General features: G+C 70.2%; 79 protein-coding genes (2 of these 79 running past the window's edge). 45 read left to right on the forward strand and 34 right to left on the reverse strand.

Going from position 1 to position 115343, the window contains the following annotated elements; translation table 11 throughout:
* The 11 genes from OV208_RS38555 to lipB form a co-directional block, all read left to right on the forward strand.
* Positions 1 to 3905, forward strand: the 3' portion of a protein-coding gene (locus OV208_RS38555; RefSeq protein WP_267578964.1) for a PA14 domain-containing protein. It extends 1120 nt beyond the left edge of the window; the window shows 3905 of its 5025 coding nt (coding positions 1121–5025); its start codon lies off the left edge, out of view; it ends in the stop codon at positions 3903 to 3905.
* A gap of 159 nt (positions 3906 to 4064) precedes the next feature.
* Complete coding sequence (locus OV208_RS38560; RefSeq protein WP_267578965.1) at positions 4065 to 9686, forward strand: N-acetylmuramoyl-L-alanine amidase; 5622 nt, start codon at positions 4065 to 4067, stop codon at positions 9684 to 9686.
* A gap of 1 nt (position 9687) precedes the next feature.
* On the forward strand, positions 9688 to 10155 hold the full coding sequence (locus OV208_RS38565; protein ID WP_267578966.1) for a hypothetical protein: 468 nt from the start codon (positions 9688 to 9690) through the stop codon (positions 10153 to 10155).
* A gap of 544 nt (positions 10156 to 10699) precedes the next feature.
* Complete coding sequence (locus OV208_RS38570) at positions 10700 to 16603, forward strand: Ig-like domain-containing alpha-2-macroglobulin family protein (RefSeq protein WP_267578967.1); 5904 nt, start codon at positions 10700 to 10702, stop codon at positions 16601 to 16603.
* Positions 16603 to 18906, forward strand: coding sequence for a penicillin-binding protein 1C (gene pbpC, locus OV208_RS38575; RefSeq protein WP_267578968.1), 2304 nt, complete (start codon positions 16603 to 16605; stop codon positions 18904 to 18906). Before OV208_RS38570 ends, pbpC begins: the two co-directional genes overlap by 1 nt.
* Positions 18903 to 20042, forward strand: a complete 1140-nt coding sequence (locus OV208_RS38580; RefSeq protein WP_267578969.1) for a SpoIID/LytB domain-containing protein — start codon at positions 18903 to 18905, stop codon at positions 20040 to 20042. The genes pbpC and OV208_RS38580 overlap by 4 nt, the downstream gene beginning before the upstream one ends.
* A 210-nt stretch (positions 20043 to 20252) precedes the next feature.
* Complete coding sequence (locus OV208_RS38585) at positions 20253 to 21620, forward strand: OmpA family protein (RefSeq protein WP_267578970.1); 1368 nt, start codon at positions 20253 to 20255, stop codon at positions 21618 to 21620.
* A gap of 288 nt (positions 21621 to 21908) precedes the next feature.
* Complete coding sequence (gene lipA, locus OV208_RS38590) at positions 21909 to 22838, forward strand: lipoyl synthase (RefSeq protein ID WP_120544124.1); 930 nt, start codon at positions 21909 to 21911, stop codon at positions 22836 to 22838.
* Between the two features lie 41 nt (positions 22839 to 22879).
* Positions 22880 to 24145 carry a dihydrolipoamide acetyltransferase family protein gene (locus tag OV208_RS38595; protein WP_267578971.1) on the forward strand — a complete coding sequence of 422 codons (1266 nt, stop codon included), beginning with the start codon at positions 22880 to 22882 and terminating at the stop codon, positions 24143 to 24145.
* Positions 24146 to 24241: 96 nt separating this feature from the next.
* Complete coding sequence (locus OV208_RS38600) at positions 24242 to 26056, forward strand: ClpX C4-type zinc finger protein (protein WP_267578972.1); 1815 nt, start codon at positions 24242 to 24244, stop codon at positions 26054 to 26056.
* Positions 26053 to 27147 (forward strand): lipoyl(octanoyl) transferase LipB, encoded by a 1095-nt coding sequence (lipB, locus tag OV208_RS38605; RefSeq protein ID WP_267578973.1) that lies wholly within the window; start codon positions 26053 to 26055, stop codon positions 27145 to 27147. The genes OV208_RS38600 and lipB overlap by 4 nt, the downstream gene beginning before the upstream one ends.
* Here the strand turns inward: lipB and OV208_RS38610 are convergent.
* From OV208_RS38610 to glp, 3 genes are all read right to left on the reverse strand, one after another.
* Positions 27137 to 27943 (reverse strand): MBL fold metallo-hydrolase, encoded by an 807-nt coding sequence (locus OV208_RS38610; protein ID WP_120544120.1) that lies wholly within the window; start codon positions 27941 to 27943, stop codon positions 27137 to 27139. The two genes, lipB and OV208_RS38610, sit on opposite strands and share 11 nt — an antisense overlap.
* A 34-nt stretch (positions 27944 to 27977) precedes the next feature.
* Positions 27978 to 28652, reverse strand: a complete 675-nt coding sequence (gene ribA / locus OV208_RS38615) for a GTP cyclohydrolase II (RefSeq protein WP_267578974.1) — start codon at positions 28650 to 28652, stop codon at positions 27978 to 27980.
* Between the two features lie 124 nt (positions 28653 to 28776).
* Complete coding sequence (gene glp, locus OV208_RS38620) at positions 28777 to 30000, reverse strand: gephyrin-like molybdotransferase Glp (RefSeq protein ID WP_267578975.1); 1224 nt, start codon at positions 29998 to 30000, stop codon at positions 28777 to 28779.
* A gap of 195 nt (positions 30001 to 30195) precedes the next feature.
* On the opposite strand from glp, the gene OV208_RS38625 reads away from it, so the two are divergent.
* The 3 genes from OV208_RS38625 to OV208_RS38635 all read left to right on the forward strand — a co-directional run bounded on the left by OV208_RS38625 (position 30196) and on the right by OV208_RS38635 (position 35347).
* The gene (locus tag OV208_RS38625) at positions 30196 to 31596 is read left to right on the forward strand and encodes a protease inhibitor I42 family protein (RefSeq protein ID WP_267578976.1); all 1401 of its coding nucleotides are present in this window, start codon (positions 30196 to 30198) and stop codon (positions 31594 to 31596) included.
* Positions 31597 to 31723: 127 nt separating this feature from the next.
* On the forward strand, positions 31724 to 35074 hold the full coding sequence (gene rnr, locus OV208_RS38630) for a ribonuclease R (RefSeq protein ID WP_267578977.1): 3351 nt from the start codon (positions 31724 to 31726) through the stop codon (positions 35072 to 35074).
* Positions 35075 to 35128: 54 nt separating this feature from the next.
* The gene (locus OV208_RS38635; RefSeq protein WP_193348558.1) at positions 35129 to 35347 is read left to right on the forward strand and encodes a DUF3185 family protein; all 219 of its coding nucleotides are present in this window, start codon (positions 35129 to 35131) and stop codon (positions 35345 to 35347) included.
* Between the two features lie 30 nt (positions 35348 to 35377).
* Here the strand turns inward: OV208_RS38635 and OV208_RS38640 are convergent, their stop codons facing one another.
* The 4 genes from OV208_RS38640 to OV208_RS38655 all read right to left on the reverse strand — a co-directional run bounded on the left by OV208_RS38640 (position 35378) and on the right by OV208_RS38655 (position 38954).
* The gene (locus OV208_RS38640; RefSeq protein WP_267578978.1) at positions 35378 to 36223 is read right to left on the reverse strand and encodes a tetratricopeptide repeat protein; all 846 of its coding nucleotides are present in this window, start codon (positions 36221 to 36223) and stop codon (positions 35378 to 35380) included.
* A gap of 138 nt (positions 36224 to 36361) precedes the next feature.
* Positions 36362 to 37297, reverse strand: a complete 936-nt coding sequence (locus tag OV208_RS38645) for a FecCD family ABC transporter permease (RefSeq protein WP_267578979.1) — start codon at positions 37295 to 37297, stop codon at positions 36362 to 36364.
* Entirely contained in the window at positions 37294 to 38088 is a 795-nt protein-coding gene (locus tag OV208_RS38650; protein WP_267578980.1) for an ABC transporter ATP-binding protein, read from the reverse strand. The genes OV208_RS38645 and OV208_RS38650 overlap by 4 nt, the downstream gene beginning before the upstream one ends.
* The gene (locus OV208_RS38655) at positions 38085 to 38954 is read right to left on the reverse strand and encodes an ABC transporter substrate-binding protein (RefSeq protein WP_267578981.1); all 870 of its coding nucleotides are present in this window, start codon (positions 38952 to 38954) and stop codon (positions 38085 to 38087) included. The genes OV208_RS38650 and OV208_RS38655 overlap by 4 nt, the downstream gene beginning before the upstream one ends.
* A 113-nt stretch (positions 38955 to 39067) precedes the next feature.
* Here OV208_RS38655 and OV208_RS38660 point away from each other — a divergent pair, with 113 nt between their 5' ends.
* Positions 39068 to 40279, forward strand: coding sequence for a polysaccharide deacetylase family protein (locus tag OV208_RS38660; RefSeq protein WP_267578982.1), 1212 nt, complete (start codon positions 39068 to 39070; stop codon positions 40277 to 40279).
* A gap of 59 nt (positions 40280 to 40338) precedes the next feature.
* On the opposite strand, the gene OV208_RS38665 is transcribed toward OV208_RS38660, so the two are convergent.
* Both OV208_RS38665 and OV208_RS38670 read right to left on the reverse strand, forming a co-directional pair.
* Positions 40339 to 41706, reverse strand: a complete 1368-nt coding sequence (locus OV208_RS38665; RefSeq protein ID WP_267578983.1) for a glycoside hydrolase family 16 protein — start codon at positions 41704 to 41706, stop codon at positions 40339 to 40341.
* A gap of 84 nt (positions 41707 to 41790) precedes the next feature.
* Positions 41791 to 42786, reverse strand: a complete 996-nt coding sequence (locus OV208_RS38670; RefSeq protein ID WP_267578984.1) for an aldo/keto reductase — start codon at positions 42784 to 42786, stop codon at positions 41791 to 41793.
* Between the two features lie 183 nt (positions 42787 to 42969).
* Here OV208_RS38670 and OV208_RS38675 point away from each other — a divergent pair, with 183 nt between their 5' ends.
* From OV208_RS38675 to OV208_RS38685, 3 genes are read left to right on the forward strand one after another with little or no spacing between them, the layout of a single operon-like run.
* Positions 42970 to 44016, forward strand: coding sequence for an ABC transporter substrate-binding protein (locus OV208_RS38675; RefSeq protein WP_267578985.1), 1047 nt, complete (start codon positions 42970 to 42972; stop codon positions 44014 to 44016).
* The gene (locus OV208_RS38680) at positions 44013 to 45683 is read left to right on the forward strand and encodes an ABC transporter permease (protein ID WP_267578986.1); all 1671 of its coding nucleotides are present in this window, start codon (positions 44013 to 44015) and stop codon (positions 45681 to 45683) included. The genes OV208_RS38675 and OV208_RS38680 overlap by 4 nt, the downstream gene beginning before the upstream one ends.
* Positions 45683 to 46723 carry an ABC transporter ATP-binding protein gene (locus OV208_RS38685; protein WP_267578987.1) on the forward strand — a complete coding sequence of 347 codons (1041 nt, stop codon included), beginning with the start codon at positions 45683 to 45685 and terminating at the stop codon, positions 46721 to 46723. Before OV208_RS38680 ends, OV208_RS38685 begins: the two co-directional genes overlap by 1 nt.
* A gap of 3 nt (positions 46724 to 46726) precedes the next feature.
* Here OV208_RS38685 and OV208_RS38690 read toward each other — a convergent pair whose 3' ends face one another.
* Complete coding sequence (locus tag OV208_RS38690) at positions 46727 to 47338, reverse strand: pyridoxamine 5'-phosphate oxidase family protein (RefSeq protein WP_267578988.1); 612 nt, start codon at positions 47336 to 47338, stop codon at positions 46727 to 46729.
* Between the two features lie 117 nt (positions 47339 to 47455).
* Between OV208_RS38690 and OV208_RS38695 the strand changes: the two genes are divergently transcribed.
* Together OV208_RS38695 and OV208_RS38700 are read left to right on the forward strand one after the other, a co-directional pair.
* The gene (locus tag OV208_RS38695) at positions 47456 to 47917 is read left to right on the forward strand and encodes a carboxymuconolactone decarboxylase family protein (RefSeq protein ID WP_267578989.1); all 462 of its coding nucleotides are present in this window, start codon (positions 47456 to 47458) and stop codon (positions 47915 to 47917) included.
* Positions 47904 to 48782: a sigma-70 family RNA polymerase sigma factor gene (locus tag OV208_RS38700; RefSeq protein ID WP_267578990.1), complete on the forward strand. Its 879-nt coding sequence runs from the start codon at positions 47904 to 47906 to the stop codon at positions 48780 to 48782. Before OV208_RS38695 ends, OV208_RS38700 begins: the two co-directional genes overlap by 14 nt.
* 3 nt (positions 48783 to 48785) lie before the next feature.
* On the opposite strand, the gene OV208_RS38705 is transcribed toward OV208_RS38700, so the two are convergent.
* Positions 48786 to 49700, reverse strand: a complete 915-nt coding sequence (locus tag OV208_RS38705) for a LysR family transcriptional regulator (protein ID WP_267578991.1) — start codon at positions 49698 to 49700, stop codon at positions 48786 to 48788.
* 114 nt (positions 49701 to 49814) lie between these two features.
* Between OV208_RS38705 and OV208_RS38710 the strand changes: the two genes are divergently transcribed.
* Positions 49815 to 50840, forward strand: a complete 1026-nt coding sequence (locus OV208_RS38710) for a zinc-dependent alcohol dehydrogenase family protein (RefSeq protein WP_267578992.1) — start codon at positions 49815 to 49817, stop codon at positions 50838 to 50840.
* A 17-nt stretch (positions 50841 to 50857) separates the two neighbouring features.
* Entirely contained in the window at positions 50858 to 51826 is a 969-nt protein-coding gene (locus tag OV208_RS38715; RefSeq protein ID WP_267578993.1) for a class I SAM-dependent methyltransferase, read from the forward strand.
* On the opposite strand, the gene OV208_RS38720 is transcribed toward OV208_RS38715, so the two are convergent.
* The 8 genes from OV208_RS38720 to OV208_RS38755 all read right to left on the reverse strand — a co-directional run bounded on the left by OV208_RS38720 (position 51817) and on the right by OV208_RS38755 (position 65505).
* Positions 51817 to 52287, reverse strand: a complete 471-nt coding sequence (locus OV208_RS38720; RefSeq protein ID WP_267578994.1) for a YdeI/OmpD-associated family protein — start codon at positions 52285 to 52287, stop codon at positions 51817 to 51819. The two genes, OV208_RS38715 and OV208_RS38720, sit on opposite strands and share 10 nt — an antisense overlap.
* Complete coding sequence (locus tag OV208_RS38725) at positions 52284 to 52802, reverse strand: hypothetical protein (protein WP_267578995.1); 519 nt, start codon at positions 52800 to 52802, stop codon at positions 52284 to 52286. Before OV208_RS38725 ends, OV208_RS38720 begins: the two co-directional genes overlap by 4 nt.
* Positions 52803 to 52961: 159 nt before the next feature.
* The gene (locus OV208_RS38730; RefSeq protein WP_267578996.1) at positions 52962 to 53753 is read right to left on the reverse strand and encodes a class I SAM-dependent methyltransferase; all 792 of its coding nucleotides are present in this window, start codon (positions 53751 to 53753) and stop codon (positions 52962 to 52964) included.
* Between the two features lie 82 nt (positions 53754 to 53835).
* Positions 53836 to 57252 carry an ATP-binding protein gene (locus OV208_RS38735; RefSeq protein ID WP_267578997.1) on the reverse strand — a complete coding sequence of 1139 codons (3417 nt, stop codon included), beginning with the start codon at positions 57250 to 57252 and terminating at the stop codon, positions 53836 to 53838.
* 333 nt (positions 57253 to 57585) lie between these two features.
* Positions 57586 to 58167: a DUF642 domain-containing protein gene (locus OV208_RS38740; protein WP_267578998.1), complete on the reverse strand. Its 582-nt coding sequence runs from the start codon at positions 58165 to 58167 to the stop codon at positions 57586 to 57588.
* A gap of 164 nt (positions 58168 to 58331) precedes the next feature.
* The gene (locus tag OV208_RS38745; protein ID WP_267578999.1) at positions 58332 to 60617 is read right to left on the reverse strand and encodes a hypothetical protein; all 2286 of its coding nucleotides are present in this window, start codon (positions 60615 to 60617) and stop codon (positions 58332 to 58334) included.
* A 128-nt stretch (positions 60618 to 60745) separates the two neighbouring features.
* On the reverse strand, positions 60746 to 62980 hold the full coding sequence (locus OV208_RS38750) for a hypothetical protein (RefSeq protein ID WP_267579000.1): 2235 nt from the start codon (positions 62978 to 62980) through the stop codon (positions 60746 to 60748).
* 119 nt (positions 62981 to 63099) lie between these two features.
* A complete protein-coding gene (locus OV208_RS38755; RefSeq protein ID WP_267579079.1) occupies positions 63100 to 65505 on the reverse strand; it encodes an endonuclease MutS2 in 2406 nt (801 codons plus the stop codon).
* Positions 65506 to 65580: 75 nt separating this feature from the next.
* Here OV208_RS38755 and OV208_RS38760 point away from each other — a divergent pair, with 75 nt between their 5' ends.
* From OV208_RS38760 to nadD, 5 genes are all read left to right on the forward strand, one after another.
* Positions 65581 to 66327 (forward strand): hypothetical protein, encoded by a 747-nt coding sequence (locus OV208_RS38760; RefSeq protein WP_267579080.1) that lies wholly within the window; start codon positions 65581 to 65583, stop codon positions 66325 to 66327.
* A gap of 78 nt (positions 66328 to 66405) precedes the next feature.
* The gene (locus OV208_RS38765) at positions 66406 to 67803 is read left to right on the forward strand and encodes an adenylate/guanylate cyclase domain-containing protein (protein WP_267579001.1); all 1398 of its coding nucleotides are present in this window, start codon (positions 66406 to 66408) and stop codon (positions 67801 to 67803) included.
* Positions 67804 to 67850: 47 nt separating this feature from the next.
* Complete coding sequence (locus tag OV208_RS38770) at positions 67851 to 69041, forward strand: exo-beta-N-acetylmuramidase NamZ domain-containing protein (protein WP_420715092.1); 1191 nt, start codon at positions 67851 to 67853, stop codon at positions 69039 to 69041.
* Positions 69042 to 69048: 7 nt separating this feature from the next.
* Positions 69049 to 69726, forward strand: coding sequence for a hypothetical protein (locus OV208_RS38775; RefSeq protein WP_267579003.1), 678 nt, complete (start codon positions 69049 to 69051; stop codon positions 69724 to 69726).
* Between the two features lie 10 nt (positions 69727 to 69736).
* The gene (nadD, locus tag OV208_RS38780) at positions 69737 to 70309 is read left to right on the forward strand and encodes a nicotinate (nicotinamide) nucleotide adenylyltransferase (RefSeq protein ID WP_267579004.1); all 573 of its coding nucleotides are present in this window, start codon (positions 69737 to 69739) and stop codon (positions 70307 to 70309) included.
* 1 nt (position 70310) lies between these two features.
* Here the strand turns inward: nadD and OV208_RS38785 are convergent, their stop codons facing one another.
* Entirely contained in the window at positions 70311 to 73502 is a 3192-nt protein-coding gene (locus OV208_RS38785) for a hypothetical protein (RefSeq protein ID WP_420715089.1), read from the reverse strand.
* Positions 73503 to 73591: 89 nt separating this feature from the next.
* Here OV208_RS38785 and OV208_RS38790 point away from each other — a divergent pair, with 89 nt between their 5' ends.
* Positions 73592 to 74899 (forward strand): hypothetical protein, encoded by a 1308-nt coding sequence (locus OV208_RS38790; protein WP_267579006.1) that lies wholly within the window; start codon positions 73592 to 73594, stop codon positions 74897 to 74899.
* 119 nt (positions 74900 to 75018) lie between these two features.
* On the opposite strand, the gene OV208_RS38795 is transcribed toward OV208_RS38790, so the two are convergent.
* The 3 genes from OV208_RS38795 to OV208_RS38805 all read right to left on the reverse strand — a co-directional run bounded on the left by OV208_RS38795 (position 75019) and on the right by OV208_RS38805 (position 78936).
* The gene (locus OV208_RS38795) at positions 75019 to 75276 is read right to left on the reverse strand and encodes a hypothetical protein (RefSeq protein WP_267579007.1); all 258 of its coding nucleotides are present in this window, start codon (positions 75274 to 75276) and stop codon (positions 75019 to 75021) included.
* A gap of 118 nt (positions 75277 to 75394) precedes the next feature.
* Positions 75395 to 76261 carry a Rossmann-like and DUF2520 domain-containing protein gene (locus OV208_RS38800; protein ID WP_267579008.1) on the reverse strand — a complete coding sequence of 289 codons (867 nt, stop codon included), beginning with the start codon at positions 76259 to 76261 and terminating at the stop codon, positions 75395 to 75397.
* Positions 76262 to 76356: 95 nt separating this feature from the next.
* Complete coding sequence (locus OV208_RS38805) at positions 76357 to 78936, reverse strand: AAA family ATPase (RefSeq protein WP_267579009.1); 2580 nt, start codon at positions 78934 to 78936, stop codon at positions 76357 to 76359.
* 250 nt (positions 78937 to 79186) lie between these two features.
* Here OV208_RS38805 and OV208_RS38810 point away from each other — a divergent pair, with 250 nt between their 5' ends.
* The 7 genes from OV208_RS38810 to OV208_RS38840 all read left to right on the forward strand — a co-directional run bounded on the left by OV208_RS38810 (position 79187) and on the right by OV208_RS38840 (position 86325).
* Positions 79187 to 79852: a YIP1 family protein gene (locus tag OV208_RS38810; protein ID WP_324291455.1), complete on the forward strand. Its 666-nt coding sequence runs from the start codon at positions 79187 to 79189 to the stop codon at positions 79850 to 79852.
* Positions 79849 to 81174 carry a TolC family protein gene (locus OV208_RS38815; protein ID WP_267579011.1) on the forward strand — a complete coding sequence of 442 codons (1326 nt, stop codon included), beginning with the start codon at positions 79849 to 79851 and terminating at the stop codon, positions 81172 to 81174. Before OV208_RS38810 ends, OV208_RS38815 begins: the two co-directional genes overlap by 4 nt.
* Positions 81171 to 82436 carry an efflux RND transporter periplasmic adaptor subunit gene (locus OV208_RS38820; protein WP_267579012.1) on the forward strand — a complete coding sequence of 422 codons (1266 nt, stop codon included), beginning with the start codon at positions 81171 to 81173 and terminating at the stop codon, positions 82434 to 82436. Before OV208_RS38815 ends, OV208_RS38820 begins: the two co-directional genes overlap by 4 nt.
* On the forward strand, positions 82433 to 83191 hold the full coding sequence (locus tag OV208_RS38825) for an ABC transporter ATP-binding protein (RefSeq protein ID WP_324291456.1): 759 nt from the start codon (positions 82433 to 82435) through the stop codon (positions 83189 to 83191). The genes OV208_RS38820 and OV208_RS38825 overlap by 4 nt, the downstream gene beginning before the upstream one ends.
* 74 nt (positions 83192 to 83265) lie before the next feature.
* Entirely contained in the window at positions 83266 to 84426 is a 1161-nt protein-coding gene (locus tag OV208_RS38830; RefSeq protein ID WP_267579082.1) for an ABC transporter permease, read from the forward strand.
* 3 nt (positions 84427 to 84429) lie between these two features.
* Positions 84430 to 85659, forward strand: coding sequence for an ABC transporter permease (locus OV208_RS38835; protein ID WP_267579013.1), 1230 nt, complete (start codon positions 84430 to 84432; stop codon positions 85657 to 85659).
* 87 nt (positions 85660 to 85746) lie between these two features.
* Complete coding sequence (locus OV208_RS38840; RefSeq protein ID WP_267579014.1) at positions 85747 to 86325, forward strand: GNAT family N-acetyltransferase; 579 nt, start codon at positions 85747 to 85749, stop codon at positions 86323 to 86325.
* A gap of 8 nt (positions 86326 to 86333) precedes the next feature.
* On the opposite strand, the gene OV208_RS38845 is transcribed toward OV208_RS38840, so the two are convergent.
* Both OV208_RS38845 and OV208_RS38850 read right to left on the reverse strand, forming a co-directional pair.
* Entirely contained in the window at positions 86334 to 88028 is a 1695-nt protein-coding gene (locus OV208_RS38845; protein WP_267579015.1) for a hypothetical protein, read from the reverse strand.
* Positions 88029 to 88265: 237 nt separating this feature from the next.
* Positions 88266 to 88679 carry a hypothetical protein gene (locus OV208_RS38850; RefSeq protein ID WP_267579016.1) on the reverse strand — a complete coding sequence of 138 codons (414 nt, stop codon included), beginning with the start codon at positions 88677 to 88679 and terminating at the stop codon, positions 88266 to 88268.
* A gap of 398 nt (positions 88680 to 89077) precedes the next feature.
* On the opposite strand from OV208_RS38850, the gene OV208_RS38855 reads away from it, so the two are divergent.
* The gene (locus OV208_RS38855) at positions 89078 to 91006 is read left to right on the forward strand and encodes a thiamine pyrophosphate-binding protein (protein ID WP_267579017.1); all 1929 of its coding nucleotides are present in this window, start codon (positions 89078 to 89080) and stop codon (positions 91004 to 91006) included.
* A 6-nt stretch (positions 91007 to 91012) separates the two neighbouring features.
* Entirely contained in the window at positions 91013 to 91999 is a 987-nt protein-coding gene (locus OV208_RS38860) for a 3-oxoacyl-[acyl-carrier-protein] synthase III C-terminal domain-containing protein (protein WP_267579018.1), read from the forward strand.
* A 10-nt stretch (positions 92000 to 92009) separates the two neighbouring features.
* On the opposite strand, the gene OV208_RS38865 is transcribed toward OV208_RS38860, so the two are convergent.
* The 4 genes from OV208_RS38865 to OV208_RS38880 all read right to left on the reverse strand — a co-directional run bounded on the left by OV208_RS38865 (position 92010) and on the right by OV208_RS38880 (position 97549).
* The gene (locus OV208_RS38865; RefSeq protein WP_267579019.1) at positions 92010 to 92831 is read right to left on the reverse strand and encodes a hypothetical protein; all 822 of its coding nucleotides are present in this window, start codon (positions 92829 to 92831) and stop codon (positions 92010 to 92012) included.
* A gap of 17 nt (positions 92832 to 92848) precedes the next feature.
* Entirely contained in the window at positions 92849 to 93664 is an 816-nt protein-coding gene (locus tag OV208_RS38870) for a hypothetical protein (protein WP_267579020.1), read from the reverse strand.
* Between the two features lie 72 nt (positions 93665 to 93736).
* A complete protein-coding gene (locus OV208_RS38875) occupies positions 93737 to 95851 on the reverse strand; it encodes a serine/threonine-protein kinase (protein ID WP_267579021.1) in 2115 nt (704 codons plus the stop codon).
* Positions 95852 to 96079: 228 nt separating this feature from the next.
* A complete protein-coding gene (locus tag OV208_RS38880) occupies positions 96080 to 97549 on the reverse strand; it encodes a DEAD/DEAH box helicase (protein ID WP_267579022.1) in 1470 nt (489 codons plus the stop codon).
* A gap of 539 nt (positions 97550 to 98088) precedes the next feature.
* Between OV208_RS38880 and OV208_RS38885 the strand changes: the two genes are divergently transcribed.
* From OV208_RS38885 to OV208_RS38900, 4 genes are all read left to right on the forward strand, one after another.
* Complete coding sequence (locus OV208_RS38885) at positions 98089 to 99597, forward strand: glucan biosynthesis protein (protein WP_267579083.1); 1509 nt, start codon at positions 98089 to 98091, stop codon at positions 99595 to 99597.
* Entirely contained in the window at positions 99594 to 100097 is a 504-nt protein-coding gene (locus OV208_RS38890; RefSeq protein WP_267579023.1) for a hypothetical protein, read from the forward strand. Before OV208_RS38885 ends, OV208_RS38890 begins: the two co-directional genes overlap by 4 nt.
* Positions 100098 to 100140: 43 nt before the next feature.
* Positions 100141 to 102165: a glucans biosynthesis glucosyltransferase MdoH gene (gene mdoH, locus OV208_RS38895; RefSeq protein ID WP_267579024.1), complete on the forward strand. Its 2025-nt coding sequence runs from the start codon at positions 100141 to 100143 to the stop codon at positions 102163 to 102165.
* Positions 102166 to 102254: 89 nt separating this feature from the next.
* A complete protein-coding gene (locus OV208_RS38900) occupies positions 102255 to 103901 on the forward strand; it encodes a M20/M25/M40 family metallo-hydrolase (protein ID WP_267579025.1) in 1647 nt (548 codons plus the stop codon).
* Positions 103902 to 103934: 33 nt separating this feature from the next.
* Here OV208_RS38900 and OV208_RS38905 read toward each other — a convergent pair whose 3' ends face one another.
* Positions 103935 to 107078 carry an ATP-binding protein gene (locus OV208_RS38905; protein WP_267579026.1) on the reverse strand — a complete coding sequence of 1048 codons (3144 nt, stop codon included), beginning with the start codon at positions 107076 to 107078 and terminating at the stop codon, positions 103935 to 103937.
* Between the two features lie 382 nt (positions 107079 to 107460).
* On the opposite strand from OV208_RS38905, the gene OV208_RS38910 reads away from it, so the two are divergent.
* Genes OV208_RS38910 through OV208_RS38920 form a run of 3 tightly spaced genes read left to right on the forward strand, consistent with a single transcriptional unit; the run spans position 107461 to position 109754 of the window.
* Positions 107461 to 108282: a hypothetical protein gene (locus OV208_RS38910; protein ID WP_267579027.1), complete on the forward strand. Its 822-nt coding sequence runs from the start codon at positions 107461 to 107463 to the stop codon at positions 108280 to 108282.
* Between the two features lie 56 nt (positions 108283 to 108338).
* Entirely contained in the window at positions 108339 to 109151 is an 813-nt protein-coding gene (locus OV208_RS38915) for a TIGR02452 family protein (protein ID WP_267579028.1), read from the forward strand.
* Positions 109152 to 109190: 39 nt separating this feature from the next.
* Positions 109191 to 109754: a carboxypeptidase regulatory-like domain-containing protein gene (locus OV208_RS38920; RefSeq protein WP_267579029.1), complete on the forward strand. Its 564-nt coding sequence runs from the start codon at positions 109191 to 109193 to the stop codon at positions 109752 to 109754.
* An 873-nt stretch (positions 109755 to 110627) separates the two neighbouring features.
* On the opposite strand, the gene OV208_RS38925 is transcribed toward OV208_RS38920, so the two are convergent.
* The 3 genes from OV208_RS38925 to OV208_RS38935 all read right to left on the reverse strand — a co-directional run bounded on the left by OV208_RS38925 (position 110628) and on the right by OV208_RS38935 (position 114568).
* Positions 110628 to 112088, reverse strand: coding sequence for a PAS domain-containing sensor histidine kinase (locus OV208_RS38925; protein ID WP_267579030.1), 1461 nt, complete (start codon positions 112086 to 112088; stop codon positions 110628 to 110630).
* 195 nt (positions 112089 to 112283) lie between these two features.
* The gene (locus OV208_RS38930) at positions 112284 to 113555 is read right to left on the reverse strand and encodes a hypothetical protein (protein WP_267579031.1); all 1272 of its coding nucleotides are present in this window, start codon (positions 113553 to 113555) and stop codon (positions 112284 to 112286) included.
* A gap of 209 nt (positions 113556 to 113764) precedes the next feature.
* Positions 113765 to 114568, reverse strand: a complete 804-nt coding sequence (locus tag OV208_RS38935) for a GNAT family N-acetyltransferase (RefSeq protein ID WP_267579032.1) — start codon at positions 114566 to 114568, stop codon at positions 113765 to 113767.
* Positions 114569 to 114693: 125 nt separating this feature from the next.
* Between OV208_RS38935 and OV208_RS38940 the strand changes: the two genes are divergently transcribed.
* Positions 114694 to 115110: a hypothetical protein gene (locus tag OV208_RS38940; protein WP_267579033.1), complete on the forward strand. Its 417-nt coding sequence runs from the start codon at positions 114694 to 114696 to the stop codon at positions 115108 to 115110.
* 43 nt (positions 115111 to 115153) lie between these two features.
* Here OV208_RS38940 and OV208_RS38945 read toward each other — a convergent pair whose 3' ends face one another.
* Positions 115154 to 115343, reverse strand: partial view of an SDR family NAD(P)-dependent oxidoreductase gene (locus tag OV208_RS38945; protein WP_267579034.1) — the 3' end only. 560 nt of this gene lie beyond the right edge of the window; the window shows 190 of its 750 coding nt (coding positions 561–750); its start codon lies beyond the right edge, outside the window — the gene reads right to left on this strand; its stop codon occupies positions 115154 to 115156.

The following is a 115343-nucleotide window of genomic DNA, read 5'->3' on the forward strand; positions in this document are numbered from 1 at the left end:
TCGATTTCAACTGGGGGAGGGGCTCACCGTCCAACGCCATCGCACCCGACACGTTCTCCGCGCGCTGGACAGGCGAAGTGCTGGCGCCCGTGACGGGGACCTATACGTTCGAGACCCTGTCGGACGACGGCGTCATGCTGACGGTGAACGACGAGCTCCTCGCGGACCAGTGGGCCGCTGATGGCGAGACCGTCATGTCGGGCACGATCTTCCTGACGGCGGGTCAGCGCTATCCCCTGAGCCTGGACTACTTCGATCAGACAGGCCCGGCCCTCATCCAGTTGCGCTGGATGCCGCCGGGTACCACCACCCCGGTGGTCATCCCGGCGAGCCAGCTCTACCTGCTCGGCTCCATGGAGCACGGGCTGCGCGCGGAGTACTTCGACGACGTCGACTTCACCTCCAGCAACTGCGGCGCCTGGACGCCTCCCACCGAGGCCCAGACCTGTACGTCCACGGACACGGTCGACGCCACGCTGGCCCTCTGCCAGCGGATGGCCCAGGGCCATGTCCCGGTGGGGCGAGTGGCCTCCGTCTGGCAATGGTGCATGGACGCGGCGACCAGCGCCGCGGCGGTGCAGTGTTCCGGACCGTCTCCGTACCCGCAGGCCTGGTACACCCTCACCAAGGCCCTGCTGCAGAAGGACGTCGTCGCGCTCCAGCGGGACGCCGTCGGCGGCCTCGTGCAGAGCGACCTCCAGGCGCGCCTGTCGCGGATCAACCAGTGGTATGGCCTGGCCCGGACGAAGGTCTTCGCCAATGATCCTGCTCCACAAGTGCTGTGGAAGGACCTGGACGCTGTCTTCGCCGAACTCTGGAAGTCCGCCTACGCGGGCGGTCTGCTCACGGACAATAGCGAACAGCTGAAGGCTGCGGACCCCTTCAACACGGGGCTCGCCACGGATCGCGTTCTCTTGACGGCAGCCCTGACGCCCATGGGGGGCTCCACCGCGCTGCCCCTGGAAGGAGCCCCGCTGCTGCTGCTGCTCGGAGATGGTCTGCACGGCCTGCATGACCGGCTGGCGGACGTCAGCGTGATGCATGACCTGGGCTGTCGCTTCATGGTGTGCGCCGGTACGCCCCCGGTGCGGACCGAGGTGAGCGAGCTGTGGAACCTCCTGGGCGCCCTCGCCGAGGAGTCCACGCTGAACAGCGCCCTGCAGGGCGCGACCAATCTGGCCCTCGCGCCCACGGAGCGCAACGCCTGGCGGGGCCTCTTCGAGTTGATGCGCGTGCGCCACGCCACCCTGCGCTCCGCCGTGACGGAGGTCTTCGCCGTCTCCGGCTACGACAAGAAGCTCTTGCTGGAGACGCCGGCGTCGCGGATGCCCATGCCCGCGCTGCGGCTCTCGCGCTCCCTCCTGGATGGAAACACACGCACGGCCAGCTATGTGAAGACGGGCAGCTTCCTGCCCAGCGCCCGCAACTCGCTGCGCGCTGGCATCCAGGAGTCCAAGCGCGGCCAGCTGGATGATCGCATCGCCCAGCGCATCCAGGAGTTGACGCTCGCCCAGGCGGAGTTCACCCAGCACCGCTCGGACTACGTGAGCGACCGCCTGGCGGAGATGGGCAACGCGCAGCAGCTGGGGAGCATCCAGGACCAGCTCAAGCTGCGCCTCACCCAGTTCGATCAGCTCTCCATGGACCTCGTGGGCCTGCGTTCCAATGCCGCGCTGGAGGAGGCTGCCTTCAGCGACTTCGCCACCGCGTTCAAGGTGGCCAGCGAATCCGAGCAGGCGGACCTGGCCCGTCTGGCCATCACCCGCGGCCCGGTGGACCACCTGTCCATCACCGCCGGCGAGGCCCACTTCGTCCCGGGCCTCCAGGCTGGCGGTGTCGCCACCTACGCGGTGAGGCAAGGCGCTTCGCCCTGGACGCGCTCCGCCAACGCTGGTGACATCATCAACGTGTCGGCGCGCAATCAGTGGGCCCCCACCTGTGTGCTGTCCCATGCACAGCTGCGCAAGCCGCTCGACGCGGCGGGCACGCTGGGAGGCGTGAACGTCAACGGCGCGCTGACCGGCACCGAAGGCTTCCTGGTGTCCTTCAGCGACAGCGCCTTCACCGCGGAATCCAACGCCGCGTCCAAGTACGCGGGGGCTTCGGCTTCCGCGCGTGGCTGCGCTGGCGCGAAGGTGGAGAGCGGGGCGGGGTGGAACTTCATCGTGAAGGCCGAGGCCTCCGTGTACGCCTACGCCGAGATGTGCCTCGCGGGGGAGGTGGGGACCCGGACGTCCTCCGACAACAGTGATGGTTCGGACCAGCGGGTCAGCGCCTCGTACAACACCGGCATCCGGCTGGCCGGCACCCCGTTCCCCACGCTGCCCGCGGGCGCGTTGCTGCTGGTGCAGTTGGAGCACGACACCCACCTGCTGCGTGACGTGCAGGTGGTGCAGCCCTCCATGTCGGTCATCATCGGTCGCAAGGCGGGCCTGGGCGCGCAGCAGCCGGATCCCGGCGTGGACCTGTACCTTGTCGCCAACGACGCGGCCAAGGTGAGGCAGTCGGGCTCCCTCCAGGACTGCACGCCCGATACGAGCCACGCGCTGAGCGTGGATGTGCAGCGGCTGGTGCCGGCGGGCACCGTGGTGCGGCAGATGGCGCCGGCCATGGCCTGGGTGCTGACCGACATGCGGGCAGCCACCGAGGCGCTCGTCAACCAGGGCCGGGTGCTCTCCCTGGACATGGCGGCCCGGCGGCAGGCGACCCAGTCCGCGCTGATCACCGCCTGCCGCGAGGAGTCGCACTGCGCGGACACCGGGACCTGCAACACCGTGTGTGATTTGAGCCAGTTCCCGCCTTCGCTGATGTCGCTGTACGACACCTTCGTCGCCAAGGAACTGGCGCGGCTGGAGCGCAAGGTGGAGATCCGCGCCGTGGAGCGGCAGATGGAGCTGGCCACCCTGGACATGAAGGCGCTGTCGAATGACCAGGCCGCGACCGAGGCACAGGGCCGCGTGCTGCGCCTGGTGCCAGCCTGGAGCCTTCGCAACCTGGACGGAGAGAAGCTGCGCACCCGGACGCAGAACCTCTCCGTGCTCGTCACCGACTACCTGTATCCGGTGCTGGACCTGCGCTACCCGTTCGTCCTGGAGGCCTTGAAGACCCGGCAGGCCTTCCAGGATCTGGTGCGTGCGGACTGGTCCCAGTCCTACGTCGGCCTGGCCGACCTGCAGCTCAACGCGGTGACCGAGGTGACGGGCGCGCTGGCGATGGGCCGCTTCCAGGATCCGGATCCGAACTACAGCCTCATCGCCCTCAGCTTCCCCCGCCCGGGCTTCCCTGCCACCGCCTCGCCGTGGCTCAAGGCCAGCCCGGAGCGCTCCAGCGCGGTGTGGGCCTCGCTGCTCGACACGTCCAACCCGCGCGCGGCCTTCTCCGTCCAGCTCACCCCGGCGGACTTCTACACCGCACCGGGGGGCTTCGCGGGTGCGCTCCAGTGCACGGACGGAACGCCCATCCTCCATCGCCTGGGCCTGTACTTCGTGCGCTCCGGCGGCACGTCGACCACCAACGAGAACACCACGCTCAACGGGCAGCCCCTGCGCGCCTCCTCAATCTTCGAACCGGAGCTGACCTTCACCGGTCCCCAGGGCTTGAAGACCTACTACGTGGAGGATGAGCCGGTGGAAGGCCCCAAGTGGCGCGTGGGCCAGAGCCGCATCCTCTTCGGGCCGTCGGCGGACGCGGCGAGCACCTTCCAGTCCCGCGAGCTCACCCTGGCGGACAACCAGCAGGCCGCCGGGGGGGACGGGCTGTCGCCGTTCGTCAGCGCGCGCTTCGACGTGACGGGCCTGCGCACCAACCCCATCCATCCCTTGGATGCAGCCTCGGAGCTGGTGCTGGTCCTCCAGGTGGATCGCCGGACGGTGGTGTCCATGCCACAGCCGCTGGCCTGTCAGTAGCCGTCTTTCGGGAGCGCCGGGCTCCGGCGCTCCCGCCCGTCTTGCCTTGTCGTCCGTGATGCCGTGCGCGGCATGGGGCGCCCTCCTTGCATGAGAGGCATCCCCGTGCCGCGCGCGAGCGTCGGTCGTCCCTTTCCCTTCTTGTTTGCAGGAGTCGTCATGTCGACGCTGCGGAAGCTGTCCGTGGCCGTGGTGTGCGCGATCGCGCCCGGGGCCTTTGCCCAGTCCGAGCCCTTCTCGGACGCGCGCGTGCAGCCCCCCCAACTTTCCGCTCCCCAGCGTGGCTCGCTGGTGGGGCAATATGCCCAGACCGCCTTCGGTCCCTCCGAAGTCAGCCGGGGAGGCTTCAACCTGCCGTCGCCCTTGCAGGTGCCGGAGGACCGGGGCCCCCTGCTCGTGCGTCCCTTTCCGACGTACTCGCCCGATGGGGGGTTGAGCGAATGGGGCATGGGCTGGAGCACGGCCTTGTCCATCCAGCGGACCCGGGCGCGCGGGGAGCTGGACTACACCACCGATGAGCTCACCGGTCCCTGGGGCCGGATGGTGAAGGGCACCGACGGCGTCTGGCATTCCGCGGACGTCACCTCCGCGGTGCGGATGGTGGCGTCGGGAAGCTCGCTCGTCGCGTACCTTCCGGACGGTGGCCGGTGGATCTTCGGTGCCCAGGTGCGCGTGGACACGCCGCGGGGCACGTATGCCTGGTATCTGGAGGAAGCACGGGATGCCACCGGCCAGGGCACGCGACTGGACTGGCTCCAGAACCCGTCGGGCCGGCCCTTCCTGGAGCGCGTGCGCTACGGCGGCCGGGCAGAGGACTTCCACTACGAGGTGACGTGGACGTACTCGCCGCTCGCCCAGGCCTTCGTGGACTACCGCAGCGGTGCACCCCTGTCGCTGGACCGGCGCGTGCGGCAGGTGTCGCTGCGCGTGCAGTCCTCCAACGCGAGCACTCCCTCCGAGCGCTGGCGCTATGCGCTGTCCTACCAGGATGATGATGTGGGGCCGGCCTTCCAACTGGCCCAGGTGCAGCAGACGTATGCCTCCGGCCAGCAGCCGCCGGCCACGCGCTACACCTATCTGGGCGCCTCGGAGACCTTGCAGGGCGCGAGCTTCCAGGCAACGCCGGTGTTGGATGGAGTCCTCACGGCGTTCGGCGCGGACGCCATCCAGCCCTGGCAGGCGTCGCTCGTGGACATCGACCACGATGGCCGGCTGGACCTGGAGCATCACCAGCGCAACACGCTCTTCGTGCAGGAGGGGAACGGCTTCCGCGCGGAGGAGTTGCCGTCGGCGGACTCGCAGACCGTCCCCGAGTGCCGCGGGCCCGAGTCCCCCTACAACGAGCCCCGGAACCTGGTGCAGCTCGGGCCGGACTCCGACGCGCACCAGGTGGTCGTCCTCCAAGGGGATGGGGCCTACCAGTCCACGCAGCTGACGGTGTGCACCCGCGAGGGACGGTTGTTGGACCGCCAGACGCTCGCGGGCCACTGGGAGCTGGGTCCCAACAGCCGCCTCGTGGACCTGAACAGCGACCGGCGGCCGGATCTCCTGGGCGTGTACGAGGGGGGCTACGAGATCTTGCCCAACGTGGGCACGGACCCCGTCGCACCTGTCTTCGGGCCGAAGGTGACCGGCGCCCTGATGCCCTACTTCACCCCGCACACCACCTGGGTGCAGGACCTCAACGGCGACGGCCTGTCGGACCTCGTCTCGCGGCAGGATGACGGCCTGGTGGTGTGGTACGGCAAGGGCCAGTACCAGTTCGACGGCACCGGCCAGGGAATGCCGGTGCGCCTGTCGTATGGCGGGGTGCTGAGCGGACTGCTGGACTACCAGCTGGCCTTCGTGGACCTCAACAAGGACGGTTTGTCGGACCTGGTGGTGTGGCAGCAGGGCTTCGCGAGCCTCTTCGTCAACACGGGCCAGGAGTTCGCGGAGGTGCGAGCGCCCCTGGATGCCTTCTTCGACGGACTGCCCGGGCCGGTGGTGGTGGGGGACCTCACCGGCACCGGTGGAACGCACCTGACGACGGTGCGGCTGGGGCAGGTCTATTCGACGACGCTGGACGCCCCGGGCACGGGCCTGATGCGCTCCGCGGACGACGGCAAGGGCACGGTGCTGGGTTTCCAGTACGCCTGGAGTCCCCCCGCGGCCGGCAGCTACCGGCGTGAGTCCGTGCTCGCGGCGCTGGACGTGACCTCCTCCGGCCATGCTCCCGAGCACATCACCTACGGCTACTCGGGTGCGGTCATGCACCCGGTGAGCAAGGCGTTGCTGGGCTACGAGGCCGTGACGCGGGCCACCCCCGTGAGCACCGAGGCCGTCACGTTCTCCCACGACGCCCAGCAGACGGGCCTCCTCGTCTCCAGCACCTCCACCGACGCGCGCAGCCCGGGCGTGGAGCGCTTCGAGTCGCGCGTGTACGACGTGACGAGTTCCTTCGGCCTGCCCTGGAAGCGCCTGCGCGAGCAGCACGGCGGCTGGCGCTCCGGCACGACCCAGGTGGAGCAGTGGACGGAGTTCCAGGCCTACGCGGCGGACCTCTGCCCGGCGCGCACGGTGTTGCACACGGTGCAGGGAACGCTCACCACCGAGCACACCCGCGCCAGTCCCTCCGGCCTCGCGGGACACCTGCACTGTCTGGACAGCGGCGTGGTGCTGACAGGGCAGCACGCGGACGCGTCGCTGGACTTCCGTCATGAGTCGCGGCTGACGCGCAACGCGGTGGGTCTGCTGGAGAAACTGGAGAGCGTGGGGCCTTCCGGGGCGGTGACGCTCCAGGACGTCGCCTACCGTCCGGACTTCTCCGTGGAGCGGGTGTCCGCGCCGGGCCGGGGCACCACCTGGTTCGACTTCGAGCAGGGCGGCACGGTGCTGCGCAAGGTGACGTCTCCGGACGGCACCAGCGTGGAGGTGACCGGGCGCGAGCCGCTGACCGACGACGTCCGCTCGCTTCGCTACGCGAGCGGTACGGCCAGCTATTCGGAGTCCTTCCGCTACGACGGCCAGGAGCGGCTCGTGCGGCAGTGGGATGACCAGGGCCACGCGACGGAGACGAACCCTTCCGTGCTCATGGCCTATCAGTACGCCACCGCGCTGAAGCCCGCGCTGGTGGAGGTGGAGTCGCTGGTCGATGCGTACAGTGGCGCGAAGCGCCAGCTGGCGGAGTGGAGCACCGCGGCCGGCGAGTCCGTGACCCGCGCGCAGCGCATCCCCGGGGGGTGGGCCTTCCAGGACGTCAGCACCTTCGACCCGGGACAGCTCGAAACCCGGACGTACGCCCGGCCGGGCGCTCCGGACACGCTCCAACTGGCGGCGGTCCGCTACACGGATCTGCTGGCTGGCACCGCGTCGCTCAGCCTGCGCCGGGGGGCGGGCTTCGGCCATGCGCTGGATGTCTCCACCTTCCTCCAGACCGGCGTCGAACAACAGGTGCACACGACGCTGACGGTCGAGGCGGGAGGCGTGCGGCGCGACATGGTGGAGAATGGCACCCAGCGCACCACGGTCTGGAGTGACGCCGCGCTGCGGGTGCGGATGTTCCAGGACCCGGAAGGGACGCAGTATCAGTACACCTACGACGTGCTGGGCCGGGTGCGCGGGGTGCTGCTTCCGGATGGAAGGCACCACCAGCTCACCGTGGACGCGCATGGCCGGGTGGCCACCGTGGCGCGCGAGGGCATCGCCACGGTGGAGTACACCTACGATGCGCTCACGGGCCTGCCCACCTCACGGCTCACGCGAGGCGCCTCCGGGACGGCGCGACGCTCCGAGGGCTGGAGCTACGACGACCTGGGACGCAAGACGCTGGAGGTGCACACCGACCTGTCGACGGGGGCGACGCAGCGCTACCGCTCCTACTACGACGGTGCCACGGCCCAAGCACCGAACCAGCGCACGCAGCTGGGACAGCTGTCCGGTGTTTCCGGAGAGGGATTCGAGAAGACCTTCGAGTACCGCGCCGATGGAAGCGTGGCGCGCAGGGTGGTGCGGTTGACGGGCTGGCGAACGGTGGAGACGCTCTTCGCGTACAACGATGGTGGCGACGTCGTCGCTGAGACGACGCGGGTGCTGGACGCGAACGGCCTGCTGCTCTCCACCCATACGGAAGCCCAGCGCTGGGATGCGCATGGGCGCCGTTCGGAGACGCTGCTGGACGGCGTGCCGCTCGCGCTCTACGGGTACGATGGCAACAATCAGCCGGTGACGGCCGACTTCGCCACTGCGGGCCGCATCACCCTGGGCCATGATCCGCTCACGCGCCGGACGCTCACCAAGACGCAGCAGGGTCCGGGCTGGACGGCCTCCGTGGGCCAGCAATTGGACGCGCGGGGCTTCGTGGCCGAGGAGTCCTTCTCCTCGGGGGGCGTGTCCGTAAGCCGGCAGTATGGCTATTCGCACCGGGGCTTCCTCACCCAGGCGACGGAGGGCTCCCATTCCTATGACTACGGCTTTGACCCAGCAGGCCTGCCCACGCTCATCGCGCAGGATGGGGTCCAGCGCGTGTTCAGCGTGCAGGGCAACGTCCTGACGGCGGGCTCCGTGGCGTACACCTTCGACGATCTGGGCCGCACGGTGTCGCGAGGAGACACGCGTTTCGAGTACGGCCCCCACGGCCAGGTGGCGCGCGTCGTCCGGGACACGTCGGAGTGGCGCTTTCTCTACGATGAAAGCGGGCAACGCCTGCTCAAGCTCGTGGGCAGCACGCCCCAAGTGGCCTACCTGGACGGGGGACGGGTGCTGGACGTGAACGGGCTGACGAAGCCCTTCCGATTCGCCGGTCAGGTGGTCGGTCTGGTGCACGAGGGGACCTTCCAGTTGCTGGGCACGGATGCCCGGGGCTCGGTGATGGCGGACGCGGATGGACAGCTGAGGCTCGCGTCTCCCTTTGGGGCGCGCACCACGCGCCCCGTCAGCGCCGCGGTGGTGGACTTCGTGGAGAAGGGCTACGACGCCGACCTGGGCCTCGTGCGGATGGGCGCGCGCGACTACGACCCGGAACTCAACCGCTTCCTCACGCCGGACCCGCTCTTCCTGGAGCAGCCGATGCTGTGCGTGGAGAGTCCGGTGGAGTGCAATCTCTACGCCTATGCGCGCAACGCCCCCACGCGCTTCGTGGACCCGAGCGGGTTCAAGGCCAAGGCGGCGGCTCCGGCCGCGACCGCGGCGCCCCTCCAGTCAGAGGTGATCGTCACCCCTTATCTGATCGAACGGAAGTATTACAAGTCGCTGGAGCACGGGACGCTGACGAAGGTCAATGCCATCGTCCTGCATCGCACCTCGGGACCGACGGGGCAGAGCGCGCTGTCTGGCTATCACGGCGGCCAGAAAACAGGAGCGCACTTCCTCGTGGACGAGAACGGCAAGATCACCCAGACGGCGGCGCTGGGCCAGATGGCCTGGCACACCGGTCCCCTGCGGGCGAAGTGTTCGGAAGAGAAGACCTGCTCCCCGGCGGAGAAGAAGACAATCTATGACATCGAGCACAAGAAGGGGCAGACCACGAAGCAGCGGTGGCTTGCGCTGAACCAGCATGAGCTGGCCAAGAGCTATCCGGATCGCTACCCCTCGAACGAAGACTCGATTGGTATCGAGGTGGTGGGGGTGATTGACAGTACAGGGGGCTTCCCCGCGCCCTCCCAGAAACAGATCGACGCGGTGCGGGCGCTGGTGAACGTGCTGCAGGCGCAATACAATCTGACGGCCGCGGATGTGCATGCCCATGGGGTCCTCAGCTATCGAGACGCCCTCCACAGCGAAGGAACAGGCTTCACCTACTGACATGAGAACCCATATTCATGGACGCAGGAGCTGGCGGTGGGTGGGGGCGTTGCTGCTGGGGTTGGTGGCTCCCACCACGTTGGCGGCGGAGCCCACCTGGAAGGTGCCCAGGGACGCGCGAATCGAGAACCTCGAGGCCCTGATCCAGCCGGGCAGCGAGAACAATGAGGACGTGAAGGCGATGTGCGGCGGCTTCACGCTCACGGCGGAAGAGGTGCTGATCTACCTGCGCGGGGCGCGGACGTTCTCGACCGAGCAGGAACACGAGAAGGGGTCGTGGTTTCCCTGTGTCGTGCGTGGATCCCTCGTGTCAGGCAAGAAGAAGCAGCGCAAGGCCGTGACCTTCACCATCTCCGCCATCCTCACGGCCCGGATCGAGGAGCCAGGCAAGCCCACCGTCGAACTCATCTGCGAAGGGGCCTGTGAGGAGCGGATGACGAAGATCATCCTGAAACACCAGGAGGAGTAGGCTGCTTCGCGGCTGTCCGTTTCGAGAAAGGGGACTGCTCACCGGTGCCATGGCTGGAGAGCAGTCCCCTCCGTACGTTGAGACCTCCCCGTTGCACCGGAGGCCCTTCATGCCCGCCCGCCGTCGTCGGCGCTCCCCACTGAACAAGCTCCTGGGGGGCCTTTTCGTCTCGCTGGCACGCACGTTCGCGCCTCGCTGTGCGCTCGCGGACGGTGCCTCCACAGGCGCCAGTCCGGGCTCCGAGCCCGCCGGCGCGGCCGGCTCCACAGGGCAGCGGCCTGTCTGGATCCCCCCCAGGGCCCCTGGGCGCCTACCCACCGCGCATCCCGGGTGAGGGCGGGCCCCTGCCGGTGCGGGGACGGCCCTTTGCGTCAATGCCGTCATCCCCCTGGTGGGAAGCCACTCTCGGACACTTGGAATCCAAGGAGCGGATCCGCAGCCCCAGGAGTGAAGTCGGGGTGGGAGGCCCCGTGGTACGGTGCTCGCGTCATTTTTCCGGGGTGGAGCCCACGTGTGCTCGCCCTGGAACTTCGTGAGCCCCACCATGCGCAGACTTTCATTGCTCGCCCTCGCCTGCCTCGTCGTGACCGCGTGTTCGCGCGGGGACAAGGACGCGAAGGGCAGCGTCCCGGATGCCGGCACCACGTCGGCTTCGTCCTCGAAGACGGGCGGCATCGCCGTCGAACCCCTGCCAGAGCCTCCCGCGCTCCAGATCGATCCCTCCGAGCTCGCGGACCAGGGCCCGTTGAGCGTCGTGGCCGCGCGGCCCCAGGGCAAGGCCAACGGCAACATCCGGCCGACCATCACCTTCACCAAGCCGATGATCGCCCTGGGCACGGTGGCCCAGGAGCGCGGGCTGGCGGCGCCCGCGAAGATTGAACCCGCGCTCCAGGGCGAGTGGCGCTGGGTGGGCTCCGCGAGCGTGGAGTTCGTGCCCCAGACGGGCGTGAAGCTGGCGACGAAGTACACGGTGACGGTGCCCGCGGGCCTCAAGGCCATGGACGGCACCACGCTGGCCGCGCCCTACACCTTCGACTTCGAGACGACGCGCCCCTCGCTCCAGTCCGTGCAGCCGGAGGTGGAGTTCAAGTGGGCGCAGCCGGAGCAGGTCTTCACGCTGGTGTTCAACCAGAAGGTGAAGGACCTGCCCCAGCACGCGCGCCTGGAGATGGCGACCGGCGCCCCGGTGGCGCTCACGCTGGTGAAGGAGACGGCGTTCGCGGACATCAAGGAAGAGCAGGTGGGCAGCGGCCCGGAGCGCAAGTCGCAGGACCGGCGCGTGAAGTACGAGCTCAAGCCCGCGCAGAAGCTGTCCCCCGGGACGAAGTTCACCCTGGTGGTGGATTCGACGCTGGCGGGCGTGGAAGGCCCGCTGCCGATGGAGGAGGCCGTGCGCTACGGCTACTCCACCTACGGCGCGCTCAAGGTGGAGTCCGCGGGCGCGTGCGTGTTCACCTGGGGCGAGGAGACGTGCTCCTACGGCCCGCTGACGCTGCACACGTCGAACGAGCTGGACGTGGCCTCCCTCAAGGGCAAGGTGACGCTGGAGCCGAAGGCGGAGATCGACTGGGACCGCGTCCAGACGCAGATGCCGTGGTCGGGCTCCGAGATGACCAGCCCCTACGTGGCGCTGCCCGGCCGCTACCGCCCCGGCACCACGTACAAGATCAAGGTCGCCGCAGGCTACAAGGACCTCTTCGGCCAGACGGGTCCCGCCTTCCAGGGCGAGGTCAAGCTGTCGGACGTGGAGCCCTCGTTCGACTCCGGCTCCGACGAAGCGCTGGTGGAGGCCTCCGGTGACGGTTCGCTGCCGCTGGTGGTGACCAACGTCCCGTCGGTGGAGGCGGAGCTGTGGTCGCTGTCGCCCTCGCAGCTCGCGCCGGTGCTGGCCTCCGGCAACCAGTGGCCGACCTCGGAGCCCCTGAGGGAGACCGTCGACACGTCGGGCGCTCGCAACGTGCAGCGCACCGTGCCGCTCAACCTGCGTCAGGCGTTCAATGGCGCGAAGACGGGCCTGTTCGTCACGCGGCTGAACGCGCCGTCGCTCAAGCAGCGCTATCCGCGCCGCATCGTGGGACAGGTGACGGACCTGGCGGTGCACGCGAAGCTGGGTGCCACCTCCGGCGTGGTGTGGGTGACGTCGCTCCAGACGGGCGCTCCGGTGCCGGACGCGCAGCTCACCCTGTGGGACAAGGCGGGCACGGAGCACTGGACGGGCACGACGGACAAGGACGGCATCGCGAAGGTGCCGGGCCTGTCGGGCCTCATTCCCGTCAAGCGCGAGTCGTCCTGGGAGACGCCGTGGGCCATGGTGTCCGCGCAGAAGGACACGGACATCGGCGTGACGCTGTCCACGTGGCAGGGCGGCATGTCGCCCGGCGCGTTCTCGCTGATGAGCGCGTGGGACGGCCTCACCCCGGAGAGCCTGGGCTTCGTGTTCGCCGACCGTGGCATCTACCGCCCGGGTGACGACGTGATGCTCAAGGGCGTGGCGCGCTACCGCCGGCTGGGCGTGCTCAAGTCGCCGCCCGCGGGCTCCAAGGCGCAGGTGACGGTGACCAGCTCGCGCGGCGAGAAGGTCTTCCAGGGCACGGCGGACGTCACGAAGTACGGCACCTTCCGCGCGGACGTGAAGCTGGGCGCGGACGCGCCGCTGGGCTTCTACGACGTGTCCGCGACGCTGAAGATCGCCGGTGAGACGGTGAGCTACGGCGGCAGCTTCCGCGTGGAGGAGTACCGCGCGCCGCAGTTCCGCGTGGACGTGGCGGTGCCCCAGCAGAACGCGGTGGCGGGCGACGCGCTCACCGCGCGCGTGGATGCGCGCTACCTGTTCGGCGGCGCCATGGGCAACTCGCAGGTGCGCTGGAGCGTGGGCCGGGCCAGCAGCTTCTTCACGCCTCCGGGCAACGAGGCGTTCACCTTCGGCGTGAACACCTGGTGGTGGGACGACGAGCAGCCGGAGCACAGCAGCGAGACGTTCGCCACGGGCGATGGCCACACGGACGCGTCCGGGCAACTGGCGCTGGCGCTGGGCACGGCGGAGACGCCGGGCGGCAAGACGTGGGAGTACACGCTGGAGGCGGAGGTGGAGGACGTCAACCGCCAGCGCATCGCCAACCGCAACCTCATCACCGTCCACCCCGCGGATGTCTACGCGGGCCTGCGCACGCTCTCCACGGGCTTCGCGGAGGCCGGCAAGGAAGTGGGGCTGGAGCTGGTGGCGGTGACGCCGCTGGGCCAGCGCCAGGGAGGCATCGCGCTGGACGTGAACATCAAGCGCCGCGAATGGAAGTCCATCCGCAAGAAGGGCGACGGCGGCCAGTACTTCACCGTGACGGAGCCGGTGGAGACGGACGTGTCCAAGTGCTCGGTGAAGAGCGCGGCCACGCCGCAGGCCTGCAAGTTCACCCCCGGCGAGCCCGGCCTGTACGTGCTGGAGGCGGTGGCGACGGACGCGAAGGGCCGCAAGGCGACGACGCGGGATTCGCTCTACGTCACCGGCTCCGGTTGGGTGTCGTGGCAGCGCAACGACACGGACCGCCTGGACCTGGTCGCGGACAAGCAGCTCTACGACGTGGGCGACACCGCGAAGATTTTGGTGAAGAGCCCGTATCCGGAGGCGGACGCGCTGGTGACGGTGGAGCGCGAGGGCATCCTCAGCGTGCGCCGCGTGAAGTTGAAGGGCAGCGCCACGGCGCTGGACATCCCGCTGGGCGACGGGGCCATCCCCAACGTCTTCGTGGGCGTGGTGCTGGTGCGCGGCCGCGTGCCGGACGGCAAGGGCATTGAAACCGGTGACGACCCGGGCCGCCCCGCGGTGCGCGTGGGCTACACCGAGCTGAAGGTGGAGAAGAAGCAGAAGCGCCTGTCGGTGGCGCTGACGCCGGACGCGCAGGACAAGCGTCCCCGCGACAAGGTGACCGTGAACGTCGCGGTGAAGGACGCGGCGGGCAAGGGCGCGCGCTCCGAGGTGACGCTGTGGGCCGTGGACGAGGGCGTGCTACGGCTGACGGGCTACAAGGCGCCGGATCCGGTGGAGCAGCTGTTCCCGCTGCGCGGCCTGTCGGTGCGCATCGGCGAGCCGCTCATCCACCTGGTGCTGCGCAAGCTGTACGGCGAGAAGGGCTCGCGGCCGGGCGGCTCCGGTGGTTCGGACACGTCCGGCTCCGGCTTCCGCTCCAACTTCAAGACGACGGCGGTGTTCCAGTCGGTGGAGACGGACGACCAGGGCGTGGCGAAGGTGGAGTTCACGCTGCCCGACAACCTGACCACCTTCCGCATCATGGCGATCGCCGTGACGGAGGGGGACCGCTTCGGCGTGGGGGAGAGCAAGGTGCAGGTGGCCAAGCCGCTGCTGGCGCTGCCGGCGCTGCCCCGTCTGGTGCGCGTGGGTGACAAGGCGGAGGCGGGCGTGGTCATCCACACCACGAACCCGGCCATCAAGGAGGCGAAGGTCACCGCGCAGCTCACGGGCGTGCGCGTGGAGGGACCGTCGGAGAAGACGGTGACGCTGGTGGACGGCAAGGCCCGGGAGGTGCGCTTCACCTTCGTGGCCGAACAGCCGGGCACCGCGGTGCTGCGCTTCTCCGTGGCGGGCGGCGGGGAGACGGACGGGGTGGAGCAGAAGATCCCCGTGCAGCTCCCGGTGGGCCTGGAGGCGGTGGCGACGTACGGCGACACCACCAGCGAACGCGTGGAGGGCCTCAAGCCGCCGGGCGGCGTGCGGCCCGGCGTGGGCGGCCTCACGGTGACGATGTCGTCCACGGTGATGGGCGGCTTCGAGGAGTCGATGAACCAGTTGGTGGACTACCCCTACGGCTGCCTGGAGCAGATGTCGTCACGGCTGGTGCCGTTCGTCGCGCTGCGCGAACTGTCGGGCAAGTTCGGGGTGGCCTGGACGGGCGGTTCAGAGGAGCAGAAGCAGGAGTTCGTGCGCGGCTTCCTCAGCGACGACGCGCTCAAGGCGCAGGGCACGCTGGATCCGGACGCGGTGGTGCTGGCGACGGTGCGCAAGATCGAAGCGCTCCAGTCGCACGACGGCGGCTTCCGGTTCTGGGCGTCCAGCGAGTGCTCCTCGCCGTACGCCTCCGCGTACGCGACGCTGGCGCTCGCCCGGGCGAAGGAGGTGGGCTTCGCGGTGAACGCCAACGTGCTCACCAAGGCGAAGAAGTTCCTGGCGGACAAGGTGGCCGCGGGCGTGTGCACCCCGTGTGGTTCGGGCTGCCAGGCGCCGGGCCTGGAGACGCGGGCCTTCGCGCTCTACACGCTGGCGCGCACGGGTTCGCCCCGGCCGTCGTACTACAACGAGCTGTTCGAGAAGCGGCAGTCCCTGCCGCTCTTCGCCCAGGCGATGCTGACGGACGCCATCTTCGTGGGGAAGGGCAACCGCGCGCAGGGACAGACGCTCCTTCAGGAGATCCTGAACAAGGCGCAGGAGACGCCGGCGGGCGTGCACTTCCAGGAGACGGACGCGAAGACGTACGCGCCGCTCTGGTCGTCGGACACGCGCACCACGGCGCTGGTGCTCCAGACGCTGGTGGGCATCACGCCGGATCACCCCTACGTGTCGAAGATGGGCCGCTACCTGGCGTCCTCGCGCGAGGGCGACGGCCGGTTCCGCAACACCCAGGAGGCGGCCTTCTCGCTGATGGCGCTCTCGGACGTGGTGCGCCGCAAGGAGAAGGACGTGCCGGCGTTCGAGGCGGTGGTGAAGCTGGGCGGACAGGTGATTGCCTCCGCCGACTTCAGGGGCCGCGACCTGGGCGTGAAGACGGTGCAGGTGCCGGTGGAGAAGCTGGGGCCCTCGGACAAGGCGCAGCCGTTGACCTTCGGTGTCAACGGCACGGGCAACCTCTACTACGGGGCGCTCCTGCGCTACGCGCCGGCCGTGATGCCGTTGGATGCGATGGACCGGGGCCTCATCGTCCAGCGCTGGTTCGAGCCGTACAACGGCGGCGGTCAGGCCAAGGCGGCGCGCGCGGGTGAGCTGGTGCGCGTGCGCGTGCGCGTGGCGACGCCGATGCGGCGCCACTTCGTGGTGGTGGACGTACCGCTGCCCGCGGGCCTGGAGGCCGTGGACACGTCTCTGGCCAGCACCGCGCAACTGCCCGGGCCCGCGGGCTCCGGTGAGGAGGAGGGCCCCGGCGAGGGCTACGACTACGAGAGCGAGGAGGACCTGTCGGAGACGGACGAGCCCCGCAGCCCCTGGGCGACGCGCTTCTGGTCTCCGTTCAACCACACGGAGAAGCGGGATGACCGCGTCATCTTCTTCGCCGACGACCTGCCTCCGGGCGTGCACGTGACGAGCTTCGTGGCCCGCGCCACGACGCCGGGTGACTTCGTGCTCAAGCCCGCGAAGGCGGAGGAGATGTACGCGCCGGAGGTCTTCGGTCGCTCCGAGGGTGGACGCTTCCCGGTGCTGATGCCGGACGAGGTCGCTTCGAAGTGATGAAGCGCTTCACGCTTCGTGGGATGGCGCGCGCCGTGGCGGTGGCCCTGGCGCTCGTCGGGGCAGGGTGCATCGGCTTCATCGCGATGCCCCTGCCGGGGACGTTGCTGTCCCGCGAGGCGCTGTCCTCGCTGGTGATCACCGACCGCACGGGACAGGCCCTGCGCGAGGTGCTCTCCCGCGAGGACGGACGCAGTGTGGGGCTTCCGGGGGGACGCATTCCTCCTCGGGTCCGCGCGGCCTTCATCGCCGCGGAGGATCAACGGTTCACGTGGCATCCGGGCGTGGACGCGGTGGCGGTGGTTCGCGCGGCGCGCGACAACGTGAAGTCGGGGCGCATCGTGTCGGGTGCGTCCACGATTCCGCAGCAACTGGCGCGCCGGCTGGTGCCGCGCGAGCGCTCGTGGTGGGGCAAGGCGGGCGAGGCGCTGTGGGCGCTGCGGCTCACCGCGCACCTGTCCAAGGACCAGGTGCTGCTGGAGTACCTGGACCGCGTGCCGCTGGGGAACTCCACGTTCGGGGTGGAGGCCGCGGCGCGGCGCTATTTCGGGCGTCCGGCGGAGCGGCTGTCGGCGGGACAGGCGGCGCTGCTGGCGGGGATGGCCCGGTCGCCCGCGCGCAGGGACCCGTACCGCCGGCAGGACGCGGCGGTGGCGGGGATGCGCGGCGTGCTGGCGCGCATGGTGGAGGAGGGCTTCCTGACGGCGGAGGAGGCGCGGCTGGCGGCGGAGACGCCGTTGGACCTGGTGCCGGTGGAGCGGGTCTTCGAGGTGCCGCACCTGACGACGGCGCTGCTCCAGCGGTTGCCGGAGCTGGGGTTGGATCATGCGACGCGCATCGAGACGACCATCGACCCGGCGCTCCAGGCCGCCGTGGAGAAGGCGATGGTGGAGGAACTCCGGGGCCTCGCCGAGCGCAGGGTGGGGGAGGCGGCGGCCATCGTCCTGGACAACGCGACGGGCGAGGTGCTCGCGTATGTGGGCTCCTCGGACTTCCTGGACGAGGAGAAGGGCGGCCAGAACGACGGCGTGCGGTCGCTCCGGCAGCCGGGGTCCGCGCTGAAGCCGTTCGCGTACGGGCTGGCGCTGAGCAAGGGCTTCACTCCGTCCAGCGTGCTGGCGGACGTGGAGGTGCACCTGGCCACGCCGGGCGGCGCGTATGTGCCCAAGAACTACGACCGGCGCGTGCACGGCCCGGTGCGGCTGCGCGCGGCGCTTGCGTCCAGCTACAACATCCCGGCGGTGCGGGTGGCGGATGCGCTGGGGCCGGAGCAGGTGCTGCGCGTGCTGCGCGAGGCGGGCTTCCAGAGCCTCAAGGAGACCGCATCGCACTACGGCGTGGGCATCGTGCTGGGCAACGGCGACGTGACGCTGCGCGAGCTGGCGCGGGCGTACCGGGGGCTGGCGCGGGGTGGGGTGGTGGGGCCGTTGAAGGAGGTTCGCACGGCGTTCGGTCCGGATGGCGCGCCGCTGCGCATTCCGGTGGAGCTGGGGGAGCACCGGTTCCTGGCGGCGCGGCCGGTGGAGCTGCTCACCGACGTGCTGGCGGACGAAGCGGCGCGGGCACCGGCCTTCGGATTGGACAATGCGCTGCGCCTGCCGTTCCGCGTGGCGGCGAAGACGGGGACGAGCCGGGCGCACGTGGACAACTGGGCGGCGGGCTTCACGCGGGAGCGCACGGTGGCCGTGTGGGTGGGCAACTTCGATGGCACGCCGATGCGGGGGGTGTCCGGCATCACCGGCGCGGGCCCGGTGTTCGCGCGGGTCATGTCGCTGGCGATGCGAGGCGTGCGCGCCGCGCCGCTGGTGGACCGGAGCCACTTCGAGTCCGCGGCCATCTGTGCGTTGTCCGGCGAGCGCGCGGGGCCGAACTGCCCGGGCCTGCTGAAGGAGGTCTACCTGCCGGGCACGGCGCCCCGTCACGACTGCACGATGCACCGGAGCGACGGCGCGCTGGACGTGGGCCCGGCGTACCTCGCGTGGGCGCAGGCTGAAGGGCTCGCCTCGGCGTCGGTGAGCGCGGAAGGCCGGCCAGGGAGTCGGGCCGGGTTCATCCTGCCGGCGGACGGGGACGAGTTCCTGGTGGAGCCGCAACTGCCCGAGGGTGCGCAGGCGGTGCCGGTGCGGGTGATGGCACCTCCGGGGGCGAAGATGCTGGAGCTGCGCACGGAGGATGGGCGCCGCATCGAACTGCCGCCCCCGTTTGTCACGCGCCTGCCCGCGGTGGCGGGGGAGCGCAGGTTGGAGCTGTGGGCACCCGGTGGCTCCGAGCCGTTGGCCGTGACGCGGTATCGCGTTCGATGAACGCGGTGCGCGTGGCCGTGCTGCTCGCCGCGATGGTGGCGGGCACCGCGTCCAGTGGGGCGTCAGCGCTACCGCCTTCCGAACCGGGTGTGGATCGCCGTCGCGAGGCGAAGCCCGCGGTGGTTCTTGAACCGCGCGTGGAGGTGCGGATCCTCTCGAAGCACCGGCCCGCGCGACTGCGCCTGGACGGCCCCCGTTCGCTGGAGGTCGCGGCCTCGCGTGACGTGCTGCTCGTGGACGGACGCGCGGTGCCCCAGCCCCTGCGGCTGGAGGCCGGACGATGGCGGGTCCGGGGCAGCGGCCTGGACCGGCGCTACGAGGGCTCGCTGTCCCTGGAGGCCCGTGCGGGGGAGCTGATCCCCATCGCCACCTTCGCACTGGAGACCTACGTCGCGGCGGTCACAGCGAGCGAGACGGAGGTCGACACGCCGTTCGAAGCGCTCCGCGCCCAGGCCATCACCGCGCGCAGCTACGCGCTCGCGTCGGGCAGGCGGCATGAGGAGGCCCAGGCGTGTGATCTCACCCACTGCCAGGTCCTGCGCGGTGAAGGCTTCGCACGTCACCTGGGGCGCTCCCGTGATGCCGCCCGTTCGACGGAAGGCGTCGTGTTGCGCCTGCGCGACGGTTCCATCGCCCTTGCTCCGTTCCACGCGAGCTGTGGGGGACACACCGCTGAACCCGTGGCCGTGTTCGGGGCTCCGGACCTCAGTGGTGCCGCCGCCGTGCCGGATCGCTGCCCTCCCTCCGCCTGGAGCGCGGTCGTGTCGCGCACCCTGGTGACGGCCGCCGCCACCGAGGCCCTGGGCGGCCCCGCGCAGGCCGCGGATCTGTTCCTGGACCGCGACTCCAGCGGCGCGGTGGTGCGGGTGGTGGACCGCGCTTCGGGGCGCGCCGCCCGGGGTGATGCCTTCTTCCGCGCGCTCGGGGCCCGCGCCGGTTGGGACCGGATCCGCAGTGCCCGCTTCTCCTTCGCGTTCGGCGGAGGCCGGGTGCTGTTCGAAGGCCAGGGACACGGTCACGGTGTTGGCCTGTGTCAGGCCGGCGCGGCCCTGCTCGCCCGGCAGGGCCAGACCGCGGAACAGTTGCTCGCGCACTACTTCCCGCGCGCCCTTCTCTGGAACCCGAAGGACAAGTGAACCCGGGGGCCGGAATGGGCCCCGCTTCGCAGTTGACCGCGAGGGAGACGTGCCTTCAGGGGGCATCCTCCCTGGCCCCCCCGCGAGGGGTTATCAGCACCCCGTGTGCTCCGTATCGATTGCACAGAGCCCTCAGCTCCGCGCAGTCCGGCGGGGCGTGGCCTCGCGCACCGGCCATCCCGGTGCGGGACCCAACCGGGGAGGCATCACATGGCGTTCAACCTGATTGAAGCGGTCGGCTCACAGTTCATGAAGAAGGGATTGCTCCAGCAGATCAGCGGGTCCTTGGGAGAGGATCCGCAGGCGACCGCCAAGGTGCTGCCGGGCACCATCGCCGCGGTGGCGGCGGGCGTCGTGGATCAGGGCAGCAATGAGGCGGGCGCGCACCGACTGCTGTCGAAGCTCAACGAAGGCGGCTTCACCGGGCCCGACGCGCCTCCGCAGCCTGAGGGGATCGGGGAGGGGCTCCTCGACGAGGAGGAGCGCGGGAAGGGGATGTTGAACGGGTTGTTTGGCAACAAGCTCAGCGGCGTCGCCGACGGCCTCTCGCGCTTCGGCGGGATGCGCAACTCCGGTTCGGCGATGAAGATGCTCTCCCTGGCCGCGCCCATGTTGATGGGCGTCCTGGGCAAGCAGGTGCGGGATCAGCGCATGGGCGCGTCCGGGCTGATGCAGTTGCTGAACGGCCAGCGCTCCAACATCAGCGCCGCGCTGCCGGCCGGCGTGGGCAGCCTGATTGGCTTCGGGGGCGGCACGCGTCACGCGGTCGCGGAGGTCATCGAACCCCACCGCGAAACCGTGACGCAGGTGCGAGAGACGACCTCCGTCCGCGAAGCTGTCCCCCGGCAGACCATCACCCGTCCCCCGGAGAAGAAGAAGAGCATCGCCGGGTGGGCCGTCCCCCTGGCCCTCCTGGCCCTGGTAGCGCTCGCCTGGGGTGCCCTGCGCGGACGCAGGAACGAACCCGCCCGGGCTCCGGTCGCCACCCGCACCACGCCCGCGCCCCGCACGGAGGAGCGCGTGGCTCAGGCACCGCAGCAGCCCGCGCGTCCCACGCCTCCGGAGCCCACGCCGGCGACCCCGCCCGCGGCCCCGCCGCAGGCCGTGGAGCCGACTCCGCCCGCGACGGGCGGCTCCGGCACGGAGGAGGGCACTGGCGGTTCGGGCATGGAGAAGACGCGCGTGAGCGACGCCTCCGGGCTGCGTGAGGCCTTCGACAGCAAGACCGCGGAGTCCCAGGGCTTCGTGCTGGAAGGCGTGGAGTTCCAGACCGGGTCGGCGCGGCTCACCGCGAAGGGCGAGCAGATGGTGACGGAGCTGGGCAACGTGCTGAAGGAGAAGCCCGACGCGCGCGTGCGCATCAAGGGCTTCACCGACTCCAGCGGCAACGCGGCCACCAACCAGCGCCTGTCGCAGTCGCGCGCGGACAGCGTGAGCAAGGCCCTGGTGAGCGACGGCGTGCCCGCCAACAGCATCGAGGCCAGCGGCGAGGGCGACGCGGATCCCATCGCCCCCAATGACACCCCCGAGGGCCGCGTGCAGAACCGCCGCATCGAAGTGCAGGTGCTCAAGCAGTAGTCCCCCTGAAGCACGCGGTCCCGGCGGCGTACGGTCTTCCCAGGAAGGCCGTGCGCCGCTGCTTTTTCAAGGCCCTCGCTCATGGGTCGCATCAGGGGGGCAGGAGGGCAGGGAAGCGCCCCTGTCGCCAGGCCGTCCCGGAAGGCGCGCCGGCCGTGACTGGCCGCATCCTGTCCACCGCGTTACATCCCCCAGGGGCTCCACTTCTGTCAGGCTGTCGCTAACGCCTCGCGTTAGGGCTTCACGCTTGACCCTGCTTTCACCCACCCTCTAGAAGGCCCGCGACCCATGGCGACTCCCGATCGGTTTCCCCTCCCACAGGTCTCCGAATCCACCCGCAAGCCCGAGTGGTTGAAGGTGCGTCTGCCGCACGGGGAGGGGTACGAGCGGGTCAAGGCCATCGTGAAGCGCACGAAGCTGGCCACGGTGTGCGAAGAGGCCCGCTGCCCGAACATCGCCGAGTGCTGGGGCGGAGGCACCGCCACGGTGATGTTGATGGGCGAGGTGTGCACGCGCGCCTGCCGCTTCTGCCACGTGAAGGTCGGGGCGCCCCCGCCGCTGGATCCGATGGAGCCCATCCATCTGGCGCAGGCGGTGAAGGAGATGAACCTCGAATACATCGTCGTCACGTCGGTGAACCGCGACGACCGTCCGGACGGGGGCGCCAGCCACTTCGCGTCCGCCATCCGTGAGCTGCGCAAGGAGAGCCCGCGCACCATCGTCGAGGTCCTCATCCCCGACTTCAAGGGCAAGCAGGAGGACTTGATCACCGTGGCGGAGGCAAAGCCGCACGTGGTGGCGCACAACGTGGAGACGGTGGAGCGCCTGACGCCGACGGTGCGCGATCGCCGCGCCACCTACCGCCAGTCCCTGCGCGTGCTGGAGTTCCTCAAGAATCGCCCGGAGCGGCTCTACACCAAGACGTCGGTGATGGTGGGCCTGGGCGAAACGGACGAGGAGCTGGAGCGCACGTTCAAGGACCTGCGAGATGTGGGCGTGGATGTGCTCACGCTGGGCCAGTACCTGCAGCCGTCGCAGTACCACCTTCGCGTGGAGCGCTTCGTGACGCCCGCGCAGTTCGACGCGTACAAGGCGCTGGCGGAGTCCTTCGGATTCCTCTACGTGGCCTCTGGGCCGCTGGTTCGCTCCAGCTACCGCGCCGCCGAGTTCTTCATGAAGGGCCTGATGGAGCGCGAGCGCGTGGAGCGCCTGGGCTGACCTGACGCACCCTTCCCCAACACAGAGAGACACACCCCCTCATGGCGACTTTCGAATTCAAGCTCCCGGACCTCGGCGAAGGCGTGATGGAGGGCGAGCTTGTGAAGTGGCACGTCAAGGAGGGCGACCTGGTGAAGGAAGACCAGGTGCTCGCCGAGGTGATGACCGACAAGGCCACCGTGACGGTGCCCAGCCCGCGCTCGGGCCGCGTCGTGAAGACGCACGGTCGTGAAGGCGACATGGCCAAGGTGCACCAGCCGCTGGTGACGCTGGAGACCGAAGGCGGTGCCCCCGTGGCGGACGCCCCGGCCCATGGCGCTCCGGCGGCCGTGAGCGCGCCCGCGGCTTCGGCGCCCGCGCAGGCCCAGGCGGCGTCCCAGGCCCAGGCCTCCAAGGTGTTGGCCACGCCTGTCACCCGCCGCATGGCGCGTGAGCACGGCCTGGACCTGGCGGAGATCTCCGGCAGCGGTCCGCAGGGTCGGGTGACGAAGGCGGACGTGGTGGCGGCGCTGGAAGGTGGCGGCGCGTCGAAGAAGAACGAGGTGACGGCGCCCGCTCCGCAGGCCGCGCGTCCGGCGGCGCCGCTTTCGACGGGGCGGGGCGACGAGCGCATCGCGCTGCGCGGGCTGCGCAAGAAGATCGCGGAGAAGATGGTGCGCTCGAAGTTCACGATGCCGCACTTCGCGTTCGTGGAGGAGGTGGACGCCACGGACCTGGTGGCCCTGCGCGCGCGGCTCAACAGCCAGTTGGCGGCGGCCGGTGACGGCACGAAGCTCACCTACCTGCCGTTCATCGTGAAGGCGACCCTCGCGGCGATGAAGAAGTTCCCGCACCTCAACGCGAACTTCGACGAGGCGTCGCAGGAGCTGGTGGTGCGCGGCGAGTACAACATCGGCATCGCGGTGGCCACGCCGGACGGCCTCACGGTGGCGGTGGTGCGCAACGCGGATCAGCTGACCCTGGGCGAGTTGGCGAAGGAAATTTCCCGCCTGAGCGCCGCGGCGCGCGACCGCAAGCTGAAGATGGAGGAGCTGACGGGCGGCACCTTCACCATCACCTCGCTGGGGCAGAGCGGTGGGCTGTTCGCCACGCCCATCCTCAACCACCCCGAGGTGGGCATCATGGGCGTTCACAAGCTGAAGAAGCGCCCGGCGGTGAAGAACGATCAGGTGGTCATCCGGGACATGATGAACCTGTCGCTGTCCTGCGATCACCGCGTCATCGACGGTGACGTGGCGGCGAGCTTCGTCTACGAGGTCATCAAGTATCTGGAGGCACCGGACCTGCTGTTCCTCGCGATGGCGTGAGGACGTGCGCCGCGGTGCTCGCCCGGCCGCCCTGACTCCGGGGGGCGGTGGGCGCGGGGGGACTTCCGGACATGTATTCCAAGGCGGGCATCCGCGATGGCCGACAATCCCCGTGAGTTGATCCGCGCCGCCCAGGCCGCTGAGCTTCAGGGAGACATGACGCGCGCGGCGGACTGCCTGGAGCAGGCCGCGGCGCTCTACCAGAAGTCCGGACACACCTCGCGCGCCTCGCAGTTGCTCCGGCAGGCGCGCCAGTTGAAGACCCGGTCTCCGGACGTGAGCCCCGCCTTCGCGGCGATGGCGGGCGGGAAGGACGCCATGGTGTTCCGCTCCCTGTCCTCGATGACCTGGAGCGACGCCGCGTCCGCCGCGTTCAACGACAAGGCCGACGCCGGAGCCCCCCTGGAGGCTGGGGGCCCGCCGGGTTCGTCCGAGCGCGAGGCAACGGGCGAGGCTGGAGCGCAGCGGTCCTCCGGGCGCCATGCGGCTGTCGGCGCCGGGGGCCTGCCGCCCCTGGCTGGACGTCACGGGGCCATTGAAGCCGCAAGCCCGCAGCGGCCGTCCGGAGGCCACGGAGCCGTCGGTGCCGGGGAGCAGGTGGACCCCGAGTCCGAGGGCCTGCCGCATCCCTCCGCGCAGGCTGTGTCCAGCGGGTCAGCTGGGCTTCCGCCGCTCGCCGAACGGATCGCGGCGGTCATTCTTGAAGCCCCGTCGCGCACGTCCAGGACCGATGCGGACACCGCCACCGGAGGCCCTGCACGCTCCTCCGAAGGCGCTGCGTCCGCCCAGCTCGCGGAGGCGCTCCGCCGCTCCGAGCATGTCGACTCCGCCCAGTCTTCGGGTCCCCAAGGAGCGGCCGAGCACGATGGCCCCATCCAACCCGGAGGCCTGCTGAGCGCTCCCGAAGACGATGACGTCATCGTCCCCGGTGGCCTCCTGCGCCCGCCGGACGAGGACGAGGCCTCGGAGCCCGCGAGGCCCGCGCACGGACGCCGGCGCGAGAAGCGCCTCATCGAACGGGGGCCCACCCGCGCGGATCCGGCGCTGGATGCGTGGTGCTCGTTCTGCTGCCGGCCTCGCGGAGAAGTCGGCGACCTGGTGGCGGGCCCCGCGGGCGCGTTCATCTGCAAGGGCTGCCTGGGTGAGTCGCAGGGACTCCTGGGCGACGTCGCCGCTCCGCCGCGCGTGCGCAAGCCGGTGGAAGAGGTGTCCGCCGAAGGCGTGGAGATGCTGGGCCACGACGACGTGCGGACCCTGCTGGAGCGCACGCTCCAGGCGGGCGCGCGCTGCATGCTGCTCGTGGGGCCGGAGGGCTGCGGCAAGAGCCTCTTCTTCCAGGCGGTGCAGCGACGGGGCCAGGGCGTGCTCACGTCGGTGGAGGCGCTGGAGTCCGCCCCCGGCGCGGACGTGCTGCTGGTGGAGGACGTGGACCGGCTGGAGGCCGGGGCCCAGGCCGCGCTGGGCGCCTTCATCGCGAGCCACCCGGAGCGCGCGGTGGTGATGAGCGCGCGAGGCGCGGTGTCGTCGCTGGGCCTGTGGGTGCGAGGGGAGGGTGGCAGCCTGCCCGTGCCCACCACCGCGGGCCTCTCCGAGGCGGTGCAGGGCGCCGTCCCGGTGTCGCTGCTCGAGCGCGTGCAGGTGCTGTTGCCGGTGCGCCGTCCAACGGTGCCGGAGTTGGTGGAGGTGGCCCGGCGCTCGCTGGCCCTGCGCCGCCCGGCGGTGTCCCTGTCGGAGGAGGTGCTGGGCGCCTTCGCGGCCGAGGCGGTCCGCTCGCCCCGCGCGGGCCATGAGCTGCGCGCCCTGCTGTCGCGCGTCTACGCGGGCGCCTGGAGCCTGGAAGCCGCGCAGACGCCCGCGCCGTCCACCCCCCCGCCGCACTCCGGCCGGGGGGGCCGGAAGGGAGCGCCATGAGCACGCTCACCGTCTTCCGCCTGGGTCGGGTGGAGTACGAGGACGGGCTGAAGCTGATGCACCTGTTCGGCGAGGCCCGCATGCAGGGGCTCGTCGGGGACACGCTGCTGCTGCTGGAGCACCCGCCCGTCCTGACGCTGGGCCGCGCGGCGAAGCGCGAGAACATCACCGCCACCGACGCGCGCCTCGCGCAAGAGGGCGTGGAGGTGTTCGACACCAACCGGGGCGGCGACGTCACCTACCACGGGCCGGGACAGGTGGTGGGCTACCCCATCCTCCTGCTCCCGCCCGAGCGCCAGGACGTGCGGCGCTACGTGCGCGACGTGGAGCGGGGCCTCATCCAGACGCTCGCGGGCTTCGGCCTCACCGCGGGGCCCATCCCCAAGTGGCCTGGTGTGTGGCTGGGCCAGGAGGGTTCGCCGGACGCGCGGAAGATTGGCGCCATTGGCGTGCACCTGTCGAAGTGGCTCACCACGCACGGCTTCGCGCTCAACGTGAACACCCGGCTGGAGCACTTCCAGCTCATCGTCCCGTGCGGCATCCGCGAAGCGGGCGTCACGTCCATGCAGCGCGAGCTGGGCCGTACCGTCTCCGTGCCGGAAGTGGAGGAGGCGCTCGCCCGCGAGTTCAGCCAGGTGTTCGACGCCCGGCGCGTGGACGGCACGGTGGCCCTGCGCACGGTGAGCGTCGCGGTGGTGAAGGGCCAGGGCCCGGAGGCGCGCGTGCTGCTCCTGAAGCGGACGCCGGAGCGCGGAGGCTTCTGGCAGACCGTGACGGGCCGGCTGGAGCCCGGAGAATCCCCCCTGGACGCGGCCCGCCGCGAGCTGGTGGAGGAGACGGGCCTCTCCGTCGAGCCCGAGGACCTGCGCTACCGCCACGCGTTCGCGCTGGGAGACGCGCTGCCTCCGAAGCTCGTGGAGGAGAACGGCTTCGCGGTGCACGTCACGCCGGACGCCCAGGTGCGCCTGGGCCCGGAGCATGAGGCCTTCGAGTGGGTGGACGTGCCCACTGCTCTGCAACGGCTGCCCTTCCGGGGCCTGCGCGAGACGGTGGCGCGGGCCCTGGAAGCGCAGCGTCCGACTACAGCTTGAGCACCATCGCTTCCTTCGCGGCGATGGCCTCCGGGCGCTGCTTGCGCACCTGCCGCACCAGCTTGTCCATGGCCGCGTCGTCGCGACCCGGATCATGGTGGAAGAGCACCAGCTGCTTCACGTCGCTGGCGTCGGCCGCTTTCACCGCGGCCTCCCAGGTGGAGTGACCCCAGCCCGTGCGGCCCCGGTACTCATCCTCCGTGTACATGGAGTCGTAGATGAGCGCGTCCGCGCCGCGAGCGAAGTCGAACAGGCCCGCGTCCAGCGCGGTGCCGTGCTCCACGTCCGTGGCGTACACCAGCGAGCGCCCGCCGAAGTCCACGCGGTAGCCCACGTTGCCGCCGGGGTGGTTCAGCTCCAGCGTGCGCACCGTGGCCTTCCCCACCGGGATGTCCTTGCCCACGATGACGTCCCGGTACTCCAGGCGCGTGCGGAACACGTCCTCCGCCGTCACCGGGAAGTAGGGGTGCACCATCTGCCCGGCCAATATCTGCTTCAGCGACTTCCCATCGCGCGGCGACCCGTGGAGCGTCACGTCGTTCGCGGGCGAGAACATCGGCGCGAAGAACGGCAGGCCCTGCAGGTGGTCGTAGTGGTAGTGCGAGATGAAGATGTTGGCCTTGATGGGCTTGCGCGTCGCCGCCAGCGCATCCCCCAGGCCGCGTGCTCCCGAGCCCAGGTCGAAGATGAGCAGCTCATCGCCACAGCGGACCTCCACGCACGGCGTGTTGCCGCCGTAGCGCTTCGTCTGCGGGCCGGGCGAGGGGATGGATCCGCGCACCCCCCAGAACCGCACCTCGAAGCGCGCGGTGCTCCGCCGGGCCGGGCGCTTAGCCGGCCTTGGCTTCGGTGTCGTCGTCCTCCGCGAAGAGCTCAATCAGGTGCCCCGTACGCTCACGCTTCGTCTTCAAATAGTCGACGTTATGCGGATTGTGCTCGGTCCGGGAAGGGATTCGGCGTCGGACCGCCACTCCTTCTTCCACCAGCCCTGCGATCTTCAGCGGATTGTTGGTGATCAGGTCCACCGACTGCACCCCCAGCGAGCGCAGCATCTCCGCCGCCACGTCATAGGAGCGCAAATCGTCCGCGAAGCCGAGCTGCCGGTTGGCCTCGTAGGTGTCCAGCCCCTTGGACTGGAGGGCATAGGCCTTGATTTTGTTGCCCAGGCCGATTCCCCGGCCCTCCTGGCGCAGGTACAGCACCACGCCCAGGCCATTCTGGGTGACGAAGTCCAACGCCCGGTCCAACTGCTCGCGGCAGTCGCACTTGAGGCTGCCGAAGACTTCGCTCGTCAGGCACTCGGAGTGGATGCGCACCGGGACGCCGTCCAGGCCCGCCGGCTCCCCCACCACCAACGCCACGTGCTCCCGCCCGTTGCGCTTGTCGCGGAACACGATGGTCTTCAGCACGCCACGGGCCGTGGGCACATCCGCTTCCGAATACCGCTCCAGATGCTGGGTCGGCTTTCGGGTCGGCAGGACCTGGGGTGGGCGAGTGTCGGACATAGTGGGTCTTCTCCCAGTGGAGGAGCGTTTCTTCTCGCTCCCCCGGATGCAAGTCAAGGTGGCACCCCCATGGGTGGGGTGGCACCCTCACGCGTATAGACGTGGTTCCCGGTTCCCGTGTTTCTCAGGCCACCCACGACAGGGGGAGCAGCTCGACATGGGATCCATCAGGCAGGCTGCTGATCTCCCGGGGGAAGTGCAGCAGGTGGGTGGCTGCGGACGCTGAACGCAGGACACCCGACGTTTGCGTCCCCAGGGGCTTCGCCCACAGCTCGCCTGCCCGCCAGCTCACCGTGACGCGGACGAAGTGGGCCAGGCCCGGGGATTTGGACAGGCGGCCGTCCAGGCGCCCGGCCACCCGGAGGGGCTCCACGTCCTCCAGGCCCAGGAGCCGGCGCAGGGCGGGGCGGACGAAGAGCTCGAAGGTGACCAGCGACGAGGTCGGGTTGCCGGGCAGTCCGAAGAAGAGCGTCGGGCCCCGCTGGCCTACCACCAGCGGCTTGCCGGGCTTGATGGCGACGCGCCAGAAGTGCTGCTCGACGCCAAGGGCCTCCAGGGCGTCCTTCACGAAGTCGTGGTCGCCCACGGACACGCCCGCGCTGGTGAGGACCACGTCGAAGCCGTCCGTGCGCGCCAGGGCCTCCTGGACGGCCTCCCGCGTGTCCTTCGCGATGCCCAGCAGCGTGGGCAGGCCCCCCGCGCGCCTCACCGCCAGGGCCAGCGCCGGGGCGTTGGTGTCCACGATGCGGCCTTCGGGCGGTTCATCCGCCCGGCACAGCTCGTCGCCGGTGGACAGCACCGCCACGCGAGGCCGGCGGGGAACGGGCACGGAGGTCATCCCCTGGGCCCACAGCAGCCCCAGCTCCGGGATGCCCAGCGGGGTGCCGCGCTTGAGCAGCACGTCGCCCTCGCGCGCGTCCTCGCCCCGGGGGCGGATGAAGTTGCCCGGCCCCACGGCCTCCAGGATCTCCACGCTGTCGGGCGTCGCGGAGCGGGTGCGCTCGCGCATCACCACCGCGTCCGCGCCCTGGGGCAGCGGGGCTCCGGTCATGATCCGCGCGCAGGTGCCGGGCGTGACGGCCCGCGTGGGCAGTTTCCCCGCGAACACTGTCTCCCCGACGGCGAGCCGCACGGGCATCGGGCTGGAAAGATCCGCTGAGCGCACCGCGTAGCCGTCCATCGCGGAGTTGTCCCAGGGGGGCAGGGTGCGGCGGGCCAGGACGTCCTCGGCCAGGGCCCGGCCCAGGGCGTCATCACTGGGAACCCACTCGGTGGGAAGGGTCGCGCAGCGCTCGAGGATCCGCGCGCGGGCCTCCTCCACCGGCAGCAAAGCGGGGACGTCACTCATGCCTTGATCTATAACTGCACGAGGGCCTTCCAAGGACGTTTTCGCAACCAAAGTCCGAGGGAAAATCAAGTGTTAGTTTGACAGCCCAACTGATCACCGTTACAAGCAACCGTGATCGCGAGGCTCGCGTCCAACAGCAGGGGCGTCCCGCCAACCCGTTGATAGCACACGGGAATTTTCAAGGAGACAGCGTCGATGGCCAAGCCCAAGTCCGGGGCGAAGAAGCCGACTCCCGCTGCAAAAACCGGTGCGAAGCCTGCCGCGAAGAAGGACAACGCGTCCCGGCTGGATTTGATCCGGAATGCCTCGAAGAAGGTGGCGACGGCCGCGACGAAGGTCGTCAAGGCAGTGGCCGAAGGGGCGAAGGGGAAGGTCGCGGCGGTGAAGAAGGCGGCAGCGGAGAAGCCTGAGAAGGCGCCCGCGGCGGCCAAGGGGAAGGCAGCGGCCAAGGCGGCTGCTCCAGCTCCCGCCGCCGCCAAATCCGCCAAGTCCGCGGCCCCTCCTGCCGCGAAGGCCGCGCCTGCCGCGGCCGGGAAGAAGGCGACGGGCAAGGCCGGGTCCAAGGCCCAGCCGTCCGTTCCCTCTGGCCCCCCCGTGGAGAAGCCGCGTCCGCGCGCGACGAAGCTCCCTCCGGTGGGCGAGCCGCTCACGAAGCGCGAGATGGAGCAGTTGCTGACCGCCGGCGAGGGCCGCGGCGTGATGGGGGAGGGCAGCCTCAAGGGCCGGCTCATCCTCAGCGGCGAGCTGCCCCACCTGGTGGTGGTAGGCCGCGACAAGCGCGAGCTGACGTTCCTGCTCCAGGGACCGGATCAGGAAGTCCTCCCGGCCTACGTGGACCACAAGGTCTCCGTGAGCGGGATGATCCGCAAGACGACCAACCACAGCGGCGTGGTGGAGGTGCGCAAGTACTCCGCCAAGAAGCCCGAGGTGGAAGAGCCCACGCCGTCGCCGTCGGACTCCGAGCCGAAGCTGCGCTACCTGTCGCCCGGCGAGGTCTCCATGGCCGTCGCCGCCGGCATGGGCGCGGGCATCAAGGGCTTCGCCAGCATCCGGGGCAACCTGGAGATGATGGGCGACGACTTCGTGCTCGTCGTGTCCAACGGGGGCACGCGCCAGCAGGTGTCCTTCGCCATCGAAGGCAAGGCGGCCGTCAAGAGCCTGCGCAAGCACGTGGGGCAGACGCTCCAGGTGACCGGCGTGGTGGACAAGTCCTCTGGCTGGGGCGGTCGCATCACGGCGGAGAACGTGGAGCCGCGTCCGTCCGAGGCGCGCTCGGTGTCGCGCGACGAGATGGAGCTCGTGCACATCGAGGGCGAGGTGCCCACGTCCGTGGACGTGAAGCTCAACCATGGCCTCACGGTGCGCCTGCAGGAGCAGCCCGGCGCGTTCTGGGCCATTGAACCGACGCTGGCCAAGCGCGTGGGTCTGCGCGAGGCCAACTTCGAGCAGGGGCCCAACGGCAGCCCCGCCACCCGCGAATTCTTCTTCACGCCGCGCAACCCCGGCAGCTTCGAGATGGAGTTCTTCCTCGCCAAGGCGTTCACGCCGGGCGTGGTGGAGCGCTCCTTCAAGATCAACGTCACGGTCAGACCCTGAGGGGCTGGCCGCACGGGCCCTCCCTGGACCGCAAGGTCTCCCGGGGAGGGCGAATGGGGCCCGGGGGGTTCCCGCCCGCACCCTTCGGGCTTACCCGTTCCCTGAGCGGCCTCGCCGCACCCCTCCCGTGAGCCTTTCCCAAGAACACATCCGACAGCTCCTCGCCGAGGCCGACCACCCGTTGGGCGTGAAGGAACTCCTGCGCCTCGGGGGGCTTCATCCCGGCCAGCAGACCGAACTCAAGCGTGCCCTGCGGGAACTGGTCCGCGCGGGCGTCATCCTCAAGGATGGCAAGCGCTTCCGCCTGGAGGGCCCTCAAGGGGCGCGTGCCCCGAAGGACGAGGGCGAATCTCGCCGTCCGCCGCCCGAGGCACCTCCCACGCGCAAGCGCGGTCCCGCGCCGGGCAGTGGGCGCGAGGAGGGCCGGGGCGCCTTCCGCGTCGCCGCTCCCAGTGCCGTCCCCCAGGGACCCAGTGGCTTCTCGCGGGGGGCGGAGGACTTCCGCCGTCGGCTCCAGCGCGGTGGCCGCGACCGGGACGACCGCTTCGAGGAATCGGATCAGCCCACGGTGGAGGGCATCCTCCACGTGCACCAGAACGGCTTCGGCTTCGTGCACCCGGTGTCGGGCGAGGGCGAGAACATCTTCTTGCCGCCGGGCGAGGCGCAGCGGGCGCTCGACAACGACAGGGTCCTCGTGGAGGTGGCGGGCCGGCCGGGCCGCTTCGAGGGCCGCCTGTTGCGGGTCGTCAACCGTCGGCGCGAGATGGCGGTGGGCACCTACGTGGAGCAGGGCCGGCACTCGCTGGTGACGCCCAACGACACGAGCCTGCCGGGACCCATCCGCGTGCCCGCGACGCAGATGGCGCGCGATGGCGACCTGGTGAAGGTGCGCCTGGGCGTGGGCGCGGATCTCCTGGAGCCGGGGCAAGGGCTGTTCGGAGAGGTGGCCGGTTCACTGGGCCGGCCGGGCGAGCCGAGCGCGGAGGTGCTGGGGTCGGCCTTCTCGCAGGGCTTCTCCGACGAGTTCCCTCCGGAGGTGATGGACGAGGCGGATGCGTTCGCCGTTCGCGTCACCGAAGCCGAGGCCACGGCGGAGAACCGGCGCGATCTGCGCTCCCTGCCGCTGATCACCATCGACGGTGAGGACGCGCGCGACTTCGACGACGCGGTCTACGCGGAGCCGCTGGAGGATGGCTGGCGCCTGGTGGTGGCCATCGCGGACGTGTCGCACTACGTGAAGGACCGCAGCGCGCTGGACGTGGAGGCGCTCAACCGCGCCACGTCGGTGTACCTGCCGGATCGTGTGCTGCCCATGTTGCCGGAGCGGCTGAGCAACGGCATCTGCTCGCTGCGTCCGGATGAAGACCGGCTGTGCATGGTGGCGGACATGACGTTCGACCGTCAGGGCACGCGGCGCTCGTCGGAGCTGTACCCGGCGGTGATGCGCAGCGTGGCGCGCTGCACGTACAACGAGGTGCAGGACGTCCTGGACGGGACGGACGTGCCGCACCGCAACGCCTTCAAGCCGCAGTTCCAGGAGCTGATGGCGCTGGCGCGCGCGCTGATGGGCATGCGCAAGGCACGAGGCGCCATCGACTTCGACGTGCCCGAGCACAAGGTGGTGCTCGGCGAGGATGGCCTGCCCGTTCGCATGGAGAAGCGCGAGCGCAAGGACAGCCACCGGCTCATCGAGGAGTGCATGCTCGCCGCCAACGAGGCGGTGGCCACATACTTCCAGGACGAGAGCCTGCCCTCGGTGTACCGGTTCCACGGTGAGCCGGATCCGGAGAAGCTGGCCGCGTTCGCCACGCTGGCGGAGGCGTACGGCTTCCACCTGGACGTGGACGACGGCGTGTCGTCGAAGGAGCTGGACGGGTTCATCACGCAGCTGCACGGCCACCCGGAGCAGCGGGCGCTCAACCAGCTGCTGCTGCGCTCGATGATGCAGGCCATCTACACCGCGACGCGCGTGGGGCACTACGGGCTCGCGGCGGAGAACTACCTGCACTTCACGTCGCCCATCCGGCGGTATCCGGACCTGCTGGTGCACCGCATCCTCAAGGCGGTGTGGGCGCGCAAGGGCAAGCGGCCGTCGGAAGCGCAACTGGAGCGCGAGGAGGAGCGGCTGGAGGGCATGGCCCAGCAGTGCTCGGAGCGCGAGCGCGCGGCCATGACGGTGGAGCGCGAAGTGGTGTCGTTCTACGCGGCGCTCCTGATGAAGGATCGCGTGGGCGAGGAGTTCGACGCGACGGTAGCGGGCATCGCCGAGTTCGGCTTCTTCGTGGAGCTGGACACGGAGCACGTCGAGGGCCTGGTGAAGGCGGAGACGCTGGGGCCGGGGTCCAAGCTGGACAAGCGCGTGCACTCGCTCGTGTATCCGAACGGGCGGCGCGTGCGCGTGGGACAGAAGCTGCGCGTGCGGCTGCTGTCCGCGAGCACGGTGTCGCGGAAGATCGACTTCGAGGCGCTCCAGTTCGAAGGAGAGTCGCCGCTGGCACGGACCGAGGGTGCACGGCTGCCGTCGCGCCGCCGTGAGTCCGTGAGCGAAGCGCCCTCGCGCTACGGAGGCAAGGCCGGTCGTCCGGGCCGTGATGAGCGCGAGGCGGTCAAGGCGGGCCGCAAGCCGTGGGAGAAGTCCGCGTCGGCTGAAGCGCCCGTGGGTCGCAAGCCCTGGGAGAAGGCTGCCCCGGCCGACTCGCTGCTGGTGCGCAAGCCCTGGGAGAAGGCGTCCTCGACGGATGCTCCAGCGGGCCGCAAGCCGTGGGAGAAGTCGGACGCGGGGAAGGCGCCTATCGGTGTCCGGACGTGGGAGCCCCCCACGGATGAAGATATCGCCTCCGAAGAGGCCGCGTTCCTCACCGGCTACGAGGACTTCACGACCGCTCCGTCGTCCGACGAAGTCGTCCCCGAGGCTTCGTCCAAGCCACGCCCGCGCGGTCGGTTCAGCCGGGAAGGGCGCCGCGAGGAGGCCGCACCGGCCAAGGCGGGCTCTCGCTTCCTGCGCACCCGGACCGAAGAAGCCGCGCCCGAAGCGCCTGCGCCGAAGGCGGAGCCGGCCACCCCGACCAAGGGCAAGCGCCGCGTGTTCCGCCCCGCCGAATCAGTGCGCCCGACGCCTGACGCGAGCGACGCACCGTCCGTATCCGAAGAGGTCCCGGAGGAGAACGCGCCGCGTGAGGAGTTCACGCCGCCGGGGCCGGCCTTCGACGCCGACCGCTTCGGTGAAGACGCGCCGGCAGCATCGCCGCACCCGGGCTTCGATCGGATCCGCGCACTGGCAGCGCAGCGGGGGCTCCTGTCCGAGAAGCCCGCGCCGGGCCGCGCGAGCACCGCGAAGAAGGGCCGCAAGCCGGCCACCGAAGCGCGCGCGAAGCCGTCGAAGAAGTCCCCGGCGGAGAAGAAGACCGGCGGGAAGAAGAGCGCGAAGGGCGCGGGCACGAAGGCGGGACGCGGCGCTCCCGGCAAGCGCAAGCGCTGAAGCGATGCGCCGGGGCTGCCCCGGCCGCGCCGTCATTCCATCCAAGGAGGCTGTGTGGGCGCAGTGCGAATCGTGGGGTTGATGCTCGCCGTGGCGGGCGGGGTGTTGCTGTTCACCGGGCTCAAGGCGAAGGACTCGCTCACCGAGCGCGCCAGCGAATTGCTCACCGGGCGCAACACCGAGCAGACGACGCTCTACGTCGCGGGCGGCGGCGCGGCGCTCGTGGGCGGGGTGCTGCTGGCCCTCTTCGGAGGAGGGCGGGGCCGACGTTAGGCCCCACCCCTTCCGGTACTTCCGCGCGGGCTACGGCTTGTTGGTGGCCTGCGCGGCCTGCGCGGCCTTGGCGCGCTTGGTGGCCTCGCCGAACTGCTTGGTCATCTCGTCGTACTCGGCCTTGAGCTGATCGATGCGCGCCTGGTGGGCCGCGGCGCTCGCCTTGGCGGCGGCGACGCGTTCGGCCGCGTCCGGATCCACGACGGCCTTCTTGCCCTTCTCCGGCTTGGGCGGCATGGCGGCCTCGATGGCCTCCTGCTCGGCGGCGGTGCGCATGGCATTCGCGTGCTCCATGTACTTCGCCATCACGACGCGCTTGTTGAGGTACGAGTTGGCGGAGTCCGGGTTGATGGCGATGACCTGGTCATAGACCTTCAGCGCCTTCTCCAACTCCTCCGGCACGGCCGGGGCGCTCCCGCTGCGGGCGCCACCGCGCTGCGAGTGCATCTCCGCGATCCAGCCCAGGGAGTCGGTGTCCTTCGGGTTGATCTTCAGCGCTTCCTGGAAGTACTCCACGGCCTTCTCCATCGGGCCGTTCTTCGCGTACATCGCCGCGATGTTGCGGTAGATGGCCGCCTTCTCGTCGGGCGTCTTCGCGAAGTCGAGCAACTTCAGCGCGGCCTGCGCGGCGTCATCCGTCTGACCCAGCTGCAGGTGCGCGAAGGCCTTCCTCTCCCAGACCTTCTCCTGGGTCGGGTCGAGCTTCAGCGACTCCTCGTACGCCTTGGTCGACTCCGCGTAGTTCTTGTCGGCGAGGAAGTTGGTGCCCTTGACCCGGAACTCCTTGGCCTTCTCCGCCTTCTCATCGCCACAGCCCAAGGTCCCGCCCAGGGCCAGCACCCCGAGCATCAATCCCACGCGTCCCAACTGCTTCATGGCCAAAGCCTTTCGTGAAGGTCCAGGGGCACGCCTCTCGGGGCCCCACATGGCGCGGAATATAGCCGAACTCGCCTCGTGAACCGCTCGTCCTGAAGGCCCGTGTCCCCCCTCCAGGCGGCCGGTGCGCCGGGGCCCTCAGGAGCGACCGCGCGCCACCAGGTAGACGAGCAGGGGCGTGCCCAGTGCGGCCGTGACCACCCCTACTGGCAATTCACGTCCCGGCAGGATGAGGCGGGCTGACGCATCGCACAATGCGAGGAACGCGGCCCCTACCACCACGGAGCCCGGCAGGAGGACGCGCCGGCTCACCCCCAGGGTCCGTCGCACGACGTGCGGGACGATGAGCTCCACGAAGGCGATGGGGCCACACCAGGCGACACAGGCGGCCACGCCCAGCGCGCCCAGGCCGATGGCCACCGTGCGCACGCGGCGGACGGGGACGCCCTGGGATTCGGCGTGCTCCTCGCCGGCGATGAACACCTCCAGGGCCCGGGTGAGGGCAAGCAGGCCCACGACGGTGACGAGCGCGAACGGCGACAGCATCAGCACGCCCGAGTAACCGACCTGGGGCAGGTGGCCCAGGGACCAGCGCGTGGCGGCCATCAGTTCGGCGGAGTCGGCGGTGAACTGCAATCCGGTGGCGAGTGCCCCCGCCGCCATGGAGCAGGCGATGCCCGCGAGGACCACGTCGTTCATGCGCACGCGGCGGCCCGCGGCGATGGCGGCCACCACGAAGCTGACGCCGAGCGCCCCCACGAAGGCCGCTGCGGTGATGAACGGAAGTCCCCCGGGCGCCAGCCGGGCCCCCAGGACGATGGCGACGAGCGCGCCCAGCGTGGCTCCCGCGGTGGTGCCCACGGTGCTGGGCGCGGCCAGCGGGTTCGCGAAGAGCGACTGGTACACCGCGCCGACGAGCGACAGCGTGCCGCCCACGAGCATCGCCATCAGGGTGCGGGGCACGCGGAGCTGCCAGTAGATGAAGTCCGCCGAGTCGGCGGAAACCCCCGGGCCGATGAACGGCGCCACCGCGCAGGCGACCGCGCACAGTGCCAGGAGGATCCAGAGCCTCATCGCGCGCCCCCGTGCTGAGGCAGGCCCACGAAGACGCGGTGGCCGTCCACGGACGTGCTGTGCATCCGCACCCCGAACAGCGCGCCCAGATGTTCTCCCAGGTCCGGCGCGTCGTAGTCCGCGTCGAACGCCACGCGCCCCTGCGCCAGGCCCACCACCCGGGGTGAGCGTGTCCCGGGGACCCGCACGTGCGTGAGCACGTTGACGTCATGGGTGACGCAGAGCAGCCCACGGCCCGTGCGCCAGAGCTGGCCCATGCGCGTGTACAGCTCCATCTGCTGCGCGGGGTCCAGGAAGTTGGCGGGCTCGTCCAGCAACACCCACGGCGTCTCCTGCGCGAGCAGCCCCGCCATCGCCACGCGCTGCCGCTCGCCACCGGACAGCTCCGTCACCGGACGCGAAGCGAAGTCCTGCGCCCCCACCTCCGCGAGCGCCCGCTGCGCCGCTGTCTCGGAGGCGCGGCGGGATTCAGGGAAGCGGTAGCGCGCCGCGACCACCTGCTCCAGCGCGGTGATGGGTTCCGCCGTCTCCAGCCGTTGAGGCAGCCACGCGAGCCGCGCCGCACGCTCCCTGGGAGCAAGCCCCGCCACGTCGTGTCCCTCCACGCGCGCATGTCCCGAGTCCGGACGCACCAGTCCCAGCGCCACGCGAAGGAGCGTCGTCTTCCCCGCGCCGTTGGGCCCGACGATGGCCACGAACTCACCGGGCGCCACGTGCAGCGACACGCCGTCCAGCAGCGTCCGCCCACGCGCCCGCACCGTCACCGAGTCCAGCGTCAGCCCGGCCGTCATCGCGCGGAGGGCAGGGTGCCCAGGGCGGCCCGCAGCCGCTCCACGACATCCAGGATGGCCGGTCCGGTGGACTGCACGTCGGGACCGATGACCAGCCGCACCCGGTCCTCCCGCGCCGCGCGCAGCCCGGTGAGCTTCTTCCATGGGGCCAGGACCAATGCCTGCTGTCCGGCGTCCATCCTCGGAGTCGTGACGAGCACCAGCACCGCGTCCGGATCCAACGCGATGAGCCCCTCCAGCGACAGGTTCGGCGGCCCGGCCCTGTCGTCGGCGACAGCGTTGCGCGCGCCCGCGGCCTCCAGCGCCGCGCCGTGCAGCGAACCGCGCTTCATGTACCAGACCTCCGACAGCGTGCCCGCCGCGTCGCCCAGCACTAGCAGCACCCGGGGCGCGCCCTTTGGTGCGGGACGCGACAGCGTGCTTTGCAGCCGCTCCGCCAGCGCCGTCGCCTGGGCCTCGCGTCCGCTCAACCTGCCCAGCTCCTTCACGCTCCCCACCACCTCGGAGAGCGACAGCCAGGGCAGCACCTTCAGCGGCGCGAGCGCGGACAGGGCCTCCGAGGGCGCCTGCTTCACCTGCTGATCCACGAGCAGCGTGGGCTTGAGCCTCGCGATGGCCTCGTAGTTCGGCGCGAACGTGGTGCCCACCTTCGGCAGGGCGGGCGTGCCCTCGGGCAGCACCGTGTAGTCGGACACGCCCACCACCTCCGGACCCGCGCCCAGGGCGAACAGCGTCTCCGTGACGGATGGTGACAGCGAGACGATCCGCCGCGCCTTTGTCTCCCCTGCCGGAGGTGCCGACTTCTGGCAACCGGCCGCGAGTGCGAGCACGACGACGAGCAGGGAGGGGAGGCGGAAGGGACTCATGGGGCGGGTGGACTTCTAACACGGGGCTCGGCCCTGGGTGCCGGTAAGCGGTGCCTGGGTTTCCCGCGCCGCGCGCATATCCTTGGACACCCTCACCCGGGGATTGCCCAGACATGACCTTCCTGAATCCGTTGTCCCGCGCGCTTTGCGCCGCGGTGTTCCTTTGCGCCACGCCCACCCTTGCCGCCTCTCCGTTCACGGAAGGCATGGTCTCCATCACGTTGGATGACGGCTGGAGCACGCAGTATTCGGTGGCGCGGCCCGCGCTCAAGTCTCGTGGCATCCGTGCCACGTACTACCTGGTCACCGACGCGGTGGCGCAGGGCTGGAGTGGCTACATGAGCCTCGCGCAGGTGCAGACGCTCTACGCGGAGAACAATGAGATCGCCAGCCACACGCGCACGCACGCGGACCTCACGTCGCTGACGCCCGCGCAGCTCACGTCGGAGCTGCACGACTCGCGCGCGTACCTGGCCGCGAATGTCGGCGCGATGTGCGGCAAGGACTTCGCATCACCCTACGGCGCGTACAACGCGACGGTGATGACGTCGCTGAAGGCGGAGTACGAAAGCCACCGCACCATCAACGCGGGCCGCAACTACCGCGACACGGTCATCTACGAGCTGCGCGCCAACGACGTGTCGAGCGCGGTCACGGTGGCGACGGTGAAGGGGTGGATCAACCAGGCCATCGCGGAGAAGAGCTGGCTCATCATCCTCTTCCACGAATTCACCACCGGCACGCCCACGCGCGAGACGCAGTACAAGTCGACGAACTTCACCACCCTCCTCAACTACGTGAAGTCCACCGGCATCCGCACCGTCACCGTGGCGGAGGGTCTGGCGCTGACCGACGGCCTCACCGAAGCCCCGCCCTCCGTGGGCACGGTCATCTACGACGACGCGATGGGCAGTGGGTTCCAGGACTGGAGCTGGGGGACGCACTCGCTGGACGAGGCCGTCACCGTGCACTCGGGCCCCACGTCCCTGAGCTTCGAGCCGGACTACTGGGAGGCGCTGATGTTCCACCACACCGGGTTGGACCTGTCGCTGTACCAGTCCATCGACCTGTGGGTGCACGGCGGCACGTCCGGGGGGCAGCAGCTGCGGCTTGCGCTGTACGACAACGCCACGCCGCTGGGCAGCATCAACCTGGCGACGGTGCTGGGGCACCCGATCGCGGCCGGGACCTGGGAGAAGGTCTCCATCCCGCTGAGCACGCTGGGCGCCACGTCTGGCACGGTGAACGACTTCTACCTGATGGACGACTCGGGGTCGGATCAGGGCACGGTGTACGTGGACGACTTCGTGCTCGTTCCGTACTGAGCGATGCGACACCGCGCGCGTCGGCGGGAAGACACCGGCGCGCGCGGCGGAGGATGCGATTACAGGCGGACCAGCTCCACGTCATCCATGTGGATGAAGCTGGAGCCGTTGTTGGTGGGCGTGCTGCTGTGCAGGCCGAACTCCAGGTAGCCGTTGGCCGGCACGGAGACGGCGGGCGTCTCCACCAGCGTGTAGCCCCCGTAGGTGCCCAGGTTGTTGACGGCGGCCGCGCACGTGCCGCAGGTCTTCACCTGGAAGCGCGCGAAGTTGAACGCGCCGCCCTTGCGGACCCACGCGCGCAGCTTGTACGTGCCCGCGGCCAGGCCGGACTTCGTCTGGTACGTCCAGGCCTCGTAGGGAGCGCCCGCCGTCCAGTGCGTCAGGTGGTAGCTGCCCGAGTGCCCGCCGTTGTACGTCTCCGAAATGGCGGCGCCCCCGGTGCCGTTCGGGCTCCAGGTGGTCCAGCCCGTCAGGCCCTGCTCGAAGCCCGCGTTGGTGAGGCCCAGCGACTGCGAGCCGCCCGGCTGGTACCAGCGCACCCACTCGACCTCCATCGTCTTGCGCGCGCCCCACGGCAGGTCGATGGAGTTCGGCGACGGGTGGCCGTACCAGTTGCCGCCCATCGCGAGGTTCAGGATGAGGTAGTGCGGCTGCTGGAACTCCGTCTCGTTGTGGCCGAAGGTCGCCGTGGACACGAAGTCCTTGTCCAGCCGGAATACGATGCTGTTCGCGTTCCACTCCACCTCATACGTGTGGAAGTCCTGTGACAGGTCCACGCCGCGGCTCGCGCCCGTGCCCCAGTCCGCCTGCCCGCCGTTGTACCAATGCAGCGCGGACTTCATCCACGTGGGCTCGTTGGAGTGCCACTCCAGGATGTCGATCTCCCCCGCGCCCGGCCAGCCCGCGCTCTGGATGTTGGAGCCCAGCGTCCAGAACGCCGGCCACATGCCGTAGCCCGGCGGAATCTTGATGCTCGCGACGATCTTCCCGTAGCGCCCCTCCACCTTGCCCTTGGTGTGCAGGCGGCCGGAGTAGAACGAACGGAATTGCCCACCGCAGCGCGAGTCGGTGGGGTTGTCCGCCGTGCGCTCCGCCGCGATGACCAGCTTGCCGTTGCCCACCGTCACGTTCTGCGCGCGCGGGTACTCCAATTCACCCGTGCCGAAGTTGCAGTTGTTCGTGACGGGATCCCAGTTGCTCGTCAGCACCGTCCACGCGCCCGTGTTCAGCGACGTGCCGGTGAAGTCGTCCTGCCAGGACAGATTCCAGCCCCCGCCCGGGTCATAGGAGCGCTCGCCCTGCTGCGTCTGGCCGATGTCCTCGGCCTCGACAGGGGCCTGCGAAGGGGCCTCCGGTTCGGGAGAACAGCCGGAAAGGGACGCGAGGATTCCCGCTGCGACAAGGCCAGCACGAGTGGGGCGCTTCATGGATGCTCCGGGTAGGGGGAGCATTCATGATTACCTGTTTTGACGCGCCTTGCCAGGAAGACATGGATGTGTCGGGGCGCGGTGTCAGCCGAGCCACTGGGGGTTCTGGACGGTGCCGTCGAAGTGGTGGCTCGTCTTGTACTTCTCGTAGGCGCCGTCCTGGGCGGCGCCCTTCGTCCTGGCGAGGAGGGCCTGGACTTCCTTCTCGGTGAGAGGCTTGAAGCCTCGCGCGGCGGTGAGGGCCTGGTCCAGGCGGTCCTTGGAGTCGATGCCGGTGATGACGACGCTGACGGGCAGGGACAGGTTGTAGCGCAGGCACTCCGGCGCGGTGACGGTCTTGCTGTCGAGGATGAAGGGGTCGCCCATGCACTTCATCGCGAGCACGCCGATGCCGTCCTTCACGAGCACGGGGAGCACGCGCTGCTCGAAGCTGTTGAAGTGGGCGTCCATCACGTTGAGCGGCATCTGCACGGTGTCGAAGCGGAAGCCGTGTGCCTTCGCGGTCTCCAGCATCTTCAGGTGGATGTCCGGGGACTTGTGGCCGGTGAAGCCCAGGAAGCGCGCCTTGCCGGCCTTCTGGGCCTCCTTGAGCGCCTCCATCGCACCGCCTTCGGCGAAGGCCTTGTCGGGGTCGCTTTCGCGGATGACCTCGTGGAGCTGGAGCAGGTCCAGGTGGTCCGTCTGGAGGCGCTGGAGCGATTCGTCGATCTGCTTCGCGGCGGTCTTCTTGTCGCGGCCGTCGACCTTCGTCATCAGGAAGGCCTTGGCGCGGTAGCCGTCGCGCAGCGCCTTGCCCATGCGCTCCTCGCTCTTGCCTTCGTTGTAGTCCCAGCAGTTGTCCAGGAAGTTGATGCCCTGGTCGAGCGCACCCCGGATGAGGGCGATGCTCTCCGCCTCGTCCTTCTGCTTGCCGATGTGGAAGCCCCCGAGCCCCACGCACGAGACCTCCTGGCCGGTGCGGCCCAGCTTGCGGCGGGGCACTCCGGGGGCCTTCGCCTTCGACTTGGACGGCGGGGCACCGAGCGCGTTGGGGGCGACCATCAACGACAGCGTCGCGGCGAGGAATTCCTTCCGGGTCATGGCGGGCGTCCTTCCGGCCACCGGGTGATGCGGGTGGCGACCGGGACGCGGACGTTGGGTCCGCCCGTGACGGCGCACAACGGGCGCCCGCGCTGAATGTGCGCGAGCCACCGGTCGCCAACATTCGGAAGGGGAGATGCGTGGATGTGAATGGAGGGCGTGTGCCGCATAATCGACAGCCGCATGCGCATCTCCCTCCCGTTCCGGGGCTTCGGCTTCGCCCTCGCGCTCGTCCTCCTGTGCGCGTGCCGCATCGAATCCGCCGCGCCGTCGGGCGGAGCCGCCGTGTCGCAGGCCGCGACGCCCTCCGGTGAGGTGTGGGTCTACACGTCGATGTACCGGCACGTGCTGGATGCGATGGAGCCGTTGTTGAAGGAGCGGCTGCCCGGCGTGCAGGTGCACTGGTACCAGGCCGGCAGCGAGAAGGTGGCGAGCCGCCTGGAAGCGGAGCGGGCCGCGGGCGCGGTGCGCGCGGACGTGCTGATGACGTCGGATCCGTTCCTCTACGAGCGGCTGGCCCGGGACGGCGCGTTCCTCCGCTACGCTTCCGTGAACGCCCTGCGCATTCCGCGCACGCTGATGGACCTGGATGCGCGGTACGCGGCGGTGCGTCTGTCCACGATGGTGCTGGTGCACCGGGTGGGGGCGGGCGTGGCGCCGAAGTCGTTCGCGGCGCTGGTGGATGGAAGCTGGCAGGGGAAGGTCGCCATCGGGGATCCGCTCACGTCGGGCACTGCGTTCACCTGGGCGGTGTTCATGCACGCTCGGCGCGGGGACGCGTACTTCGCGGGCCTGCGGGAGAAGGGCGCGGTGGTGGCGGGGGGCAACGCGGCCGTGCTCCAGAAGGTGGAGAGTGGCGAGGTGGACGCGGGCGTGCTGCTCCTGGAGAACGCGCTGGCGGCGAAGGCGAAGGGCAGCCCCATCGAGATTGTCTGGCCCGAGGATGGTGCGGTCGTCATCCCCGGACCGGTGGGCCTGTTCGCGACGACGCGCAACGCGGTGGCGGCGAAAGCGCTGGTGGACGTGCTGCTGTCGCCGGAAGGTCAGCGCATCATCGTGGAGAAGGGGGACATGCACGCGGTGGATCCTCGTCTGGGCGGCCCTCGTGGCGAGCCCGGCGTGGAGGGCCTGCTGGGCCGTGCGCAGGCGTGGTCCCCGGAGGTGCTGGAGCAGGGCTTGCTGACCGGCGGTGACATCAAGGAAGCCTTCAGTCGGGCGTTCGCGCGATGACGGGACGTGGCTGGGGGCGGTGGCTGGCGCTGAGTGCGTGGCTGGTGCCGCTGCTGCTCTTCGCGGTGCTGCCGGTCGCGGCGCTGCTGCTGCGGGGCGTGGGCGCGGCGACGGGTGGGATGGGGCAGGTGCTCGCGACGGAGTCGGGGGCGCTGGGGAACACGCTGGTCGTGTCGCTGGGCGCGACGGCGTGGGCCTTGGGATTGGGTGCGCCGCTGGCGTTCCTGCTCTTCCGCACGGACCTTCCGATGCGGGGCGCGTTCACGGTGCTGTTCACGCTGCCTTCGGCCATCCCCGCGTTCATCTGGGGCATGGGGTGGTTGTCGCTCGCGAGCCCTCGGGCCGGGTACCTGAACCGGATGTTGGGCGCGGACGTGTTCAACCTCTACGGGCCAGGGGGCATCGCGTTCGTGGAGGGATTGTCGGGTCTGCCGCTGGTGCTGCTCGCGGGGGCGGCGGCGTTGCGACGGGTGGATCCGGCGCTGGAGGAAGCGGCCCGGGTGTGTGGTGCCTCTCCGCTGCGCGCGCTCGTGAGCACCACGTTGCCGCTGGTGCTGCCGTCGCTGCTGTCGGGCGCGGTGATGGTGTTCCTCATGGCCGCGTCTTCGTTCGGCGTGCCGTACCTGCTGGGGGTTTCGGCATCGCCTCCTACTCGCGTGCTCACCACGCGCATCTATGAGCTGGTGCTGTTGGGGAGCGAGGAGGGGCTGCCTCGCGCTTCGGTGCTCGCGTCGTTCCTGTTGTTGCTGACGCCGCTGGCGCTGGGGCTTACGTGGGTGCTGGGGCGGACGGGGCGGGTGCGGTTGAGCGCGGGCAAGGGCGTGTCGCCGCGTGTGCTCGCGCTGGGGGCGTGGCGTCGGTGGGCGCTCGTGGGTGTGGGCGCGGTGGGGGCCGTGCTGGTGGTGTTGCCGCTGGCGGCCATCCTGCTGACCTCGCTGCAACGCAGCTTCGGCGCGGCGCTGACGTGGGACGCGCTGACGCTGTCGCACTGGTCCGGGGTGTTGTGGGACGCGCGCACGCTGCGGGCCACGGGGCGCAGCGTGGTGCTCGCGGTGGTGGCGGGCGTGCTGGTGGTGGGGCTGGGGCTCGCGGGGGCGCTGCTGCGGCGGACGTTCCGGCGCGGCGGCGTGGGCGTGGAGGCGATGGCGGTGTGGCCCTTCGCGGTGCCGGGCACGGTGCTGGCGCTCGCGTTGCTGGTGGCGTTCTCCCGGGACTGGCGGCTGGTGGTGCTGGAGCGGGTGGCCTTCGTGCTGGCGCTCGCGCACACGCCGTGGCTGCTGCTGGTGGCCTACGTGGGCAAGTACCTGGCCCTGGGCGAGCGCAACAGCTCCGAGGCCCTGGCACAGGTGGACCCTTCGCTGGCGGAGGCGGCCCGGGTGGGTGGCGCCGGGCCGACGCGGGCGTTCGTGGACGCGACGTTGCCCCTGCTGCGCCCGGCGCTCACGGTGGCGTTCGTGCTGGCGTTCCTCGCGTGCGCGACGGAGATCACCATGTCGGTGCTGCTGGTGCCCGCGGGCTCCGAAGTGCTGGGGACGCTGTTGTTCGAGTTGCAGAGCTACGCGGATCCCGCCTCCGCCGCGGTGCTCGCGTGCGCGTTCGTGGCGCTGGTGGTGGCGGGCCAGGCGGTGCTGGCGTGGGCGCGGCGACGCGTGCCGGAGGTGCGGTGATGGCGGCCATCGTCCTGGAGGGACTGGTCAAGGCATATGGCGGCACGCCCGTCGTGCGGGGTCTGAGCCTGGAGGTGGGGCAGGGCGAGCTGGTGTCCCTGTTGGGGCCTTCCGGCTGCGGGAAGACGACGACGCTGCGGATGCTCGCCGGGCTGGAGCACCCGGACTCGGGCACCATCCGTCTTGGCGATGACGTGGTGGCCGGCCCAGGCGTGCGCGTGCCTCCAGAGCGGCGCGGTCTGGGCATGGTGTTCCAGAGCTATGCCGTCTGGCCGCATCGCAGCGTGGAGGCGAACGTCGCCTATCCGCTGGTGCTCCGGAAGGTGCCCCGGCACGAGGTGGCTTCACGCGTGCGCGAGGCCCTGCGGTGGGTCCGATTGGAGGCCTTCGCGGCCCGGATGCCGCACGAACTTTCGGGTGGACAGCTGCAACGCGTGGCGCTCGCGCGGGCGCTGGTGGCGGACCCCCGGGTGTTGCTGCTGGACGAGCCGCTGTCGAACCTGGACGCGGCTCTGCGCGAGGAATTGCGCGCGGAGATCGCCGCGCTGCGCGCCCGACTGGGCACGACGCTGGTGTTCGTCACGCATGATCAGGGTGAGGCGCTCGCGCTGTCGGACCGCATCGCCGTGATGAACCGGGGCGTCATCGAACAGGTGGACACTCCGGAGCGGCTCTACCGGGAGCCGGCGACCCCGTTCGTCGCGGGCTTCGTCGGGGGCGCGAACGTGCTTCGGGGCGAGTCGCGGACAGGCACGTTCCACTGCGCGGGGACGCAGACCGCGTTCGAGCTGCCGACGGAGCTGCACGGACGCTCGGGGCCGGGGACGCTGGTGGTGCGCCCGGAGGATCTGGAGCTGGGGGCGTCGGGGACGCCGCTGGTGCTCTCCGCCCGCCTGTTCCTGGGCCACGCGGCGGAATACCGCTTCCCCGTGGGCGATGCGTTCCTGCGCGTCATCGGGCCGGCGCTGGAGGGCGTGCGGGCCGGGCAGACGTTGAACGTGCGCCTGCGCAAGGCCACGGTGTTCGACGGCGTCGCTTGAGGCTCAGTACAGCGTGGTCTTCAGCCGGGCCGGCAGCTCCCGGTCGTATTCGTCTCCGTCGAAGGGGTCCTGGCTGATGGCGGCGAGCATCGCCCCGTTGCTTGGAAGCTCGGAGCGGGGGACGTGCCTTGCCGGGTTCCACAATTCGGAGCGGATCAACGACCGGCTGCACTGGAAGAAGACCGACTCCACGGTGATCTGGAGCACCGAGCGCGGCCGCTTCCCCTCGAAGGTGAACCGCTCCAGCATCGCCGGTTCGATGACGATGCTCGCCCGGCCGTTGACGCGCAGGGTCTCGTTGACGCCGGGGACCAGGAAGATCAGCGCGACCCGGGGGTCGGTCAGGATGTTCCGCAGCGAGTCGGCGCGGTTGTTGCCGCGGCGATCGGGCAGCAGCAGCGTGTGCGCGTCCTCGATGACGATGAAGCCCGCCGGGTCACCCCGGGGCGACACATCCAGCCCCTCCGGCCCGGCGGTGGCGAGCACCGCGAACGGTGAGGTTTCGATGAAGGGCCGATAAGCCGGATGAATGTGGTCCACCACCTTGACGACCGAGGGCTTCGTGGGGAACCCGTACAGCCGTTCGAGCGCCTCGACATCCGTCACGGTCTTCATCCGGGTGCGCCTCCTGAGGGGGAAAAATCACCTTCGGAATGGCCATGTCACAGCCATCCCTCGTGATTCGTCCTGGGGGTGGACAGGCACTTTACCTGTCCGGAAATGGAGCCGCACATGAAGGCCAGGATGAACCCGTTCGCCGCCGCCCCCGCGCTCATGAAGGAGATGCTCGACTTCTCCGGGAAGGTCCAGGGCAGCGGGCTGGAAGCAAACCTGATGGAGTTGGTGAAGATTCGCGCTTCGCAGATCAACGGCTGCGCCTTCTGCATCCACATGCACACCCGCGACGCCCGCGCGCATGGGGAGACCGATGAGCGCATCTTCCTGCTGAACGCCTGGCGCGAGTCGCCCCTGTACAGCGACCGCGAGCGGGCGGCCCTGGCCTGGACGGAGGCCCTGACGCTCGTCTCCCAGACGCACGCGCCGGAGGCGGACTACACTGCGATGCGGGCGCACTTCAGCGAGGAGGAGAGCGTGAAACTGACCCTGATGATCGGGGTGATCAACACCTGGAACCGGATCTCCATCGGCTTCCAGTCCATCCATCCGGTGACCGCGCGCAGTGAAGCCGCCTGACGCGAACCCCGCGGAGGTCTTCGACCCGCTCCGCCCCCGCCTGCTCCGCATCGCGTACCGGATGCTGGGCATCGTCGCGGAGGCGGAGGACGTGGTGCAGGAGGCGTATCTGCGCTGGCACCAGACGGACCGCGCCGCCGTGCGGGACGCCGAAGCCGTGCTCGTCCGCACGGTGACGCGTCTGTGCCTCGACGTGCTGAAGTCCGCCCGCGTCCAGCGCGAGCAGTACGTGGGGACCTGGCTGCCAGAGCCCATCGTCGAAACCGTGGAGGGCGACGACTTGACGCTGACCCTGATGATGGCCCTGGAGCGATTGTCCCCGCTGGAGCGGGCCGCGTTCCTCCTCCACGACGTGTTCGGCATGGACTTCGACGAAGTGGCGAAGGCCATCGACCGCGATCCCGCCGCCTGCCGTCAGCTCGCCAGCCGGGCACGAAGCCACGTGCGCGAGGCCCGGCCCCGCTTCCCCGTGTCCGAAGGGCAGGGCCGCGAGCTGGCGTCGGCGTTCTTCACCGCCTCCCGGAGTGGGGACGTGAACGCGCTCCAGGCCCTGCTCGCGCGGGATGTCGTCACGTACTCCGACGGTGGGGGTAGGACGAAGGCCGCCCTCAATCCCATCCAAGGCGCGGAGAAGACGGTGCGCCTCTTCGATGGGCTGTTCCAGCGGTCGGGACTGGCCTTGTCCAAGCTCGTGTACGAGGGGGCCATCGACGGGTTGCCGGCGTTCGTCACGATTGAAGCGGATGGCCTCTTGCAGACCACGGCCTTCGCCATCGAGGAGGGGCGCATCGTCGCCATCTACGTCACGCGCAACCCCGACAAGCTGCAGGCCATCCGTCGGGTGGTGGGCGAGGACGTTTCGTAGCGGCTACTTGACGGAGCCGGGCAGTCCCGCGGCCAGCGCGTCGATGGCGACACGCACGCGCATGGGCAGGTGCGGCGTGTTGGGCCAGAGGGCGTAGACATCGAAGCGCAGGCCGGGGCTGTCCGTCAGCACTCGCACCAGGTCCTTGGCTCGCACGCGGTCCTCCGCCAACCAGCACGGCAGCCACGCCAGCCCCAGTCCCGCGACCGCCGCGTCGGCGATGGCTTCCAGGTCATCGAACCGCAGGCGCGACCGGGGGATGAGCTCCACGTTGGAGCCGTCCTCCTGCGGAAAGAGCCAGGTCCGCAACTGCCCCAAACGGACATAGGCGAGCGTGTCGTGCTTCGCGAAGGCCTCCCAGGTGCGAGGCGTGCCGCGCTTGCGCAGGTAGCCGGGGGACGCGAAGACGCTCATGCGCTGGTGGCCCACACGGCGGACGGTGAGCCCATCGCCGCCCGGTCCGACTCCGTTGCTGCCGCCGTTGCGGATGGCGAGGTCGAAGCCGTCCTCCAGCAGGTCCACGGTGCGGTCGCTGAAGGACATGTCTACTTCGAGCTTCGGATGCGCGCGCGCCAGCTTCATGAGGATGGGGGCCACGCAGCGACGGCCATACAGCACGGGCACGCTGACCCGCAGTCTGCCCGCGGCCTCCTGCTTGCCGGACTCCAGGAGGGCTTCACCCGCGCGCAGCTCCTCCAGCGCCCGCAGACATCGTTCGTAGAAGACCTGCCCGTCGTGGGTCAGGCTCTGGGAGCGCGTCGTGCGGTGGAAGAGGCGTACGCCCAGCCGTTCCTCCATCCGGGCCACCGTCTTGCCCACGGCGGAGCGCGAGAGGTGGAGCTTCGCGGCGGCTGCGGAGAAGCCACCGGCCTCCACCGCCTCCACGAAGACGGACACACCGTTGAGGGAATCGCTCATGTCTCGTCCATTGTCGCCCTGAGGGCGACAGTGAATGGAAGTCTTGTCGCCACCGTGGATGCAGCTTCGACAATAGCTTTCCCACCGCGAACCTGCCGCAAGGAGCCGTGCGTGGTGACGACGACGATGAAGCGCTGGGAGATGGATGCACCGGGGCGTGAGCGGCTGCGCCTGAAGACCGTGGCCCTTCCTGAGCCGGGACCGGGCGAGGTGCGGGTGAAGGTGGCCGCCGTGTCGCTGAACTACCGCGACAAGGGCGCCATCGAGTCCGGCGTGGGCCCGTCACAACGCTTCCCCTTCACCCCGGCCTCGGACCTGGCGGGCGTGGTGACGGACGTGGGGGCGGGCGTGACGCGGTTCGCGGTGGGGGACCGGGTGATCTCCACCTTCTCCCCCGGCCGGCTGGACGGCCCGGGCCATGGCTCGGCGCGTGTGCCGCCGTACGTGATGCTGGGCGGTTCGCATCCGGGTGTCCTCGCGGAGTACGTGGCGTTTCCAGCGGACTGGTTCGTGAAGGCTCCCGCCACGCTGGATGCGGCGGAGGCGAGCACCTTGCCCTGCGCGGGACTGACAGCGTGGACCGCGCTGGTCGAATACGGCCCCGTCCGTCCGGGACAGACGGTGTTGGTGCAGGGCACGGGCGGTGTGGCGCTGTTCGGGTTGCAGTTGGCGCGGGCCATGGGCGCGGACGTCTTCGTCACCTCCGGGAGCGACGACAAGCTGGCGCGGGCGAAGGCGCTGGGCGCGACGCACCTCATTCACCGCGAGCGCGAGGACTGGGTACAGGCCGTCTACCGCCTCACGGCGGACCGGGGCGTGGACCACATCCTGGAGCTGGTGGGTGGCGCGCACCTGGGGCGCTCCATCGAAGCGGTGGCGCTGCATGGGCGCATCTCCGTGATTGGCGTGTTCGAGGGCTTCACGGTGACGGGCCCGTCCGCGCCGCTGCTGCTCAAGGAGCCGACCGTCCGGGGCATCAACGTGGGCCACCGGCGGTCGCTGGAGGAGCTGGTGCGTGGGGTGGATCGGCTGGGGCTCAAGCCGGTCATCGACCGGCGATACGGGCTGGAGGACCTGCCTGCCGCGTTGGAGCACCTGGAGCGGGGGCCGTTCGGGAAGATCGTGGTGGAGTCCCACTGAGGGGTAGGGTGGAGGGCATGTCGCGCCCTCCTGTTCCCCCGCGTCGCTTCCACTCCGAGCCGTTGGTCCTCGTGCTGCGTCACCTGGAGGCCTCGCTGGCGTCGGCGGGTCCGGTGTCCATCGAGGTTCCGGATCCGGACCTGGGCCTCGGGAAGTATCCGGGTGAGCGCGTCGGGCTGGAGGGTGGGCTCGTCCATCGGCCGCTGCGGAGCTGGTGCGACCTGGCGGAAGGTCTGTCCTGTCGCCTGCGCACGCCTCGCGCGGCGGATGACACGCACGTGCTGCTCACCTTCGAGCCGCTGGGGGCGGAGGCACCGTGGCATGCGGGCAGCGGGGAGCGTTCGGAATCACCCCAGGAGCGCTATGGCGCGGAGTCCGACTTCGCGCGCGTGCGGAAGTTCGAGGACGCGGGCTTCCTGGTGCCGTGGCTGCAAGCCGTGGAGCGGTTGCGATTGCCTCCGGGGGCTCGGGTGCTGGACCTGGGCGTCAATCGGGGCGACGAGCTGGCCGCGTTCGAGTCGGTGGAGGGTGTCCGCTTCGTGGGGGTGGACCACAGCGCGAGCGCGATCGACGAGGCCCGCAGGGCGTTCCCGGACGCGCGCCATGTGTTCGTGCAGGCGGACCTGAATGCGCTGCCGGCGGAGCTGGGACGCTTCGACGCGGTGGTGTCGGTAGGCACGTTGCAGAGTCCCGGCGTGGATGACCGGGCGCTCTTGCGCAAGCTCGTGCAGGAGCACCTGGAGCCCAAGGCGTCGTTGGTGCTGGGCTTTCCCAACTCACGCTTCCGTGACGGCGAGGTCATCTACGGCGCGCGCGTGCGCAACCTGCGCGAACCGGACCTGTCGCTGCTGGTGAAGGACCTGTCCTTCTACCGTCGCTACCTGCACCAGCACGGCTTCCGCACGTTCCTGGGCGGGAAGTACGACCTGCTGCTCACGGCGGTGCGGGGGCAGGGCGCAGCCGAGGAAGGTGCAGCTCAGGACTGAGCGGCCCGGGCGCGCAGCTTCTCCAGCGTCTGGGCCACGCGGCGATCGCGGGTCTCTTCACGCTTCGCTTCGGCGACCGCCTGCGCGAACTCCTTCCGGTGCGTGAACGCGAGCCCGTCGAACACGTCGCGAAGAGCAGGCTCGGCGTCGAGCGCACGTTGCAGGGCTTCTGGCACTTCGACCGTGCGAGGCGCTTCGTCCCGCTCCAGCACGATGCGCAGCGATGAGTCGATTTCGATGCCGGCGGCGTCGCGCACGGCCTGGATGAACCCCAGGCACGTCTTGCCTCCGTACACCATCAGCCGGCTGCGGAAGGGATGTCCGTTGACGGTGCCGACCACGGGCGCCCGTGCCTCGCCGAAGACTTCGCGCCCATCGAACGGACAGATCACCCACCGGCCTCCGACCCCGTTGGCCTCTTCGAGCTTCGCGGTGAAGGTCTGCTTCTTCGCTTTCGTCATGGTGTGGCTTCCGGTGTCGGCGCGGGGGCTGATGCCGTGAGCCTGGAGGAAAGCTCCCGGGCAGTGAAGGGAACGATCAACAGGCTGAGCATCCAGCAGACGAACCCGAGGGAGGGGTACAGCAGCTCGATGTCTCGGCCTCCGCTCTCGTCCGCCGGCAGGGGATGGACGTACCAGGAAAGAGAGGACGCCCCCACGATGGCGGCGATCGTCCCCACCACGAGCGCACCCCGGTCCGCGCCCAGCACGAGCAGGAAGAGGGCGAGGGCGAGCAGCGGGTTCGCGTACCAACCCACGTTCAAGGCGAACACGCCCATCCATCCGACCGCCAGCAACTCGAGACCCGCCATGTCCCGCTCGTTGGTTTGGGAGCTGGAGCTCACGGTGATCACATGCATCGCTGGCGCCACGCACGCGAAGATGAAGAGTCCGGACGCCGCCAATGCGGCGAACAGGCGCTCCTTCACATACGGGATGATGGCGGCTGTCTGAGGGGGCGGATGGGAAGAGGCCATGGCGGCGCTCATGCTATCCGCGTTGCTCACGGCGGGGTGAGAGGACGAAGGCCCCGAGGGGGATGACCCGGAGGCTTCCCATCCAGCAGCAGGGGCAGGTTGGTGAAAGGCGCTCGCGCGAGGGGGCATCCCATCCGCGCGAGCGCTTCGGAGCAGGGCCTAACCCGGCTTGACGAACTTGAGCGCGAACCGGTCGCTCGTGCCCCGGCGTGCGCCCGCGGCGCCCGGGCTGGAGCTCCAGTCACGCGTGTCCTCGGGGTTGCGCCAGACGTTGCTCTCCTCCTGGAGCTTGAAGCCCGCGGCCTCGACCTCCTCGCGCACCAGCTTCTCGTCGATGCGGTGCAGGCTCTGCGTGTCCGCGAGTCCCGTGCCGGCCTTCGCGCTCGAATCCAGGACGACGTAGACGCCCCCGGGCTTGAGCGCCTGGAACACCGCCGTGTTCATCTTCGCCCGGTCCACGCCGAGCCACGTGGTGTCGTGGTAGATGATGTTGCTCACCACCACGTCCAGGTCGTTCACCTCGGGCGGCAGCGGCGAGTCCAGCTCGCGGTCCACGCGCACCACGCTCTGGTTCACCGGACGCACCAGCCGCTCCTGCCACGGCTTCTCCGCGAACCTCTCCAGGACGACCTTCGGGTTCTCGCCGTACACCTTTCCGGTGGGCCCCACCGCGCGCGCCAGGAACTCCGTGGTGTAGCCGCCGCCCGCCATCAGCTCCGCGACCTTCATGCCGGGCCGCACGCCCGCGAATTCAAGAAGGGCCGCGGGGTGCCGGCCGGCGTCCAGCGCCCGGTCCGCCTCCGTGCGATCCGGGGCGTCCACCAGCGCCTGCGCCGACACGGGCGCCGGCTGGGAATCGGAGTTTGAAGCAGGGGACGACGGGGCCGTGGACGTCGAGTGGGAACAGCCCGCGAGGACGAGGAACGAAGCAGCCATCAGTGCATTGCGCATGCGCGATCTATACGTCCGGGGCCGTCCCTTGCCGCTGAAAAGGAGGACTCCTGTTCGTTTGCGCACCGTGGCGTGCGGTGTCTCAGGACACGATGTCGTGCGCGTGCACGGCCGCGACGCGTGGCAGGCGGACCTTGAAGGTGGTGCCGGCCTCGGCGTTCGAGGTCGCGACCACGTGGCCGCCGTGCGCGCGCACCACCTGCTCCACGATGTAGAGCCCCAGCCCCACGCTGCGCGACGCCCGGTCCTCGTCGTGCTGTCCGCGCCGCATCGCCTGGAACAGCGTGGGCAGCATCTCCGGGGCAATGGGGCGGCCCCGGTTGTGGACCTCCAGCACCATGTCGTCCCCGGCCGAGCGCGTGGTCACCCGCACCGGGGACTCCGCGTCGCCGTAGCGAAGGGCGTTGGTGACCAGGTTCTGCACCACCTGACCCAGCCGCTCCTCGTCCCACGTCCCATGGCCGTCGCCCTGCTGCTCCAGCACCACCTGGCGCTCCGGGAACGCCACCTGGACCTCCTCCAGGGCCTGTCGGGTGGCCTCGTGGAAGTCCATCGGGCGGCGGTGCACCGGCAGCCCTCCGCCCAGCCGGGACTGCGTCACGTCCAGCAGGTCGCGGATGAGGCGGTTGGCGCGCTCGGCGCTGCTGATGATGCGGCCCGTGTTCTTGGTGGCGCGCTCGCCCAGGTCGTCGCGTTGGAGCAGCGCGTGTGCCGACAACAGGATGGCGTTGAGGGGGTTGCGCAGGTCGTGGCTGACGATGCCGATGAGCTGCTGCTCGAACTCCGCCCGCAGCCGCGCATCCTCCTCGCGGCGGTGGCGCTCGGTGATGTCGCGGCTCACCGTGGCGATGCCCATGTCCTCGCCCGTCTTCGCGTCGCGCAGCATGAAGAAGTTGTAGTGCACGGGCACCGTGGCGCCGGTGCGGAAGTGGCGGAAGCGGAAGTCCCCGTCCCAGCGGCCATGCTCGCGCAGCTTCGGGAGGATGACGTCGCGCACGTAGCGGCGGTCCTCTTCCTGGAAGTAGTCGAGCAGGTGGGTGCGCCGCACCTCGTCCATGCCCTCCAGCCCCAGCATCCGCTGTCCCGCCTCGTTGACGAACAGGGCCTTGCCGTCCGGTCCGCCAATCCCGATGAGGTCCGAGGACTGCTCCACCACGGCGCTGAGTTTCTCCCGCTCCTGCTCCGCGAGGCGCTGTTCCCTGCGGGCCAGGGCCGCGGCGAGGTTGCCCTCCACGCGCGCCAGCAGTTCGCGGGAGGAGAACGGCTTCACCAGGTAGTCGGTGGCGCCCATGCGCAGGCCCTCCACCGTGGCCTCCTCGCCGGCCCGCGCCGACAGCAGGATGATGGGCACGTACCGCGTCCGTGCGTCCTCGCGAAGCCTGCGCAAGAGGCCGAAGCCATCCAGCCCCGGCATCATCACGTCGCTCAGGACGAGGTCCGGCACCCGGTCCCGGCAGGCCTCCAGCGCCTCCAGCCCGTTCGCCGCCAGCGTCAATTCGAAGCGGTCCGACAAGAGCGAGCGCACGTACGCGCGCATGTCCGCGTTGTCATCCACGAACAGGATGTGGCCCCCGATGCCCCTCGGCAGCGGTGTCGGGTCGCCGTCGCGCGCCAGGACCGGGATGGCTTCACCCGGCGGCGCCTCCAGCCAACCGGACGCCTCTTCCAGGAACGCGGACATGGCCGTGCCTGGCGAAGTCCTCGGCGCAGGTTCAGCGGATCCGGATGCGGGCGTCGTCCCGGTGCTTCGCGGAAGCGGCGCCGGTGCCGGTTCCCCGTTCGTGGGAAGTGTCACGGTGAAGGTGCTGCCCTGGTCGGGGACGCTCTCCACGTGGATGTCACCGCCGTGCAGTTTCACCAACTCCCGCACCAGCGACAGGCCGATGCCGCTGCCCTCGTAGCTGCGTCCCCGGGCTCCCTGCACCCGGTGGAAGCGCTCGAAGATGCGTGGCAGTTCCTCCGCGGGGATGCCGGTGCCGGTGTCCGCCACGCTCAGCACCACCTCCGGGTCCCTCCAGCGGAGGCTCACGCGGATGCCGCCTGCGTGGGTGAACTTGAACGCGTTGGACAGGAGGTTGAGGACGACCTTCTCCCACTGCTCCGGATCCACGCGGACGGCGTGGGGCAGCGGGGGACAGTCCACCTCCAGCGTCAGGCCCGCGCGCTCCAGGGTGGAGCGGAAGCCGCTGGCCAGGCCCTGCGTGAGCGCGGCGAGATCCGTGGGCACCGGGGCCGCGCGCATGCGGCCCGCTTCGATGCGGGAGAAGTCCAGCAGCGTGTTGACGAGCTTGAGCAGCCGCAGCCCGTTGCGGTGCACCGTCCGCTGGCGCTCCAGTTGGCGGGGGCCCAGGGGCTCCACCGGATCCTGGAGGCCGTCCTCCACGGGGCCGAGCATCAACGCCAGGGGCGTGCGGAACTCGTGGCTCACGTTGCTGAAGAAGTCCGTCTTCGCGCGGTCCAGCGCGGCCAGGGACTCCGCGCGGCGGCGCTCCTCCTCGCGGGCCCGGGCGCTGTTGATCGCCGTCGTCACGCCTCGGGCCAACAGCTCCAGGAAGCCGCTGTACTTCTCATCGAGCGCCAGCCGCGGGCTCAGGCCCGTCACCAGGAAGCCCGCCGGTCGCGCATGTCCGACGCGGGGCAGCGCCTGCACCCACGCGGAGGACGTCCCCTCCGGCCACGGCCCCGCCGCCACGGTGCCCGACGGCGTGGGCATCCGCTCCCATCTCAAGGGGGGGGCGGTGCGACCGGCGGAGCCCAGGGGCCAGGGTGCTGACTCGCTCGGGAGTCCCTCCGGGAGTGTGATCGCACCAGGCGCCAGGGATGCCGGGTCTGGAGGAAGTCCGCACGTGCCGGCCAGCCGCGCGGTGCCGGTCGCGTCGTCCACGAGGTAGAGCAGGGCGAAGGGCACGTCGAGCGGGTCGGTGCCGATGACCCGGAGCGCCTCGCGGCAGGCGTCCTCCGCGGTGGAGAGGTCGGCGGTGGATGCGCCCAGCTGCCGCAGGGTGTCGAGCCGCCGCGTGCCCAGCACCTGCGCGGTGGTTTCGGTGAGGGCGGCGAAGATGCCGCCCACGCCCCCCGACTCGTCGCGGATGGGCGAGTGGCTGTAGGTGAAGTAGCACTCCTCGACGAAGCCGTTCCGGTCGAGCGGCATCATCAAATCCTGGACGAAGATGGCCTCGCCGGTGGCCGCGATGCGCTCCCAACCGGGGCCCAGCATGCCCCAGACCTCCGGCCAGGTGACGGCGGCTTCCTGACCCAGGGCCGCGGGGTGCTTCGTCCTGCCGCAGATGGGCCGGTACGCGTCGTTGTAGAGCTGCACGAACCTGGGCCCCCACGCGACGTAGAGGGGGTAGTTCGCCGCCAGCACGATGCCCACCGAGGTGCGCAGGGACTGGGGCCAGGACTCCACCGGCCCCAGGGCCGTGGCCGCCCAGTCCACCTGTCGCATCAGGGCGCCACAGGCACCCCCACCCCGCAGCACTTCATCCACCGCGCTCATGCGCCTCCACGCCCTGGGCCCCCTTCCCCGGCGGAAGGTGGAGGACCTTCCCGGAGGGCGGCGTCGCGGGCCGTGGGAACGGGCACGCGGGTCGCCCCGGGCAGGTCTCCGGGAGGTCGAACTTCGTGGTTCCCTGCGCGGATGGCCAGTGCGCTGGAACGAGGGCGGTATCGAAAAGTGCATCGATGAACGCCACCGTCCGGGACGTCCGGGGCCCGGGTCACACCCTGCGTGGGGGATGCCCCCGACGAAAACGGACCGCCGCCCCGGTGCGGGGACGGCGGACCGAAGGGGGCGACGGGCGACGGCCTGCTTTTCAGCGGGCCGCGAGCCTCACGGGCCGTTGACCTGCAGGTTGTCGATGGCCAGACCGCAGCCGACGCCACCCGAGTTGCTGGTCAACTGGATGCGCGAGGTGGTGCTGTTGGCGTTGAAGACGTAGGTGCGCAGGCTCCACGTGGCGGAGGCGTTGGAGAAGCTGGTCGTGGACGGGCCGTAGTTCAGCGTGGCCGACCGGGAGACGGTGGTGCAGCCAGGGCTGTTGGAGAGGTAGAACGTCACCGTGTAGCCTTGGCCCACGACGGTGGGCACGTCCTGGTACAGCGAACCCGCGCCCGCGCCGTTGAGGTCGATGGACTGCGCGCCCGCCTGCGGCGTCTTGTAGCTGGCCTTCAGCACCTTGATGCCGGCGGTGATCGTCCAGGGAGGCAGGGCGGAGCTGCCCGTCACGATGGAGTAGTTCACGTTGCCGATGACGTTGACCTCGAAGCTGCCGTTCGAGGCGACGTTGACGCCCTGTTCGACGTTGCCCAGGTCGGGATCATTGATGACGGCGTCCGGGCCCCCACAGCCCGCCAGCGCGAACAAGCCCAGACCCAGCGCCGCGCCGCGCCGCATGAAATGATTGCGATTCATAGGATGTATTCCCCCTGATGTGTGATTGACGCGCGAAGACAATCGGGGTCCCCGAGACCCGCCCGCGCGGTCAAAGGCAGGCGGAAAACAGGATACATGGTTTCACTTCAAGTATGTGAAACTTCACACTTGAGGCTCGCTGCCCTGGCTGCTGTGCGAGCGGGTCAGGGCAGGGGGCATGCGCCCGTGGGGGGAGGACTGATCACCGCGCCCGTGAGCGGGGTACAGGTTTGCATGCTGAACAGGTGGATCTGTCCCGCTGCGCCGCCACCGCCACCGCCGGCTCCTGAGCCAGCGAGGCCGAGGATGGATGTTCCAACGCCACCGCTCTTGGGCGCGGTGGTTCCTGCTCCACCGTCGCCTCCATCGCCCCCATTGCCGGCCTGCCCGGCTCCTCCCGCCGCGACGCTGTTGGAGGTTTCGGAGCCACCGCGTCCGTTCGCTCCGTTGTTCGTACTTCCTCCGATGCCCGTGGCCAGCTCGCCGCCTTCACCTCCTCCGCCACCGTTCGCGGTGAGGAGGGCGTCACCGGTGAGCTTCAGCTGGAAGGCCTCCAGCACCACGAGGCCGCCACTGCCGCCGCCGCCACCTCCCGCCGCGCCCGCCGGGCTCGAGGCCTGGGCATTGCCACCCAGTCCTTCCGCGGCGCTCGCGGAGATGCGCGTCGCAACGGTCAGTGTTCTGGAGACTGAGATCTGGACAGCACCTCCTCCGGCCCCACCCAGTCCGCCCCGCACGTTCGGCATGCCGCCTCCAGCCCCTCCCGCACAACCGCCGACGAGGGGCGTGGAGGCGCTACCTCGGGCGGAGCCGGCATTGCCTGACGTCGCGCCCGCGTTGTCTCCCGTACCGCCCTTGGCGCCTGAGGTTCCTCCACCCGCGCCGCCACCCCCGCCGCCTCGGCCTCCGCCATAGCTTCCGTCCTGGCCAGCGGAGCTGGAGCAGGACTGGTGGCCGCCAGCGCCCGGAAGCATCGTCCCGTTCTCGAAGCGTCCATTGACGAGGATGGGATGGTTCAACGTCGCATCCCCGAAGACGGCCAGGATGACGGAATGGGAGCCCACGATGCGCAGCGTCCCGCCCAGTTGCAGGGTGCGCACGGGGATGAGGAACGCATCGGGAAGGCCACCGGCCTGTGACACGGGCAGGACCTTGAGGTCCGCCAGGGTCAAGACGGCTTCCGGGGGCGTCCAGGTCCCGGACGATCCATTGTCGGTGTCGAACACCACGTCCCCCGTGGTGATGAGTTCCTGGATGTCCGTCGGCTGGATGTCGTTCGCGGCGAAGTTGCTCGTGGGATAGGGGAACGGCACACAGGCCCCCGTCGCGTCGCACACGCGCGGGCGCCCGGTGGGGGATTCGCCGCACGGCGTGTTGAGCTGTGCCGGATCCGTTTCAAACTGACAGGTGCCCTGGGCGACGCAGCCGCTCAGCACCTTCTGGCACACCGGGGCCGTGCATGGAGTGGGACTTCCGACACAGACCCCGCTTCCATCACAGCGGTCGGGTGTGGTGCATGCATCACCGTCCATGCAGCTCGTCATGATCGGTTTGGGCGGATAGACACAGCTACCGTTGACCGGGTTGCAGGTCCCCGTGGAGTCCTGACAGGTGCTGGCGGGGGTGGTGCACAGCACCGGAACTCCAACGCACTTCAGGTTGGCGCAGGTCGTCCCGGTCGTGCAGGGGTTGCCGTCATCGCAAGCAATGCCCGAGGGAATGGGGCCGGTCGGGACACACTCCCCCGTGCTGGGCTGGCAGGCGAGCTGGGGCTGACACACGTCAGAAGCCGTCGGGCATGTGACTGGAGTGCCACCGCTGCACTTCGCTGCCTCTCCGACACCGACGCAGACCTTGTTGGTGGCGCACAGGTCGCCGTCCGTGCAGTTCTTCAACGAGCAATCTGGATCCGCGCAGGCCTTCAACTTGTCGCAGTCGTAGTCGACCGTTTCGCTGCACTGCTCCTCGGCTCCAGGATGGACGTCCTTCTGCTCGTCATCGCAGTCGGGATCCCCGGTCCAGGTGAGGCCCACGGACGAGGGCGAGCCGTCCTGGTCCTTGTCCACCGCCACGAGCTTCACGTCGAAGCGGGCGAACTCCTTGGGCGGAATCGGGATGGGGGCCTTGCTCGGAAAGCGCTCCACGGCGGGCCCGTCGCAGCGGTTGCCCTGGATGGTCGCGAACGACGACACCGCGACGCTCAGCTCGCGGTCCCACTCAGGCTTGCGGATCACCGCGACCAGGACCTGCTTCGTCGCGTCGTTCTTGAACTGGGCCTGGACGATGTCCGTCTCGCCGCGCGGACCTTGCGAGTCCTGCACCTCCACGCGCACGCACGCAGGCTTGTAGGAGCCGTACTCCACGGTGACGCGGAGCGCGCCCTCATCAGGGGCCTTCTCGCGACAAGCGCCCAGCAGCAACACACATCCCAACAGGCAGAGCCGATACATAGCGCGGCACTGTACCCAACACGTCTCGCCCCTCCGAATCCTGTCGCGAAGGCGTGAGAGGGTGGGGTGTCACTGACAGGGAGCGGGGTCGCTGGGACCCCGGCTCCCGGGCTGCCTCCAGCGGTGGTTCAGGGCGTCTGGCAGCCGCCGACCGCAGGCGGGCTGATCACGGCTCCACCGGCGGTCGAGCAGCTCTGGACGCTGCGCAGATGGATGAAGCCGACGGCGCCTCCGCCTCCGCCACCACCGCCTTCGTAGCTGTTCTGGAGTTCGCCATTGCTGCCAGCCTGAGGCGGCGTCGTGCCCGCGCCGCCCGCGCCGCCGTTGCCAGCGCTGACGCTGGTGCTCTGTCCGCCCGCCGCCGGGGTGCTCTGGTCGTCGGCGCCGTTGGCTCCCGCGTCGCCGTTGTCCTGGTTGTTGTTCCTCGCCGTGCCGCCCTCGCCGCCGCCGCCGCCATTGGCCGTGAGCCGGGCATCATCGGTCAGGGTCACCTTGAAGGCTTCCAGCACCACGCTGCCTCCGCTGCCACCGCCGCCGCCTCCCGGCCCTCCCGCGCTGGAGCTGCCCGTGCCGCCCCCACCGCCACGGCCACTGGCGGTGATCCGCCTGGTGACGGTCAGGGTGCGCGCGACCGAAAGCTGGAAGGCGCCGCCCCCCGCTCCGCCCTTGCCCGCCATCGCGACGCCCAGCTCACCACCGTCGCCACCCGGGCAACCTCCGATGAGGGGAACCGGCGCCGTGGCCCGTGCGAAGCCGCCCGCGCCCGGCAGGCCACCGTTGTCGTAGCCCCGACCACCCGCCTTGCCCGCGGTGCCACCGCCACCGCCGCCGCCGCCTCCGCCCTTGCGGCTGGTGAACTGCCCGTTGGATCCGGTGGCGCCGCCGCATTGCTGGTTGGCCCCCGCGCCGGTCGCCATCGCGGTGCCGTTGACGAAGATGGGCTGGTCCACGGTGGCATTCCCGAACACAGCCAGGATGACGGCGCGCGAACCCACGAGCGTCAGCGAACCCCCCAGGTCCAGGGTCGCCACTGGGAGCAGGGCCACATCCGGCGCGCCGGTGCCCGGGGACAGGATCTTGAACTTGAGCTGGGCGGAGTTCTGCACGTTGCCGGGCGGATTCCACGTCAGCGTGTCGGAGTTGAGGGTCACGTTGCCAGTGGTCTTGAGCCCCTGGATGTCCGCTGCGGCGAGGGTGCTCGGATCGAAGTTGGAGGTCGGGTAGGGGAAGGGGCTGCACGCGCCGGTCGGCAGGCACACGCCCGGCACTCCCGCGGAAACGGTGCACACGGTGTTGAGCAGCGCGGGATCCGCTTCGTACCGGCAGTCCGCGCCGGTGGTGCAGACCTGCGCGAGCCGCAGGCACTGGGCCGGGGCCGCGCAGGTGGTCGGCGTTCCAACACAGGCTCCGCTCCCGTCACATGTGTCGGGCGTGGTGCACGTCAGCGCGTCATCACAGGTCGCCGTGTTCGGCAGGGGCTTGTAATCACAGACCCCCGTCGCCCGGTTGCACGTGCCGCCGGTTTCCCGGCAGATGGTATTGCCCGCCGGACACTGCATTTCAGTGCCCGCGCAGGCTCCGGCGCCGCACTTATCCCCAAGCGTGCAGGGGTTTCCATCGTCGCAACTGTTCCCCTGCGGGAACTCGCTTGGTTCGCACAGGCCCGTGGTGGGCTGGCACGTCATGCGCGCGTCGCAGAGATTGCTCGGCTGGGTGCACTGGAGGGGGGTGCCAATGCAACTGCCTTCCTTTCCTTCCCCCTCGCAGTGGTCTCCCTGGGTGCAGAGGTTGCCGTCATCACAGGCCATGGCGCGACAGCCCGACTCCTGGCAACCCACCAACGTGTTGCAGTTGTAGTCCACCGAGCCGCCACACGACTCCTTGACGCCGGGGTTGTAGGCCTTGTCGTTGTCGTCGCAGTCAGCGGCCTTGTCCCACGTGGCCCCCGAGAGATGGCCATCGCCATCCACGTCCGACGCCATGAGCTGGATGTCCCACTGGGAGAACTTCTTCGGAGGCACGGGCACCGGCTGCTCGCTGGTGCGCCGCTCCACCTCGTCGCCAGCACAGCGGCCCGCTTCGCTCAGGTCGAACGAGGACACCGTGATGCTCAGCGCCTGCTCCCACTCCGCCTTGCGGAGCACCGCGACCCGGAGCTCCCGCTCCGCGCGCTCCTGGAACTGGTTCTTGGGGATGTCCGTCCCTTCCTTGTGGCCCTGGGCATCCTGGACTTCGACGCGCACGCAGGCCGGGGGATAGGACTCGCTGTACTTCACGGTGACGCGAAGCGCGCCCTCTTCAGGGAGGGTCTCGCGACAGGCGCCCAGCAGCAACACACATCCCAGCAGGCAGAGCCGATACATGGCTCCGCAGTGTACTCAACACGCCGCCACCCTCCGAATGCCGCCACGGAGGGTAGGGTGGCCGCTGCCGACGACAGGGAGCGGGGCCCGGTGGACCCCGACTCCCTGCGGTGCGTCCGTCAGCCTCGCAGTGCGACCACGGTCACGCCGTCTCCACCCTCATGGCCCTCGCCGGGGCGGAACATGCGGATGTAGGGCGATGCGGCCAGGTGGTCGCGGATGGCCTGCTTGAGCGCTCCGGTGCCGTGGCCGTGGATGATCAACGCGGCCTCCTCGCCCCGGCGCAGGCCCTGGTCCAGGAACGACTCCAACTGCGACAGCGCGTCGTCGGCGCGCATGCCGCGCACATCGCAGCGGAAGTTCGTGGCATCCACCTGCGCGGGCGCCGCGGAGGCCGCGCGCTTGAGGGCCGCTTCTCCCTTCTGGCGCTCCGGGAACTTCGTCTGCTGGGGCTTCTTGCCGCGCGAGCCGGACAGCTCCGTCGTGGCCACCCGCATCTTCAGCGCGCCGCCCGCGGACACCACCGCCTGGCCGTCCGTCAGCTCCAGGATCTCCACGTCCCGGCCCAGTCCCGAGTGGTGCACCCACGCGCCCACCTTGAGGTTCGCGGGGCCCGGCGCCTCCACCTGGAACAGCTCCGCCTTGGCCGCCGCCGCGCGCTTCTGCGCTTCGTCCGCGCGCTGCTGCAACTGCATGCGCGCCTCGGAGAGCGACTTCTCGCTCTGCTCGGAGCGCAGCTTCGTCAAGAGGTCGCGCACCTCCTGGGCGGCGTGCTCGCTGGCCGTGTGCACGTCCTCGTTGAACTGCATCATCCGGCCCTTGCGCTCGCGCTCGAAGGCCACCTTCTGCTTCTCCAGCTCCGCGCGCAGCGCTTCGGCTTCCTTCGCGGCGATGCGCGCCTTCTCCAGCTCCTCGTAGAGCTTGCGCCGGTCGTCCTCGGCCGCCGCCAGCGCCTTGGTGAGCGGTCCGCCCGCGTTGAGCGACAGCTCGCGCGCGCGCTCGCACACGCTCGAGGGCAGGCCCACGCGCGCCGCCATGTCGATGGCGGACGACTGGCCGGCCGCGCCCATCTGCAACCGGTACGTGGGCGCCATCCGCTTGGAGTCGAAGCCCACGCGCGCGTTGAGGAAGCGCGGATCCATGTGCGCCAGCGCCTTGAGCTCTTCCAGGTGCGTGGTGACGAGCGCATACGCGCCCTTGCCCAACAGCTCCTCCAGCACCGCGATGGCGATGGCCGCGCCCTCGCGCGGATCCGTGTCCGCCGCGATCTCGTCGATGAGCACCAGCGAGTCCTGGCCCACCACCGCCAGGATGTCGCGCAGCAGCGTGACGTGGGCGCTGAACGTGGACAGGCCCTGCGTCAGGTCCTGCGCGTCGCCCACGGTGGAGTGCACGGAGCGGTACAGCGGCATTCGCGACCCTTCCGCCACCGGCACCGGCAGGCCCGCGCGCAGCATCAGCGCGCACAGCCCCACGCCCGTCAGCGTCACCGTCTTGCCGCCCGCGTTGGGGCCGGACACCACCAGCGCCCGGGCGCCCCCCGTCAGCGTCACGTCGTTGGACACCACCTCCGTGCCCTTGAGCACGAGGCGCGGGTGGCGCAGGCCGCGAAGCTGCAACTCCGTCACGTCCACGAAGATGGGCGTGGTGGCGTCCAGGTCCGCGGAGAGGATGGCGATGGCCTCCACCTCGTCCAGCTCCGCCACCGCCTCCAGGCCCTCCAGGATGCGCGAGGATTCACGGCCCACGAGCTGGCTCAGCTCCTGGAGCACCCGGCGCTCCTCCTCCGATACCTCCGACTGCGCGATGGCCAGGTCGTTGCCCAGGCCCACCATCGCCTGGGGCTCCATGAAGAGCGTCTGCCCCGTCTGGCTGGCGTTGTGGACGATGCCGTCCACCTCCGAGCGGTAGTTGGACACCACCGGCACCACGTACCGCCCGTTGCGCAGCGTGTAGTAGTTCTCCCGCAGCTTCGGGATGAACGCCTCGTCGTGCAGCAGCTCGTCCAGCCGCGTCTTGATGCGCCGGTGCAGGCCGCGCGCCCTGTCGCGGGCTTCCTTGAGCTCCGGACTGGCGCGATCGGAGATCTCTCCGTCCGGTTCAAAACACTGGTCCAGCCGGCGCGCCATTGCCTCCAGGAAGGGAAGGCGCCGGGAGATCTCCACCAGCCGGGGGACGTTCTCCCTGCGCTCGTCCAGCGCTTCCCGCGTCCTCGCGAAGGCGAAGAGCAGCTGGGCCGCGTCGATGAGCTGACGGGGCTCCAGGATGCCGCCCTTCTCCGCGTGGCCCACGGCGGTGCGCAGGTCCGTCACGCCGCCCAGGGGCATGGAGAACTGCTGCTGCGAGAGGAAGCGGGCCTCTTCGACGAGGGCCAGCGCTTCGGTGACTTCCGCCTCGGTGTCGTGGAACGGGCGGGCAAGCACTCGCTCCCTTCCTGGCTCCGTGCGACAGCGCTGCGTCAGGGCGCGGAGCACTTCCGAGAAACCAAGGTCTTCCAGCGTTCGTTGGGAGATCTGCACGGTCATGGGTTTCATGCGCGGCCGGGTGTCCGTCAAGGGGAAGTGTTGAGGTGGCCCACCTGGCTCTGCTATCTGCCGGGCATGATGTGGGTTCTCGTGGCGGCGTTGCTGACGGGCGCCTCCGACGCGCCGGCTCCTCCGGTCCTGACAGCTCCGGCGGCCCCCGCGGCTCCGGCGACGCCCAGCCCGCTCACGGACGCCCTGTCCCTGGAGACGGCCGGGAACGACGCGGGGGCCCTGGCCGCCCTGGAGCAACTGGTGCTCTCCCAGCCCCGGTGGGAGCTGCCCCGGCTGGAGGCCGCGCGGCTGCTGCTCAAGGCGGGGAGCGCCCCGGAGCTGGACCGGGCCCAGGCGCACCTGGACGCGGCTTGGCGCGAGGCTCCGGAGAACCCCCGGGTCCATTTCCTCCGGGGACAGCTCCTGGAGGAGCGCAGCGCCCCCTTCGACGCCATCCGCGCCTATGAGAAGGCGGTGGGTCTGCGCCCGTCCTATGACGATGCGCGCTTCCGGCTCGCGGGCCTCTGGGCCCAGGTGGGGGACTGGCTCAAGGCGGAGCTGCACTACCGGCCGCTGTCCAAGTCCAAGCCCGCGTGGGTGCAGGTGCGCCTGCAACTGGCGGCGGTGCTGGAGAAGCAGGGGCGGGTGCTGGACGCGGAGCGGGAGTTCCTGGCCGCGCGCGATGCCCAGCCGACCAGCCCGGGCGTCCTCCGCACGCTGGCCGCGTTCTACGACCGGACAGCCAGGCCCCAACTCGCCGCGAAGGTGAGGGCGCAGCTCGCTGCCCCGGAGAAGCGCCCCATGCGGGTGCTCAAACCTTCGAAGCGCTGACGACGCGGTAGGTTCCCCTTTGGACGGACTGGCCGTGGCGATTGCTTCGCGCGACGCGCTGCATACACTGCGCCCGCCTTGAAGACCGCCAACCTCGCCATCGTCTTCACCGACATCAAGGGCTTCACCGAACGCACCAGTCGGCAGACGCTGGAAGAGAACCAGCAACTGCTCCAGGTGCATGAGGCGTTGCTCGCGCCGCTGTTCAAGGCGTTCGGTGGACGCATCATCAAAACCATTGGCGACGCGTTCCTCGTCACCTTCGAATCGCCCACCCAGGCCGTCCTGAGTGGCATCGCCATCCAGGATCAGCTCTGGCACCACAACCGCCCGCTCTTGCCGGACGACCAGCTCCACGTGCGCGTCGCCGTCAACGTGGGCGAGGTGCGGGTGGAGGCCAATGACATCTTCGGCGAGCCGGTGAACATCGCCGCCCGCGTGGAGGGCATCACCGACGCGGACGAGGTCTTCTTCACCGAGGCTGTCTACCTGGCCATGAACAAGGCGGAGGTGCCGTCGCAGGAGGTGGGCGCCTTCGAATTGAAGGGCATCCCGGGGAAGATCCGCGTCTTCCGCGTGCCGCGCGCGCCCTACCGCGTCGAGGCGCCCTCGCCGGGCCTGGTGGTTTCCGAAGAGGAGGCCGCCGCGCTGCCGCCGTTCGGCAACCTGGCCCTGTCACGCGTGTCCGAGGAGGGCATGGACCTCAGCGCCCTGGGACATCGCGCGGCGGAGGGCGCGGCCCAGTTCGGGCAGGGCGCGGCGCAACTGGGCCAGCGCGCGGCGGGTGGCGCGGTGGTGCTGGGGCAGAAGGCGGCGAGCGGCGCGGTGGTGTTGGGCCAGCGCGCGGCGGAGGGCGCGGTGGTCGTCGGACAGAGGGCCTCGGTGCTGGGACGTCAGGCGCACACGGCGGGCAGCGCCCTCTGGGCCCGGGGGCGTGAGGCCCATGCCCAGATGACGCCCGCGCAGCGCAAGAAGTGGACGATGCTGGCGGCGGCGGTGGGCGTGGTGTTGCTGGGACTCGTCGCGGTGCTGTGGGTCCAGGGCGCCCCGATGCGCGCCATCACCGCGGTGGAAGGCACGGCGGGGATGGAGAAGACCCGGCGCTCCAACGAAGCGCAGAAGTACATCGACGCGGAGAAGGACCCGGGGCGGCGCCTGTACCTGTCCGGACGGCTCTCGGAGGCCCAGGGCAACGTGTCGGGCGCGATGGGGGACTACGGCCAGGCGGCCAAGAAGGGGAATGACGACGCTGTGTCGCGCGTCGTCTCCCTGCTGGAGCACGAGAACTGCTGGACGCGGGTCGCCGCGGTGAGGACGGCGGCGGAGCTGAAGCTCGAGGACGCGCGAAGCACGCTGGAGACCCTGGCCGAAAGTGGCGGCGACGACGACGGCCGCGCCTCCGGGAACTTCTTCAAGTCCAACTGCGATTCGAAGAAGGCCGCTGAAAGCGCGCTCAAGCGCCTGGACGCCAACTGAATTCCCCCGACCCCGCGACGCGCGTGGGACGGGACGAGGCGATGACCGTGACGAAGGTGAAGACGGGACTGGATGTGTGGGCCGCGCAGGGCTTCTCCGCGCTCAAGGGCAAGCGCGTGGGCGCCATCGTCAACCCCACCAGCGTGGACTCGCGCTTCCGCCACCTGGCGGACCTGCTCGCGGGCACCGAAGGCGTGAAGCTGGCGGCGCTCTTTGGCCCGGAGCACGGCATCCGGGGAGAGGCCCAGTACATGGTGGCCGTGGACGAGGCGCGCGACCGGCGCACCGACGTGCCCGTGTACAGCCTCTATGGCTCCACCTTCGAATCGCTCTCGCCGCGCCCGGAGTGGCTCAAGGGCCTGGACGCGCTGGTGTTCGACATCCAGGACGTGGGCAGCCGCTACTACACCTACGTCTACACCATGGCGCTGGCCATGAAGGCCGCCGCCCAGGCGCGCGTGCCGTTCTACGTGTTGGACCGGCCCAACCCGCTGGACGGGGTGACGCTGGAAGGCAACCTCGTGGGGGAGCGCTTCCGCTCCTTCGTGGGCCTGTACGCGCTGCCCAACCGCCACGGCATGACGGCGGGGGAGCTGGCGCGGCTGTTCAATTCGCAGGAGGGCTTCGGCTGTGAGCTCACGGTGGTGCCGTGCGAGGGCTGGACGCGCGACATGCACTGGAGCGACACGGGGCTGCCGTTCCTGCCGCCGTCGCCCAACATGCCCACCGCGGACACGGCGCTCGTGTACCCGGGCATGTGCCTGGGCGAAGGCACCAACGTGTCCGAGGGGCGCGGCACCTGCCGCCCGTTCGAACAGTTCGGCGCGCCGTGGGTGGACACGGACGCGCTGCTCGCTCGGCTGGACAAGGAGCGCCTGCCGGGCGTGGCCTTCCGGCCGGTGGGCTTCACCCCCACGTTCGACAAGTACAAGGGTGAGTCGTGCAGCGGGGCGTTCATCCACGTCACGGACCGGCGCGCCTTCCAGCCGCTGCGCACGGGCATCGCCATCTTCCAGGCCCTGCACGACATTGGCCCCCAGCACTTCGACTGGCGGGCGGACGCGTACGAGTTCGTGGAGGACGTGCCCGCGTTCGACCTGCTGTGCGGCACCGACCAGGTGCGTCGTGGCATCGAGGAGGGGTGGAGCCTGGAGCGGATGCTGGAGGGGTTCGCCCTCCAGACGGAGGCCTTCCGGAAGCACCGGGAGCCCGCCCTGCTGTACGCTGTGGGGCGGTGACCTCCACGTGATTGGCGTCTTCTCCGATACGCATGGCGACCTCGGTGCCTTCGACGCGGCCTATGAGCTGCTGCGGGCCAAGGGCGCGCGGCGCTTCCTCTTCGTCGGTGGGCGCTACACGGACCTGGATGAGTGGGTGCTCTGGCGCCGCCAGAAGAGCCGGGGCGGGCGCGAGTACTCCGATTCGGACTTCCTGGCGGACGTGACGCAGTGGCTGGTGGCGCCCCAGGAGGGCAGCAAGCCGCGCACGCCCGCGTATGGCGAGGCGCCCGCGGACGTGGCCTCCGAGGATGACCGGCGGCTCGTCATGGAGCGCTTCGTGCGCGTGCCGGAGCGCGACTCGCTGGCGTACCGGGACCCTGCCGTGGCGAACAAGGCCATGGACCTGGTGGGGGACACGCTCTGCTGCGTGGTGCACGACAAGAACGACCTGGTGCGCGACGACCTGCTCAACGCGCTGGTGTTCATCCACGGCAAGGAGGCGGACCCCAAGGTGGTGCAGATTGGTCCGCGCTACTTCGTGACGCCGGGCCGGTTGGTGGGCGCGGCGGAGCAGACGTGCGGCCTGTTGGAGAAGGCGGAGCGCAACCTGAGCTTCTCCGCGTTCCGGCTGGATGGGCACCGGGTGTTGCCGCCGCAGGTGCTCCAGGTCGACTCGCGTTCGACGAAGCTCACCGTCAAATAAGAGGCCCGCCGTGAAGGTCGCGCTGCTAGGAGGCTCGTTCAACCCGCCACACGTGGGCCACCTGATGGCGGCCACCTACGTGCATGCGACGCAGGGCGTGGAGGCCGTCTGGCTGATGCCCACGTTCCACCATCCGTTCGGCAAGCAGTTGGAGTCCTTCGAGCAGCGCGTGCGCATGTGCGACGCGCTCTGCCAGGAGACCTCCGGCTGGCTCCAGACGAGCCAGGTGGAGCGCGAGGTGGGCGGCGGCGGGCGCACGGTGGACACGCTGGAGTTCCTGGTGGCGCGTCACCCGGACATCGACTTCTCGCTGATCATCGGCAGCGACATCCTGAGGGACCTGCCGCACTGGAAGGACTTCGACCGCATCCAGCGGATGGCGCGCGTGCTGGTGCTCTACCGCGCGGGCTATCCGGCGCCGAACACGGTGGGGCCTCCGCTGGCGGAGGTGTCCTCCACGCAGGTGCGCGAGCAACTGGCGCGCGGCATGGAGCCTTCGGAGCTGGTGCCGGCCGGCGTGCTCAAGGTGGCGCGCGAGGCGGGCCTGTTCGGGCTGGCCGTCCCGCGCTTCCAGGCGAAGTGACTCAGAAGCTCACGCCGATGAGGTGCAGGTCGCCCAGGCCGTCGTTGAAGCGGCGCGCGTACTGGTAGAAGAACGCGAAGGCGTACGCCTGCCCCATGGTGAGCCGCAGCGTGGCGGTGCCGCCCACCGCCCCGTGGTTGTCCCGGTTGTCCGTGCGCGCGAGGGTGCCGAAGCCCTCCAGTTCGAACTGGCTGACGAAGAGGGACGGCAAGAGCCACAGCGTGGAGGCCCAGCCGTAGTCCACGATGAAGCGGTAGCGGTAGCGCGCGTTGGCGATGAGCACGTTGCGCGCTCGGATGGTGTAGTCCTCGTAGCCGCGCAGGTATTCGCTGAACGCGAGGCCTGGCTGGAGCTGGAGGGGCAGCGAACCTTCATCCGTGCTGTCGCGGCTGGTGAAGAAGGCCTGGCCCGGGAGGATGCCTCCCACTTCCAACAGGCCGTCGGGTGCGCCGGGCAGGAAGCGGGCCACGGCGGAGAGCTGGAGGTTGTCCTTGCCGGTGAAGGGCAGGCCACCCGTGAGGCCCTCCGCGCCCAGGCGCACGTCGCCCACGGTGGAGTCGCGCGAGAAGGCCTTCGGGTAGACGGCGCCGCTGAGCGACAGGCCCAGGCCGCGCTGGGTGCCGCCATAGGACGTACCCTCGCCAGCGAAGTAGGAGACGGCGGCCTCCGGACCGATGAGGCGCGTGATGAGCTGGGGACGTCGGTCGGTGGCGTCGAAGCGGCGGTCCAACGCGATCACGCCGAGCTGTACCGGCGTCGTCCAGAACGTGCGCGATGCGAACGCCGTGGCCTGGAGGTCGGTGCGGTCGGTTTCGCGGATGCGCGACGCGGAGACCTGAAGGTAGACGGGCGACAACTGAGCGTTGCCGTACGCGAGCGACACGCTGGGCTGCTCCTCCTTCGTGTCGTACGTCAGCAGCAGCGAATACGCGTGGAAGCCCAGCCGGTCCTGCCCCGCCAGCGCCACGCCGGCCGCGAGGTACGGGTCCTCTCCGTCGATGTCGCTGGGCAGGGTGTAGATGTACGGCACCCGGTAGTTCGGCACGAAGAAGCCCTCCAGCGTGGAGTAGGGCTGATCCGACAACACGTCCACGTCGCGTCCCACGACGGCCGGTGGCACCACGGGGCCGTCCAGGTCGCTGTCGGGGTCGGACGTCAGCGGCGGCGGGGCCACGGACGTGTCGGCGGGTGCCTGCGTGAGGGCTTCTGGAGTGGTGGACGGGACGCTGTTCGTGTCCTGTCCGGGGAAGTCAGCGAAGCCCCCTGGATCATCCGATGCGGGGGCACCTGACGGAGGAGGGACCGCGCTCGCGTTCGCTGCACCTGGAACGGGAGCGGTGGGGGCGTCAGTCGAAGTGGATGCTGGGTCCGCATCGCGCGGCGGCGTGTTCGCCTCGGCCACGGGTACGAGGGGCGTGCGCAGCTCGGCCAGGGCTTCGGTGAGGGGCGCGCTGTCCACGGTGAGGTTCGTGCCGTCGCGGTTGATGAACGCCACCAAGTCGCTGCCCACGGGCGCCACGTCCATCGTGAGGTGGGGCGCGTCGGTGACACGGGCGATGCGCCGGGTGGACACCGTCATCACGTGGACCTGGAGCCGGCCCTCGTGCTCGCGCAGGAAGACGAGGTGATCCGAGTCCAGCCACCGGGGCGAATAGTTGAAGAGCCCGTCGCGCGTGAGCCAGCGCAGGGAGCCGTCCGGCTCGCGCAGCACCAGCTCCCAACCGTCCTTGCCGGACAGGGGGAACACCTGACGCAGTCCCTCGGGCGACGTCGCGGGAGGGCCCAGCGCCGTGTGCGCCTGGAAGTCCGTCAGCCGCTCCTGCTGGCCCGACTCCAGATCCAGCCGCACGAGGTTGGCCGCGTCGCCGCGCACCTGCACGAACACGTAGCTCTTGCCATCCTCGCTGATGTCGCCGCCCATGCCCTCCAGGCCGTCCCACAGCCTCACGACGTCGCCCGTGCGCGCATCGACGCGCCACAGCTTCGCCGTGTAGCTGCCCACCGTGTCCACGTCCGCGCTGACCAGGTACAGCCACGCGCCGTCGCGGCTGAAGGTCATGCCACTGGCGAGCGACGGGCTGGCCAGCACCCACCTTCGTCCCGGCAGCAACTGCACCAGCGCCCGGCTGAAGCGCTCGCGGCCGTCGCGCTCGCGCACGGTGAGGTGGGTGATCTGCTCGCGGCCCACGCTCAGGAGCGCCGTGCTGCCGTCGTTCGGGTTCGCGGCGAGCCGGGAGAAGTAGCCCGCGTCCTTCACCAACACCTGCTGCGTGGCGGGGCGCTCGCGCACCTGGAGGTTCTTCTGGAGGCTTGCCTCGTACTCGCTGAAGAGCGAGCCGATGTCCTTGCCGTACACGCGCTTGAACCGCAGCGTCACGGCGATGGGCGGGATGATGGAGTTGCCCTGTTCCTCCACCAGCTTCCACAGGCGCTTCTCGCCATAGGTCCTGGCCAGGTACTCCACGAAGTGCATGCCGCTCAGGTAGTTGCCGCCGAACGGCTCCAACGCGCGGTTTTCGGGGGACAGGTAGCCCGCGTTGAGCTCCCCGCGCCGGGCCTGCACCGCGCCCTCCCACCAGCCGCGCCACACGGGGCTGTAGGGACGGCCGGTGTTCTTGCCCAGATGCCCCTCGTAGTAGGTTGCCAGACCCTCCAGGAACCAGGACTCGGTGAAGATGTTGGGCTGGAAGAGGCCACCGCTCAGGGTGTTGAGCACGTTCCAGAGGCCGCCCACCTGCTGCATCTGCACGTAGTGGACGGACTCGTGACACGCCACGTCGCCAATGTCCGTCTCACCCAACCCCAGCAGGTTGAACTGCTCCAGGGTCATGTGCTGCGGCAGCACCATCTGCTGCGGCGTGCTGGCGAACTCCGACTGGACGTAGGCGTTGTTGAAGTCCGCGCTCGTCAGGTAGACGAGGACCCGCTTGCGCTCGGCCTTGCTCCACGCCTCCGTGCGCAGGCGGTCCACGCAGCCCTCCATCCGGGCGGCGATGCGCAGGGCCGTGGGCCGCAGGTGGGCCGGGTAGTACAGCTCCAGCGACCGCGTCGTCAGCTTCTGCATGTCGTCCCGGGCGAACGACGCCTGGACGTTCTGCGGGAAACGGGGTGCGACGAAAGCACACCCGGACGTCAGCAAGAGAAGACAGGCGAGAAGGGCGGGCTGGCGGGCAGACCCGCTGGAAGCTGACATGGCGGGCATCCTAGCGGCCACAAATCGTGGCCACGAACGCGTTTTTCACGGTAAGGGATCGCGGTCGCTTCTCTCACAGGAACCCTCTCATGTCCGAACCCGCCGAGCCTCAGGCGCTCCCTGTTCCGCAGCATGTCCACAACGCGCAGCTCCAGCTCACCGCGGCGCTGGAGAAGGCCGACGGCAAGCCTGTCGATCTGGTCAAGGCGCCGTGGGCGGACGTGGAGAAGACGGTCCTCCAAGTCCTGGGCGGCAAGTTCGACGCGAACCGGCCGGAGCACCAGGCCGCGGCGCTGGGCCTCGCGGGCGGCTTCGCGCTGCGCCTCATCTCCGAGCACCAGGCCTTCTGGTTCCCCAACCGCGACTCCCCCGAAGGCGCGTCGCTGGGCTTCCCCCAGGCCATCATCATGCTGTCCCCGTTCGGGGCGGTGATGGACGCGCTGACGCAGAGCAAGTTGACGCGGCTGGACGACCTGGCCAGCGACATCCGCCGTTCGCTGGGGCAGGTGCGCTTTGGCGCGAACCCCGCGCAGCCGCAGCAGCTGGCGCCCCAGGACTACCAGCGCCTGTTCGACCCGGGCTTCCTCCAGTTCATCGTGGTGGACTCGGCCAAGGCGAAGCAGGCGCTGGAGACGAAGACGGACGTGCTCGCGCGCGACGTGCGTGACGCGCTCGGCCGCACCCAGCCGCCGCTGCCGGCGGAAGCGCGCCAGCAGTTCGAGGGGCAGATCGTCACGTCGCTCCAGCGGATGGAAGTGGGCAAGACGCTGGCGGATCAGGCCGAGCGCGCTCCCCGTCTGGCGGAGCTGATGACGCACCTGGTGGCCACGGTGGGTGGCACGGGGTCCGCGCCGGAGGAGTTCTGGCACGACGTGGTGCTGCCGCTGCTCTTCATCGGCACGCCCGCGAGCTTCCCGCCGCTGGACGAGGATGAGCTGGCGGCCTTCAAGCAGGGCGCGGATCCGCTGGCGCTCTTCGTGGACGTGGTGCCGCACGCGCACCGGGCGCCGGACGAGGGCCTGCTGGGCGCGTTCGAGATGTCGGAGATTGGCCTGGTGCACCCGGCCTTCCAGAAGGTCGGCGCGCTGCGCCTCATCCGGATCAACCCGGACCGGCTGAAGCCGCTGCTGGAGAAGTACGACCCGAACGCGACGATGGACGCGGTGCAGCGCTTCACGGAGCACGTGTCCAAGGCCGCGGGCCAGCCGGCCGCGGAGTCCCCGCAGGGCAAGGAGATGCTCCAGGCGGCGCTCACGCTGCTGGCGGACCTCAAGCGCTCCGTGTCGGTGCCCGGCGACGTCTGCCTGCGCCGCCTCACCGAGGCCGAGGCCGCGTCCGAGCAAGCCCTGGCCATCGTGCGCCGCGCCCTGCAGGGCTCGCGCATCATCCTCACGTAGTTCGTGGGGAAGGACCGGCCCGGGGAGCACGCCCGGGTCGGCGGGACGGACTTCGACGCCTGAGCGCTCAGGCGTCGTGGTTCGCGGGCCAGTGCCCCGGACCCACGTGGCTCTGGGGGCTACTGGTAGCAGGTCCACCTGTTGAAGGGCGGGTACTGGCAGTCGCACTCGCCTTCGGCGCCATTGTTCCAGGTGCAGGACGTGTAGGTCCCCGGGCGACAGAAAGTGCCGATGAGGGAATCGCACACGCCGGCGAGTTCGGAGGATTGCTGCTGGGGTTGGGAGACCTCCTCGGAGCCTTCTGGAATCGGCTCTCCGCCACAGCCCAAACCGAAGATGGAAACGACCGACGCAAACGCGAGCGCACGCAGGACCATGAGAACTCCTTCACCGGGGTGATGCTGGAGGGAACGGCGGGCGAGACGATAGCCACGGGGGCGCAATGGCTCCAGTGGGCGGAACGCACGGTGGGAGCTTTTGTCCCGCGTGCCCGCGTCACGGTTTCGTGAGCACCGCTTCCAGCGCGGCGCGTTGTTCCGGACGCAGCCGGTCCGAGGCCAGCCGCAGCGCTCGTCGTGAGAGCTGTCCGTAGAGCGGAGCGATGTCCTCGGGCAGCGCCTTCAGGTGTGCCGAGACGACGCCCGCGTCTCCCCGGACGATGGGGCCGGTGAGCCCACCCGAGCGCCCGCGTGCCTCCAGGCCCCGCAGCGCGGAGCGCATCAATGACAGCAAGGCCTTCAACGCCGCTTCGGGGTCGATGCCCGCGGCCCCCAGCGCGCCCACTGCCGCGTCCGCCAGCGCCACCAGACCTCCAGCGCTCAACACCGCGCCCGCGTGGTAGGCGGCCCGGTGCGCCTCCGGCACATCAATCACCGCGAAGCCCACGTCCTCCGCCATGCGCTGGAGCAGCGCGCGAAGGGCAGGGGAGCGGGTGCTGATGGCGGCCGTGTGGCCCTCCAGTGAGTCGCGCGCGGAGGACACGGCGCACAGCGGATGGAATGAACCCACCGTCCGGCCCTTCTGTGTCGTCAGCGCGGAGAGCGGCAGGGCTCCCGCGGTGTGCACCAGCGCCACCGTGCGAGGCAGCTCCGCTGACAGGGCCTGCGACACCGTGGGCACGGCCGCGTCCGGAACGCAGAGCACGCAGACGCGCGCCTTCTTCAGGTCCGCTATGGTCGCGGGCTTCAAGCCCAGGGCCCGGGTGCGCTCGCGGCCCGTGTCATCGCGCGAGTACACGCGCACGGGCCAGCGCTTCGCCTGGAGCGCGAGTGCGAGTGCGCCACCGAGTCGTCCGGCACCGACGATGATGACCGGAACGCGCTTCGCCTTCACCGTGGGCTGTCCCTTGTGGGTCGGAGCCATCCCGATTCGCTGTTTCTTCGTCAGGGCGCGTCCGGTGCGAACCGGAGCGGAACCGCCCGCCCCGTCACCCGCGCGTCCCTGCCGGACTCGCTGCTTCACCGGCCGGCGGCATCCCGGGCGAACAGGAGCTGCCCGGACTGCACGGCCACGCGCACGCGGTCTCCCGCTCCGAACTCACCGGCGAGGATGCGCTCCGCCAACGGGCCTTCCACCAGCCGCTGCACCACCTGCCGCATCGGCCGCGCGCCGAGCTGCGGATCGAAGCCCCCCGACTTGAGCAGGTGCCCCACCACGTCCGCGCCCGCCGTGTAGATGATGCCTCGCTCCATCGCGAGCCGCTTGCTGCTCTCCGCGAGGATGAGCGTGGCGATCTTCGCCACCTCCAGCTCCACCAGCGGACGGAACGGCATCCGCTCATCGATGCGGTTCCACAGCTCCGGCGGCAGCGCCTTGCGCGCCGTGTCCGACGCCAGGTCCAGCGCGTTGCCCACCGCCGCGTCCGCCGCGCCGAAGCCCACCGCCCGGCCCGTGCGCGAGAACGCGTCCGCGCCCAGGTTCGTGGTCATCACGATGACCGTGTTCGAGAAGTCGATGTGACGGCCCTTGCCATCCGTCAGCCGGCCCTCCTCCAGCACCTGGAGCAGCAGCATCTGCACCTCGCGGTGCGCCTTCTCGATCTCATCCAGCACCACCACCGACGACGGACGGCGGCGCACCGGCTCCGTGAGCTGCCCGCCCTCACCGAAGCCCACGTAGCCCGCGGGCGAACCGATGAGGCGCGACACGCCGTGGGCTTCGGACATCTCGCTCATGTCCAGGCGCACCAGCGCGTCCCGGTTGCCGAACAGCACCTCCGCCAGCGCCCGCGCCATCTCCGTCTTGCCCACGCCCGTGGGGCCCAGGAAGAGGAAGCTGCCCATGGGACGGCGCGACGCGAAGCCCGCGTAGTTGCGCCGGATGACCCGCGCGATGCGGCCAATGGCCTCGGAGTGGCCAATCACGCGCTGGGCCAGGTCGTCCTCCAGCCGCAAGAGCCGCGCCGAGTCGTTCATCAGCAGGCGCTCTTCCGGCACCCCCGCCAGCTTCGCCACCACCCGCGCCACGTCCGCCGCGTCCACCCGGTGCTTGCCCTCGCGGTGGCAGCGGCTGCCCGCCAGGTCCACCACGCTGATGGCCTTGTCCGGCATGAACCGGTCCGTCACGTAGCGGCTCGCCAGCGACGCGGCCGCCTCCAGCGCCTCCGGCAGGTAGTGCAGCGCATGGTGCTCCTCGTAGCGCCCGATGATGCCCTTGAGGATCTCCACCGTCTCCGGCACCGACGGCTCGTTCACCGTCACCGACGTGAAGCGCCGCTCCAGCGCCGGGTCCGCCGCGATGAACTTGCGGTACTCGTCATGCGTCGTCGCGCCGATGCAGGGGAACTCGCCGCGCGCCATCGCCGTCTTCAGCTCGTTGGCCGCGTCCTGCGGGCCCTCGCCCGTGGAGCCCGCGCCCACCAGCGTGTGGATTTCGTCGATGAACACCACCACGCGCCCCTCGGCCCGGCGCACCTCCTCCTTCAGCGCGTTGAGCTTCTCGGAGAACGAACCGCGCAGCTGCGTGCCGGCGACCAGCGTGGCCATGTCCAGCTCCACGAGGATCTTCTCCGCCAGCGTGCCCCTCAGGCCCATCAGGCGCTGCGCCACGCCCTCCACCACCGCCGTCTTGCCCACGCCGGGCTCGCCCAGCAGGCACGGGTTGTTCGTGCGGCGCTTGCCCAGGATGTCGATGACCTCCTCGACCTCCCGCGCACGGCCCACCACCGGGTCCAGCTTCCCCTCGCGCGCCGCCTGGCTCAGGTTGCGGCCCATGGAGGTGAGCATCGGGAACGCCTTGGCATCCAGCGTCAGCGCGCCGCCCTTCGCCTGCGCGGCGGGAGTCGGACGGGCAAGCGGCGGGGCCACCGGCGCGGGGGGGGGCACCGGAGCCTGGGGTGGCGTCGCGCGGGCGACCGGGGCTGCGGGGGCGGGCGGCGCCATGCGCGGCATCGGCGGGACGACCGGCTCAGCCTGCGAGGACTCATCCTCGTCCACGTCGATGAGGTCGCGCGGCGACAGCGCGGGCGTCATGCGCGCGGCCGGCGGCGGCACGCTGACGGGGGGCGTCATCACCGGGGCCGGGCGCGGCACGCTCAGGGCCAGGGTGGAGAAGGGCAGGGGTGAAGGGGGCGCACCCACCGGGCGGCTCACCGGCGCGCGGGTGGCCACCGCCTGGCCATAGCCGGGCTGGAGCCGGCGCGGCGGGCCTCCGCTCGTGGAGTAGGACAGCGCCGTATTGGACAGGGAGATGAGGTCGATGCCCGTGCGCGCCAGCAGGTCGGACGCGGCGCAGCGCCTGCGGATGATGGCGATGAGCAGGTGCAGGCAGTCCGCCTCCCCGGAGCGCGAGTTGCTGGCCAGCTCCCGTGCGCGCGTCGTCAGGTCATGTACGACGCTGCCCGTCTCCGCGGGCGCCTCCGTGATGAGCTGCAGGAGCGCGTCCTCGTCCACCCCCTTCTCCTTCAGGAGGAGCTGGGCGCGGTTCTCCACCGTGAAGAGCGCGAGCAACACGTGGGCCGACGTGGGCTTCTGGGCGACGCTGCGGGCGATGTCATGCGCCTCATGAAGAACCTGGGCGAGATCCGTGCTGTCGACCATTCATGCTCCGGCAAGCGTGCAGCCGAGCGGAATACACCGTCCGGGCCCCCGCCGCAAAATTTAGGCTACAGACCGCTACAGGATGGATGCAAGGCACGGTAGAACCCGGGTCCGCTAACGGATTTCGATTGGCTGCCTGCCCATTTCCCGAGTCAATTCAAGGGACCGGGCAATCACTCCGGGTGGGCCGCGTATTCCGCCCAGAGACCCCATCCCTATGACCTCCCTTGTACAACCGGCGCGCGTCTTCGTGGATCCCCTCGAGGGCACGCGCTCCGCCGTCGAAGGCCGCCGCTGGCTGTGGCCCCTGCTCATCCTCGCCCTGTGCGTCACCGCCTCCGGGGTCGCGTACGCGCTGCGCTGGGATGCCACCGCGTCCGTGGTGGGGGCCCTGCCGAAGGACGTGGGCGCGCCCACCGTTTCGGAGTCCGACATCGCCGAGCAGATCCAGACCGCCTCGCGCAAGGCGCTGGTGGGCGGCATCGCCAAGGGCCTGCTCGTGATGCCCCTGGCCGTGTTGCTGCTCGCGTGCATCCTGTGGGTGTGTGCCTGGCTCTTCAGCCGGCCCGCGTCCTTCGGGCAGTTGATGGCGGCGGCCGCGGTGGCCCTGCTGCCCATCGCGCTCTACCACCTCATCTACGCGGTCTGCGCGAGCTTCCAGTACTCGCTCACGGATTTACGCGCGGCCCGGCTCGTGCCCTCCAACCTGTCCCTGCTCAGTGGCCTGACGCCGAAGATGGAGCGGGTGCTGCGCGGGGTGGACTTCTTCAACCTCTGGAGCGTGGGCCTGCTGGGCGTGGGCTTCTCCACCGCCACCGGGATGCGCCTGGGTCGGTCGCTCCTGCTCGCACTGGTGCTCTACGCCATGTACGCCGGTATCTTCTTCATTGGTCTTCCCGCGGGCGGTGGTCAGTGAACGCGCTCCTCGTCGTCACGGCGCTGCTCGCCGCCACGCCCATCACGCTGGAAGAGACGCGCGCCCTGGGCCGCAAGAACACCCAGGCCCTGCAGGCCGTTCTGGATGTGTCGGTGGCGCAGGAGGACGTGCGCGTCGCCCGCTCTGGTCTGCTGCCCCAGGTGCAGTTCAACGCGGGCCCCAGCCTCAGCTACCAGGGCCGGCGCCGGCAGGTGGTCACCATCCCCATCTCCGACGACGAGGTCCTGACGCGCGAGGTGGAGAGCAGCTCCAACACTGCCGACAGCTATTTAGCGTCGCTGGGCCTGTCCCAGGTCATCTACAACCGGGCCCTCTGGAAGCAGTTGGAGCAGGCCGGCGTCACCGTGGACGCCGTCCAGAACCAGTCCCTGGAGGAGGCGGACACGTCCGAACTGGAGGCCATCCGCCGCTTCTTCGCGCTCTTCCTGTCGCAGGCGACGCTGGACGTGCTCAAGGCCACCGTGACGCGCAGCGAGGAGCAGTTGGAGCGCTCCCGAGCCCTCTTCCAGGCCGGCCGTGTGGGCAAGACGGAGGAGATCGCCGCGGAGGTCAACCTGGGCAATGACCGCATCAACGTCGTGCAGCGCCAGAACCTGCTCGTGGCGGACCAGATGCAACTGGCCGTGTGGCTGGCCCGCCCCGGCACCGAAAGGCTCCATGCCGTGGACCCCGGCGTGTTCCAGCAGGAGCCCGCGCCCGCGCCCCCCCTGGACGACTCCCTGAAGCAGGCCCGGGAGCACCGCGCCCTCTTGCGCGCGCTCGAGCAACGGGTGCGGGTGGCGCAGCTCCAGCGCGCCATCGTGCAGGGGGACTACATCCCGAGGGTGGGCCTGTCCGTCCAATACAGCCATGCCAGCCAGGACCTGGGACCGTTCTTCAGCGAGGCCCGCTTCGGCAACCTCTTCAACGGCGGCGTCACCCTGACGTGGGACCTGTTCAACGGCTTCATCACGGACGCGCAGTCGGCGCGGGCCCAGGCCAACATCCGCAAGGCGGAGCTGACGTTCTTCCAGACGAAGCTGGAGCTGGAGGCGGAGGTCGTCCGTGCGCACCAGGTGCTGGACGGGCAGCTCGCCGCCTCGAAACTCGCGACCACCAACCGGGCGGTTGCCGCCCAGGGCCTGGCGCTGGCGGACGAGCGCTTCCGCGCGGGCGCCGGCTCCACGCTGGACGTGCGTGACGCGCAGTTGAAGCTGACGCAGTCGGAGCTGGTCTTGCTCCAGAGCCGCATCGATGTCGAGATCGCCCGCTACGCCCTGTACCGGGCCACGGGCATGCTGAATCCAGGAGACTCACAATGACGTGGTGGAAGGCGGCAATCGCCGGTGCGCTGTTGCTCGGCGCGGGGGTCATCACCGTGGGCGGTCTGAAGGACCGGCCGCCCCCGACGCAGGAAGTCCAGGTGGCCAAGGCCCGCAAGGGCACCATCACCCGCACCATCACGGGCGCTGGCAAGGTGCAGGCGGCCACCACGGTGAAGATCTCCTCCAACCTGTCCGGGGACCTCGTGGCCCTCCAGGTGAAGGACGGAGACCCCGTCACCAAGGGGCAGGTGCTGGGACGCATCGACAAGCGCTACTACGAGGCGGCCGTGAAGCAGGCCACGGCCTCCAAGGACGCGGCGCGCTCGGAGGTGCAGGTGTCGGAGGTGGAGGTCGCGCGGCAGAGCGCGGACCTGGCCCGCGTGAAGGGTCTCGCGGAGAAGGGGCTTGCGTCCACGTCGGAGCTGGAGGTGTCCCAGGCGTCGGTGGACACCGCCAAGGCGCGCCTCGCCGCCGCCAAGCAGCGCGTGGCCCAGAGCAGCGCCGTGCTGGACCAGGCCGCCACGGACCTGTCGCGCACCACGCTCTTGTCGCCCATCGACGGCAACGTCATTGAACTGTCGCGTGAAGTGGGTGAGCGCGTGCGTGGCTCCGACTTCTCCGAGGACGTGGTGATGACCATCGCCGCGCTCAACCAGATGGAGGTGAAGTTCGAGGTGGGTGAGCACGAGGTGGTGCACCTGAAGTACGGCCAGCCCGCGGAGGTGTCGCTGGACGCGCTGGAAGGCCAGTCCTTCACCGGCACCGTGGTGGAGATCGCCCAGAAGGCGCTCATCAAGAACCCGGGCACGGAGGCGGAGGTGACGAGCTTCCCCATCACCGTCGCCCTGGACGCGCGGCCTCCCGGCGTGCTGCCCGGCATGAGCGCCGAGGCGCGCATCAGCGCGGAGACGCACGAGGACGCGGTGCTCGTGCCCATCCAGGCCGTCACGGTGCGCTCCGAGCGCTCGCTGCCGGACTACCAGCCCCCGGTGGAGGGCGGTGGCCTCACGGCCAAGCGCCGCACGGAGACCCTGGCCAAGGTCGTCTTCGTGGTGGACGGGGAGAACAAGGCCCAGGTGCGCCGGGTGCGCACCGGCATCGCGTCCGACACGGAGCTGGAAGTGCTTGAGGGACTTCAGCCGGGAGACCGCGTGGTGGAAGGCCCCTACCGCACGTTGTCCAAGGAGCTGGCGAACGGGGACGCGGTGCGCGAACCGGAAGTGCCCGCCGGCGACGGGAAGGGCGGGCGCAAGTCGTGACGACCCCCAATGCTCCGGGCAGTGGCCCCCTCATCTCGGTGGAGGCGCTCACGCGCGCCTTCTTCGTGGGTGGCGAGGAGGTGCGCGCGCTCAGGGGCGTGACCTTCGGCATCAACCGGGGTGAATGGGTGGCCATCATCGGCCAGTCGGGCTCCGGCAAGAGCACGCTGATGAACGTGCTGGGCTGTCTGGATACGCCCACCAGCGGTCGCTACATGCTCAACGGCAAGGACGTGTCGCGCATGGACGACGACGACCTGGCCGTCATCCGCAACGTGGAGATCGGCTTCATCTTCCAGACGTTCCAGTTGCTGCCCCGGGAGACGGCGCTCGCCAACGTGGAGCTGCCGCTCGTGTACCGGGGCATGCCCGCGAAGGAGCGGCGGGAGCGGGCCAAGGCGGCGCTCGACAAGGTGCAGCTCACGCACCGCATGCACCACCGGCCCAACGAGCTGTCGGGCGGTCAGCGCCAACGCGTGGCCATCGCGCGCGCGCTGGTGTCGGAGCCCTCCATGCTCCTGGCGGACGAGCCCACGGGCAACCTGGACTCGGCCACCGGCGAGGAGATCGTCAGGCTCTTCGAACAGCTCCACAAGGCGGGCCACACGCTGGTGCTCGTCACGCACGAGCCCAAGCTGGCCGCGCGCTGTCCCCGGGCCATCCGCCTGAGCGACGGTGAGATCATCGCGGACGGGCCGGGCCCGGTGGTCGCGCAGGGTGGCACGGGCGTGTTGCCGCAGGCGGGGCACGCGTGAAGTTCGGTCAGCGCTTCCGGGTGGACGTGCTGGAGGGGGCACGCATCGCGCTGTTCTCCCTCCGGGCGAACCGGATGCGCACGGTGCTCACGACGCTGGGCATCGGCATTGGCGTGGCGACGCTCCTGGCCATCGTCGGCATCATCCAGGGGCTCAACACGTCGTTCGACAAGCAGCTGGCCACGCTGGGCGCGAACACCCTCTACGTCTCCAAGTTCCCCTGGATGATCAAGGGCAACTGGTGGGTGTTCCGCAACCGCAAGAACCTCACGCTGGAGCAGGTGGCGCAGCTTCGCCAGCAGGCGGACTTCATCACCGCCATCTCCCCGGCGGTGATTCGCACGTCGGATGTGGCGCACGGCGCGATGCAGGTCTCCAACGTGCGCGTCAATGGCGTGTGGAGCGACTACCTCACCATCGGCAACTACGAGGTGGTGTCCGGCCGCTTCCTCACCCGCGCGGACGAAGAGGTGAACCGGCCGGTGACGGTGCTCGGCGCGGAGGTGGCGGCCACGCTCTTTCCCAGCATCAGCCCGCTGGGGCAGACGGTGCGCATCGACGGGAAGCCCTTCCAGGTGGTGGGCACGCTGGGGCGCAAGGGCAAGGTGGTGTCGGAGAACATGGACCTGTCCGTGTACATGCCCTTCAAGACCTTCAACTCCAGCTTCGGCAAGGGGCGGCCCATGCAGATCGCCATCGCCGTGGCGGACGCGGGGCAGATCCACAAGGCGGAGGACCAGCTCATCGGCATCCTCAGGCGCGTGCGCGCGACGCCGCCGGGCGTGCCGGACGACTTCTCCATCAACCGGCCGGATACGCTCGCGGCCACCTATGAGCAGCTCACCGGGGCGCTGTACGCGGTGGCCACCGGGGTGGGCCTCATCACGCTGTTGGTGGGCGGCATCGGCATCATGAACATCATGCTGGTGTCGGTGCGCGAGCGGACGCGGGAGATTGGCGTGCGGCGGGCCCTGGGCGCGCGGCAGCGCACCATCGTCATCCAGTTCCTGATGGAGGCCTCCAGCGTGTCCGCGGTGGGGGGCCTGCTGGGCACGACGGTGGGGTTGGGGACGGCGAAGCTCGTGTCGCTGGTGACGCCGCTGGCGGCGGACGTGCGGCCGAGCACGGTGCTGGGCGGGGTGGCGTTCGCGGCGCTGGTGGGCCTGCTGTTCGGCATCTGGCCGGCCGCCCGGGCCGCGCGACTGGACCCGGTGGAAGCGCTCCGCTACGAATAGGCGATGCGCGCGTTCCTGGACAACCTGCGGTTGGCGCTGGGCACGTTCCTGGGCAACCCGCTGCGCTCGCTCCTGACGCTGCTGGGCATCGTCATCGGGGTGGCCACGGTCATCACGATGATGGCGCTCATCGAAGGCCTGCGCGAACAGGTGAACAAGAACCTGGGCAGCCTGGGCGCGCACACCTTCGAGGTGACGAAGTGGCCCTCGGGCTTCGGCCGCTTCAACTGGGCGAAGTACGCCCGGCGCAAGGATCTCTACGGCGAGGACGTGAAGGCCATCCTGGAGGCGTGTCCCTCCGTGGGCGCGGCCACGCCCACCGACCAGGAGTGGGGCAAGAAGCTGGCGACGGCCTTCCGGGAGACGCACCCGTCGGTGAGCATCCTGGGCACGGAGCCCACGTACCTGGAGACCAGTGGCGTGACCGTGACCAACGGCCGCTTCTTCAACGAGACGGAGTCGCTGGACGGCCGCCCGGTGATGGTCATTGGCGTGGACGTGGCGGACGCGCTGTTCCCGGGCATGGATCCGGTGGGCTCCGACGTGCGGTTGAAGGGCCGGCCCTTCCGGGTCATCGGCGTGTTGCAGAAGCGCGGCAGCGTCATGGGCATGGCCAGCCAGGACAACCAGGTGGCCATCCCGATGCGCAGCTTCCAGCAGCTCTACGGCAAGCACCGCTCGGTGGAGATCGACATCCAGGCACGTGATGGCAGCGTGTTCCAGAAGGCGCAGGACGAGGTGGTGAACCTGCTGCGCCGCCGCCGCGAATTGACGCCCCAGGAAGCCAACGACTTCGAGGTGCACACCAACGAGTCGATGACGGCCTCGTTCAACGAACTCTCCCAGGTCATCGCGATGGCGGGCGTGGGCGTGTGCCTGCTGTCGCTGGTGGTGGGCGGCATCGGCATCCTGAACATCATGCTGATGTCGGTGACGGAGCGGACGCGGGAGATTGGCATCCGCAAGGCGCTGGGCGCGCGTCGCCGCCGCATCCTGGGTCAGTTCGCCACGGAGGCGGTGCTGCTGTCGTTCTTCGGCGGGTTGCTGGGCGTGGGCCTGGGCTTCGGGTTCGTGTTCCTGGGCAAGTGGGTGCTGCTGTTCCCCATGAGCGTGCCCACGTGGGCCGTGGCGCTGTCGTTGGGCATGAGCTGCGGGGTGGGGCTGCTGTTCGGCATCTACCCGGCGTCCCGCGCCGCGAAGCTGGACCCGGTGGAGGCGATGCGCACGGAGTAGGGCTGGAGGGTGAGGTCACGAGGTGATGGCGGTGCCCGTCCGTGACCGGTAGCGTGCGGAGGTCCCTCCCGCTCGGGTGATGCACGCATGTCCCTGTCCTCCGCCACGTTGCCGCTGCCTGAAGCCCCCTCGCCGTTCCAGTTGCGCTTGCTCTCGATGGCGGACGCGGACGAACTCATCGCGATGTACTCGGATGAGGAGGTCGCGCGCAGCCTCAACTTCGAGGTGCCCGTGCGGCCCGAAACCATCCGCAAGAAGCTGGCGGGTGACCTGGAGGTGATGCGCAGGGGGGAGAGCTTCCGCTGGGTGCTGTCCACCCGGGAGGACCCGTCAGCCCAGGGCTACCTGACGCTCTTCAACTGGAGCGTGAAGGACCGGCGCGCGGAGGTGGGCTACATGGTGGCGCGCAAGCTGTGGGGGCAAGGCGTGATGAAGGCCATCCTGCCCGCCCTGGTGCGCTTCGGCTTCGAGCAGATGGGGCTGCACCGCCTGGAGGCCCTGGTGTCGGTGGCGAATCCGGCCTCGCTGCGGGTGCTGGCGCGCGGGGGCTTCCATCAGGAAGGCGTGTTGCGAGGCTACCGGCCCTCCGGCACGGGCGACGGGTTCGTCGACATGCACATCCTGTCGATGCTCCAGCCCGAGTGGCGGAAGGCTGTCGCGAAGTAGGGCGCCCTTCACGGCAGGTCGCGCGCGAACTGCTCCCGGTAGCGGACCTTGAGGGGGCCCAGCTTCTTCGTCCCCCGGTACTCACGGGCGAGCAGGTGCCAGGCCTCGGTGCGTGAAGGCTCCAGCGCGATGACGCGCTCCAGGTGTGCCCGGGCCCGGGTATGCGCCCGGGTGTTCGTCGCCAACACGCCGAGCAGCAGGTGGGCCTGCACGGCATCCTCACGCGCGGCGAGCACGCGCTCACAGGCACTGCGCGCGGGAGCCAGTCGCCCCTTGAGCAGGTGCAGCTCGCATTGCACCAGCGCGACCGAAGGGCTCTCCGGATACAGCAGGGCCAGCGTGGTGATGCGCTCACGCGCGGGGCCGGATGAGCCCGCGTGCAGCAGGGCCTCGATGTCGAAGACCTCGCGCACCAGGGCTCCCTCACGTGAAGGCTCCACGGGGTGCTCCGACGCGGGGGCACTCCGGGTTTCGGTGCTTGCGTCAGGCCGCGCGGGCAGCGCCACCTGGCGTCGGATCCGCGAGGCCTGTTCGAGCACCGTGGCAGATGCGGCCAGCCCCGGCGCCCGTGCCGCGGCCTCTTCCGCCCACGTCAGGCCGTGCGCCCTCAGGAAGAGCCCCGCCAGATCCGCCCACAGCGAGGGCTCCGCGTCGGTCCGGGCCTCGAGGTTGCGCCGGGCCGCCAGCAGGCTGTCCTGGGCCGCGTCGAACCGGCCCGCGTGCAGGTGCAGGAGCGCGACGTTCATGCGCAGCGAGGGCTCCGAGGGAAACCGCGCGGTGGCCCGCTCACAGCGCGCTCGGGTTGCGTCGAGTGCCGGCGTGAGGTGCACGGCGAGGTAGCACGCCAGCAACTGCACGCGCTCGTCATGGGGATGCCGCAGGGCCAGCGGCTCCAGGGCCTCGGCGGCCAGCTCCGGCCGGCCCGCCTTCTCCAGCGCGATGACCTCCGCGAGGCGTTGGCGTTCCTCCGGCGTCAGCGACCTCGGTGTGCCCTCCGGTCCCAGCACCACGCTGGCCGCGAGGACCCGTTCGGTCCACGCGAGGAGGAAGTCGCGCTCTGGCCCCTCCCATGCGGGGCCGAGCATGCCCTGGAGCACCGTGCGCAGCTCGCGCGCCCACGCTCGTTGTGACTCCAGCTCCACCCGGGCCCGGGGCAGATGGCGCAAGCCGGCGTCGAGCAGCGCGAGCGTCCGGGCATCGAATCCCGTCCAGGCCGCGCCGTACTTCGCGGACATCCACCCGCGCACCTCGCGCACGTGAAGCGCGCCCAACGTATGGGCCCACTCATGCAACAGGGCCGAAACCTCCAGGTGCCGACGCGCCTCCGCTGGCACGGTGGCGCTGATCCCCCGCAGCACGCAGTGGCGTCCCAGCACGCGCGCGAAGCCCAGCTCATGCTGGGATTCACTGAAGGCCGAAGGCGCGGACACCAACCCGACGACGAGGTCCACGTCCTCGCCCGCGTCCAACGCCTCCAACGCACCCACAACCGGCTCCAACGCGCCTTCGGAGCCGCGCCGGTCCCACGCCCGCGCCGACTCCAGCTCGAACGTCACCCGCAGCGGCTCACGCACCGCTTCGCTCGCACGCTGGAGCGAGGCCGCGAAGGCCCGCTCCCAATGAAGCACCTGCGCGCGGTGATCCGCGTCCGCGTACACGCGAACCCGCAGCGCGCGACGGGGGAGGGCAGGGGGCTCCGACACGGCTTCGTAAATCCGTGTGCGTGGGGCCTCACGCGGCCGGTCCGCAGAGGCGCAGTGCACGCACATCATCCCCACGACAACGAGGACGACACTCCGGAGCCAGCGCGGCGTCTGCTGGGACCCGGATGTCATGGGTTGGGGCTTTTCGGAATCAGGTGGAATCACGACCCAACCCGGCAGGGGAGGCGGTGGGCCTGGGAGGCCGTCACCGCCATCACCCGGGGGGTTGGGGAAACTTCAGGCCGCGGCGTCTTCTTCCTTCGACGGCTCCGCGCCATTGACGATCCAGTCGATGGCCTTGTGCTCCCAGTCCGGATCCTTCGACGCGTCGATGTAGCGCTCCCACTCGTACACGCCGCTCTGCTTGGCCATGCGGACCATCATCAGGCGGGCCACGGTGCTGTCGAGCACCACCGTCGAGCGAGCCATGCCGTTCTGCTTCAGCCAGCCCATCGCCGTCTTGATGATCTCCTGCGTCTCCGGCGGATTCGCCTTCTGTCCGCGGATGTCCACCAGCAGGCCGAAGGCCCGGCCCTTCTTCACCGCCACCTTGGTGCGAAGGTCCTCGAACCACGCCTTGGCCTCGGTAGGCGTGATGTAGCCAGACCCATTCATTCGGAAGCCGTACTCTGTCCGCAGATTCTCAGCCATGACGTCCCCCACGTTGGAGATGTGGTGTGTGCGCGTGTTCCGTGCGAAGCGTGCATGAGCGCCGCGCCCCTCTGAGCCTAGCCCACTCAACGTGCTGATGGATCCATCCGCGAGTGCGCTGCGTACGCGCTGGCGCGAGCCCCTCGCCCTGGGTGAAGCCGGACGCCGTTCACCCTTGAACATGGCAATCCGTCTTGAAGTACGGAAATCCAGCGCCATTCGAACTTTCCAGTGATTTGCTTCCCACTGGCCAACTTCTCTGCTATTAAGAGGATGCATCTTTGCAGCATCCCCGCAACACTGGGGCTGCCATCGAGGGTTACCCCGGACTCGGTGACAGTGACTCGGCGTGCAGTCGTCGAGTCTGATAGGACCCGGGGCCTTGGAGACGTTTTCAGATGTCGACCTCCTCGCTCGCTGAGCTGCCTTCCATTTCCTCGACCGCGTCGGCCTTGACGCCCGAGGTTTCGCTGGAGGCGCTCCGTCACGAAACGCCGGCTGCCACGCCCAACCGGGTGAACGCACTGCAGGCGCGGCCGGGCGACCCCATTCCGATGTACGGGGATGCGAACGCGCGCGGCTTCAAGACGGTGGAGGAACTGTCGGTCACCGATTGCGTGATCGCCCACCTGGAGGCCGAAGAGGTGGACGCGGTGTTCGGCGTCCCGGGCGGCAACATCGCGCCCTTCCAGCAGGCGCTGCGCAAGCACGACTCCATGCGTTTCATCATCGCCTCGCACGAAGCGGGTGCGGCGTTCATGGCGGACGGCTACGCGCGCGCCACGGGCAAGCTGGGCGTGTGCATGGTGACGGCGGGCCCGGGGGCCACCAACGCGCTGACGGGCGTGGCCTCCGCGCACCTGGACGGCGTGCCGCTTCTGGCCATCAGCGGCAACGTTCCCACGGATCGCTTCGGCCTGATGGCGCTCCAGGAGAGCTCCTCCACGCACGGCGTGAACACGGTGGAGATGTTCCGCCAGGCCTGCGCCAGCTCCGTGGGCATCGTGGACGCGCAGAGCTTCCCCCGGCTGCTGGCGCGCTCGCTGCGCACCGCGCAGGGGCTGCCCGGGGGCGCCGCTCACCTGAGCATCCCGTCGAACATCGCGCGTCAGCCCATCCACCGCGTCTCGGTTCCCACCACGCGCGGCGCCTTCCGGGCGCGTCCGCCCTCCGCGCCCTTCGAGGATCTTCGCGCCGCCTTCTCCCTGCTGCGCACCGCGCGCCGTCCGCTCATCTTCCTGGGCTCGGGCGCGCGCGAGGCGATGGGGGAGCACGGTGACGTGTTCAACGCGTTCATCACCCAGCACGGCATTCCCGTGGCGACGAGCGTGCGCGCCAAGGGGCTCTTCTCCGAACGGGAAGCGCTCTCGCTGGGGGTGCTGGGGCTCGCGGGCAGCAAGCGCTCCGAGACCTACCTGCGCGATGGGGTGGACGTGCTCCTGGTGCTGGGCAGCCGTCTGGGCGAGTGGGCCACCCGCAGCTTCCACAAGTACTTCCAGGCGGTCCACCACGTCATCCAGGTGGACGTGAACCCGGCGAACATCGGTCAGTTCCTGCCGGTGCGGTTGCCCATCGTGGCGGACGTGGGCTCGGTGGTGACGGGCCTGGCGGAGCTGGGCCAGATGATTGGTCCGTCCAGCGGCGCGCGGGTGAAGGAGCGCTGGTCGCAGGTGGTGGCGCTGAAGGAGCCCGCGCTTCCCACGCGCGCCCCGCAGGCGGAGAACGCCGTCAAGCCGCAGCACCTGATCGCGGAGCTGGACAAGCACCTGGGTCCGGACATGGACCTGTACATCGACATGGGCAACTGCTCGGCCTGGACGGCGCACCTGCTGCACGTGACGCCCCCGGCGCGCATCTTCTACCCGTGCGGCCTGTCGTCCATGGGCTGGTCCTGCGGCGCCGTCGTCGGTGGCAAGCTGGGCCGTCCGGAGCGCAGCGCGGTGGCCGTCACCGGCGACGGTGCGTTCCTGATGAACGGCGTGGAGGTGCTCACCGCCTCGCGCTACCGCCTGGGCACGGTGACCCTGGTCCTCAATGACAACTACCTGGGCACGGTGAACCACGGCGAGCACGTGCAGGACCGGGCGTACCCGCTGGAGGACGAGTTCTACAGCCTGGGCAACCCGGACCTGGAGCGCTTCGCCGAGTCGCTGGGCGCTCGCGTCCACTCGGTGAAGGCCGCGGGGCAGTTGGACGCGCTCCTGCCGGAGGTGCTGCGGCTCGCGGACGAAACGGGTCAGCCGCAGGTCATCATCGCGCACATCGACTACCGCGAGGTGCCGCCCTACGGTGAACGCTTCGCCGCGGTGGCGTCGGACGCGAAGTAGCACCGCATGGTGTCCGCCTCCGAATGTGCGTTGCTGGGCTTTGGCGCCGCGGTGCCAGCCCAGGTCCGCCACAACGATGATCCGCTTTTCGAACCGTTGCGGCGCGCCGCCGCCGCCGAGGGTGGCGGGGGCGAGCACGCGTTGTTCTACGGCAGCCGGGAGCGCCGGGTGCTGGGGCCGGGCGAGTCGCTGGCGTCGCTCACCGCGAAGGCAGGCGCCGCCGCGATAGCGGACGCGGGGCTGACGGCCGCGCAGGTGGAGCGGCTGTATGGCTACCTGGCCGTTTCGGAGTTCATCGCGCCGAACCAGCTCTACTCCGTGCACCGGGAGCTGGGGCTGGGGCAGGGCACGTGGGTGGTGCCGGTGAACTCGGAGTTCGCCAACTTCCTGATGAGCGTGGTGCTGGCGTGGGAGGCCCTTCGCGCGGGCAGCCTCCGTCACGCGCTGGTGGCGGTGGGCTCCGCCTGGACGCGCAACATGGACTACAGCCAGGGGCACTCCCACGTCATCGGGGAGGGCGCGGGCGCGGCGGTGGTGGGCTTCGCCGGACCTGATTCCCGGTGCGTCCTGGTGGACTGGGCCGCGGACACCTTCAGCAACGAATACGGCGCGATGGTGCTGACGGTCCGGCCGGAGTCAGGGCTCGCGCACCCCACCTATGGCATCTCATCCGCCGAGGGCATCCGGGCGTTCATGTCGTCCGGGATGGACGGGCCGCCCCGGCTGGTGGCGCGACTGCTGGCGAAGCACGGCGTGTCGCCCGACGAGGTGACGCTCATCTCGCATCAGGCCACGCGCAAGCTGATGGACCACTGGGCGCAGGCCATCCGTCCTCACGAGTACCTGGATACCTTCGAGGACTACGGGAACATGGTGCACGCGTCCATCCCGGTGACGCTGGCGCGGTTCCACCGCGAGCTGCGCACGAAGTACCTGGTGATGGTGGGGCTGGGCATCGGCGCGCACCAGATGGCCATGCTGGTGCGCGTCTGAGGCGTGGGCGCTACTGGTCGTCGCAGGGCGTGCCCAGCCGGATGCCCGTGTAGACACCCAGCTCGTTGTAGATGAGCGGCAGGTTCTGCTCCACGGGCACGTTGCGCAGGGTGACCTCCTTGCGCGGGTTTTCAATCCACACGGGCGTCTGGGCGCGGTCGATGACGAGCCGCAGCTGGCCCTTCTTCGTGGTGAAGATTTCGCCTTCCGAGTCCGCCACCACGTTGGTCATCTTCTGGAGCTTCAGGTCGCCGCGCGGCCCGATGAACACCCGGAAGTTGCGCGACTCCTCGGCGGTGGAGCCCTTGTCCACGTAGTAGTACGTGCCGTTCGAATCGCGCAGCAGCGCGTGCGGGACGTACTTCTGCGGGTTGGGCGCGTACGAGGCCTTGCGCAGCAGCTCGCGCGCCTGGGTGCCGGGGAGCATCTCCAGGGGCGCCTTGCGCTCGCCACAGCGCAGCGAACAGGTGCGCTCCTTCGCGTCCACGGACAGCTCCGAGTGCACGCGCAGGTCCAGGCCCTGGTAGTCGGCGGTGCCCTTGCGGTTGAAGAAGCGCGGGTCCATGAACAGGGTGCCGGGCAGGAAGCCCGGGGGCCGCGGCACGACGACGAGCTCCTTGCCGTCGCCGTAGAAGAGCTGTTCGTCCAGGTCTTCCGTCTCCTCGCGGGGCACGGCGACGACGTAGTGGCCCTTGCCGTCGGTGCAGACGGAGGTGGCTTCCAGGAGCATGCGCTGCCCCAGGTTCTCCGCCTTGCCCCAGGGCGGTTCGACGGCGACGGAGGTGCTCGAACCGAGGAGCACCGCCACGGTGAGGACGCGTTGAAGGTTCATGGTGTGCGGGCGTGCGGCTAGAGGTGCTTCTTGAAGTAGCGGGTGGCGGACTTCTCCTGGTTGGAGGCCTCCGTGTTCGTGGTCCACACGAAACGGTCTCCTTGCAGGGTCGGTTCCAGGCCCGCTCCGAAGCGGCAGTCGATCCGCTGGAGGCGGGCCTTCACCGTGCGGCGGGCTTCCTCGGACGTGGCGCACATGGCCTTCAGCGCGGTGAGCGGGAAGGCGCAGTAGCGGGTGATGTTCGCGTCCTTGAGCAGCGTTTCGGTGACGGAGGCCCAGTCGATGGTGCCCGCCACGGTCGCGGCGCAGGCGGTGTTCATCTGCTGGAGGGCTTCGGCGTAGCTGGTGTCGTGGGTTGCTTCCTCGGCCTTGCGGTCGAAGGCCATCAGCTTCGCGAGCTGGCCGCTCTGGGTCTGCTGCTGGTGCTGCGCGTAGACCTCCTCCGGCTTGAGCTTCTGGGAGCGCGCCTCGTCGTACTGGACGGCGATGCCGTTGCCGGGGCCGCCGGGGAAGTGCAGCTCCGCGCGCGGACCCACCAGGGTGAACGGCGAGTAGCTCCGGCCGTGCCACTGGGTGGTGTAGCTCAGGCGGGACGTGCCGACGCTGCTCCAGTCCTTGAGCGTGTACGGGAGCACCAGGCCGTCCAGCACGGAGCCGGTGCCCTGGATGCGCACGAGGAACTTCTTCTGGTCGCGGGGCGTGAGCGGCACGACCGCCACCAATTCCCCCTGCGGACCCACGAACACCTTGCCAGCTTCGACGGGCGCCGCGGCACGGGCGGGCAGGGTGCCCAGCACGGCGCAAAGCACGGCCATTGCGACGACGACTCTCACGCGATTCCTCCCCCTCCTCCCACGTGGGAACACGGCTGTGTTCACGCGCGTGGGCGGGTCCAGCTCAGAGACTCAGAGATCTAGCTCGTACTTCTGACATTCCTTCTCGACCTGGCGTTGCATGCGCGGCGGCAGCTTGCCCATTTCGGCGCGGACACCGCTCAGATCCTTCTGCCGGCAGTAGATCTTCACGAGCAGCAGTTGGGCGGACAGACTGAAGCCGTCGCTGATGCTGCGCTGGGCCTTGCGGACCGCCTCATCCAGTTTCCCGGCCTTGAGCGCTTCCCGTGCGTCCGCGAGGGCCTTGGCCGCGAGCGCATTGGGTGGCTCCATGGTCTCGGCCTTTTGCGGCGTGGCGACCTTCGTTGTCTTCACCGGAGGGGGCGCAGGGGCGATGGGCGGCGCGGGATCGGGAGGCGTGACCGTTAGCGTGGTCGCAATGGGGGCCTGGGGCGGGGTGTCCGTCCTGGCCACGGGCGGAGGGGCCGCCAGGGGTGGTGGGGGCGGGGCGCTCACGACGGGCGGCGGCGTCACGGGAGTGGACGGACGCAGCCACCAGCCAAGTCCCACGGCGCCCAGGACCAACGCGGCGGCGCCCACGATGGGCACCAGACGTGACTTCGGCTTGCCATTCGTGGATGCATCCACGGGCAGCGTGGACGCACCTGGCGCCGCCAGGGGGGCGCCCATACTCATCGGTGTGAGGGACGGGCCCTGGGGGCTCGGGAGGTGCCCCCCGAGGCTGCCGGGAGCTGCCTGCTGCCCACCGTAGCTGCCCGGAGCGACGTGCTGGCCCGTGACGTGGGCTGGAGGGTGTCCGCCCATGCTGCCCGGCGCGACGTACTGCCCCGGAAAGCCACCGTTCGCGACGGACTGCCCCGCGCCGCCCTGGACCGGGGCGCCGTGCTGGGACCCGAGGGCATTCGCTACCGGCAGGGCCACGCCGGACGCGCCCACGTTCGACCCGTTGGAAGCCATCTGCGTGGCGCCGAAGCCCATCGTGCCGCCGGGTACGGGCCCCGGGGCCTGCTGCCCGTAGTGGGCCGTGCCACCCGCGCGGGGCGCCATCGTCGCATCGAAGCCGATGTCGTCCGCGCCCGGTCCGAAACGGCCCGTGGCCGGCGCCTTGTTCACGGGTGCCATCGTCGCCCCCATCGCCTCGTCATCCGGTGTCACGGAGGGCAGGGCGATACCCGAAGGCATGGCGACGCCAGAGGGCATCGCGACACCGGACGGCATGACGATGCCGGAAGGCTGCGACGTGCGCGTGAACGTCCGGGATACGCGCATCTCCTCCGTCTCCGGCAGCGACTGGAGCGTCGTGCCCGTGAGATCCGAGATGAACGACGCGACGTCCGCGTAACGATTGTCCGGGTTCTTCTCCAGCGCGCGCGCCACCGCCGCGGCCACGTTCGGCGGCAGCTCAGGCATCAGCGTGGCCAGGGACACCGGCGGCTCATGCACCACGCGGTAGATGATCTGCGCCAGCGAACCTCCGCCGAACGGCGTCATGCCGGAGATCATCTCGAACACGATGCCGCCCAACGCGAACAGATCCGTCCTCGCGTCGATCTGCCGGTTGCGCCCCTGCGCCTGCTCCGGAGACATGTACTGCGGCGTGCCGATGAGCACCGCGTCCTGCGTCTGCAGCGTCTCCGACGACATGACCTTGGAGATGCCGAAGTCGAGCAGCTTCACGCGCTCGCCCACCACGCCGCCAGAGTCGGTGGGTACCAGGAAGATGTTCGCCGGCTTCAGGTCGCGGTGGACGATGCCCGCGCGGTGCGCTGTCTGGAGCGCGGAGCCCATCTGCCGCGTGAAGGAGAACACCTCCTCCAACGACAACCGCCCCCGCCGAAGCCGATCCTGGAGGCTCTCCCCGCGCAGGTACTCCAGCACCAGGAACGGGCTGCCGTCCTCCAGCGTGTCGAAGTCCAGCACCTCCACGATGTTCGGGTGCCCCAGCCGGGAGGCGATCTCCGCCTCGCGCCGGAAGCGCACGTGCACGTCCGGGCTCACATTGTCGCCCGTGCGCAGCACCTTGACCGCCACGTGCTTGCCGGGCAGCCGCAGGTGCTGGGCAAGGAACACCGACCCCATGCCGCCCCGACCCAACACGGAGACGACTTTGTAGGTGTTCCGGAGGACCGAATCGATGTGCAGCTCACCGTCAGCCGAGCGCGTCATGGAAGAGGGCGTGTCCTGATGACAGAAGGATGCGAAGCACCTGCGAAACGGGCCGTGACGCTAGCACGCCCCATCCGCCAGGGCGCGAGCCTCCCACCCCCGGCCACCCCCCAGACAGTCGAACGCCCGGACCCTCGTGGGAGGATCCGGGCGCCTTGAAGTCGATGAAGCCGTGCTCACCCGGGAAGGCGTGGCGCTAGACGCCGCGCCCTACCCGGGAAGGGGGCTTCAGCCCCACTTGGAGAACTGACGCCGGGGCGGAGGCGTGCTGGCCCCCGCGGCCGGAGGCGGTGCACCGGCTCCGGCAGGACGGCTCGCCTGCGCACGGACCTGGCCGCCACCGCGCGACACCTGGGCACCCGCGCCGCTGGACGGACGCTGACCGCCGCCACCCGCGCGGCCCTGGCCACCACCGCGACCGCCACCCCGTCCGCCGCCACCACCACCACCACCACCGTTGCCGCCGCGGCGCTGACCGCCATTGCCCCGGCCACCGCCCCGCCCACCCGAAAGGGGCGGACGATCGTCCTCCACCAGGTCGCCCGGAAGCGTCGCGGGGAGCAGCGAACGGAAGCTCGCGTCCGCCACCACCGGCACGCTGCGGCGGATGGTGCGCTCGATGTCGCGCAGGTACTCGCGCTCCTCGGAGTCGCAGAACGACACGGCCTGGCCGCTGGCGCCCGCGCGGCCGGTGCGGCCAATGCGGTGCACGTACTGCTCCGGCACGTTGGGCAGGTCGTAGTTGAACACGTGCGACAGCCCGTCGATGTCGATGCCGCGCGCCGCGATGTCCGTGGCCACCAGCACGCGCAGGGTGCCCGCGCGGAACTCGTCCAGCGCGCGCTCGCGGGCGTTCTGGCTCTTGTTGCCGTGGATGGCGTCGGCGCGCACGCCCGCCTGCGTGAGCTGCTTGGCCACGCGGTTGGCGCCGTGCTTCGTGCGCGTGAACACCAGCGCGCGCGGGATGGCCTTCACGTCCTGGAGCAGGTGCGTGAGCAGCGCGCGCTTCTCCTCGCGCTTCACGAAGTACACCTGCTGGCTCACCGTCTCCGCGGTGGTGGACGCGGGCGACACCTCCACCCGCACCGGATCCTTCAGGATGTTGCGCGCCAGGTCCACGATGTCCGGCGGCAGCGTCGCGCTGAAGAACAGCGTCTGGCGCTCCTTCGGCAGGACCTTGATGACGCGCCGGACGTCATGGATGAAGCCCATGTCCAGCATGCGGTCCGCCTCGTCGAGCACGAACACTTCGAGCGCGCGCAGCGTCACGTGGCCTTGATCGATGAGGTCCAAGAGGCGGCCCGGCGTCGCCACCAGGATGTCCACGCCCTGGCGCAGCGCCTGGACCTGCGGCGTCTGGCCCACGCCGCCGAACACCACCGCGTGGCGCAGGGGCAGGTTCTTGCCGTAGGTCCCGAAGCTCTCACTGACCTGGCTGGCCAACTCGCGCGTGGGCGTCAGCACCAGGCAGCGCACCGGACGCGCGCCGCCCGCCGGAGCCTTCGCCGACAGCCGCTGGAGGATGGGCAGCGCGAACGCCGCGGTCTTGCCCGTGCCCGTCTGGGCCACGCCCAGCACGTCCTTGCCCGCCAGTGCATGCGGGATCGCCTTCACCTGGATGGGCGTCGGCGTGGTGTAGCCCTCGGCCTTCACGGCCTTGAGGAGTGATTCAGTCAACTGCAGTTCGTCAAACGTCATGGAATCCCGCGATGATGGGTTGGCGCGCTTCCCCCTCAGGCGGGGGGCCGACCGCGCAGCGCGCCCTCCCGCGAAATTGCGGGGGCGCCTGGCGGTGCGCGGTCAGGCCGCGAAGCGGCCCGAAGCACCTGGAAGTGTCCAGGAACCCGTAGGACCCCCGGGAGAATTCCCGGTGCGGCCCACGGTCCAACCACACTGCCTGCAACGGGGGGCAATGTCCCGGGAAATCCATCCCGCCCGGCCGGCCCGCCCCTGTGGAGATTTCGGACAGGGCTGCATGCCTGCTGCCCTCCACATCCCCAACTCCCCAGTCCAGGCGGCGGTGGCCCCCTCCCTCGCCCGCCCTCCCAAACCACCGAAATCCTTTGGACAGCAAATATCTGCCCTTGGACAGGTGCCTGGATTCATTGGGAAATTCCCCAGCCCCTGTCGCCTGGCACGACCGTTGCTAGCCTATGCCGCGTCGCGCCGTGAAGGCGCGGGCAGTGAGCACCCGGAAGGAGCGGGAATTGACGCGGTGGCAGCGACAGACGGTGGGGATGGCCTGGGGTGTGGGGTTGTGCGCGGCGACGCTGGCGTGCGCGCAGCCGAAGCCGGCGACGACGTCCGTGGCGGCTCGGGGTTCGGGGTTCTCCATGGAGACGGTGAAGGAGCGGGCCCGCGCGCTGGCCGCGAAGCCGTACCAGGAGCCGCCCATCGGGGTGCCGCCGTCCTTCGAGAAGCTCACCTACGATCAGTACCGGGACATCCGCTTCCGCGACGCCAGCTCCCTGTGGCGTGACGCGAACCTCCAGTTCCGGGCGCAGTTCTTCCACCCGGGCTTCTATTACACGCGTCCCGTCCAGGTGAACGAGGTGTCCGGAGGCAAGGCGCGCCCGGTGCCCTTCTCCACGGATCAATTCACCTATGGGCCCCTGGTGGGCACGCCGCCCAAGGGGAAGGTGAATGGCTTCGCGGGCTTCCGCCTCAACGCGCCGCTGAACACGAAGGGCTACTACGACGAACTGGTGGCCTTCCTGGGCGCCAGCTACTTCCGCGCCCTGGGCAAGGGCAACCTGTACGGCCTGTCCGCGCGCGGGCTCGCCATCGACACGGCGCTGCAGGGCCCCGAGGAGTTCCCGACGTTCCGCGAGTTCTGGCTGGAGAAGCCGGCGGAGGGTTCGGACCAGGTGGTGGTGCACGCGCTGCTCGACAGCACCAGCGTCACGGGCGCCTACCGCTTCGTCATCCAGCCGGGCGAGCAGACGGTGATGGACATCACGGCGACGCTGTTCGCCCGCAAGCAGGTGCGGCAGTTGGGCCTGGCGCCGCTGACCAGCATGTTCCTCTTTGGAGAGAACGACCGGGGCGACTTCGACGACTTCCGTCCCGAGGTGCACGACTCCGACGGCCTCTCCGTGTGGATGAAGAACGGCGAGAAGCTGTGGCGCCCGCTGAAGAACCCGAAGCACACCCAGGTGAGCAGCTTCCATACGGACGGGCTGTCGGGCTTCGGCCTCTTGCAGCGCGACCAGGCCTTCACCAGTTATGAGGACCTGGAAGCGCGCTCCGAGCGTCGCCCGGGTGCCTGGGTGCAGCCGGTGGGCGACTGGGGCAAGGGCTCCGTGCGGCTGGTGGAGCTGCCCACCCGCGAGGAGATCCACGACAACATCGTCGCCTTCTGGGTACCGGATGCGCCGCTGGCGGCGGGTGCACAGCTTGAATTCTCGTATCGACTGTCGTGGGGCTTCGCGCCGGAAGGTGTGAAGTCCCTGGGGTCGGTCGTCGCGGCGACGCGTGTCGCCGCGGGCAGCAAGCCGGGGGCGCGTCGCTTCGTCCTCGATTTCACGCAGAACACGGAGGACGGCACGGGTCCGGTGGAAGCGGTCGTCACCGCCTCCCGTGGGCAGGTGTTGCACCCGCGCGCGGAAGTCCACGCCATCACCGGTGGCTATCGCGCGGCCTTCGAGCTGATGCCTGACGGAGAAGGACCCGTCGAGCTCCGCTGCTTCCTGAAACGCGGTTCCGAGACCCTCACCGAGACCTGGAGCTACCTGTGGATTCCGTGACCACGCACCCCTTCCTCTCCTTCGCCCCGGCGATGCCCCAGGCCCGCGTGGACACCCACGACGCGCTGGTGGGCTTCTTCCAGGACTTCGGCTTCAGTGGCCGTGGAGACCTGGAGCGCCTGGCGAACTGGGTCCTGGGCACCCGCGACCTGTCGCTGTCTCCGGAAGCCGCGCTGGCGCTCGCGCGCTGGCGGGTGGAGGGGTGGCTGGCGGAGGTGCTCGGGCCGTCTCAGGTGGGTCCGTCGCTGATGGTGCGCGGCCGGGCCGCGTTCGTCCTGGTGGGCGGTGCGCGCTGGGGCGCGGACGTGCTGATGCGCGAGCCTCGCGCGCTGCCGGAGGCGTGGCGCCGGGCGGTGTGTGAAGCAGTGCCCATGGCGGCTCCGGCGGAAGTGCCCTGCCAGATGCGCGAGCAGGTGCTCGTGCTCAATCCCGTCATGGACATGCTGCGCCGCTGGCTGCGTCCGGCCAACAGCCAGGCAGGCGTGTCGCCGTCGCGCTAGGCCGCACCCTCCACCCCGCGTCGTCCACTGGAGCACCGTCATCATGAACGCCGAACCGTACTCGCCGGCCATGGCCCGCCCTCGCCGTGTGATGGTGCTGGGGCTGGCGGCCCTGACCACCGGGTTCGCCTCCGTGGAGATGCACCGGCTGCTCAGCGCCCGGGGCACCACGGTGCCGGAAGTGTTCGTGCTGATGCTGTTCACGCTGTGCTTCGCGTGGATTGCCTTGTCGTTCTGGGGCGGCGTCGCGGGCTTCGTGCAGCTCGTGTCGAAGAGCCGCGTGCCGGGCCTGCGCTGGCCCACGGAGGCGGAGGCCGCCGGGCCGCTCACGCGCCGCACCGCGGTGGTGATGCCGGTGCACAACGAGGATCCGGCGTCGGTGTTCGCGCACGTGCAGGCCACGTACGAATCCATCGCGGCCACCGGGCACCTGGACGCGTTCGACTTCTACGTGCTCAGTGACTCCACGCGCGCGGAGGCGTGGGTGGCGGAGGAGCTGGCGTGGTCGGAGCTGTGCCGCCGCGTGGGCGGGCAGGGCCGTATCTTCTACCGGCGCCGCTTCGACAACACCGGTAAGAAGGCCGGCAACCTGGCCGAGTTCTGCGAGCGCTGGGGCCGCCGCTACGACTACCTGCTGGTGCTGGACGCCGACAGCCTGATGGCGGGCGACAGCGTGGTGAGCATGGCCCGGCTGATGGAATTGAACCCGGGCGCGGGCATCCTCCAGGTGCCGCCGCAGAACGTGGGTCGCTCCACGCTGTTCGCGCGCCTGCAGCAGTTCGCGGGCCGCATCTACGGCCCCATCGTCGCGGCGGGTGCGGCGGCGTGGCAGTTGGGGGACTCCAACTACTGGGGCCACAACGCCATCCTGCGCATGGCGCCCTTCATCGAGCACTGCGGCCTTCCGGTGCTGCCAGGACAGCAGCCCTTTGGCGGCCACATCCTCAGCCACGACTTCGTGGAGGCGGCGCTGATGCGTCGCGCGGGCTACACGGTGTGGTTGGTTCCGGAGCTGGGGGGCAGCTACGAGCAGCCGCCCCCGGACCTGCTCGCGTACGCGCAGCGCGACCGCCGCTGGTGCCAGGGCAACCTCCAGCACCTGGGCCTGGTGATGGCGGGCGGCCTGCACCCGATGAGCCGGGCGCACTTCGTGATGGGCGTGATGTCCTACGTGGCATCGCCCCTGTGGCTCATCTTCCTGGTGTCGGGCCTGTTCGCCGCGCTGCACGAGTGGTTCTTCGCGCCCACGACGTTCGTGGACTTCCAGTCCACGCTGCCCGGAGGGGACGCGTTCGACACGGCGGGCGCGCTGCGGCTGATGGTCCTGTCGCTGGCGATGCTGTGGATCCCCCGCCTGATGGGCCTGGGGCTGGTGCTGGCCGACCGCGCGGAGGCGACGCGCATGGGTGGCCGCTTCAAGCTCGCGCTGAGCGTCCTCTTGGAGGGCGTGGTGTCCACGCTGATGGCGCCGGTGATGATGCTCTTCCAGTCGCACTTCGTGTTCGGGACGCTCCTGGGCTACCGGGTGTCGTGGTCCAGCCAGCAGCGCGAGGACACCGACCTGCCGTGGTCGGAGGCCTTCCGCCGGCACAAGTGGCACATGGCGGTGGGCGTCGTGCTCGCGGCGCTGACGGTCGCGGTGGCGCCGGGGATGCTGGCGTGGTTGTCACCCGTCATCCTGGGGCTGTGGCTGGCCCCGGCCATCTCCGTGTTCACCGCCCGCGCGTCGCTGGGCCTGTGGGCGCAGCGCCGGGGCCTGTTCCTCATCCCCGAGGAGGTGACGCCTCCCTCCGTGCTGGTGCGCGCGCAGGAGCTGTCGGAGGAGGGGATGGAGCCGGTGGACGACGCGCTGGACCATGTGCTCTCGGATCCGCGGGCGCACGCGCTGCACCTGGCGCTGCTGGAGGCCCACCCGACGGCGGGGGTTCCCGCAGCGCTCGCGTCCGCGCGGCGCAAGCTGCTGGCGGGCGCGGTGGAGCCCCTGTCCCAGCAGGAGAAGTCCGCGGTGCTGCTGGATGCGCGCACGCTGTCCGAATTGCGCGGTCGCCGGCTGGGCGCGCGGGCCTGAAGCTGTCCCGCAGGCGCCTTCCTTCCTGGCGTCTGGGGAGGCGTCATCGCGGTTGCGCCGGGGCGGTCTTCGCCCTAGACGCAGCCTTCATGACCCGAGCTTCTTCCCTCGCCGCGCTCGCGCTGTTCGTCTCGCCATTCATCTCGCTGGGGGCCTTCGCCGCCGAGGCTCCCGTGTCCGAGGGAGACCGGTGGTGGAAGCACATCGAGATCCTCTCCAGTGACGCGATGGAGGGACGCGACACGGGCAGCAAGGGGTATGAGACCGCCGCGGGCTATGTCTCCAAGGAGCTGGCAGCGCTGGGCGTGAAGCCGATGTTGAAGACGGGCTTCCTCCAGCCCATGGCGTTGCGGTCGCGCCGGATCGTGGAGGCGAAGTCCAGCGTCGCGCTCGTGCGCGGCGGCCAGACGCTGCCCCTGGTGCAGGGCGAGGACGTGATGCTGTCCGCGCGGCAGGGCGACAGTGGCACCGTGGAAGCGCCCCTGGTGTTCGTGGGGTACGGCCTGTCCATCCCCGAGAAGGGCTACGACGACTTCGCGGGCCTGGACCTCAAGGGCAAGGTGGTGGTGCTGCTCCAGGGCGGACCCTCGAACATCCCGGGCCCGGTGAAGTCCCACTTCTCGGCGTGGTCGGAGCGGGTGAAGGTGCTCAAGAGCGCCGGGGCGGTGGGGTTCGTCTACCTCCAGAACCCCAAGCTGCTGGAGCTCCCCTGGGAGCGGATGGTGGCTGCCAGCAGGAATCCCACGGTGCTGTTCGCGGATCCTTCGCTCAACGACTCGGGCGGCATGAAGGTGGCGGTCGTCACGAACGTGGCCCATTCGCAGAAGTGGTTCGAGGGCGCTCCGCACACCTACGAGGCGCTGGTGGCGCTGGCCAACGCGGACCAGCCGCTGCCAAAGTTCGACCTGCCCGCGCGCCTGAAGGTGAAGCTCGCCATTGAATCCAAGCCGCTCAAGTCGATGAACGTGGTGGGCGTCATGCCCGGCTCCGACCCGGTGCTCGCGAAGGAGTACGTGGTGCTCACCGCGCACCTGGATCACGTGGGCATCGGCGATCCGGTGAAGGGCGACCGCATCTACAACGGGGCCATGGACAACGCCTCCGGCGTGGCGGCGCTGCTGGAGGTGGCTCGGGTGCTGCGCGAGCAGCCCCAGAAGCCGAAGCGCTCGGTGCTGTTCGCGCTGACGACGGGCGAGGAGAAGGGCCTGCTCGGGTCGAAGTACTTCGCGTCCCGGCCGCCCGTGCCCATCACGTCCATGGTGGCGGACCTGAACCTGGACATGTTCATGCCCCACTGGCCGTTCACCAGCGTGGTGGCGCACGGCAAGGACGAGTCCACGCTCCTGGCGGCGCTCTCCGACGTGGCCGCGAAGCAGGGCGTGCGGGTGCTGGCGGATCCGGAGCCGGACCGCAACCTGTTCGTGCGCAGCGACCAGTACTCGTTCATCCGCGAGGGCGTGCCCGCGCTGTTCTTCAAGTTCGGTTACACCCCGGGCTCCGAGGAGCAGAAGCTCTTCAAGCAGTGGCTGGCCGAGCACTACCACGCCCCGTCGGATGACCTGTCCCAGCAGCCCGTGGACCGCGAGGGCGCAGCGCGCTTCATCACGTTCCTGACCGCCATGACCCGCGCGGTGGCGGATGCGCCCGACCGTCCGCGCTGGAACGACGACAGCTTCTTCCGCCGCTTCGCGAAGCCGGCGGCGGAGCCCGCGAAGGTCCCGGCCGCGAAGCCTTAGGGCATGGCGCCTCGTGTGGACGGGGCAGGGGCTTCAGGCGCCCTGGAGTGAATCGGTGACGCCGAGATGGGACTCCAGGAAGCGCAGCGCGCTGCGGATGTCCGACGAGGCCGCTTCGCGCGGCGCGTTCCGGGCCGCCTCCATGCGCCGGTGGGCCGCGCTCCGGGCTTCGTGCCCCACGATGCTGTCCGCCGGGGCGGCGCTGGCCTCGGCCAGGTCCAGGGCGGCGCGCAGCAGGTTCACGAGCTGGCGCAGGCTGGGGTCCTCGCGCAGTTCGGGCGCGGCCTCCAGCTCCGCGAAGCACTGGCGGGAGATCCGCAGCTCACCACACGCGGCCTCCAGCGCGGCGCGGTGCGCGATGAAGCGCAGGGCCTGCCAGCGGGACGTCCGCCCCAGGATGGTCACCGCTTCGCCCAGGGCCGCGCGGGCCTGTTTCCAGTCACCTCGCGCGAGCGACGCGCGCCCCAGCTCTCCCAGGGCCGTGCCCTCCAGCAGGCGCTGTCCCATGATGCGCGAGGTGCGCACCGCGGACTCCAGGTGTTCGCTCGCATCCGTGACGCCGCCCGCGTCCAGCAGGTAGCAACCCAGGTTGAGCCGCGCCAGGGCCTCGCCGGTGCGGTCCTCCACGCTGGATGCGCGGGCCAGGGCCTCGCCCAGCAACATCACCGCTTCGCCGCCGTCGCCCGCCTCGCCGATGGCCACCGCGCAGTTGGTGAGGAAGCCCACCTCGAACGTCACGTCGCCCACCTCGCGGAACAGCGCCAGCGACGCGCGCAGGTGTGGAATGGCCGCCTCCGGGCCGCGCCGCACCTGTTCGACGAGGCCCAGGTTCCCCACCGCGTATGCCTCCAGCCAGCGGTCGCCCTCCGAGGCGAGCGCCTGCGCGTCGTGCATCAGCGTCCACGCGGACGCCACGTCCCCGGCATGGCGGGCGACGATGGACAGGTCCACGAGCACGCGCTTCTCCGCCGCGGCCTCGCCCAGCGCGTGGAAGACGGTCCGCACGTGCTCCAACGCCCGGCGCGCCGCTTCCGGCTGGCCCGCGTCCAGGTAGGCGCGGCCCATCACCGCCAGCGCCTCCGCGCGCTTCAGCGGCGCCACCGGCACGTGGGCCGACGCCTCCAGGGCCCGCTCCAGTCGCTCCAGCAAGAGGCCCACCGGCCCGCGCGTGCGCGCATCCGGCTCCAGCGACACCAGCGTCTCCAACGCGCGGCCCAACGACTCCGCGGTCGCTGGCCGCACGGCCATCGCGTTGTCGCACGCGGCCAGCAGGTTCTCCCGCTCCAGGGCCAGGCGGCGCAACGCCGTGGCCCCTCCCGTGCGTTGGACGCGCTCCCGCAGACGGCCCGCGAGCTGGAGATAGGTGTCCGCGTGCCGGGCCTCGCAGGCCGCTTCGTCACCGCGCTCGCGCAGGCGCAGGGCCGCATACTCGCGGATGCTCTCGTACAGGCCCAGGCGCAGGAACCCCCCGGGCGCTCCGACCTCCCGTGCGCACAGGAGCGAACGGGCGCGCAGCGAGTGCAACACCTCCAGCACGTCCGGCGAACCCTCCGGCAGCACCAGCACCGCTTCGGCCGCCTCCAGCGTGAAGCCACCCCGGAACACCGAGCACTGCGCCAGCGCGGCGCGTTCCGCGGGCTCCAGCAGGTTCCAGGACCAGTCGATGGCGCCCCGCAGCGTCGCCTGCCTCGCGGTCGCGTCCCGTCGTCCGACGCGCAGCAGCTCGAAGCGCTTCGTCAGCCGCTCGCGAAGCTGCTCCACGCCCAGCACGCTCACGCGCGCGGCGGCCAGTTCGATGGCGAGCGCGATGCCGTCCAACTGCCGCACGATGTCCGCGACGCGCGGGGCCTCCGCGTCGGTCAGGAGGAAGTCGCCGCGGGCCTCGTGCGCCCGTTGCACGAACAGGCGCACCGCGTCCGAGCGCAGGATGACGTCCCGGCGCGTCTCTTCGGGATCGGGCAGGCTCAACGGGGCCAGGTCCAGCACGCGCTCCCCGGGCAGCCGCAAGGCTTCGCGCGTGGTGACGAGGAAGCGCGCGCGCGGCGCCAGCACCCGCCACCGGCCGATCGTCTCCGGCACGTGGCGCACCACCTGCTCCACGTTGTCGAGGATGACCAGCACCTCGCCGCAGCCATCCAGCGCCCGGCCCAGGCGCTCCGCGGGCGCGCTGCCATCCCCGTCCGCCGCCAGGGGCACGCCCAGCGCCCGTCCCACCGCATGGCAGAGGTCGCCCGCCGTCAGTGCCTCCTCCAAATCGCAGCGCCAGACGCCGCCCTCCCAACCGCCCGCGTCCGACTCCAGCCCGCCAAAGTGGGTGGCCAGCCGCGTCTTGCCCATGCCACCCGGGCCCAGGATGCTGATCAGCCGCGCGCCTTCGCGCACCCACTGGCGCAGCGTGTCCAGCTCCTCGCCGCGCCCCACCAGATCCTGCCGCGAGGCGGGCACGTTGCCGGGACGATCCCTGGGCGCGCGCAGCGCTCCGAAGCGCCGGTGCGCCAGGGACGCGGGCAGCACCTCCACCAACGTGACGCTGTCGCCCACGCCGCGCAGGCGGAAGGCCCCCAGCGTGCGCGCGACGGGCATGCCCAGGGAGGCCAGCTCCGGCGCGACGCGTGCCCACGCCGCGCCGCTCAACAACACCTGTCCGCCGTGGCCCGCATCCGCCACGCGCGCGGCGATGTTCACCGGCGGCCCCAGGTAGTCCAACCGGTGGGTGGAGGGATCCATGCGGTAGTCGGGTTCGCCCACGTGCACCCCCATGCGCACGCGCAGCCCCCGGTGCTTCAGCCCTTCCGGCCCGTCCTCCTCCGCCGCGTCCGGCTCCGCCAGCAAGGACGCGGGCCAGCTCACGTGCAGCAGCGCTTCCTGCGCGCGCAGGCACCAGTGCACCGCCTCCACCGGGGACGCGAAGGCGACCATGAAGGCGTCGCCCTGCGACTTCACCTCATAGCCGTCCGTGCCCAGCAGGAGGGCGCGCAGCACGCCGTCGTGCAGCTCCAGCGCGTCGCGCATGCTCGTGCCACAGCGCTCCCACAGCCGCGTGGACCCCTGGATGTCGGTGAAGACGAGCGCCACCGAACCGGTGGGCGGCAGGTGGGCATGGGGCGGCTCGTCACGGCCAGAAGGCGCCTCGTCGGCCGTGGGCGCGACGACCGTGAGTTTGAAGGCCTCTGCCATGCCGCTGCTCTCCCCGATGCCGGAAACCCCACCTGCTCCCACCCCGGTGCCGACGTGTTGCCCGCGAGGGTGACGCCCCTGACGTCAGCCCTTCACATGGAAAGCAGTACGGGCCAAAACGGCAACGTGCACCTGTCGGGTAGGGCAGGGCGCCGCTAATGAGCACTTGTGATCGCGCCGCGCGCGCATCCATCAATGGACGACAGCCGTATGGTCCCGCGGGGCCTCCCTTCTTCGACGTTCGGGCCTGGCCGCCTGCTGGTGTCGCAGGGTCTGCCGGGCCCCATTCCAAGCAGGACGGGGGGCCGTGTTAGGACTGCGGCACGTCCCGGGTTCGCGATGCGACACCGCGAGGCCCGCGACGCACTCTCCGGAAGGACTCATGCGTTCGACTTCGGCACTGGCGTTGATGATGGCTTCCCTCGCATTTGGCGCGCTGACGGCTTGTGGTGATGACAAGGCGACGGGCGGCGACACGGACGCGGGGACGACGGATGGCGGCGGCACGGGTGGCGAGGCCACCGGCAAGTGTCCGGCCTCCGCGTACATCTGCGAGAACTTCGACAACGGGCAGAACGGCTGGAAGACCCCGGACGAGGAGCACAACGCCACCATCACCATTGACGGCACGCGCACCCGCTCCGGCAGCGGCGCGCTGCACGTGGTGACGGAGCCGGGACACGATGAGACGACGGGCACGGAGGCTGATCCCCAGGCCATCGCGCACCTGCGCAAGGACATCCCCACCTTCGGCACGGCGCTCTACGCGCGCGCGTACGTGTACCTGAACCGGGCGTCTCCCAAGGATGTGATGGGGACGTACTTCATCCTCTTCTCGCCCAAGGAGACCGAATTCGGCGGCATCGAGCTGCAGCAGATGAACAGCGGCGGCTTCGCGCTGGATGACTGGAGCGGCATCAAGGGCACGGGCTGGAACCTCCAGGAGGATCTGACGGTGACGATGGCGCCCAACCGATGGGCCTGCATCGAGTGGGCCGTGAAGCGCACGAAGGCGACGGACACCACGGGCCGCGCGCAGGTCTACGTGGACGGGGCGCTGGCGTATGACTTCCCGAACGTAGGCATTCGACCGTTCACGAACTTCGCGGTGGGCTACGGCTTCGTGCACCCGCACGGCGACTCGGCGTCGGAGACGTGGATCGACGACGTCGCGGTGGCCCCCGAGCGCATCGGCTGCGAGTAGCTGGGAGCACCGGGCCTCCTTCCCAGGAGGAGGGAGGCCCGTGCTAGGACTGCGTCATGTCCCTGACGAAGATCGCGGACGAGACGCTTCGCATCACCGAACAGGGCACCTACGTGCCGTTCTCCGGGCGCGAGGTGTCCATCCGGGACGCCGTGGCGCACGCGGTCCAGGGCACGGTGCTGCTGCGCCCCGGTGACTTCGAACGCCTCACGCGGCCGGCTGCGGTGAGCGGCTACACCACCGAGGTCACGTCGGAGAAGACGGGGGAGGCCGCGCGCCGGCTGGTGGAGCTGGAGGGCGTGCGAGACGTGTTCGCGCTCAACTTCGCGTCGGCGGTGAATCCGGGCGGCGGCTTCCTCACGGGCTCGAAGGCGCAGGAGGAGGACCTGGCGCGGTGCTCGGCGCTGTACGCGTGCCTCTTGAAGTGGCCGGAGTACTACGAGGTGAACCGCAAGGTGCTCTCGCCGCTGTACACGGACCACTTCCTGTATTCGCCCGGGGTGCCGTTCTTCCGCAATGAGCGCTACGACCTGCTGGAGCGCCCGTTTCCCGTGACGGTGCTCACCGCGCCCGCGCCCAACGCGAAGCTGCTGCCGGTGAAGGATCCGGAGGTCGCGCTGAAGCTGCGGGAGGTGCTGTTCGAGCGGGCGCTCAAGGTGCTCCAGGTGGCGGCGCACCACGGGCACCGCACGCTCATCCTGGGCGCGTGGGGCTGCGGCGCGTTTCGCAACAACCCGCACGACGCGGCGGAGGCGTTCGCTCGCGGGCTGACCACGATGCAGGGGGCGTTCAGCCGCGTGGTGTTCGCCGTGTATGAGCGCGACGGGCAGGGGCCCAACCTGCGCACGTTCCGCGAACGCTTCGGCTGACGGTTCCGTGCTCGCTCGCGCGCCTGCTCGCGTGGGCGCATGCGATGGAGCTGGGTGGGGCTCGTGGTGGGTGTGCTCGCGAGCGCTTCGTGCGTGGGCACCGCGTCCCGAGTCCCGGTGACGCCGGAGTCGTCCGGGGCGCGTGCCTCGAAGGACGCTCCCCTCAAGGTGCCCCTCAAGATCGTGGCGCGGGACGTGGAGGGACAGCCCCTGTCCGACGTCATCTTCTTCGCGCGGCCAGCACGTGAGAACAGCTCCTTGGCCCGCCACAACTCGGTCGTCGTTGGCATTACGGACCCAGGTGGCACGGGGCAGTTCCGGCTTCCTCCCGGCTGGTACATCGTTAGGGCCAGGGCCCCGGGCTACCAGTCCTTCGTGGACACGGACGTGCGGCTCGGGCGCGACCATCCGGCGACCGTGACGATGACGCTCCAGCCCGGAGGCACGGTGTCAGGGTTCGTGGTGGATGACTTCGGCGCGCCGGTCGTGGACGCGCAACTCTCCTGGGTTCCCGAGGATGAGACAGCGCCCCGGCTGACCGAGGTCAGCGACAAGGATGCCCGTTTCCAATTCGAGGGCGTGGGGCAGGGGCGGGCGTCTTGATCGCCGAGCGCACGGGCTTCCCTTGGATCCGGCAGGCCTTCGACTCACTGCCCCGTGAACTCAAGGTCACCTTCACCGCGCCGGGCAGGTTGCGGGTGCGTGCCGTGGCGCCAGACGGCCGGCCGATGAACATCTACGACACGGAGCTGGAGCAGCTCGACTCAGCAGAGCACTCCTGGAACCGTGTCTCCGCGGACGGGGTCGTGATCTACGAGAGGCTTCGTCCAGGGCGCTACCGGGTGGCGACCTCGTACGCGCCCTGGCCTTCCACCTGGACCTCCGCCGCGGAGTTCACGGTGGTGCCAGGGCAGGCGCAGGAGGTGGTGCTGAGCTTCGATGGCTTCAAGGAACGTGAAGCCCTTCAGGGAAGAGTCGTCGGTCCAGGCGGACATCCATTGAGCAGTGTCCGGCTCTTCGCGGAGGCGGGGAGCGAGAAGGAAGGAGGCCCCAGGAGCCTGACCGAGGCGACGACCGATGCGCAGGGACGCTTCGCGATGGAGCACCTGCTCAAGGGTCCCCAGCGGATTCGCCTGAGCGGATCCCAGGAGTTCGTGGAGGTCGCCGCCGATGCCCGGGACGTGTCCTTGTCGTTCCCCGCGTTCAAGGTCGAGGAGAGCGTCCTCGATGGCCGGGTGCTGGCCCCCGATGGTCGGCCGGTGGGCCGCTTCAAGGTGCTCGGGACGACGTTCGAGGATCCCGAAGGACGTTTCACGCTTCCACGAGTCGCGTCGCCGCCCGTGGAGTTGATCTTCGAGGCGAGGCACTTCGCGCCCCTGCGCCGCGTGGTGGAGACGCTGACGTCCCCGCGCACCGTCCTGCCCGACATCGTCCTGGAGCGTGGACGCACGGTGCGGGGGCAGGTCCTGGGCATGGCTACGCCGCGTCCACGGGCAACGTCACCGCGAAGCACGCACCGCCGCCGGACGCTTCCTCCGCCCAGACGCGTCCGCCGTGTGCTTCCAATATCTGCCGCACGATGTAGAGCCCCAGCCCCAGCCCGCCCGTGCGCGCGGAGCCCTGCGCCTGGGCGAAGCGCTGGAAGATGCGCTCGCGCTCTGCAGGGGGCACTCCCGGGCCGTGGTCCCGCACCGTCAGCCGCAGCTCGCCGTCCTGCTGGCGAAGCCACACGTGCACCGGCGTGCCCCGGCCGTAGCGCAGGGCATTGGCGATGAGGTTGCTCACCACCTGCTCCATGCGCAGGCGGTCGAACCGGCACGGGGCCGGCCCGTCCACGCGTGCCTCCAGTTCGACGCCGGCCTGCTTCGCCTCGTCCGCGAAGCGCGCGGCCAGGTCCTCCACCACCGTCGCCAGGTCTCCGTGGGTCAGCTCGAAGTCCAGCTTGCCGGTGCGGATGCGGCTGACGTCCAGCAGGTTGTCCAGCAGCGCGCCCAGCCGCTTCAACTGCCGGTCCGACGACTCCAGCCGCCCCGTCACCTTCGCGGACCCCAGGGGCTCGTTGGGGGACACCTGCGCCAGTCGGCGCACCAGATCCATCTGGAGGCGCAGCGACGTGAGCGGCGTGCGCAATTCGTGGCTCGCCAGCGACAGGAAGTCGTCGCGCGTGCGCACCGCTTCGTGCAGCGCCTCCTCCGTCTCCTTGAGCGCGGTGATGTCCAGGATGGCGCCACGCACCACCATCACGCGGCCGTTGGCGTCGCGGATGACGCGCGCCCGGCTGTTGAGCCAGTGCCACGAATCATCCGGCCAGTGCGTGCGGAACGTGGAGGAGTACGACAGCACGTCGTTGTGGAAGATGGACGACACCTGCGCTTCCACCGCGGGCCGGTCGTCCGGGTGCAGCGACGCGAGGAACTGCTCGTGCGTCCACTCCGACAGGGGCTGCGGATACCCGTACAGCCGGTCGTGGCCCTCCGAGCGGAACACCTGCCCGGTGACGAGGTTCGTCTCCCACACGGCCATCTGCGCGGACTCCAGGGCCACCTGGAATCGCTCGCCCATCTGGCGGAAGCGCTCGTCGGTGCGCGCGGCCTCGTTCTCCGCGCGCTGCCGGCGGGTGATGTCCGTGGCCAGCACCCACGTCTCACCCCCCACGGGGCGCACCGACACCTCCAGCCACACCCCGGACGGCAACTCCGACAGGAACCGCGCCGGCTCGCGCGTGGTGAGCGCATCCAGCAGGCGCTCGTGCAGGGGCGTCCCGGCCAGCGCCGGTTGCGCGGTCCACGGCGTTAGCCCCTCGCAGCGCCCATGCGGCAGGCCCAGCAGGGACGCGGCGCGGTGGTTCAAGTCATGGATGTTCCCCTGCGCATCGAGCGCCAGGAACGCTTCGGCCATCATCTCCCGCAGGACCTGCAAGCGGGTCTGGGCGGACATGCTGGCCTCGTCGGCCGGAAGCGGAAGCTGCGTGGGATCCTTCAGGGGGCCCATGCCGGGTGCAGAAAGGTCGTCCGCGGAGGCATGGCGGGCGGGTTCAAACGGACCACCGGGCAGGGGACTCATCAGGAACACACGCTCCCGCACGCCCCCCGGGCCCGTCAAGCAAGCCCAGGCAGGTCGCGCGACTGTCTGTCAGCCGAGCGGATCCGTGAGGGGTTCCGGCATGACCCACAACTCCGAGGGCCGGGCATAGGACGCGTCGAACGCGAAAAGGATGCCGTTCCAGCGATCCATGAAGTCCGCCCAACTGTACTCGGAAGGAGGGGAGGTGAGCGGGTTGCCGTCGCGGTCCGGCTGGGCGTAGGCGTAGTCCGCGTACTTCCAGCGCACCGTGCCGAAGTCCGTCATCAGGAGCGGCGTCAGCGCCTGGAGCACCCCCGCGCGGGATACCTCGTCGGTGGGGGAGCCCGCGGGCGTGAAGACGGGCTGGGCCTGGTCAAGCTGCTCGCGCCACGCGACGAAGTTGGTGCCCATGGCGATGAGCGCGTCGCGCCGCGCGGGCGTGGGCGCGAGCCGGGCCTCTTCGTAGACGGCGAACGCGGCCACCAGCAGGCTCTTCCAGTGCAGGCCGGGGAAGATGAGGTCCATGCGGTTGGGGCGCGGGCTGTCCTCCGCGTGCGCGAGCGCGTAGGTGTACGCCTGCTGCGCCTCCGTGTTGATGGCGTCCACGAGGGTGAACTCGGCGAGCACGCGCGCGGGGGTGATGGGGCCCGTGGCCGCGGCGCGCCAGTCCAGGTACAGGCGCGCCGAACCGCCGATGTCGTTGAAGATGGCGAGGTTGCCCTCGTGCAGCGTGCGCTCCAGCGTGACGACGATGACTTCCGTCTTGTCGAGCGGTGACAGGCCCGGAGCGCTCGCGTACAGCGCGCCCAGTCGCGACGCGGTGGCGAGCAGGGTGCGTACATCCGCGAGCACCCCGACGTTGAGCGAGCTCGTCATCACGCTCAGCGCGGCGGCCGCGTCGGTGGTGAGGCCCTGCGCGATGAGCTGGAGGGACAGGTCCTGGAGCTGGCCTCGCAGCACGCCGCTCAGCCCCAGCCGGTCCAACGCGTTCGTGAGTGAAAGCGAGGGCTGCAGCCGCGCCGCGGCGATGAAGTTTCGCGCGAGCGCCGCGCTGTACATGCCCTTGCCACCGGCCTGCGAGGCATGCGGCGCGAAGGTGAACCAGTTCGGACGTGCGTTGCTGGTGCCACCGGGTTGCAGGGTGGGATCGATGATGCCGCCCAGCTCATACGCGATGTCGATGTAGCCCAGCGTGATGGTGCGGTTGTCCTCCAGGGGCGTGGGCGCGGACTGCGCGCGCGCGGAGGTCGTGGAGAAGAGAAGGGCCGCTGCCAGGAGCGCGGGAAGCGCGCGGAGCGAGAACACAGGGGGGAGGACGTCGTTGCGAGTGGGGATCGCCACGGAAGAGGTCCAGGGTGTGGGGGTGGGGTGGCGCTCCAGGTTAGGCATTCGCCTCCGGGTTCCAACCCCCGGCCCCCGACTTCGGGGGGGGGCGTCGTTGGCTTCAGGACGCTTGGGCTGGCGCAGTCTTGGGGCGGGACGGACTGCTCCCCTGGTGGGGGAGCCGCTTCACGGGCCCCGCGGTCGCATGGCGGCTTCCACCCGGGGGCTCAGGCGCCCTTCGGCGGGGCGAAGTAGGACACGAAGCCCGTCACGTCGCGGTAGCCCATGCGCCGGTAGATGGGGGCGCCAGCGGGGGTGGCATGCAGCACCGTGCGCTCCAGACCCCACGCCCTCTTCGCCTCCGTGTGGGCATGGCGCAGCACGGCTTCGGCGGAGCCCTGGCGGCGGTGCTGGGCCAGGGTGGCCACGAGCGCGATGTAGATGACCCCGTCCACGCGCAGCGCGGCGGTGGTGGTCCCCGCGACCCCGTCGTGACATCCGACGAAGGCCCGGCACTCCGGTCCGTAGATGCCCGGCGCAGCCAGGGCCTCCCGTCCGCTCGCCTGCGGCATGTCGTAGCAGGCGGCATTCACGTCGGCGATCGCGTTGTGGCCCCATTCGTCCCGCACCGGTCGCAGGTCGAGCGTCGGCGGCGGTCGCACCGGCGCGAGCAGACGGTCCGCCACCATGCCCGTCATGAACATGCCGGGCTTGAGTCCGCGCGAGGCGAGCACCGCGTCCGCCTGGGGGCGCAGCGCGGGCGAAAGCCAGTCGGGCGTCAGCGTGAAGGCCCAGCCATGCGGCCCCTGCGCGTAGTAGCGCGCGGCCGAGTCCACGGCGCGCTCCAGGTCGGCCTGCGTCTCCGCGGGTTTCGGGAGGAACGCCATGTTCATCAGCGACCACGCCACGTGCCCCGCGGCGATGAACACGTCCGCCCGCTCCACCACCTCGCCCCCGGGCAAGCCCAGCGCGAACAGCCTCCAGGCTCCACGGAACTGCGCGTGCGATTCGTCGATCTCGGCTCGGGACAAGGGCCACCTCGGGAGGGGAACGGGGGGAGGGATTCTCCGCATTCTCGGCGCCTCACGTCTACGTGCGTGAGGGCAGGGGTCTTGCTAAAGCGGGACAGAACCGGGGCAGCGAGGAGCGTGACGCGATGAACCCATTGGAAGGGCAGCCCTGGCAGCTGACGTGCCGGGTATGTGGCAGGCAGACGTGTCCCCGACCCGAGGCGGTGGCTTCGTGGATGCGGACGATGTTGGACCGGGTGCACGGCACGCAGATGCGCGGCGCGGGCCAGCGCGGGCTGCGCGAGGCCCTGGCGATGGAGGGCGTGCTCATCACCACGCACCTGGAGGTGTGGTCGCAAGCGCTGGAGGGCGTGTGCCCGGACTGCATCGCGGAGGTCGCGCCGGAGACGGACGCGCGTCTTCAGGACCCGGAGGCGATGCACGAAGCGTCGTTGGAGCGCTGGCGCAAGTCCGCCCCGGAGCTGGTGAGCGACGCGGTGGAGTCCGCGGTGGATGACACGCTCGAAGCCGCGCGCGAGGCCGCACGGCAGTCGAAGTCCTGAGAATCGTGAGGCGGGGCGCGAGCCGTCCGGCCCCCGGCGCTGGCTAGAACGACTCCTTGAAGGGACGCAGGTCCACCTCCTGCGTCCACGCGGAGCGGTGCTGGCGGTGCAGTTGCCAGTACGTCTCCGCGATGGCGTCGATGTCCAGCATCCCGTCCTCCCCGAGCGCCTTCACCCGCTCCGGCGCGAGCGTGCGAACCCGTTCGCCATCGATGCCGCCGTCGATGAGGACG

The organism is Corallococcus sp. bb12-1 (assembly GCF_026626765.1).
Classification (GTDB): domain Bacteria; phylum Myxococcota; class Myxococcia; order Myxococcales; family Myxococcaceae; genus Corallococcus; species Corallococcus terminator.

Excerpts from the sequence above, each read along its gene's own strand:
- OV208_RS38855 (WP_267579017.1), top strand. The coding sequence starts at position 89,078 with ATGTCGACCTCCTCGCTCGCTGAGCTGCCTTCCATTTCCTCGACCGCG.
- OV208_RS38670 (WP_267578984.1), bottom strand. The coding sequence starts at position 42,786 with ATGACCCGGAAGGAATTCCTCGCCGCGACGCTGTCGTTGATGGTCGCC.
- OV208_RS38725 (WP_267578995.1), bottom strand. The coding sequence starts at position 52,802 with ATGGCCTCTTCCCATCCGCCCCCTCAGACAGCCGCCATCATCCCGTAT.
- pbpC (WP_267578968.1), top strand. The coding sequence starts at position 16,603 with ATGAAGCGCTTCACGCTTCGTGGGATGGCGCGCGCCGTGGCGGTGGCC.
- OV208_RS38600 (WP_267578972.1), top strand. The coding sequence starts at position 24,242 with ATGGCCGACAATCCCCGTGAGTTGATCCGCGCCGCCCAGGCCGCTGAG.
- OV208_RS38660 (WP_267578982.1), top strand. The coding sequence starts at position 39,068 with ATGACCTTCCTGAATCCGTTGTCCCGCGCGCTTTGCGCCGCGGTGTTC.
- lipB (WP_267578973.1), top strand. The coding sequence starts at position 26,053 with ATGAGCACGCTCACCGTCTTCCGCCTGGGTCGGGTGGAGTACGAGGAC.
- OV208_RS38580 (WP_267578969.1), top strand. The coding sequence starts at position 18,903 with ATGAACGCGGTGCGCGTGGCCGTGCTGCTCGCCGCGATGGTGGCGGGC.
- OV208_RS38910 (WP_267579027.1), top strand. The coding sequence starts at position 107,461 with ATGCGTTCGACTTCGGCACTGGCGTTGATGATGGCTTCCCTCGCATTT.
- OV208_RS38690 (WP_267578988.1), bottom strand. The coding sequence starts at position 47,338 with ATGAAGACCGTGACGGATGTCGAGGCGCTCGAACGGCTGTACGGGTTC.
- OV208_RS38905 (WP_267579026.1), bottom strand. The coding sequence starts at position 107,078 with ATGGCAGAGGCCTTCAAACTCACGGTCGTCGCGCCCACGGCCGACGAG.
- OV208_RS38645 (WP_267578979.1), bottom strand. The coding sequence starts at position 37,297 with ATGAGGCTCTGGATCCTCCTGGCACTGTGCGCGGTCGCCTGCGCGGTG.
- glp (WP_267578975.1), bottom strand. The coding sequence starts at position 30,000 with ATGAGTGACGTCCCCGCTTTGCTGCCGGTGGAGGAGGCCCGCGCGCGG.
- OV208_RS38885 (WP_267579083.1), top strand. The coding sequence starts at position 98,089 with ATGGCCTGGGGTGTGGGGTTGTGCGCGGCGACGCTGGCGTGCGCGCAG.
- OV208_RS38740 (WP_267578998.1), bottom strand. The coding sequence starts at position 58,167 with ATGAATCGCAATCATTTCATGCGGCGCGGCGCGGCGCTGGGTCTGGGC.
- OV208_RS38640 (WP_267578978.1), bottom strand. The coding sequence starts at position 36,223 with ATGAAGCAGTTGGGACGCGTGGGATTGATGCTCGGGGTGCTGGCCCTG.
- OV208_RS38920 (WP_267579029.1), top strand. The coding sequence starts at position 109,191 with ATGCGATGGAGCTGGGTGGGGCTCGTGGTGGGTGTGCTCGCGAGCGCT.
- OV208_RS38570 (WP_267578967.1), top strand. The coding sequence starts at position 10,700 with ATGCGCAGACTTTCATTGCTCGCCCTCGCCTGCCTCGTCGTGACCGCG.
- OV208_RS38830 (WP_267579082.1), top strand. The coding sequence starts at position 83,266 with ATGCGCACGGTGCTCACGACGCTGGGCATCGGCATTGGCGTGGCGACG.
- mdoH (WP_267579024.1), top strand. The coding sequence starts at position 100,141 with ATGAACGCCGAACCGTACTCGCCGGCCATGGCCCGCCCTCGCCGTGTG.
- OV208_RS38565 (WP_267578966.1), top strand. The coding sequence starts at position 9,688 with ATGAGAACCCATATTCATGGACGCAGGAGCTGGCGGTGGGTGGGGGCG.
- OV208_RS38835 (WP_267579013.1), top strand. The coding sequence starts at position 84,430 with ATGCGCGCGTTCCTGGACAACCTGCGGTTGGCGCTGGGCACGTTCCTG.
- OV208_RS38755 (WP_267579079.1), bottom strand. The coding sequence starts at position 65,505 with ATGACCGTGCAGATCTCCCAACGAACGCTGGAAGACCTTGGTTTCTCG.
- OV208_RS38860 (WP_267579018.1), top strand. The coding sequence starts at position 91,013 with ATGGTGTCCGCCTCCGAATGTGCGTTGCTGGGCTTTGGCGCCGCGGTG.
- OV208_RS38820 (WP_267579012.1), top strand. The coding sequence starts at position 81,171 with ATGACGTGGTGGAAGGCGGCAATCGCCGGTGCGCTGTTGCTCGGCGCG.
- OV208_RS38735 (WP_267578997.1), bottom strand. The coding sequence starts at position 57,252 with ATGAGCGCGGTGGATGAAGTGCTGCGGGGTGGGGGTGCCTGTGGCGCC.
- OV208_RS38585 (WP_267578970.1), top strand. The coding sequence starts at position 20,253 with ATGGCGTTCAACCTGATTGAAGCGGTCGGCTCACAGTTCATGAAGAAG.
- OV208_RS38685 (WP_267578987.1), top strand. The coding sequence starts at position 45,683 with ATGGCGGCCATCGTCCTGGAGGGACTGGTCAAGGCATATGGCGGCACG.
- OV208_RS38865 (WP_267579019.1), bottom strand. The coding sequence starts at position 92,831 with ATGAACCTTCAACGCGTCCTCACCGTGGCGGTGCTCCTCGGTTCGAGC.
- OV208_RS38695 (WP_267578989.1), top strand. The coding sequence starts at position 47,456 with ATGAAGGCCAGGATGAACCCGTTCGCCGCCGCCCCCGCGCTCATGAAG.
- OV208_RS38680 (WP_267578986.1), top strand. The coding sequence starts at position 44,013 with ATGACGGGACGTGGCTGGGGGCGGTGGCTGGCGCTGAGTGCGTGGCTG.
- OV208_RS38805 (WP_267579009.1), bottom strand. The coding sequence starts at position 78,936 with ATGGTCGACAGCACGGATCTCGCCCAGGTTCTTCATGAGGCGCATGAC.
- OV208_RS38745 (WP_267578999.1), bottom strand. The coding sequence starts at position 60,617 with ATGTATCGGCTCTGCCTGTTGGGATGTGTGTTGCTGCTGGGCGCTTGT.
- ribA (WP_267578974.1), bottom strand. The coding sequence starts at position 28,652 with ATGTCCGACACTCGCCCACCCCAGGTCCTGCCGACCCGAAAGCCGACC.
- OV208_RS38675 (WP_267578985.1), top strand. The coding sequence starts at position 42,970 with ATGCGCATCTCCCTCCCGTTCCGGGGCTTCGGCTTCGCCCTCGCGCTC.
- OV208_RS38880 (WP_267579022.1), bottom strand. The coding sequence starts at position 97,549 with ATGACGTTTGACGAACTGCAGTTGACTGAATCACTCCTCAAGGCCGTG.
- OV208_RS38650 (WP_267578980.1), bottom strand. The coding sequence starts at position 38,088 with ATGACGGCCGGGCTGACGCTGGACTCGGTGACGGTGCGGGCGCGTGGG.
- OV208_RS38840 (WP_267579014.1), top strand. The coding sequence starts at position 85,747 with ATGTCCCTGTCCTCCGCCACGTTGCCGCTGCCTGAAGCCCCCTCGCCG.
- OV208_RS38625 (WP_267578976.1), top strand. The coding sequence starts at position 30,196 with ATGGCCAAGCCCAAGTCCGGGGCGAAGAAGCCGACTCCCGCTGCAAAA.
- OV208_RS38875 (WP_267579021.1), bottom strand. The coding sequence starts at position 95,851 with ATGACGCGCTCGGCTGACGGTGAGCTGCACATCGATTCGGTCCTCCGG.
- OV208_RS38665 (WP_267578983.1), bottom strand. The coding sequence starts at position 41,706 with ATGAAGCGCCCCACTCGTGCTGGCCTTGTCGCAGCGGGAATCCTCGCG.
- lipA (WP_120544124.1), top strand. The coding sequence starts at position 21,909 with ATGGCGACTCCCGATCGGTTTCCCCTCCCACAGGTCTCCGAATCCACC.
- OV208_RS38595 (WP_267578971.1), top strand. The coding sequence starts at position 22,880 with ATGGCGACTTTCGAATTCAAGCTCCCGGACCTCGGCGAAGGCGTGATG.
- OV208_RS38900 (WP_267579025.1), top strand. The coding sequence starts at position 102,255 with ATGACCCGAGCTTCTTCCCTCGCCGCGCTCGCGCTGTTCGTCTCGCCA.
- OV208_RS38760 (WP_267579080.1), top strand. The coding sequence starts at position 65,581 with ATGATGTGGGTTCTCGTGGCGGCGTTGCTGACGGGCGCCTCCGACGCG.
- OV208_RS38915 (WP_267579028.1), top strand. The coding sequence starts at position 108,339 with ATGTCCCTGACGAAGATCGCGGACGAGACGCTTCGCATCACCGAACAG.
- OV208_RS38705 (WP_267578991.1), bottom strand. The coding sequence starts at position 49,700 with ATGAGCGATTCCCTCAACGGTGTGTCCGTCTTCGTGGAGGCGGTGGAG.
- OV208_RS38750 (WP_267579000.1), bottom strand. The coding sequence starts at position 62,980 with ATGTATCGGCTCTGCCTGCTGGGATGTGTGTTGCTGCTGGGCGCCTGT.
- OV208_RS38795 (WP_267579007.1), bottom strand. The coding sequence starts at position 75,276 with ATGGTCCTGCGTGCGCTCGCGTTTGCGTCGGTCGTTTCCATCTTCGGT.
- OV208_RS38940 (WP_267579033.1), top strand. The coding sequence starts at position 114,694 with ATGAACCCATTGGAAGGGCAGCCCTGGCAGCTGACGTGCCGGGTATGT.
- OV208_RS38720 (WP_267578994.1), bottom strand. The coding sequence starts at position 52,287 with ATGACGAAAGCGAAGAAGCAGACCTTCACCGCGAAGCTCGAAGAGGCC.
- OV208_RS38850 (WP_267579016.1), bottom strand. The coding sequence starts at position 88,679 with ATGGCTGAGAATCTGCGGACAGAGTACGGCTTCCGAATGAATGGGTCT.
- OV208_RS38925 (WP_267579030.1), bottom strand. The coding sequence starts at position 112,088 with ATGTCCGCCCAGACCCGCTTGCAGGTCCTGCGGGAGATGATGGCCGAA.
- OV208_RS38800 (WP_267579008.1), bottom strand. The coding sequence starts at position 76,261 with ATGGCTCCGACCCACAAGGGACAGCCCACGGTGAAGGCGAAGCGCGTT.
- OV208_RS38560 (WP_267578965.1), top strand. The coding sequence starts at position 4,065 with ATGTCGACGCTGCGGAAGCTGTCCGTGGCCGTGGTGTGCGCGATCGCG.
- OV208_RS38790 (WP_267579006.1), top strand. The coding sequence starts at position 73,592 with ATGTCCGAACCCGCCGAGCCTCAGGCGCTCCCTGTTCCGCAGCATGTC.
- OV208_RS38655 (WP_267578981.1), bottom strand. The coding sequence starts at position 38,954 with ATGAGTCCCTTCCGCCTCCCCTCCCTGCTCGTCGTCGTGCTCGCACTC.
- OV208_RS38715 (WP_267578993.1), top strand. The coding sequence starts at position 50,858 with ATGTCGCGCCCTCCTGTTCCCCCGCGTCGCTTCCACTCCGAGCCGTTG.
- OV208_RS38730 (WP_267578996.1), bottom strand. The coding sequence starts at position 53,753 with ATGCGCAATGCACTGATGGCTGCTTCGTTCCTCGTCCTCGCGGGCTGT.
- OV208_RS38785 (WP_420715089.1), bottom strand. The coding sequence starts at position 73,502 with ATGTCAGCTTCCAGCGGGTCTGCCCGCCAGCCCGCCCTTCTCGCCTGT.